99 protein-coding genes (2 of these 99 cut by a window edge) are annotated in these 115,343 nt (G+C 51.8%); 48 read left to right on the top strand and 51 right to left on the bottom strand.

Annotated features, from left to right (window positions below; genetic code table 11):
• On the bottom strand, window positions 1-638 hold the beginning of the coding sequence (gene yejM, locus WCT94_RS10640) for an LPS biosynthesis-modulating metalloenzyme YejM (protein ID WP_336869534.1). The gene continues 1,111 nt to the left of window position 1, outside the view; the window shows 638 of its 1,749 coding nt (coding positions 1-638); its start codon is at window positions 636-638; its stop codon lies off the left edge, out of view.
• A 14-nt stretch (window positions 639-652) separates the two neighbouring features.
• Window positions 653-883 (bottom strand): YejL family protein, encoded by a 231-nt coding sequence (locus tag WCT94_RS10635; RefSeq protein WP_180741327.1) that lies wholly within the window; start codon window positions 881-883, stop codon window positions 653-655.
• 217 nt (window positions 884-1,100) lie between these two features.
• On the opposite strand from WCT94_RS10635, the gene yejK reads away from it, so the two are divergent.
• Complete coding sequence (gene yejK, locus WCT94_RS10630; protein WP_181828314.1) at window positions 1,101-2,108, top strand: nucleoid-associated protein YejK; 1,008 nt, start codon at window positions 1,101-1,103, stop codon at window positions 2,106-2,108.
• A gap of 86 nt (window positions 2,109-2,194) precedes the next feature.
• On the opposite strand, the gene WCT94_RS10625 is transcribed toward yejK, so the two are convergent.
• From WCT94_RS10625 to WCT94_RS10610, 4 genes are all read right to left on the bottom strand, one after another.
• Complete coding sequence (locus WCT94_RS10625) at window positions 2,195-3,343, bottom strand: DUF1624 domain-containing protein (protein ID WP_336869533.1); 1,149 nt, start codon at window positions 3,341-3,343, stop codon at window positions 2,195-2,197.
• Window positions 3,344-3,442: 99 nt separating this feature from the next.
• Entirely contained in the window at window positions 3,443-3,727 is a 285-nt protein-coding gene (gene rplY / locus WCT94_RS10620) for a 50S ribosomal protein L25 (protein ID WP_015839897.1), read from the bottom strand.
• 407 nt (window positions 3,728-4,134) lie between these two features.
• Window positions 4,135-5,895 carry a DEAD/DEAH box helicase gene (locus tag WCT94_RS10615; protein ID WP_336869532.1) on the bottom strand — a complete coding sequence of 587 codons (1,761 nt, stop codon included), beginning with the start codon at window positions 5,893-5,895 and terminating at the stop codon, window positions 4,135-4,137.
• 2 nt (window positions 5,896-5,897) lie between these two features.
• Window positions 5,898-6,137: a YecH family metal-binding protein gene (locus WCT94_RS10610; protein ID WP_015839899.1), complete on the bottom strand. Its 240-nt coding sequence runs from the start codon at window positions 6,135-6,137 to the stop codon at window positions 5,898-5,900.
• A 224-nt stretch (window positions 6,138-6,361) separates the two neighbouring features.
• On the opposite strand from WCT94_RS10610, the gene rsuA reads away from it, so the two are divergent.
• The 3 genes from rsuA (at window position 6,362) to WCT94_RS10595 (ending at window position 9,037) form a co-directional block, all read left to right on the top strand.
• Window positions 6,362-7,057 (top strand): 16S rRNA pseudouridine(516) synthase RsuA, encoded by a 696-nt coding sequence (gene rsuA / locus WCT94_RS10605; protein WP_336869531.1) that lies wholly within the window; start codon window positions 6,362-6,364, stop codon window positions 7,055-7,057.
• A 40-nt stretch (window positions 7,058-7,097) separates the two neighbouring features.
• Complete coding sequence (locus WCT94_RS10600; RefSeq protein WP_336869530.1) at window positions 7,098-8,288, top strand: Bcr/CflA family multidrug efflux MFS transporter; 1,191 nt, start codon at window positions 7,098-7,100, stop codon at window positions 8,286-8,288.
• Between the two features lie 404 nt (window positions 8,289-8,692).
• The gene (locus tag WCT94_RS10595) at window positions 8,693-9,037 is read left to right on the top strand and encodes a YejG family protein (protein ID WP_015839902.1); all 345 of its coding nucleotides are present in this window, start codon (window positions 8,693-8,695) and stop codon (window positions 9,035-9,037) included.
• A gap of 31 nt (window positions 9,038-9,068) precedes the next feature.
• Here WCT94_RS10595 and yejF read toward each other — a convergent pair whose 3' ends face one another.
• The 8 genes from yejF to yeiP form a co-directional block, all read right to left on the bottom strand.
• Window positions 9,069-10,685 (bottom strand): microcin C ABC transporter ATP-binding protein YejF, encoded by a 1,617-nt coding sequence (yejF, locus tag WCT94_RS10590; RefSeq protein WP_336869529.1) that lies wholly within the window; start codon window positions 10,683-10,685, stop codon window positions 9,069-9,071.
• Between the two features lies 1 nt (window position 10,686).
• Window positions 10,687-11,712 carry an ABC transporter permease gene (locus tag WCT94_RS10585; RefSeq protein ID WP_319847401.1) on the bottom strand — a complete coding sequence of 342 codons (1,026 nt, stop codon included), beginning with the start codon at window positions 11,710-11,712 and terminating at the stop codon, window positions 10,687-10,689.
• On the bottom strand, window positions 11,709-12,806 hold the full coding sequence (locus WCT94_RS10580; RefSeq protein ID WP_180741318.1) for a microcin C ABC transporter permease YejB: 1,098 nt from the start codon (window positions 12,804-12,806) through the stop codon (window positions 11,709-11,711). Before WCT94_RS10580 ends, WCT94_RS10585 begins: the two co-directional genes overlap by 4 nt.
• A gap of 9 nt (window positions 12,807-12,815) precedes the next feature.
• The gene (locus tag WCT94_RS10575; protein WP_336869528.1) at window positions 12,816-14,624 is read right to left on the bottom strand and encodes an extracellular solute-binding protein; all 1,809 of its coding nucleotides are present in this window, start codon (window positions 14,622-14,624) and stop codon (window positions 12,816-12,818) included.
• 468 nt (window positions 14,625-15,092) lie between these two features.
• Complete coding sequence (gene mepS / locus WCT94_RS10570) at window positions 15,093-15,677, bottom strand: bifunctional murein DD-endopeptidase/murein LD-carboxypeptidase (RefSeq protein ID WP_336869527.1); 585 nt, start codon at window positions 15,675-15,677, stop codon at window positions 15,093-15,095.
• 322 nt (window positions 15,678-15,999) lie between these two features.
• Window positions 16,000-16,701, bottom strand: a complete 702-nt coding sequence (locus tag WCT94_RS10565; RefSeq protein ID WP_336869526.1) for a phosphatase PAP2 family protein — start codon at window positions 16,699-16,701, stop codon at window positions 16,000-16,002.
• Between the two features lie 38 nt (window positions 16,702-16,739).
• Entirely contained in the window at window positions 16,740-17,741 is a 1,002-nt protein-coding gene (locus WCT94_RS10560) for a CobW family GTP-binding protein (RefSeq protein ID WP_336869525.1), read from the bottom strand.
• An 86-nt stretch (window positions 17,742-17,827) separates the two neighbouring features.
• Window positions 17,828-18,400 carry an elongation factor P-like protein YeiP gene (gene yeiP, locus WCT94_RS10555; protein ID WP_263059394.1) on the bottom strand — a complete coding sequence of 191 codons (573 nt, stop codon included), beginning with the start codon at window positions 18,398-18,400 and terminating at the stop codon, window positions 17,828-17,830.
• Window positions 18,401-18,686: 286 nt separating this feature from the next.
• On the opposite strand from yeiP, the gene WCT94_RS10550 reads away from it, so the two are divergent.
• Entirely contained in the window at window positions 18,687-18,941 is a 255-nt protein-coding gene (locus tag WCT94_RS10550) for a hypothetical protein (RefSeq protein ID WP_015839911.1), read from the top strand.
• A 10-nt stretch (window positions 18,942-18,951) separates the two neighbouring features.
• Here WCT94_RS10550 and setB read toward each other — a convergent pair whose 3' ends face one another.
• Window positions 18,952-20,130: a sugar efflux transporter SetB gene (setB, locus tag WCT94_RS10545; protein WP_336869524.1), complete on the bottom strand. Its 1,179-nt coding sequence runs from the start codon at window positions 20,128-20,130 to the stop codon at window positions 18,952-18,954.
• A gap of 334 nt (window positions 20,131-20,464) precedes the next feature.
• On the opposite strand from setB, the gene fruB reads away from it, so the two are divergent.
• From fruB to fruA, 3 genes are read left to right on the top strand one after another with little or no spacing between them, the layout of a single operon-like run.
• Window positions 20,465-21,598, top strand: a complete 1,134-nt coding sequence (fruB, locus tag WCT94_RS10540; protein ID WP_336869523.1) for a fused PTS fructose transporter subunit IIA/HPr protein — start codon at window positions 20,465-20,467, stop codon at window positions 21,596-21,598.
• The gene (fruK, locus tag WCT94_RS10535; RefSeq protein WP_005967280.1) at window positions 21,595-22,533 is read left to right on the top strand and encodes a 1-phosphofructokinase; all 939 of its coding nucleotides are present in this window, start codon (window positions 21,595-21,597) and stop codon (window positions 22,531-22,533) included. Before fruB ends, fruK begins: the two co-directional genes overlap by 4 nt.
• 18 nt (window positions 22,534-22,551) lie before the next feature.
• Window positions 22,552-24,243 carry a PTS fructose transporter subunit IIBC gene (gene fruA / locus WCT94_RS10530; RefSeq protein WP_336869522.1) on the top strand — a complete coding sequence of 564 codons (1,692 nt, stop codon included), beginning with the start codon at window positions 22,552-22,554 and terminating at the stop codon, window positions 24,241-24,243.
• Between the two features lie 392 nt (window positions 24,244-24,635).
• On the opposite strand, the gene nfo is transcribed toward fruA, so the two are convergent.
• Entirely contained in the window at window positions 24,636-25,481 is an 846-nt protein-coding gene (nfo, locus tag WCT94_RS10525) for a deoxyribonuclease IV (RefSeq protein ID WP_336869521.1), read from the bottom strand.
• Window positions 25,482-25,560: 79 nt separating this feature from the next.
• On the bottom strand, window positions 25,561-26,634 hold the full coding sequence (locus WCT94_RS10520) for a YeiH family protein (protein ID WP_336869520.1): 1,074 nt from the start codon (window positions 26,632-26,634) through the stop codon (window positions 25,561-25,563).
• Window positions 26,635-26,752: 118 nt separating this feature from the next.
• Between WCT94_RS10520 and yieE the strand changes: the two genes are divergently transcribed.
• The 4 genes from yieE (at window position 26,753) to WCT94_RS10500 (ending at window position 33,167) form a co-directional block, all read left to right on the top strand.
• Complete coding sequence (gene yieE / locus WCT94_RS10515; protein WP_319847412.1) at window positions 26,753-27,625, top strand: DNA-binding transcriptional regulator YeiE; 873 nt, start codon at window positions 26,753-26,755, stop codon at window positions 27,623-27,625.
• Window positions 27,626-27,760: 135 nt separating this feature from the next.
• Entirely contained in the window at window positions 27,761-29,236 is a 1,476-nt protein-coding gene (locus WCT94_RS10510; RefSeq protein WP_336869519.1) for an amino acid permease, read from the top strand.
• 341 nt (window positions 29,237-29,577) lie between these two features.
• Window positions 29,578-31,707, top strand: coding sequence for a TonB-dependent receptor (locus tag WCT94_RS10505; RefSeq protein ID WP_336869518.1), 2,130 nt, complete (start codon window positions 29,578-29,580; stop codon window positions 31,705-31,707).
• Between the two features lie 470 nt (window positions 31,708-32,177).
• Window positions 32,178-33,167, top strand: coding sequence for a 2-hydroxyacid dehydrogenase (locus tag WCT94_RS10500; RefSeq protein ID WP_336869517.1), 990 nt, complete (start codon window positions 32,178-32,180; stop codon window positions 33,165-33,167).
• Window positions 33,168-33,582: 415 nt separating this feature from the next.
• Here WCT94_RS10500 and WCT94_RS10495 read toward each other — a convergent pair whose 3' ends face one another.
• Both WCT94_RS10495 and WCT94_RS10490 read right to left on the bottom strand, forming a co-directional pair.
• Entirely contained in the window at window positions 33,583-34,503 is a 921-nt protein-coding gene (locus WCT94_RS10495; RefSeq protein ID WP_219634711.1) for an ABC transporter permease, read from the bottom strand.
• A 71-nt stretch (window positions 34,504-34,574) separates the two neighbouring features.
• Window positions 34,575-36,086, bottom strand: coding sequence for a sugar ABC transporter ATP-binding protein (locus WCT94_RS10490; RefSeq protein ID WP_336869516.1), 1,512 nt, complete (start codon window positions 36,084-36,086; stop codon window positions 34,575-34,577).
• A gap of 271 nt (window positions 36,087-36,357) precedes the next feature.
• Here WCT94_RS10490 and WCT94_RS10485 point away from each other — a divergent pair, with 271 nt between their 5' ends.
• On the top strand, window positions 36,358-37,446 hold the full coding sequence (locus WCT94_RS10485; RefSeq protein WP_336869515.1) for an oxidoreductase: 1,089 nt from the start codon (window positions 36,358-36,360) through the stop codon (window positions 37,444-37,446).
• A gap of 64 nt (window positions 37,447-37,510) precedes the next feature.
• Here WCT94_RS10485 and WCT94_RS10480 read toward each other — a convergent pair whose 3' ends face one another.
• The 5 genes from WCT94_RS10480 to ptrR form a co-directional block, all read right to left on the bottom strand.
• Complete coding sequence (locus tag WCT94_RS10480) at window positions 37,511-37,723, bottom strand: KTSC domain-containing protein (protein WP_102118839.1); 213 nt, start codon at window positions 37,721-37,723, stop codon at window positions 37,511-37,513.
• 222 nt (window positions 37,724-37,945) lie between these two features.
• Window positions 37,946-38,590 carry a glutathione S-transferase gene (locus WCT94_RS10475; protein ID WP_336869514.1) on the bottom strand — a complete coding sequence of 215 codons (645 nt, stop codon included), beginning with the start codon at window positions 38,588-38,590 and terminating at the stop codon, window positions 37,946-37,948.
• Window positions 38,591-38,747: 157 nt separating this feature from the next.
• Window positions 38,748-39,593 (bottom strand): S-formylglutathione hydrolase, encoded by an 846-nt coding sequence (gene fghA, locus WCT94_RS10470; protein WP_336869512.1) that lies wholly within the window; start codon window positions 39,591-39,593, stop codon window positions 38,748-38,750.
• 41 nt (window positions 39,594-39,634) lie between these two features.
• On the bottom strand, window positions 39,635-40,756 hold the full coding sequence (locus WCT94_RS10465) for an S-(hydroxymethyl)glutathione dehydrogenase/class III alcohol dehydrogenase (protein WP_336869511.1): 1,122 nt from the start codon (window positions 40,754-40,756) through the stop codon (window positions 39,635-39,637).
• Window positions 40,757-40,869: 113 nt separating this feature from the next.
• Window positions 40,870-41,760, bottom strand: a complete 891-nt coding sequence (ptrR, locus tag WCT94_RS10460; RefSeq protein WP_336869510.1) for a putrescine utilization regulator PtrR — start codon at window positions 41,758-41,760, stop codon at window positions 40,870-40,872.
• Between the two features lie 691 nt (window positions 41,761-42,451).
• On the opposite strand from ptrR, the gene WCT94_RS10455 reads away from it, so the two are divergent.
• The 3 genes from WCT94_RS10455 to yeiB all read left to right on the top strand — a co-directional run bounded on the left by WCT94_RS10455 (window position 42,452) and on the right by yeiB (window position 46,448).
• Window positions 42,452-44,134, top strand: a complete 1,683-nt coding sequence (locus tag WCT94_RS10455; protein WP_336869509.1) for a methyl-accepting chemotaxis protein — start codon at window positions 42,452-42,454, stop codon at window positions 44,132-44,134.
• Window positions 44,135-44,461: 327 nt separating this feature from the next.
• Window positions 44,462-45,124, top strand: coding sequence for a GTP cyclohydrolase I FolE (gene folE / locus WCT94_RS10450; RefSeq protein ID WP_005967317.1), 663 nt, complete (start codon window positions 44,462-44,464; stop codon window positions 45,122-45,124).
• A 136-nt stretch (window positions 45,125-45,260) separates the two neighbouring features.
• Complete coding sequence (gene yeiB, locus WCT94_RS10445; protein WP_336869508.1) at window positions 45,261-46,448, top strand: DUF418 domain-containing protein YeiB; 1,188 nt, start codon at window positions 45,261-45,263, stop codon at window positions 46,446-46,448.
• A gap of 8 nt (window positions 46,449-46,456) precedes the next feature.
• Here the strand turns inward: yeiB and sanA are convergent, their stop codons facing one another.
• Window positions 46,457-47,236: an outer membrane permeability protein SanA gene (gene sanA / locus WCT94_RS10440; protein ID WP_336869507.1), complete on the bottom strand. Its 780-nt coding sequence runs from the start codon at window positions 47,234-47,236 to the stop codon at window positions 46,457-46,459.
• A gap of 303 nt (window positions 47,237-47,539) precedes the next feature.
• Window positions 47,540-48,853: a 30S ribosomal protein S12 methylthiotransferase RimO gene (gene rimO / locus WCT94_RS10435; RefSeq protein ID WP_182099586.1), complete on the bottom strand. Its 1,314-nt coding sequence runs from the start codon at window positions 48,851-48,853 to the stop codon at window positions 47,540-47,542.
• A 156-nt stretch (window positions 48,854-49,009) separates the two neighbouring features.
• Here rimO and WCT94_RS10430 point away from each other — a divergent pair, with 156 nt between their 5' ends.
• From WCT94_RS10430 to WCT94_RS10420, 3 genes are all read left to right on the top strand, one after another.
• The gene (locus WCT94_RS10430; protein WP_336869505.1) at window positions 49,010-49,318 is read left to right on the top strand and encodes a hypothetical protein; all 309 of its coding nucleotides are present in this window, start codon (window positions 49,010-49,012) and stop codon (window positions 49,316-49,318) included.
• Window positions 49,306-49,968, top strand: coding sequence for a zeta toxin family protein (locus WCT94_RS10425; RefSeq protein ID WP_336869504.1), 663 nt, complete (start codon window positions 49,306-49,308; stop codon window positions 49,966-49,968). Before WCT94_RS10430 ends, WCT94_RS10425 begins: the two co-directional genes overlap by 13 nt.
• A gap of 138 nt (window positions 49,969-50,106) precedes the next feature.
• Complete coding sequence (locus tag WCT94_RS10420; RefSeq protein WP_336869503.1) at window positions 50,107-51,273, top strand: PQQ-dependent sugar dehydrogenase; 1,167 nt, start codon at window positions 50,107-50,109, stop codon at window positions 51,271-51,273.
• A 31-nt stretch (window positions 51,274-51,304) separates the two neighbouring features.
• On the opposite strand, the gene WCT94_RS10415 is transcribed toward WCT94_RS10420, so the two are convergent.
• Window positions 51,305-51,922, bottom strand: a complete 618-nt coding sequence (locus WCT94_RS10415) for a glutathione S-transferase family protein (protein ID WP_336869501.1) — start codon at window positions 51,920-51,922, stop codon at window positions 51,305-51,307.
• Between the two features lie 144 nt (window positions 51,923-52,066).
• Here WCT94_RS10415 and WCT94_RS10410 point away from each other — a divergent pair, with 144 nt between their 5' ends.
• The 4 genes from WCT94_RS10410 to WCT94_RS10395 all read left to right on the top strand — a co-directional run bounded on the left by WCT94_RS10410 (window position 52,067) and on the right by WCT94_RS10395 (window position 56,155).
• Window positions 52,067-52,912 (top strand): MetQ/NlpA family ABC transporter substrate-binding protein, encoded by an 846-nt coding sequence (locus tag WCT94_RS10410; protein WP_336869500.1) that lies wholly within the window; start codon window positions 52,067-52,069, stop codon window positions 52,910-52,912.
• An 82-nt stretch (window positions 52,913-52,994) separates the two neighbouring features.
• The gene (locus WCT94_RS10405) at window positions 52,995-54,011 is read left to right on the top strand and encodes a methionine ABC transporter ATP-binding protein (RefSeq protein ID WP_336869499.1); all 1,017 of its coding nucleotides are present in this window, start codon (window positions 52,995-52,997) and stop codon (window positions 54,009-54,011) included.
• The gene (locus WCT94_RS10400) at window positions 54,004-54,663 is read left to right on the top strand and encodes a methionine ABC transporter permease (RefSeq protein ID WP_336869498.1); all 660 of its coding nucleotides are present in this window, start codon (window positions 54,004-54,006) and stop codon (window positions 54,661-54,663) included. The genes WCT94_RS10405 and WCT94_RS10400 overlap by 8 nt, the downstream gene beginning before the upstream one ends.
• Window positions 54,664-54,949: 286 nt before the next feature.
• Window positions 54,950-56,155, top strand: coding sequence for a serine hydrolase (locus WCT94_RS10395; RefSeq protein WP_336711527.1), 1,206 nt, complete (start codon window positions 54,950-54,952; stop codon window positions 56,153-56,155).
• 46 nt (window positions 56,156-56,201) lie between these two features.
• On the opposite strand, the gene deoR is transcribed toward WCT94_RS10395, so the two are convergent.
• The 3 genes from deoR to WCT94_RS10380 all read right to left on the bottom strand — a co-directional run bounded on the left by deoR (window position 56,202) and on the right by WCT94_RS10380 (window position 59,700).
• Complete coding sequence (deoR, locus tag WCT94_RS10390) at window positions 56,202-56,975, bottom strand: DNA-binding transcriptional repressor DeoR (protein WP_336869496.1); 774 nt, start codon at window positions 56,973-56,975, stop codon at window positions 56,202-56,204.
• A gap of 31 nt (window positions 56,976-57,006) precedes the next feature.
• Window positions 57,007-57,675, bottom strand: coding sequence for a deoxyribose-phosphate aldolase (gene deoC, locus WCT94_RS10385; RefSeq protein ID WP_336869494.1), 669 nt, complete (start codon window positions 57,673-57,675; stop codon window positions 57,007-57,009).
• 336 nt (window positions 57,676-58,011) lie between these two features.
• Window positions 58,012-59,700 carry an aspartate:alanine antiporter gene (locus tag WCT94_RS10380; RefSeq protein WP_336869492.1) on the bottom strand — a complete coding sequence of 563 codons (1,689 nt, stop codon included), beginning with the start codon at window positions 59,698-59,700 and terminating at the stop codon, window positions 58,012-58,014.
• Between the two features lie 387 nt (window positions 59,701-60,087).
• Between WCT94_RS10380 and WCT94_RS10375 the strand changes: the two genes are divergently transcribed.
• Entirely contained in the window at window positions 60,088-60,459 is a 372-nt protein-coding gene (locus WCT94_RS10375) for an inner membrane protein YbjM (RefSeq protein WP_336869490.1), read from the top strand.
• 66 nt (window positions 60,460-60,525) lie between these two features.
• Here WCT94_RS10375 and WCT94_RS10370 read toward each other — a convergent pair whose 3' ends face one another.
• Complete coding sequence (locus WCT94_RS10370; RefSeq protein ID WP_198998781.1) at window positions 60,526-60,792, bottom strand: GrxA family glutaredoxin; 267 nt, start codon at window positions 60,790-60,792, stop codon at window positions 60,526-60,528.
• 307 nt (window positions 60,793-61,099) lie between these two features.
• Between WCT94_RS10370 and nfsA the strand changes: the two genes are divergently transcribed.
• The 9 genes from nfsA (at window position 61,100) to rlmC (ending at window position 70,036) form a co-directional block, all read left to right on the top strand.
• Window positions 61,100-61,819: an oxygen-insensitive NADPH nitroreductase gene (nfsA, locus tag WCT94_RS10365; protein WP_336869487.1), complete on the top strand. Its 720-nt coding sequence runs from the start codon at window positions 61,100-61,102 to the stop codon at window positions 61,817-61,819.
• A 16-nt stretch (window positions 61,820-61,835) separates the two neighbouring features.
• The gene (gene rimK / locus WCT94_RS10360) at window positions 61,836-62,747 is read left to right on the top strand and encodes a 30S ribosomal protein S6--L-glutamate ligase (RefSeq protein WP_336869485.1); all 912 of its coding nucleotides are present in this window, start codon (window positions 61,836-61,838) and stop codon (window positions 62,745-62,747) included.
• Window positions 62,748-63,034: 287 nt separating this feature from the next.
• Entirely contained in the window at window positions 63,035-63,514 is a 480-nt protein-coding gene (locus tag WCT94_RS10355; RefSeq protein WP_015839949.1) for a YbjN domain-containing protein, read from the top strand.
• A 372-nt stretch (window positions 63,515-63,886) separates the two neighbouring features.
• A complete protein-coding gene (potF, locus tag WCT94_RS10350) occupies window positions 63,887-64,996 on the top strand; it encodes a spermidine/putrescine ABC transporter substrate-binding protein PotF (protein WP_180741282.1) in 1,110 nt (369 codons plus the stop codon).
• 204 nt (window positions 64,997-65,200) lie between these two features.
• On the top strand, window positions 65,201-66,334 hold the full coding sequence (gene potG, locus WCT94_RS10345; RefSeq protein WP_181829136.1) for a putrescine ABC transporter ATP-binding subunit PotG: 1,134 nt from the start codon (window positions 65,201-65,203) through the stop codon (window positions 66,332-66,334).
• A 14-nt stretch (window positions 66,335-66,348) separates the two neighbouring features.
• Window positions 66,349-67,314: a putrescine ABC transporter permease PotH gene (gene potH, locus WCT94_RS10340; protein WP_194430074.1), complete on the top strand. Its 966-nt coding sequence runs from the start codon at window positions 66,349-66,351 to the stop codon at window positions 67,312-67,314.
• Complete coding sequence (gene potI, locus WCT94_RS10335) at window positions 67,311-68,156, top strand: putrescine ABC transporter permease PotI (RefSeq protein WP_336869481.1); 846 nt, start codon at window positions 67,311-67,313, stop codon at window positions 68,154-68,156. Before potH ends, potI begins: the two co-directional genes overlap by 4 nt.
• A 172-nt stretch (window positions 68,157-68,328) precedes the next feature.
• Window positions 68,329-68,781 carry a YbjO family protein gene (locus WCT94_RS10330; RefSeq protein WP_336869480.1) on the top strand — a complete coding sequence of 151 codons (453 nt, stop codon included), beginning with the start codon at window positions 68,329-68,331 and terminating at the stop codon, window positions 68,779-68,781.
• 127 nt (window positions 68,782-68,908) lie between these two features.
• Entirely contained in the window at window positions 68,909-70,036 is a 1,128-nt protein-coding gene (rlmC, locus tag WCT94_RS10325; protein ID WP_336869479.1) for a 23S rRNA (uracil(747)-C(5))-methyltransferase RlmC, read from the top strand.
• A 382-nt stretch (window positions 70,037-70,418) separates the two neighbouring features.
• Here the strand turns inward: rlmC and artJ (WCT94_RS10320) are convergent, their stop codons facing one another.
• From artJ (WCT94_RS10320) to artP, 5 genes are all read right to left on the bottom strand, one after another.
• Window positions 70,419-71,150, bottom strand: coding sequence for an arginine ABC transporter substrate-binding protein (gene artJ, locus WCT94_RS10320; RefSeq protein WP_336869477.1), 732 nt, complete (start codon window positions 71,148-71,150; stop codon window positions 70,419-70,421).
• Window positions 71,151-71,437: 287 nt separating this feature from the next.
• Window positions 71,438-72,106, bottom strand: a complete 669-nt coding sequence (gene artM, locus WCT94_RS10315; RefSeq protein ID WP_336869475.1) for an arginine ABC transporter permease ArtM — start codon at window positions 72,104-72,106, stop codon at window positions 71,438-71,440.
• Window positions 72,106-72,822 (bottom strand): arginine ABC transporter permease ArtQ, encoded by a 717-nt coding sequence (artQ, locus tag WCT94_RS10310; protein ID WP_015839956.1) that lies wholly within the window; start codon window positions 72,820-72,822, stop codon window positions 72,106-72,108. Before artQ ends, artM begins: the two co-directional genes overlap by 1 nt.
• A gap of 11 nt (window positions 72,823-72,833) precedes the next feature.
• On the bottom strand, window positions 72,834-73,565 hold the full coding sequence (gene artJ / locus WCT94_RS10305; RefSeq protein WP_336869473.1) for an arginine ABC transporter substrate-binding protein: 732 nt from the start codon (window positions 73,563-73,565) through the stop codon (window positions 72,834-72,836).
• Between the two features lie 20 nt (window positions 73,566-73,585).
• Window positions 73,586-74,314, bottom strand: coding sequence for an arginine ABC transporter ATP-binding protein ArtP (gene artP / locus WCT94_RS10300; RefSeq protein WP_256543425.1), 729 nt, complete (start codon window positions 74,312-74,314; stop codon window positions 73,586-73,588).
• 208 nt (window positions 74,315-74,522) lie between these two features.
• Here artP and WCT94_RS10295 point away from each other — a divergent pair, with 208 nt between their 5' ends.
• Both WCT94_RS10295 and WCT94_RS10290 read left to right on the top strand, forming a co-directional pair.
• Window positions 74,523-74,846 (top strand): heavy metal-binding domain-containing protein, encoded by a 324-nt coding sequence (locus WCT94_RS10295; protein ID WP_015839959.1) that lies wholly within the window; start codon window positions 74,523-74,525, stop codon window positions 74,844-74,846.
• 68 nt (window positions 74,847-74,914) lie between these two features.
• Window positions 74,915-75,742 carry an N-acetylmuramoyl-L-alanine amidase gene (locus WCT94_RS10290; RefSeq protein WP_336869544.1) on the top strand — a complete coding sequence of 276 codons (828 nt, stop codon included), beginning with the start codon at window positions 74,915-74,917 and terminating at the stop codon, window positions 75,740-75,742.
• Here WCT94_RS10290 and WCT94_RS10285 read toward each other — a convergent pair.
• The 4 genes from WCT94_RS10285 to WCT94_RS10270 all read right to left on the bottom strand — a co-directional run bounded on the left by WCT94_RS10285 (window position 75,739) and on the right by WCT94_RS10270 (window position 81,269).
• A complete protein-coding gene (locus WCT94_RS10285) occupies window positions 75,739-77,175 on the bottom strand; it encodes a DUF2867 domain-containing protein (RefSeq protein ID WP_336869471.1) in 1,437 nt (478 codons plus the stop codon). The two genes, WCT94_RS10290 and WCT94_RS10285, sit on opposite strands and share 4 nt — an antisense overlap.
• Before the next feature lie 172 nt (window positions 77,176-77,347).
• The gene (gene hcr / locus WCT94_RS10280) at window positions 77,348-78,391 is read right to left on the bottom strand and encodes an NADH oxidoreductase (protein WP_336869469.1); all 1,044 of its coding nucleotides are present in this window, start codon (window positions 78,389-78,391) and stop codon (window positions 77,348-77,350) included.
• 137 nt (window positions 78,392-78,528) lie between these two features.
• Entirely contained in the window at window positions 78,529-80,181 is a 1,653-nt protein-coding gene (gene hcp / locus WCT94_RS10275) for a hydroxylamine reductase (protein WP_336869467.1), read from the bottom strand.
• A 188-nt stretch (window positions 80,182-80,369) separates the two neighbouring features.
• A complete protein-coding gene (locus WCT94_RS10270; protein ID WP_336869543.1) occupies window positions 80,370-81,269 on the bottom strand; it encodes a lysine exporter LysO family protein in 900 nt (299 codons plus the stop codon).
• A gap of 317 nt (window positions 81,270-81,586) precedes the next feature.
• Here WCT94_RS10270 and WCT94_RS10265 point away from each other — a divergent pair, with 317 nt between their 5' ends.
• Window positions 81,587-83,251, top strand: coding sequence for an ATP-dependent endonuclease (locus tag WCT94_RS10265; RefSeq protein ID WP_181829138.1), 1,665 nt, complete (start codon window positions 81,587-81,589; stop codon window positions 83,249-83,251).
• A gap of 240 nt (window positions 83,252-83,491) precedes the next feature.
• Here WCT94_RS10265 and cspD read toward each other — a convergent pair whose 3' ends face one another.
• A complete protein-coding gene (gene cspD, locus WCT94_RS10260; RefSeq protein ID WP_010306383.1) occupies window positions 83,492-83,713 on the bottom strand; it encodes a cold shock-like protein CspD in 222 nt (73 codons plus the stop codon).
• Window positions 83,714-84,134: 421 nt separating this feature from the next.
• On the opposite strand from cspD, the gene clpS reads away from it, so the two are divergent.
• Both clpS and clpA read left to right on the top strand, forming a co-directional pair.
• Entirely contained in the window at window positions 84,135-84,455 is a 321-nt protein-coding gene (gene clpS, locus WCT94_RS10255) for an ATP-dependent Clp protease adapter ClpS (protein ID WP_005967385.1), read from the top strand.
• Window positions 84,456-84,484: 29 nt separating this feature from the next.
• The gene (clpA, locus tag WCT94_RS10250; RefSeq protein ID WP_015839967.1) at window positions 84,485-86,758 is read left to right on the top strand and encodes an ATP-dependent Clp protease ATP-binding subunit ClpA; all 2,274 of its coding nucleotides are present in this window, start codon (window positions 84,485-84,487) and stop codon (window positions 86,756-86,758) included.
• Window positions 86,759-86,918: 160 nt separating this feature from the next.
• Here clpA and infA read toward each other — a convergent pair whose 3' ends face one another.
• The 5 genes from infA to trxB all read right to left on the bottom strand — a co-directional run bounded on the left by infA (window position 86,919) and on the right by trxB (window position 92,694).
• Window positions 86,919-87,137 carry a translation initiation factor IF-1 gene (infA, locus tag WCT94_RS10245; protein WP_002211347.1) on the bottom strand — a complete coding sequence of 73 codons (219 nt, stop codon included), beginning with the start codon at window positions 87,135-87,137 and terminating at the stop codon, window positions 86,919-86,921.
• Between the two features lie 113 nt (window positions 87,138-87,250).
• Window positions 87,251-87,955 (bottom strand): leucyl/phenylalanyl-tRNA--protein transferase, encoded by a 705-nt coding sequence (aat, locus tag WCT94_RS10240; protein ID WP_336869465.1) that lies wholly within the window; start codon window positions 87,953-87,955, stop codon window positions 87,251-87,253.
• Window positions 87,956-87,989: 34 nt separating this feature from the next.
• Entirely contained in the window at window positions 87,990-89,729 is a 1,740-nt protein-coding gene (cydC, locus tag WCT94_RS10235) for a heme ABC transporter ATP-binding protein/permease CydC (RefSeq protein WP_336869463.1), read from the bottom strand.
• Window positions 89,729-91,495: a heme ABC transporter permease/ATP-binding protein CydD gene (gene cydD / locus WCT94_RS10230; protein WP_336869461.1), complete on the bottom strand. Its 1,767-nt coding sequence runs from the start codon at window positions 91,493-91,495 to the stop codon at window positions 89,729-89,731. Before cydD ends, cydC begins: the two co-directional genes overlap by 1 nt.
• Window positions 91,496-91,731: 236 nt before the next feature.
• Window positions 91,732-92,694 carry a thioredoxin-disulfide reductase gene (gene trxB, locus WCT94_RS10225; RefSeq protein ID WP_015839971.1) on the bottom strand — a complete coding sequence of 321 codons (963 nt, stop codon included), beginning with the start codon at window positions 92,692-92,694 and terminating at the stop codon, window positions 91,732-91,734.
• 551 nt (window positions 92,695-93,245) lie between these two features.
• Between trxB and lrp the strand changes: the two genes are divergently transcribed.
• The 6 genes from lrp (at window position 93,246) to WCT94_RS10195 (ending at window position 102,430) form a co-directional block, all read left to right on the top strand.
• The gene (gene lrp, locus WCT94_RS10220; RefSeq protein WP_010277211.1) at window positions 93,246-93,740 is read left to right on the top strand and encodes a leucine-responsive transcriptional regulator Lrp; all 495 of its coding nucleotides are present in this window, start codon (window positions 93,246-93,248) and stop codon (window positions 93,738-93,740) included.
• Window positions 93,741-93,854: 114 nt separating this feature from the next.
• Window positions 93,855-97,328 (top strand): DNA translocase FtsK 4TM domain-containing protein, encoded by a 3,474-nt coding sequence (locus WCT94_RS10215; protein ID WP_336869458.1) that lies wholly within the window; start codon window positions 93,855-93,857, stop codon window positions 97,326-97,328.
• A gap of 265 nt (window positions 97,329-97,593) precedes the next feature.
• Window positions 97,594-98,205, top strand: a complete 612-nt coding sequence (gene lolA / locus WCT94_RS10210; protein WP_336869456.1) for an outer membrane lipoprotein chaperone LolA — start codon at window positions 97,594-97,596, stop codon at window positions 98,203-98,205.
• A gap of 7 nt (window positions 98,206-98,212) precedes the next feature.
• Window positions 98,213-99,556: a replication-associated recombination protein A gene (locus WCT94_RS10205; protein ID WP_336869541.1), complete on the top strand. Its 1,344-nt coding sequence runs from the start codon at window positions 98,213-98,215 to the stop codon at window positions 99,554-99,556.
• A gap of 103 nt (window positions 99,557-99,659) precedes the next feature.
• Window positions 99,660-100,955 (top strand): serine--tRNA ligase, encoded by a 1,296-nt coding sequence (gene serS / locus WCT94_RS10200; protein WP_336869454.1) that lies wholly within the window; start codon window positions 99,660-99,662, stop codon window positions 100,953-100,955.
• A 320-nt stretch (window positions 100,956-101,275) separates the two neighbouring features.
• Window positions 101,276-102,430, top strand: coding sequence for an MFS transporter (locus tag WCT94_RS10195; protein WP_336869540.1), 1,155 nt, complete (start codon window positions 101,276-101,278; stop codon window positions 102,428-102,430).
• On the opposite strand, the gene WCT94_RS10190 is transcribed toward WCT94_RS10195, so the two are convergent.
• Entirely contained in the window at window positions 102,416-103,357 is a 942-nt protein-coding gene (locus WCT94_RS10190) for a LysR family transcriptional regulator (protein WP_336869452.1), read from the bottom strand. The genes WCT94_RS10195 and WCT94_RS10190 overlap by 15 nt on opposite strands.
• A 273-nt stretch (window positions 103,358-103,630) precedes the next feature.
• Here WCT94_RS10190 and WCT94_RS10185 point away from each other — a divergent pair, with 273 nt between their 5' ends.
• The 3 genes from WCT94_RS10185 to WCT94_RS10175 are packed head-to-tail and all read left to right on the top strand — an operon-like array spanning window position 103,631 to window position 107,661.
• Window positions 103,631-104,935, top strand: coding sequence for a cytosine permease (locus WCT94_RS10185; protein WP_336869450.1), 1,305 nt, complete (start codon window positions 103,631-103,633; stop codon window positions 104,933-104,935).
• A 37-nt stretch (window positions 104,936-104,972) separates the two neighbouring features.
• Window positions 104,973-106,082 carry a DUF917 domain-containing protein gene (locus WCT94_RS10180; RefSeq protein WP_336869448.1) on the top strand — a complete coding sequence of 370 codons (1,110 nt, stop codon included), beginning with the start codon at window positions 104,973-104,975 and terminating at the stop codon, window positions 106,080-106,082.
• A gap of 10 nt (window positions 106,083-106,092) precedes the next feature.
• The gene (locus WCT94_RS10175) at window positions 106,093-107,661 is read left to right on the top strand and encodes a hydantoinase/oxoprolinase family protein (protein WP_336869446.1); all 1,569 of its coding nucleotides are present in this window, start codon (window positions 106,093-106,095) and stop codon (window positions 107,659-107,661) included.
• A gap of 88 nt (window positions 107,662-107,749) precedes the next feature.
• Here the strand turns inward: WCT94_RS10175 and pflA are convergent, their stop codons facing one another.
• The 4 genes from pflA to ycaO all read right to left on the bottom strand — a co-directional run bounded on the left by pflA (window position 107,750) and on the right by ycaO (window position 114,175).
• Window positions 107,750-108,490: a pyruvate formate lyase 1-activating protein gene (pflA, locus tag WCT94_RS10170; protein ID WP_015839981.1), complete on the bottom strand. Its 741-nt coding sequence runs from the start codon at window positions 108,488-108,490 to the stop codon at window positions 107,750-107,752.
• A 269-nt stretch (window positions 108,491-108,759) separates the two neighbouring features.
• Window positions 108,760-111,042, bottom strand: coding sequence for a formate C-acetyltransferase (gene pflB, locus WCT94_RS10165; protein WP_039286973.1), 2,283 nt, complete (start codon window positions 111,040-111,042; stop codon window positions 108,760-108,762).
• A 57-nt stretch (window positions 111,043-111,099) separates the two neighbouring features.
• The gene (gene focA / locus WCT94_RS10160) at window positions 111,100-111,960 is read right to left on the bottom strand and encodes a formate transporter FocA (protein WP_336869444.1); all 861 of its coding nucleotides are present in this window, start codon (window positions 111,958-111,960) and stop codon (window positions 111,100-111,102) included.
• Window positions 111,961-112,411: 451 nt separating this feature from the next.
• Window positions 112,412-114,175, bottom strand: a complete 1,764-nt coding sequence (ycaO, locus tag WCT94_RS10155) for a 30S ribosomal protein S12 methylthiotransferase accessory factor YcaO (RefSeq protein ID WP_336869442.1) — start codon at window positions 114,173-114,175, stop codon at window positions 112,412-112,414.
• 328 nt (window positions 114,176-114,503) lie between these two features.
• Between ycaO and serC the strand changes: the two genes are divergently transcribed.
• Window positions 114,504-115,343 carry the 5' portion of a 3-phosphoserine/phosphohydroxythreonine transaminase gene (gene serC, locus WCT94_RS10150; protein ID WP_263059440.1) on the top strand. It continues 246 nt past the right edge of the window, so only the first 840 of its 1,086 coding nucleotides appear in the window; the start codon lies at window positions 114,504-114,506; the stop codon falls past the right edge of the window.

Raw genomic sequence — 115,343 nt, 5'->3', positions numbered from 1 at the left:
GCCGTCATCGGATAAGACAGCGGCAGGTTGGCGCGCTGCATCGTAATTGGGCGATAGAAATTTGCATCGGCCCAGATGTACATCAGGTGCGATGCAAAGAACGCCGAGATGAAAACGCCCGCCAGCGGTTTGCCAAAGTGGCGGCGGTTCAGGCTGCGTAATTTTTGCCAGCACCAGGTGCCGAACAGCATTTCCACCATGAAAATCAATGGAATGCCGATAAACATCCACTGCCAGTCGCGGGCAATCTCACCTTGCCCCGGGTTGACGACAAGTTCCCAAACGGTGCTGTTGAGGTGCAGGTGAAAACGTGTAAAGACCTCAACATCCACTAACAGTATCGTCAGCCCAGTCGTTGCCAGCGCCGCAGACAGGAACCTCAGCAGGCGCTGCGACATCACAATAAACGTGAGCGGGAAGATGACCAGCAAATAAGCAGCAAAGACGATAAAACTGAAATGACCGAGCCAGCTAACCAGCGCGTAAATTCGACCGAACAGGGAGGTCGGCCAATCAGCAACAAACAGATAGCGGCTACCCAGCCCCAAAGTGAGCAAAATGTTGAATAAGGCGAACCAGTGTCCCCAACTGATCATCTGGGAGACTTTTTCGCGGTAGCGCTGACGGTTGGTTACCATACGTTGGTCAAAACTTAGTGAGCTTTATCGGCTTTTTTAATTGAAGCCTGTAGGGCTTCAGCGAAAGAACGCGCCATAACCTGACGTTGCGCAGGCGCGATGCTGGTGTTAATCAGGTTTGTCACCATATTACCGAGCACCATCAAAGCAAGATCGGTCGGGGCGCGGTGCTTTTCCAGAACATTGACCATCTCAGAAAGCAGTTGTTCAACGTGTTCGTCACTATAACGGGATGATTGTGGCATAAAATGGCGTATCTCAAGCTGGTAAAGTCGCTTATCTTACCGTATAGGCTTATGCTTTTCCGCACTTTTATCATTACCGTATTTTATTACTGGCGTGCTTCTATCAATAAGTAGTGTAGACGCTTAGCGCGCGTACCGGTGCGAAGGGCGGCTTTATGTGTTGCGGGCTGTCCGCATCAGTGTTTGAATACGCGCCTTGCCAAAAGGAGAGTTTATCATGAGTCTGGATATCGCCCAGATTGCCCTGCATCAGCTAATTAAACGTGACGAACAAACGCTGGAAATGGTGTTGCGTGATTCCCTGCTGTCGACCAACGCGGCAGTCGAAGAGATGATGGCTGAACTGCATCGCGTCTACAGCGCCAAAAGTAAGGCCTATGGGCTGTTTAATGAGCAAAGCGAGCTGGCGGATGCGCTGCGAGCCTGTCGCAAAGGGGATGAGGACTTTCTGAGTTTCTCACGTGCCGCAACCGGACGTCTGCGTGACGAACTGGCGAAGTACCCGTTTGCCGAAGGCGGTATCGTGTTGTTCTGTCAGTACCGTTATCTGGCGGTCGACTACTTGCTGATATCGGTGCTCAATAGCTGCAACAGCATGCGGGTTAATGAACAGCTGGATATCAGCACCACGCACTATCTGGATATCAATCATGCCGATATCGTTGCGCGTATTGATTTGACCGAATGGGAAACCAATCCAGAATCTACGCGCTATCTGACGTTCCTGAAAGGCCGCGTCGGGCGCAAAGTGTCTGATTTTTTCATGGATTTTCTGGCTGCTTCGGAAGGGCTGGACACCAAAGCACAAAACCGCGGCTTGCTGAAAGCAGTTGATGAGTATTGTGACGAAGCCCAGTTAGATAAAAACGAGCGTCAGAATTATCGTCAGCAGGTGTATAGCTACTGCAATGAGCAATTGCAGTCCGGTGAGGAAATCGAACTGGCGTCGCTGTCGCAGGAACTGCCACCGCTGGGTGAGAAAACTTTTCAGCAGTTTTCAACGGAACAGGGTTATGAGCTGGAAGAAAGCTTCCCTGCCGATCGTGGAACACTACGCCAACTGACCAAGTTTGCGGGCAGCGGCGGCGGCATCAGTCTGAATTTTGATGCGCTATTGCTCGGTGAGCGCATTTTCTGGGATCCGGCGACGGATACATTGACGATTAAAGGCACACCGCCGAATCTGCGCGATCAGCTACAGCGTCGGACGAGCAGCGGCAAATAGTCGGCATCACGCCAGAAGACGACGTTGCCCTTTTTCTTATCGTCAGAAAAAGGGCAGCGACTGCTAATGTTTGGGAACGATAACGGCTAGAAATATTTAAGCCAGCGGATGTCTCGGCGACGGGCTTTTAGACGGGCAAACGCTTGAACCGGCGAAAATAATACGACCATCAGCACCAGAGTACACCCCCACAATTGCCAGACGGCGGAAAAGCCGAACCACTCTCCCTGATTTTTCCCCCAGACTGCAACAGCGGTTAAATACAGGCCTTTTAAAACATACAGATGCAATAGGTAGAAAAACATCGGGGCGGCGCCGAAGCTTGCCAGCATAACAAGCCAACGCTTCTGCTGCTGACGTTCAAACACCGCAAGCAGGCAAAGCCCGATACCGAGCGTCAGGCAGAGAAACAGCAACGAGGGTGGATATTTCGTGATGTTGAAATAGCTCATGAGCGTCTGCGTGATGACATCACTCTGCTGCCAGGGCTTGTCGCCATACAGATTGATACTGCGTAGAGCGAAGAACAGCGCGAGTGTGATTCCTGCCGCGGTGAGTAAGACCTTCTGGCGCTGAAGCGGAAAAACGTCTTTCCGGTATAACGCACCAGCCGCATAGCCAAGTGAAATCACACCAATCCAGGGAAGTATCGGATAGGAGGTCCGTATACGGAAGGTTTCGCCGATTCCTATCCAACCGCGATCGTGCAGTATCGCCCAGGGAATCGACCAGATGGAACCGACTGAAGCCTGCAGAGGGTCCAGCAGGTTATGTCCGCCCACGATAACGAGGCCGAGTATGAAAACCAGCCCGGCAGGTAACCAGATTAACGCGCTGAGGGCGAGCATGCTCATGCCAATAGCCCAGATGACCTGTAAATAGATAACCTGCGGCGGAAACTGGAACGTCCACGCGAAGTTGATCAGCGTGAGTTCAAGTAAAATAAGAATTAAGCCGCGCTGGAACAGGAAGAGGGCGGTTTGTCGGCGATTTTGTACTTTCTGATGGTAAAGCGCGGCAGAGAGCCCGGTTAAAAAGACAAACACGGGAGCACACAGATGCGCCAGCGTACGGTTGATGAATAGCATGGGGTCGGTGCTGGTTACATCAATTGGGTCGGCAAGTTGCAGGTGCAGATAAAAGGTTTCCCGCACATGGTCTAGCAGCATAAGCACCATCACCAGACCGCGCAGGGCATCAATAGCGATAAGCCGCTGTGGGATATCACGAGACATGTTCACATTCCTTTGTGAATGAATAGATTTTTATAAAAAAAACGCCGCATAAGCGGCGTTCTTCTTTTCCGGCGTCCCGGAAAACAACTTCAGCGCAAACTAAACGCGTACGAAGTCGATGTGAGTCAGTTTTGGCTTGTAAACGTGACGTTGTACAGCCTGAACTTTAACTTGTACTTCTTTGCCATCGATAGACAGAATCAGCGCAGTACCGTAGAAGCCTTCTTTTGCTTCCTGGTTTTTCACTGAGTCGTGATCCAGTTCGATAGAAACTGGTGCTTCTGAACCACCGTAAACGATGGCCGGGAATTTACCAGCGGAACGCAGGCGGCGGCTCGCACCCTTACCCTGATCCTTACGTACTTCTGCTTTGATAGTAATCATTTTATTCTCTACTTATATAAAGTAACCCTGCTACAGGCGACCCAGCAGCAGGCGGGGTTATTCAGCTTTTGCGAACAAAAGCGGGCTGAATTCTAGCGGAATATGCCTCTGCGGGCAAATGAATCTCAGCATTACTCGTCATACTTCAAGTTTCATGTGCGTTGGCAGCGATACTCGGCACACTGGCGTGAGCCTCGCCCCGTTGGGGCCGCTGCAAGCAGCGTTCAAATCTGCTTTTAGCAGATTTGTCTGTCACCCGAATCACTTACCTGAGTAAGCTCATCGGGATGAAATGAGAGACATCCTGTCTCTCACCGGAGGCCAGCCGTTGGCCGGTCAAATTCGTTCCCGACGAATTTGTCCTTCACTTGCCGCCTGCCTGAAGCTCGAATTATTTAGAGTATACTTTAGCCGCGGAGCTCATTGGCACGACGAAATCGTCCCTGATAATCAAAGAGCTTTTCACGGATTTGCCAGAATTTTCCGTGTTTGCGGGCGACAACAAAGTCTGGGGCGCGCAGTAAGGCCTGCTGCGCGATAACGTCGGCGGCATGCTGCCAGTTAAACGGTGTTCCCGGCGCGCGCTGATGAACGCGCAAAAATTGTTGCAGGAAAACGTGGCGCTGCGCGGTGGAGTGCAGGCGAAAACGTTCGCTTACTTCGGTACCGTCTTCATCGTGGTAGATGATTTTCAGCCATTCTCCTTTTGCATCTTGCCCCTGCTCGAAGCTCATGCCACTACAGCGTAAAACCAGTGCGTCTTTCAGCTTCAGCGCCGCTTTCAGCATGTCGTCGGGATCGACTAACACCTCATCACACTGGTGGCAGCGCCGCGCCGCGATATCATTCTCCGCGCCGCAGTGCGGACAAACTTTGAACCGGAACCGGAAATCACATTGCTGGCGGTGGCCGTTCTCCGCTATTTCCCACCCCTGACAGCGGCGGCCATAGTGTTCGATGATATCGCCGTCTGGGGTGGTTTTTCCCCAAAATAGGTTGGCAAAGCCGCATTCAGGACAGAAGACCTGCACCGGCTGGCTACCGGCATGTGGCTTGCTGTTGCCGACTTCTGGCGTATAGAGATCGTGCGGGTTGCCGGCGTAATCCAGTATCAGGCAGTCTGTTTTTCCCGGGTATAGGCGTAAACCGCGTCCGACGATTTGCTGATACAGGCTGACAGATTCTGTTGGGCGAAGGATAGCGATAAGGTCGACATGCGGGGCATCAAACCCCGTTGTCAGCACCGCCACGTTGACCAGATATTTCAGCGACTGCTGTTTGAAGGCGTCAATCAGCGCATCGCGCTCGGCTGCTGGCGTATCGGCGCTGACCAATGCCGCCTGACCAACCGGTAATAAAGCCGTAATTTCTTTGGCGTGTTCAACGGTGGACGCAAAAATCATCGCACCGCGCCGCGTTTGCGCATAATCGATGACCTGACTGATGATGTGCGGCGTAATGCGCTGCTGACGTTTGAGTTCAAGATTCAGGTCAGCTTCACTGAATAGCCCGTTGCCGCGGGCGACGAGCTTGCTGAAATCATATTGCACTACCGGCATATCCAGTCGGTCAGGCGGCACCAGAAAGCCATGTTTGATCATATAGCGCAGCGGCAGTTCATAGATACAATCGCGGAATAAACAGCGTTCGTCGCCACGTATCATGCCGTGGTAGTGATATTGGTATATCCAGCCTTTGCCAAGCCGATAAGGCGTGGCGGTTAAGCCAAGCAGCCGCAGCTGTGGATTGGTTTTTTGCAGATGCTGGATGATTTGTTGATATTGGCTGTTATCGTCGTCGCTAATACGGTGACATTCATCAATGATCAACAGAGAGAACGCCTTGTCGAACTGGTCGAGGTTGCGTGCGACAGACTGCACGCTGCCAAAGACCACTTTTCCCTGACTTTCTCGCTGTTGCAGCCCGGCGGCGAAGATATCCGCATCAAGCCCCCAGGCGCAGTATTTGGCGTGGTTTTGTGCGACCAGCTCCTTAACGTGCGCGAGCACCAGCACGCGGCCGCGTGCGAGCCGCGCCAGTTCAGCGATGACCAGACTTTTCCCCGCGCCGGTAGGCAAAACGATGACGGCTGGTTGGGGATGACGGCGAAAATAGTCGAGTGTGGCGGAAACAGCCTCACGTTGGTAAGGCCGTAGTGTGAACGACATAACTAGTGCTGACAGATTTTACTGGCGCTGGTGGTAAAGCCCGCATCCTGCGGGATAAATTTTCCGCGTTCAGACAGAAATTGTACCAGCATCGAGGCCGTCATATTTTCGGCGGAACAGGTATGAAAACGCGCCTCGTTGCCGAAGCGGGCTTCTATCGTGCTGATCAGCTGTTCGGTGGTAAATGACTCACCGGATGCGATCATCATTTGCAACACTTCATGACCGTGAATAGATGACATAGGGTTGTCCTTAAAATGTAAAAAATTGCCCTTATTATGCCTGTTGATAATACCCGGCGCGAGGGATAAGCAACGGTTGTGCAGCCTGAAGGTCGGCTAAAAAGAGCCACTTATGGACGGTGAATTGCAGGACGCGTGAACAAACCCTCGTTATACTACCCCCTCACAATTTAGGGTCTCATGATTTGAGACTGGCTGTTATTTGAGATAGGTAGTGAGCTTTAATGCGATTGGACAAATTTTTATCCCAGCATCTGGGAATTAGTCGTTCGCTGGTGGCGCGTGAACTGCGTGCGCAGCGTGTGACCGTTGACGGTGACGTGGTGAAGAGCGGTGCGTTCAAGCTATCCCCCGAGCATAACGTGGAATTTGATGGCAATCCGCTGGAACAGCAGACCGGTCCGCGCTACTTCATGCTGAATAAGCCTCAGGGCTATGTCTGTTCAACGGACGACCCCGATCATCCCACCATTTTGTATTTTATGGATGTCCCGGTGGCGCACAAACTGCATGCGGCAGGCCGACTGGATATCGATACCACGGGGCTGGTGTTGTTAACGGACGATGGACAATGGTCACATCGTATTACCTCGCCTAAGCATCAGTGTGAAAAGACCTACCTGGTGACGCTGGAGCAGCCGCTGGCCGAGGATACCGCCGCGCAATTTACAGCGGGCGTACAGTTACATAACGAGAAGAATCTCACTAAACCCGCTACGCTTGAGAAGATAACGGATCATGTCGTTCGACTGACGATTAGCGAAGGTCGCTATCATCAGGTGAAAAGGATGTTTGCGGCGGTGGGGAATCGGGTTGTGGAGCTACACCGCGAGCGTATTGGCGACATCTGGCTGGATAGTGAACTGGAACCGGGGGAATTCCGGGAATTAAGCGATGAGGAGATCGCCAGCGTAAAATAATGCTGTATAGCATGACCTTCTTTCTAATCTGGAGTTATTAGTGCAATTACGCCGTTCTTCTCATCTTGGGCTGATTTTTATTCTTGGCCTGATTTCGATGCTAATGCCGTTAGCCATCGATATGTATTTGCCTGCATTACCGACCATTGCTAACGAGTTTGGCGTGGGGGATGGACACGTCCAAATGACGCTCAGTACCTATGTGCTGGGCTTTGCGATTGGCCAGATGTTCTACGGGCCGATGGCGGATAGCCTGGGGCGCAAGCCTGTGATCCTCGGCGGTACGCTGGTTTTTGCGTTTGCAGGCGTGGCCTGTGCGCTGGCACAAACGGTAGAGCAGCTTATCTACATGCGTTTCTTGCACGGGGTTTCTGCCGCTGCCGCTGCGGTGGTAATTAATGCCCTGATGCGCGATATGTTCTCGCGGGATGATTTTTCCCGCATGATGTCGTTTGTCGTGCTGGTGATGACGGTCGCACCGCTCATTGCGCCGATTGCTGGTGGTTGGCTGCTTCTATGGTTTAGCTGGCATTCGATTTTCTGGACGATCTCTGGTGCGGCGTTTCTGGCCGCAGCGCTGATTTTCTTTTTTATCAAAGAAACCTTACCGCCTGCGAAGCGGCAGAAATTTCATCTGCGCACTACCATCGGGAATTTTGCCATCCTGTTCCGCCACAAGCGGGTGTTCAGCTATATGGTGGCGAGCGGGCTGTCGTTTTGCGGCATGTTTTCCTTCCTGAGCGCCGGGCCATTTGTGTATATCAACCTGTATGGTGTGTCGCCTCAGAATTTTGGTTATTACTTTGCTCTGAACGTCGTCTTCCTGTTTGTGGTGACGTTGTTTAACAGCCGTAATGTGCGGCGGTTGGGCGCGCTGGCGATGTTCCGTGCGGGGCTGGTGATCCAGTTTGCGATGGGTATATGGCTGGTGATTGTCTGCCTGTTCGATCTCGGGTTCTTACCGTTGGTATTTGGCGTTGCGCTGTTTGTTGGCTGTATTGCGATGGTTGCGTCGAATGCGATGGCGGTTATCCTTGATGATTTCCCTCATATGGCAGGGACAGCATCGTCGCTCGCGGGAACGCTGCGCTTCGGTCTTGGCGCGATTGTGGGCGTTATTCTATCTCTGGCCTCATTCAACAGCGCCTGGCCGATGGTGCTATCAATGGCACTCTGTTCGATTGGTGCCTTTCTGCTGTATCGGTACGCGAACCGCTCAGCCGCGTCCTGATTTTCCCTTCTTCTCCGGTGCAGGAAAGGTATTCCTGCACTTGAGTCTGTTTTCTTCTTTCTTCATTTCCTTTCTGACGGCGACAGCCTGTCATGGTTTTTTGTTTTGTAAATGTAAAATAGTTGACCCAAAAGTGAACGGACGGGTCGAAAAGGGTTGAGATATTAAATGGAAAAGGTTACATATAGCCGGAAAAGAAGAAAGATTCGTGATCGATTTGGCATTAATAGTGCTTGCAATCAGGCTTGTTCGCCACTATCACGATATGAAATCGCCACTATCACGATATGAAAAAAGTGCGTTTGTTGTTTTTTTGTTCACGAAAGGTGGCAAGAAATGGTGTGAACACGCTACTATGATAAATATGTTACTATTTTGTGAATTATTACCTGAGGAAAACAGTAGTGGACAGTTTCCAACTTTCGGTAGTGCATCGTTTGCCGCAAAGTTATCGCTGGTTATCGGGTTTTGCAGGCGTCAATGTTGAACCGATTCCGCTGAGCGGCAGAGAAGAAGAGAATAACCTGATTGGCCTCAAGCTGTTGAGCCATGACGGCGATATTGCATGGAAAATCATGCACCAGTTGCATCAGTCTCTGTCTGAGATTCAGGTTGAATGCGCCGTTCTGGAATGGGAAGGCGAGCCGTGCCTGTTTTTACATCGCAATGATGAAAGTACGGCAATGTGCCGTTTGAAGAACGTCGGTGTCGCTATCGCTGAGTCCGTATCGGCACAATACCCCTTTTAAACCGCAGCGTCAGCAGACTGGCGCCGCGGTATTATGCCGACGGTGTTTCCGCCGTATAGGATGAAAACTGTAGCAGTTCACGCGTGTAATGTTTGGCAGGGTGCGCAAATACCTGTTTGCATTCGCCCTGTTCGACCACTTCACCTTGTTGCAACACAATAACCTGATGGCACAGTGAGCGGATAACCTGCAAATCATGGCTGATAAACAGGTAGGCGATTTTGTGCTTTTCCTGTAATGATTTCAGTAGCGCCAGAATTTGTGCCTGCACCGTTCTGTCCAGCGATGATGTGGGTTCATCAAGGATCAGCAGCTCCGGTTGCAGTATCAGGGCGCGAGCGATAGCGATACGCTGACGCTGACCGCCGGAAAACTCGGAGGGATAGCGGTAGCGGGTCGTCGGATCCAACCCAACTTCCTGCATCGCCTCAACCACACGCTGGTCGCGCGCCTCTTTGCTCAACTTATGATGGACGGTTAATCCCTCAGCAATAATTTGCTCCACATTCAGCCGCGGGTTCAGCGCAGAGTTCGGATCCTGAAAGACAACCTGAATCCGGTGGCGGAAAGGCAGCATTTGCTTACGGGTTAGCCCTTGCAAGGGCTGGCCGTCAAACCAGATATCGCCGCGTGATTGAATCAGGCGCAGCAGCGCGAGTCCGGTCGTGCTTTTTCCTGAGCCGGATTCCCCCACCAGACCGAGACTTTCGCCGCGTCGTAAGGTGAAGTTGATATTGTTCACTACCTGCTTTTCGTCAACGGTACGGCGCAAAAGGCCACGTTTGATGGGAAATGAAACGTGCAGTTTTTCCACCCGCAAAAGAGGTTCGCCGTCATCTGTTACCGGAAGCGGTTCGCCCGACGGCTCGGCATCCAGCAATTGGCGCGTGTAGGAGTGCTGCGGTGCGCTGAAAAGTTGCTGACAGCGATTATGTTCTACGGCCTGACCGGCTTTCATGACCGATACGCTATCTGCTAACTGACGGACAATATTCAGGTTGTGGGTGATGAACAGTAAACTCATCCCTAGTTCTTGCTTCAGCTCGTTCAGCAATTTCAATATTTGCGCCTGCACGGTCACGTCCAACGCCGTTGTGGGTTCATCGGCAATCAGTAAATCCGGCTGTGTCAGCAGCGCCATCGCAATCATGACACGCTGGCGTTCCCCGCCGGAAAGCTGGTGCGGAAAGTCATTCAACCGGCTTTTCGCCTGCCGAATCCCTACGCGATCCAGACAGGTAATGACTTCGCTACGGGCTGCCTCGGTGCGCATACCCTGGTGGAGCGAAAGCACTTCAATCAGCTGTTTCTCAATGCTTTGCAGAGGGTTAAGCGACACCATCGGCTCTTGAAAGATCATCGCGATCCGGTTGCCGCGTATCTGACGCAGTGTTTTTTCATCAGCATGCAGCAGCGATTGCCCTGCGAAGCGGATATCCCCCTGTGGATAAATGACTGGCGGGGAAGGGAGCAAACGCAAAACCGACAGTGCGGTGACGCTCTTACCCGAGCCTGATTCACCAACCAGCGCCAGCGTCTCACCTGCGTTCACCGTCAGTGACAGCTGATCGACAACGCGCTGCTCCTGATCGCCTTTGCGGAAGGCAATGCTGAGATTATCTATCTGCAATAAAGGTGAACTGGACATATTAATGCGCCTTGCTAGGGTCAAAGGCGTCGCGCACCGCTTCGCCAATAAAAATGAGTAAGGAAAGCACGATGGAAAGTACCATAAACACGGTAATGCCCAGCCACGGCGCCTGAAGGTTATTTTTCCCTTCCAGCAATAAGGTGCCTAATGACGGTGAGCCCATCGGCAGACCAAAGCCGAGAAAGTCCAGCGATGTCAGCGTGGTAATCGAGCCGCACAGAATGAAGGGCAGATAAGTCAGCGTGGCGACCATCGCGTTTGGCAGCATGCAGCGGAACATAATCGCGCGGTCGCTGACGCCCATCGCCTGTGCGGCGCGAATATAGTCAAAATTTCGCGTACGCAGAAATTCTGCTCGCACCACGCCAACCAGGCTCATCCAGCCGAAAAGGACGGTAATCGCTAATAGCCACCAGAAATCTGGCTGAATCACGCTGGACAGCAGGATGATGAGAAATAATGTCGGCATGCCGGACCAGACTTCGATGAAGCGTTGGCCCCATAGGTCGAGACGCCCGCCGTAATAGCCCTGTGTCGCTCCGACGGCGATACCAATCACGCTGGACAGGATTGTGAGCGCCAGGCCGAACAGCAGTGAGATACGGAAGCCATATAGCACCTGTGCAACCACATCTTTCCCCTGGCTGTCCGTGCCCAGCCAGTTCTGCCAGTCTGGCGCTGACGGAAAGGATGCCGTAGTGGCATAGTTGATGGTGTCGTAGCTGTAGTGAATCAGCGGCCAGATAGCCCAGCCGTGGCTGCTGATACGCTCGGCGATATAAGGATCGCGGAAGTCAGCGGTGGTATCCAACTGTCCGCCGAATGTTCTCTCGCTGTGGTCAATGAGCACTGGCGTATAGAACTGACCGTCATATTTCACCAGCAGCGGTTTATCATTGGCGATGAGTTCGGAAAACAGGCTGACGATAAACAGCACCATGAAAATCCACAGCGACCAGTAACCACGGCGATTACTTTTAAAACGCGCCCAGCGCGCCTGATTAATCGGGCTTAAGCGGCTCATTGGCGTCCCTCAAAATCGATACGCGGATCCACCAGCGTATAAGTCATGTCGCTGACGATGTTCAGCAGTAAGCCGATCAACGTGAAGATATACAGCGTGCCGAACATAACAGGATAGTCACGTTGCAGCGTGGCGTCATAGCCCAACAGGCCCAGCCCGTTGAGCGAGAACATCACCTCAATCAGTAGCGATCCGGTAAAAAACATACTGATAAACGTGGCGGGGAAGCCGGCAATCACCAGCAACATGGCATTACGGAATACGTGGCGGTAGAGAATGCTCTTTTCATCCAGCCCTTTAGCGCGCGCGGTAACAACGTACTGCTTACGAATCTCATCCATAAACGAGTTCTTGGTGAGCATCGTTAGCGTGGCGAAACCGCCAATGACGGAAGCCAGAACCGGTAGGGCGATATGCCACAAGTAGTCGGTAATCTTGCTGTACCACGGCAGGGTATCAAAATTGCTGGAAACCAGCCCTCGAAGCGGGAACCAGTCCAGGTAACTGCCGCCGGCGAACAGCACAATCAAAATGATCGCAAACAAAAACGCTGGAATGGCATACCCGATAATGATTAACGTGCTGCTCCAGGTATCGAACGGCGTGCCATTCTTCACGGCTTTCTTGATACCCAGAGGAATGGATATCAGGTAGACGATCAGCGTACTCCACAGCCCCAGCGTGATGGAAACTGGCATGCTTTCTTTAATTAATTGCATCACCGAAGAACCGCGGAACAGGCTGTCGCCGAAGTCAAAGCGGACATAATCCCACAGCAATTTAAAGTAGCGTTCATGGATTGGTTTATCGAAGCCATAACGCTTGGTGATTTCTTCGATGACTTCCGGGTCGAGGCCGCGTGAACCGCGGTAAGCGTTCTCAATATTCGGTGCGCCGCTGGTGCCCGCTCGTGCCATACCGGCATCCATTCCGCTATTGGCGGTATAACCGCTACCGTGCCCCATTTCAATTGCCGCAATGGCCTGATCCACCGGGCCGCCGGGGGCAATTTGTACAATGAAGAAATTAATCGTGATGATTGCCCACAGGGTTGGAATAACCAGCAAGAGGCGGCGTAACAGATACGTTCCCATTTTTATTCCTTAACGTCGCTCTGCAGGCAGCGTGGCTGCCTGTTGGGTATCGAACCACCAGCCATCAAAACCAAGCGAATAGGCAGGGCGTACAGCGGGCATGGCGAACTTGTTCCAATAGGCGAAACGGTCATGATTGGAATACCACATCGGAATCATAAACTGATTCCAGGTCAGTACCCTGTCCAGCGCGCGGCCTAATGACAACAACGGGACTTTCTGCCCCTGATGCTTAACGATTTCCGCGATGAGCGAATCAATCGCGGGATCGCTGACGCCGGAAGTATTGTAGGTTGAGTCGATATACTGCGAGCTCCAGCGCATTTGCAGACTGTCATCGGGGTAGATGAACGCAGGGTACACCGTTGCCGTCATATCTAAATCGCGCTTGCGCAGGCGGCTGTTGAACTGGGTGCTGTCGATGTTACGCACGTTCATGGTGATACCGAGTTTTTTCAGGCTCTGTTGAAAAGGCAGGACATACTGTGAGTTACCGGCGCTTGGCAACAGCAGTTCAAACGTAAATGGCTGTCCGGTTTTGCTATTGACCAGCTTTTGATCTTTCAATTCCCAACCGGCTTCTTCCAACAGTTTGAGTGCCTTAAGCCAGTTTTGTCGATCATAGCCGCTGCCGTCGGAAGAGGGCGGTTGATAGCTGGGGCCAAAGACCTCGGCGGGTATCTTGTCTTTCAGCGGCGTCAGCCAAGCCAATTCTTCTGCGCTGGGTTCGCCTTTAGCGGCATACTCGGTGTTTTGGAAATAGCTGTTGGTACGCTGATAGGCGTTGTAATACAGCGCCTTGTTCATCCAGTTAAAGTCAAAGGCCAGCGCTAGCGCCTGACGCACGCGTCGATCCTGAAAGAGTGGGCGCTGGGTATTGAATACCAGCCAGCGCGTAGACTGGGCGGATTGATTGATCTGATCTTGTTTGATGATATAGCCGCGTGCAAAGTTGCCGCCCTGATATTGGGTCGCCCAGTTTTTTGGTGAACCTTCCTCACGCAGGTCGAAAGCGCCGGCTTTAAACGCCTCCAGCGCGACACTGTCATCCATATAGTAGTCGTAGCGAATTTTATCGAAATTGTATTGGCCTTTATTGACCGGCAGATCGGCACCCCAATAGTCTTTCACGCGAGAATAGGTGACATATTGTCCGGTACGGTAGGCGGTGATGCGGTAAGGCCCACTGGCCGGTGGCGGATACGCTAGCGGTTCGTTGAATTTATGATTCTTCCAGAATTTCTCCGGCATGATGGGGAGTGTCATCAGGCTGAACATGCGGTTTTTGTCGGAGACAGGAAAATCGAAACGTACAGTTAGCGGTGCAACGACCTTGGCGGTGACATCTTTAAAATAGATGCGGAACTGCGGCACGCCCTGCGTCATGAACATATTGTAGGTGAACGCGACGTCGGCGGCGGTAATCGGTGACCCGTCATGAAAGCGGGCGTTGGGATTCATTTCGATTTCAATCCAGCGGAAATCCGCTGAATGGCGTGTTGTCAGGGCAACCAGTGGGTAATAACTACCGGGCTCGTCATCGGAAGAAACAAAGAGCGAATCATAGAGCCGTTCAGTTCGTGCAGCCGCCACGCCACGTAGCGCGTAACGGTTGAAGTTGTCAAAGGTCCCCAGTGCGCTGAGGGTGATGCTGCCGCCTTTGGGCGCATCAGGATTGACGTAATCAAAATGACTGAAATTTCCGGCATATTTGGGCTCGCCCAAAAGGGCAAAGCTGGCGCTGTTTTCAATCGTTTCGGCATGCAGCCCAAAATGGGTCGTGCAAAGCAATACGGCAGCGATAACGCGTTTTAACATCTGACGGTAATCTCCTGCGAGCGGGCGTTATCCGGTTGGGGAGCGTCTGATGCAGACGTGCCATACCGTAACGTCAACAATGCCGATTTCCTCGGCATAAAGTTCTTGAAATAATTAACATTCCCATCGGGAAGCTGCGTGTTTTCTTTTTATCATGAAATCAGGTGATAAACCTACCTTAATCACGGCCTGTTAATGTTTCAGGTTGTTCAGTTAGTCATATTTTGCGCGGTGCACCGCAGAAGAGGGGGGGATGTGCGGTAGGATTCGGGTGAAAAGCAGGCATAAAAAATTTCTGGGAGAAATTTTTAACGTTGCGTAGCAACGGCCCGTAGGGTGATGGACATCTTTGTCCATCATAAAAAACGCCGCTTGTTATAAGCGGCGTTGATGTCGTCTCGTTTCGTTGGCTAACAGCAAGGTTCTTCTACTAGCAAAGCAATATCACAGCAAGGGAGCGGATATTGATTAGCTGGTCGTTGTTCCTTTACTCAGAACACGGCGTCCTTCTTGATAACGCTTATCCCAGTAGTCTTCCGTCATTTTAGAAATAATGACGCCGCTGCTGGTTGACGCGTGGACGAACTGATCGTTGCCGAGGTAAATACCAACGTGGCGTCCGGTTGAACCCGCACGGAACAGAACAAGATCGCCAACGCGCAGTTTGTTGCGCTGAATTTTCTGGCCCATCTCTTGCTGTTCATAGGTTGAACGCGGTAAATCCATACCAAACTGTTCGCGGAATGTGCGCTGAACGAAAGCTGAGCAATCAATGCCACGGCGACTATCACCACCTAAGCGGTAACGAACACCTTTCCAGCTGGCATATTGGTTGAGTAATTTGGACTTAATGTCCACGTTACGCACTAATGCTTCAAATTCATCCTGAGAGGCTTGCAGTAAAAGACCATCTTTATCATTAACTGCATGCATATCAGTTTGAGCTTTATGGTTGTATGCACTGTTACTTCCACATGCGGAGAGCATCATTGCTACCGCGACGGCAGGCACTGCCCGCCAGATATATCTCAGAATCGGTTGAGACTTGACCATTATTGTTATGTTCCCTTGCTGTCCTTAACGATAAATATCGCTATGTAGTATCCCCATTTCACTGGGGCATAAATGCCAAACGAAAACGAGACTCAGACTAAAACAGAGTTTCTTCTTAGCCAAACACTCATCGGCGAAAATGTGTCGGAATGCACATTATTTCTCTTGCCGCTGTTAGTTCAGTATGCGCTAAAAAGCAAACTTGAACGAGACTACCGCAACAGCAGCAGGATTGCGAGAAGTTTTAACTATTTTATTTATAAGATTTAATGATGTGTTCAGCTAAAAAATGTCGATGTAAAAAATCTGAAATCATAGGGATTTATACTGTCGATTTTTTAGGTAATCGCCGGTTTAACAGGGCAATAGCGGCATCGCTTGCTGGCGTCAATAGCCACCAGCTCAGGCCAACCAGAACCACTGAGAGCGAACCGACTGCAATATCGGTAAACCAATGTGCGCCAATCATGATTCGAGGTAATGAAAAAATCACCATGATGACCAGACCGATGGCGAAAGCGGTACGGGTGAAATAGCGCAGCATAAAAGCGGCAAAGATCATCAGCATCATGCCGTGGTCGCCAGGGAAGCTGTCGGATGAAGCATCTTTGGTCGGAATACCGGTTAAGTCTGAAACGCGGTTGACGTCGCTAAAATAGAGCGTCGGGCTGGCGTGTTGCACAGGTAATAAATGTCCTGCCTGATTCAGCGCCACCGCAGTGAGCAGCATGACAAATCCGATGATTAATAAACGGCGGCGTTCTGCGGGCGTGGCTTTCAGATAAAACGACAGATACAGCAGGCCCATCGCAATGAGCGCACAGCCGTCAAAGGCGCGATTGTTAGTAATGGCAACCAGATGTAAAAACGCCGGACTATCGACTAAGAGACGGTTGAAATAGAAAAAGATATGGCTGTCGAGCGTGAGCCAAAAACCATGATTTTCCAGCAGATACCAGGATAAAAACAGACCCATGCCCAAGACATTGAGCGCTAAAATAGAAGAAAGACGAGCAAAAGACATAAGGTAAAGCATCCAAATAAAGACGAAAAAACTCTAGTTTAATCCACGTTAGTTAAACGAGCCTTTAACAGCGAGGCTTGTAACGTATTCCATTCTGCCGGTGTTTCATTGATGATTTCGATACGGCTATCAATCGGTGCCGTTGATCGGGTTTCTATATGCAGATCGTGTCCCTGACGGTTCACGACCAGCGTCCCTTCCTTTATACGCATCACCCCTTTAACCCGACTCACGGGAGAAAGACGAACCCAGTCCAGCAGCGCAGCGGTATCAAAAACGGTTTCAGGTGCGAATATCCAGCCACAGGCGTGGTAGCCCTGTCCCTGATTGAGCGAACGTCGCCAGGATTGCCCACCCGGTAATTGCAGCGCGGCTAGGCCATTTTTTGGCTGATGCGCATGGTGATGTGCACCATCTGGAAGTTCGCGTATACGTTCTTGCGATGAAGGGGGGCGCGGTTGGTCGAGCAACTGCCAGTCAATATTTCCCTGACTAGCCTCGATAATTTGTCGACCATCGCCGCTTGCCTGCTGCCACTGCTGCAAGGCCGCGAGATCGTCGGCGGTATAAGTATCACGCTTGTTAGCGATAATCATATCCGCGGCGGCAAGCTGATCGCGGAAGTTCTCATTTTCCGTGTAGCGCCTTTCACTTAACTGGCGAGCATCCAGCAGACACAGCGTCGCCTGTAATATCAGCCAGGGCTGATAGATATCACTTGTCAGCAAGGAGAGAATTTGTTTCGGGTGGCCGAGCCCCGTAGGTTCGATGAGTAGACGGTGGGGTTTCTTCTGTTGCAGCAGCATATTCAGGCCAACCTGCATAGGTAGACCGTTCACGCAGCACATACAGCCGCCGGGAATCTCTTTCAACACCGCGCCGCTGTCTGCCAGTAGCGCACCGTCAATACCCACTTCGCCGAATTCATTGACCAGGACCGCCCAGACTTCGCCTTCAGGCTTTTGCGACAGCAGATGACGAATCGTGGTGGTTTTTCCACTACCGAGAAACCCTGTGATCAAATTGACTTTCGTTAGCATGGCAGGCTCCTATGCGGGGGAGGTTTGACGTGTGCCGGATAGATCATCCGGCGACAAGTATTGTGCGGGAAGCACAATGTAGAATGTTAGTCTGCGCGACCCATATAGCGGCGTTCTGGAATGTGAATACGGATTTTTTCACCCGCGCTCAGATATTCTGGCACCGGAATGGTCAGCCCTGTGCTCATGGTGGCCGGTTTGTTGCGCGCACTGGCGGAGGCGCCTTTAATGCCCGGTGCCGTATCAATGATTTCCAGGTCTACCGTTTGTGGCAGTTCCAGCGCGATGATCTGGCCGTCCCAGCTCAATACCTGAATTCCCGGCATGCCGCCTTCAGGGATAAACAGCAGCTCTTCTTCTATTTGATCTTTTTTGAAGAGGTAAGGGGTGTAATCCTCATCATCCATAAAGACGTATTCGTCGCCATCGATATAAGAGAAGGTGACCGTGCGGCGTGTCAGCGTGATGGTGTCGAGAATATCATCGCCTTTAAAACGTTCTTCCACTTTCAGCCCGGTACGTACGTCAGAAAAACGCATCTTGTATAGCGTGCTGGCACCACGGGCGCTGGGGCTTTGGACATCGATATCCTTTACCAGCAATAACTTGTCGTTATAGTTAACGACCATACCACGTTTAATCTCGTTCGCTCTTGCCATAAAAATTACCTGCTATAAGGAGTGTGATTTTTGTGGCGACACGTTACTCGCGCCGAAGAGTTCAGGCAAGTGATACTCGTCATCCTTCAAATTTCATGTACGTTGGCTGCGTTCACTCACCCGAATCACTTACTTGTGTAAGCTCATCGGGATTCCTTCGCTTGCCGCCTGCCTGAAATTCGAATTATTTAGAGTATAAGATGAAGGGAGCTGATATTGGTTTTTGACGACGAGACTGCTATCGTGGCGCTCTCTATCTTTTGTCAGCCCACCGGAGAGTTTGCTGATGGACTGTCGCTCCCATTGCGGTGCCTGTTGTACCGCGCCATCGATTTCAACCCCTATGCCGGGGTTGCCGCATGGCAAGCCCGCTAATACGCCCTGTATTCATCTTGATGACGCGATGCGCTGCGGATTATTTCATTCACCGCTGCGGCCCGCCGTTTGTGCTGGGCTACAGCCCCGCGCAGATATGTGTTTCAGCCATCGGGACGAGGCGATGGTTTACCTGCTTAAACTGGAAGCTGACACGGCGCCTTAACGTACGACGATCAGGCGTCCTTGATACGCCACATACAATAGATGGAACCGACAATCATCAGCAGCGCGAAGAAGAAGACCGCGTGATAGTTCCAGATTTCAGCAACGATCCCAGCCAGTGAACCAGAGATGATCCAGCCAACGCGCGTAGTATTGGTGAACAGCGTGGTGGCGGCACCCGCTTGCCCAGGCATCAAATCCTGGAAATAAAGCATGCCGATTCCGGCCAGAATACCAATGAAAATGGCATTCAGCACTTGTAACACCAGCAGGGCTATTTCCCCGTCGAGAACCAGCAAACCGCCGAAAAACAGCAGCCCGGAGGCCACGGCAAGCCGCATCAGGAAACGTTTCCCGAAGCGTTTAGCGACGTAACCGGCAATCAGCATGACTGGAATTTCCAGCCCGGCAGCCACACCCATCATGATCCCCGCCAGCTTCTCCGGCAGATGCAGTTCATGCACCAGATACAGCGGCATATTAATGAGGTAAATGCCGTTGCAGGTCCACATTAAGGTACAGGCAACGAACAGCAAGAGCGTGTCCCGGCGATTGCGACGTGGCGATTCCAGCGTAGAGGTGGTCTTTTCCACGGCTTTGGGCATGGAAGGCAGGAAGAGTTTGACCAGAATACCGCACAGAATAAAGACAGCCGCAGCGGTCAGATACATCGTCGTGAAGCCGAAGCCCAGCGCCAGTGCAAAAGCGATAGGGGGGCCAACAACCCAGGCGAGAGAAATCTGGGCGCGGAGGATGGAGCTGAACATCGCCGCTTCTCGACCGGTTTTGTCTGCGTGCTCCCGCGCCAGCGCAAAGAGCTGCGGGTTTGCGGTTGAGCCAAAGCTGCTCAGCAGAACGCCGATAAAAAGCAGAATAAAGTAGTTACGATTCCAGGCAAACAGCATGCAGGCTAGTGCGCCCAGCAGGCAGCAGACGAAGATCAGCGATTTGCGATCGCCCTGACGGTCCGAGCGCGTGGCCAGCATTTGGCTGACGATAATGCCGATAACCGCACTGCCGGTATAAAACATCCCCACGAGGAAAGGACGAGCCTGCACTTCGCTGGAAAGGAAGAGGCTGAGCGTAGGAAGTTGCAGGGCACCGGCCGTACCGGTCAGAAAGGCAATAACCAGGAATGCTGACGATGTCAGGTCAAGCGGGCGTCGTGTTGTGTTTGCTGGAGTGAACATAAATTGATAGCGCTTGGAAAATAGGCAGAGGCTGTCGAGCGCGACAGTCTACTCGGGTTTATAATGAAACAGAAATCTTGTTTCATTATTTTTCGTCAGCACGGCTTCAGCCTTTTGCGGATTTTTGTTGGCGGGCAGCGCATCATCCACGTTAAAATGTGCGTGATGTCAAAATTCTGTTACGTCAGCAGCGTAGAAAGCTTGCATAAATGCCGTAATAGAATGAGACTTTTGAAACGTTTCAGCGGAATTTTTTTTGAAACGCCCTAACAATCGACACATTTTTTTCTCATAAAAGCTGAAACGATTCAACTTTCAGCAAGAGAGGAGAGCCATGTTCCAGTTGTCACAGCAAGATATTCATTTGGGCGCAGCGGCCAGTAATAAGCAGGAAGCTATCCAGCTTGTTGCTTCAGCACTGACCGATGCCGGGTGCGTTAACGCAGGGTATGTCGACGGCATGCTCCAGCGCGAACAGCAAACATCCACCTATTTGGGAAGCGGCATTGCTATCCCTCACGGCACCACCGATACCCGCGATCTGGTATTGAAGACCGGGGTTCAAGTATTTCAATTTCCTCAGGGTATCGCCTGGGGTGAAGATCAAACCGCCTACGTGGTGTTGGGGATTGCAGCACGCTCTGATGAACACCTTGCGCTGCTGCGTCAGCTGACTCACGTCCTGAGTGACGATCGCGTAGCAGCACGTTTGGCAAGCACCACATCAGCAGAGGAACTGCGTAGCCTGCTGATGGGCGAGCAACAGCTGGCAGAATTCCGCTTTGACACCTCGCTGATTGCGCTGGATGTGGCGACCGATAACCTGCTGACACTTCAGGCGCTGAATGCCGGTCGTCTTCAGCAGGTCGGTGCAGCAGACGCCAGCTTCGTCAGCACCGCTGTCAGTAACAAGCCGCTGAATCTGGGACAAGGTGTATGGTTCAGCGATAGCGCTGTCGGTAACCTCAGCAGCGCGGCAGCAGTCGCTCGTCCAGCGACGCCTTTCAGCGTTGACGGTGAAAACGTGGCGTTATTGGTCACGGTAGCTGCGGCTGACGATCAGGCTTTTGCGCCGATCGATTACCTGAGTAACCTGCTGATTGCACAAAAAGCAGAACGTTTGCTGACGGCTGACGCACCGACGCTGCTGGCTCTCTTGACCAGCGATGTACCGGAAGAAAGTGAAGTGCTGACGGCAGAATTTACCATTCGTAACGAACACGGCCTGCACGCGCGTCCGGGCACCATGCTGGTGAATGTGATCAAACAGTTCACCAGTGAGATTACGGTGACTAATCTGGATGGCACAGGCAAACCGGCAAATGGCCGCAGCCTGATGAAAGTCGTCGCGCTGGGCGTGAAAAAAGGTCACAAACTGCGCTTCACCGCCAGCGGTAGCGATGCAGAACAAGCACTGGCTGCTATTGGCGACGCGATTACGTCCGGTTTGGGCGAGGGGGCAGCATGAGCAGGAGAGTAGCCACAATCACCCTGAATCCAGCTTATGACCTGGTTGGCTATTGCCCGGAAGTTGAGAAAGGCGAAGTCAATCTGGTTCAGACAGCGGGTCTGCACGCCGCAGGCAAAGGCATTAACGTTGCCAAGGTGCTGAAAGATCTCGGGATTGATGTCACGGTAGGTGGCTTTCTGGGCAAAGACAATCAGGATGGTTTTCAGCAACTGTTCAGCGAACTGGGCATTGCTAACCGTTTCCAGGTTGTTCCAGGACGTACGCGCATTAACGTCAAATTAACCGAAAAAGATGGCGACGTAACTGACTTCAACTTTTCCGGTTTTGAAGTGACACAGCAAGACTGGCAGCGTTTCGTCAATGATTCGCTGAGCTGGCTGGGGCAATTCGATATGGTTGCGGTTAGCGGCAGTCTGCCTGCTGGCGTCGATCCTGATGCGTTTACTGACTGGATGTCTCGTCTGCGTACGCAGTGTCCTTGTATTATTTTCGACAGCAGCCGTGAAGCGCTGGTGGCGGGACTGAAAGCCTCTCCCTGGTTGGTAAAACCGAACCGCCGGGAGCTGGAAATATGGGCTGGGCGTAAATTACCTACGCTGGCTGATGTGGTGGACGCTGCCCACGCGCTGCGTGAACAGGGTATCGCGCATGTTGTGATCTCACTGGGCGCGGAAGGCGCACTGTGGGTGAATGCATCCGGCGCGTGGCTGGCGAAACCACCAGCTTGTGATGTGGTAAGTACGGTAGGTGCGGGCGACTCCATGGTTGGGGGGTTGATTTATGGCTTATTAATGCGTGAGTCCAGTGAGCACACTCTGCGTTTGGCGACGGCCGTTTCAGCACTGGCTGTGAGCCAAAGTAATGTTGGTATTACCGATCGTCCTCAGTTGGCCGCGATGATGGCGCGTGTCGACCTGAAACCCTTTAACTGATACAGCAGGAGATAAACAATGAAAACGCTGCTGATTTTGGATAAATCACTGGGCCTGGCGAGAAGCCAACTGGTGAAGAACCTACTCGGCGCTGCCGCTGCGAAAGCAGGGGTGACGTTTACAGAACAGGCTAACGACGCTGAACTGGCAATCGTTCTGGGCGCATCCGCTGCGGCGGACAGCGCACTGAATGGCAAGCAGGTTTATGTCGGTGACATTGAGCTGGCTGTTTCGCAGCCGGAAGTCTTTTTGGCGAAGGCACAGGCTGAAGCAACGACGTATCAGGCCGTCGCGTCAGCTTCCGTTCAGCAACCTACCACTGCCAAGCGCATTGTTGCCGTAACGGCGTGTCCGACTGGCGTCGCGCACACGTTTATGGCCGCAGAAGCGATTGAAAGCGAAGCGAAAAAACGCGGCTGGTGGGTTAAAGTGGAAACGCGTGGCTCCGTTGGTGCGGGCAATGCGATTACCCCGGAAGAAGTGGAGCAGGCCGATCTGGTGATCGTTGCTGCGGATATTGAAGTCGATCTGGCGAAGTTTGCTGGTAAGAAGATGTATCGCACTTCCACAGGGCTGGCACTGAAGAAGACGGCGCAGGAGTTAGATAAAGCGCAGGCTGAAGCGAAAGTGTATCAGCCGTCTGGACAAGCCAGTGCGTCCAGCGCGAGCGAATCTGCTCAGAAAGGCGGGGCTGGCCCGTATCGTCACCTGCTGACCGGCGTATCCTACATGCTGCCGATGGTGGTGGCGGGCGGTCTGTGTATCGCCCTGTCGTTTGTCTTTGGTATTGAAGCCTTTAAACAAGAAGGTACGTTGGCTGCGGCACTGATGAAGATCGGTGGCGGTTCTGCCTTCGCGCTGATGGTGCCAGTGCTGGCGGGCTATATTGCTTTCTCCATTGCGGATCGTCCGGGCTTAACGCCGGGTCTGGTTGGCGGGATGTTAGCGGTGAGTACAGGTGCGGGCTTCCTCGGTGGGATCATCGCAGGTTTCCTGGCCGGTTATGTTGCCAAAGCGATCAACAATAAGCTGATTCTGCCGCAAAGTCTGACGGCGCTAAAACCGATTCTGATTATTCCGTTGTTCGCGACGCTGATCACCGGTCTTATCATGATTTATGTCGTCGGTACGCCGGTGGCGAAAATCCTGACTGGCCTGACAGGCTGGCTGCAATCCATGGGCACGGCAAATGCGGTAATTCTGGGTGCGATCCTGGGTGCGATGATGTGTACGGATATGGGCGGCCCGGTTAATAAGGTGGCTTACGTCTTCGGTACAACCTTACTCAGTAGTCAGATTTATGCGCCAATGGCGGCGGTGATGGCAGCAGGTATGGTGCCACCGCTGGCAATGGGTCTGGCGACTGTGCTGGCAAGTAAGAAATTCAACCCAACCGAGCGTGAAGGGGGTAAAGCGGCGTTTGTACTGGGCCTGTGCTTTATTTCCGAAGGGGCGATTCCTTACGCCGCGCGTGATCCAATGCGCGTTCTGCCTTGCTGTATTATCGGTGGTGCACTGACCGGTGCGTTGTCGATGGCGGTAGGCGCTAAGCTGATGGCACCACACGGTGGTCTGTTCGTACTGCTGATTCCAGGTGCGATTACCCCGGTTATCGGCTACCTGTTAGCGATCATTGCGGGAACCGCTGTGGCTGGCGTGCTGTATGCGCTGCTGAAACGCTCTGATGAACAACTGGCGAAAGTCGCGTAAGTCTGACTTTTACGATGCAGGAAACGGCGTCGTGAATAAAACGTAATGCCATAACACAAGGATGTGGATGAGATAGCGCCAGTTGGTATTCACCACCTGGCGCTTTTTTATGGGCTCTATCCCAGACGCAAGAAAAGCGATCCGAGGAACGGAAACGGGGGAATGGGATAGAAGAGTAAAGCGTTTTCGCCAGGGACAAAAACGTCAGGAACGTTTTTGAACGTCGCTTGCGACGACCCTGAAAGGGTGAATCTCAGGGATGAGATTCATATCTGCGCAATCCGAGCGTACAAGGATGTATTCACAGCGTCTTTACGATCTACCCATTATCCCCGTCCAGCACACTCTACTAGCAACGTTAAAAACACACCTGCGCTTGGGATAAAAACTAATTAGCATAGGGCTTCGGATTTGAGCCAGGCGATTTCGTCGGCCCAGATATCAGGGTTGATTGTCTCCAGAATCATCGGGATACCATCAAAGCGGGCATCTTTCATGATATAGCTGAAGGCCGTTTTGCCGATATTACCTTCCCCCAGACTATGGTGCCGGTCAACGCGACTGGCGAACGCGCTTTTCGCATCATTCAAGTGCATTCCGCGCAGATAGCGGAACCCAACAATGCGATCAAACTCAGCAAAGGTGGCCGCGCAATCTGCTTCCGTCCGCAGGTCGTAGCCGCCAGCGAAGGCGTGACAGGTATCGATACAGACGCCAACGCGGCTTTTATCTTCTACGCCATCGATGATGGCCGCCAGATGCTCAAAGCGGAAACCGAGATTACTGCCTTGTCCGGCGGTGTTTTCAATCACGGCGGTGACCCCGTCCGTTTCCGCCAGCGCAATGTTGATGGACTCGGCAATACGGGCCAGACAGTCTGCTTCTTCGATCTGTTTCAGATGGCTACCGGGGTGAAAATTCAGCAGACTCAGCCCAAGCTGCTGGCAGCGGGACATTTCATCAATAAACGCGATGCGTGATTTCTCTAACGCCTCGGCATCTGGGTGGCCCAGATTAATCAGGTAACTGTCGTGGGGAAGAATCTGTGCTGACGTATAAGCGTACTGTTCACAGGCGGCTTTAAAACGGTCAATGACCTCGGTGCTGAGCGGTGCAGCCTGCCATTGGCGCTGGTTCTTGGTAAACAACGCGAAAGCCGTCGCCTTTATCTCATGAGCGCGAATCACGGCCTGATCGACCCCGCCAGATGCGCTAACGTGCGCCCCGATGTATTTCATGTTGGTCTCCTTTGGTAACGGAGACATTATGGCACCGTCGGGCACGTTAATCGGACGTTAACAGGTAAATAATTTATCGTTAGCCGAATAAATGCTCGAAGAACAGATTGATGCCTGCACCGCCAACCACCAGCCAGATAAACAGAATGAGGGCCAGCAGCAGCGGTTTTGCGCCGGCCTGACGGATGGCACTGAAGCGGGTGGTGAGCCCCAGCGCAACCATCGCCATGGTGAGTAGTAGATTATCAAGCTGGACCAGTTGCGTGACGACGACGGGGGAAAGGAGCTGGAAGGAATTGAAGGCGGCCACGGCGATAAATCCCAAGGCAAACCACGGGAACATCAGTGGAACCGCGTCTTGCACATCACTTTTTTGCGTCGCCTTTTTCAGGCAAAACCCAAGAATGACAAGGAAAGGCGCCAACATCATCACGCGCAGCATTTTGCTGATGACGGCGATATTTTCTGTGGCACCATCGACAGCATGTCCGGCGGCAACGACCTGAGCGACTTCATGTATCGTCGAGCCAAAGTACAGGCCAGCGATCTGCGGCGTGACGTTAATCCAGTGATGATCGAGATTGAGCTGATAGAGCCACGGATACAAAAACATGGCTGTCGTACCGAAAATCACCACGGTGGAAACGGCGACGGCAATGGCATTGCTGGATGCTTTGACAACGGGTGCGGTTGCCATGATCGCCGCCGCGCCGCAGATGCTGCTGCCAGCACCGATGAGTATCACGGTTTCATTGTCGAGCTTCAGCCAGCGTTTGCCCATCCAGCAGGCGAGCAAAAACGTCAGCGTGACCACGGTAAGGTCGACGGCGACGCCAGTCACGCCAACGGCGGTAATCTGCTGAAAGCTGAGACGAAAGCCATAAAGTATGATGCCCCAGCGGAGTAAATGCTGTTTGACCCACAGCACACCAGGGTCGCACAGCGGATGAAGCCGTGGATAAACGCTGTTTCCCAGCACGATCCCCATCAGGATCGCTAATGTCAGTGAACCCGGTCCCCAGTGGGCGATTTTCGGAATATTTGCCAGCCAGAGGAGTGAAAAAGTTATTAAACTTACTAACAGCAGACCGGGTAATCGCGCTTTTGCTCCATTGGGTGGAACCATCGCTTGTAACGTTGCAGGAAGAGCCATGGGTTTGGTGCCTATTCTGACCGTACCGAATTGAGAAGCCAGCTTATAATCCACGAGATTAAAAGAGAAATTGATTATATATTTATAACCTATAGGTATTTCAGATAAAGAGCGCACTATGCATATCACGTTACGTCAGCTGGAAGTCTTTGCCGAAGTCCTGAAAAGTGGTTCAACGACACAGGCGTCCGTTGTGCTTGCCCTGTCTCAATCGGCTGTGAGCGCCGCGCTGGCGGATTTAGAAGGGCAGTTGGGTGTTCAACTTTTCGATCGCGTTGGCAAACGTCTGGTGGTCAATGAACATGGCCGCTTGCTGTACCCCAAGGCGCTGGCATTACTTGAACAGTCGATGGAAATTGAACAGCTTTTCCGCCGTGATAATGGGGCGCTGCGTATATATGCCAGCAGCACCATCGGCAACTACCTGTTGCCCGCCATGATTGCTCGCTATCGCCATGACTACCCTGAAATTCCGCTGGAGCTGCATGTTGGCAATACGAAAGATGTGATCACCCGCGTGTCTGAATTCAGCGTCGATTTAGGTTTGATTGAAGGCCCTTGCCACCATCCTGATTTGATTACGCAGCCCTGGCTGGAAGACGAGTTGGTGGTCTTTTGCTCTCCTGAACATCCGCTCAGCCGGGGTTCGGTATCATTAGCCGCGCTGGCGGATGCGCATTGGATCCTACGTGAACGTGGCTCTGGTACGCGCGAAGTGCTGGATCATCTGCTGCTGACGCACCTGTCGCATTTTCATCTGGTCATGGAATTAGGTAATTCGGAGGCGATTAAACATGCGGTTCGCCACGGAATTGGCATCAGCTGCCTGTCGCGACATGTCATTGCCGAACAGCTGGCGTCGGGGTCGCTGGTGGAGTTGAAGGTGCCGTTGCCTAAACTCACGCGGACGCTGTATCTGGTACATCACCGACAGAAACATCTTTCAAATGTGCTGCAGCGCTTCCTGAGTTATTGCTGCGAAACGCCATAGCGAAAATATTTTCTGCTGCTAATAATCGGACGCGAGTTATTAAGCTCTCTTATAACTCGACGATCTTAACTATTCAGCACAACGCTATTTGCTACAATCCCGCCTCGATTTTTAGCACGAGCACGCAGGATAACAATGGCTCAGCACGATATTCAACAAACTACACAGGGCGCACCGACCCTGCGCCGTGAACTGAAAGCACGGCATTTAACGATGATCGCCATTGGCGGATCGATTGGCACCGGGTTATTTGTCGCCTCTGGTGCGACGGTTTCACAAGCTGGCCCCGGTGGCGCACTGCTGTCTTATGCCCTGATTGGGCTGATGGTTTACTTCCTGATGACCAGTCTGGGCGAACTGGCGGCGTTCATGCCGGTGTCCGGTTCATTTTCTACCTACGGTTCCCGCTATGTTGAAGAAGGGTTCGGTTTCGCACTGGGCTGGAACTATTGGTACAACTGGGCGGTGACCATCGCGGTCGATCTGGTCGCCGCGCAGTTGGTGATGGGATATTGGTTCCCTGAGGTTTCCGGCTGGATCTGGAGCGCCCTTTTCCTGGCGCTGATGTTCCTGCTTAACTACATTTCCGTGAAAGGGTTTGGTGAAGCCGAGTACTGGTTCTCACTGATTAAAGTGACGACAGTTATCATTTTCATTGCCGTTGGCGTGATGATGATTACGGGCATCATGAGCGGTGCGGAAAATGCGGGGTTCCACAACTGGCAGATCGGTGATGCGCCGTTTGCCGGGGGCTTTTCCGCGATGATTGGCGTGGCGATGATCGTCGGTTTCTCTTTTCAGGGAACGGAACTGATCGGCGTGGCGGCGGGAGAATCTCATGATCCAGGGAAAAACATACCCCGCGCGATTCGTCAGGTTTTCTGGCGTATCCTGTTGTTCTACATCTTCGCGATTCTGATTATCAGCTTAATCATTCCTTATACCGATCCGAACCTGCTGCGTAATGACGTAAAAGACATTACGGTAAGTCCGTTCACGCTGGTGTTTGAGAATGCGGGCCTACTGTCTGCTGCTGCCGTCATGAACGCGGTCATCCTGACGGCGGTGTTGTCGGCGGGTAACTCCGGGATGTACGCCTCGACGCGTATGCTGTTTACTCTGGCATCGGAAGGTAAAGCGCCGCGTATTTTCGCCAGGCTGTCAAAAGGCGGCGTGCCGCGCAATGCACTGTATGCCACAACCGTGGTGGCGGCGCTGTGTTTCCTGTCTTCTTTGTATGGCAACCAAACGGTTTATCTGTGGCTGCTGAATACGTCCGGCATGACAGGCTTTATTGCCTGGCTGGGGATCGCAATCAGTCATTACCGTTTCCGTCGCGGATACGTTATGCAGGGCCACGATCTTAACCGTCTGCCTTATCAATCGAGTTTCTTCCCGCTGGGGCCGATCTTTGCGTTTGTACTCTGCCTGATCATCACGTTGGGACAGAACTATCAGGCATTTCTGGAAGATAAGATCGACTGGTATGGCGTGACGGCGACGTACATCGGGATCCCGCTGTTCCTGTTGATTTGGTTTGGCTATAAGCTGTGCCGTGGAACACGGTTCATCAAGTATCAGGATATGACGTTCCCCGACCATAAAGACTAAATCGCAAGCGCGCGGTTAACAGGCGACTCCTTAATGGGGTCGCCTTTTTTATTGGTTTTTTCTTTTCCAGTACCACAATGCTTATCTCTCGTGATGAATTTATGTTGATTTAAATCAAATTTATTCACCTTGATTTCACGGGGGTAATTTTTATTCATTCGATTTAATGATGAGTTTATATGTATAACTGTATGTTTATAAATGGTTTTTAACTAGGTCTTTGTTGTTTTTTATTGCGCATGTAAATGATTTTAATTTTCATTTACAATCATTTCCCGATCATTACAATGTGTCCGACAAAAAAACTCAATGTAAATCATTCATTTTGAGGACACAGACGCATGGCAATAAATATAAGAAAATCGGTGGCATTAGCGCTTGCTACAACCGTATCTACACCTGTTATCGCTGCACAGGACGATACGATGGTTGTGACGGCTTCTGGCTATGAACAAAAAATCACTGAAGCGGCGGCGAGTATTTCGGTTGTCAGTCAGGATGAACTGACTAAGCGTAAATATAACGATCTTGGCGAAGCGCTCAGCGACGTGGAAGGCGTAGATGTGCGCAGTTCAACGGGTAAGACTGGTGGCTTGGACATCAGCATTCGCGGTATGCCAAGTGACTATACGCTGATTCTGGTTGATGGTATTCGCCAGAACGGTTCATCGGATGTCACGCCGAACGGGTTTGGTACGATGAACACCAGTTTTATTCCCCCGCTGGCGGCGATAGAGCGTATTGAAGTTATCCGTGGGCCGATGTCAACGCTATATGGTTCTGACGCAATGGGCGGTGTGGTCAATATCATCACCAAAAAAGCGTCGAAAGAATGGGTTGGGAATATCACGCTGGATCATACCTTCCAGGAAGACAGAGACTATGGTGACGCTTCCAAATTCTCGATTTATTCCAGCGGTGCGCTAATCGAAGACAAACTGGGACTTGCCCTGCGCGCCAATATTTTACGCCGTGATGCGTCAGAGGTAAGTTCATCCTCGACTGGACAGGAACTCAGTACGCGCGGCCCGAATCCCGTGAAGTCAGATAATTACCTTCTCGGCGGCAAACTATCCTGGCTGTTAGATAGCCGCAATACACTGTGGCTCGATGGTGAAGTCTCCAACCAGAAATATGATAACAAGCAAGAACAGCTTGGCGCGCTTGGCGCGGGAGCAGCTACTCGGGGCGGCGGTTATGAAGATACACTGCGTTACGAGCGTCGTAAGGTTACGTTGGGAAGTGATAATCAGCTCGATTTTGGTACATGGAATTCGAGCTTGTCCTTCAACCAGACTGAAAATAAAGGACGTTTGATCCCTCGCTCTACGGTACCTGCGGGCTCAGCAACGGCAGGGCAAAAGCGCGAGCTTAAAAACACCAACTACATCCTTGATACGAAACTGGTGAGCCCGCTAGGAGAGAGCCATTTACTGACGTTAGGTGGGCAATATTGGAATGCCGTCATGAAAGACGGGATTGTTTTGGCGAATACGGGCGAAAAATTCGAACAGAATTCGTGGTCACTTTTTGCTGAAGATGAATGGCGTATTGTTGATTCGCTCGCGCTAACAACAGGTGCTCGTTATGAACACCATGAAGCATTTGGTGGTCATGTGAGCCCGCGTGCCTATTTAGTGTGGAATGCGTTGGATGAATTAACGATCAAAGGTGGGGTAAGTACAGGCTACAAGACACCGTCATTGGCGCGGTTACATAACGGGATAAGTGGCGTAACAGGACAAGGCACGCGCAATACGATTGGCAACCCAAATCTGAAGCCAGAAGAAAGCGTGAATACGGAACTGGGTGCGTACTATGAGCATTTTAGCGGTTTCTCTACTAACGCTACCCTCTTCCATAACCGCTTCCGCAATAAGATCGATAATTACGACATTGATACAGTAACGTCTAGCTATCGCAATATCGGTAAAGCGAATACACAAGGTTTGGAACTGGGTTCAACGATCCCGCTATGGTCGGATAACTGGACGCTGAATGTGAATTACACCTTTACTGACAGCGAGCAGAAAGGCGGAGAAAATCCCGGTGCTCGCTTGACCAATACGCCTAAGCACATGGCAAATGCCCGTTTAAACTGGAATGTGAACGAGCAGTTAAGTACCTGGCTTAAAGCTGAATATCGGGGTAAAACGGCACGCTTTACGGAAAATTATTCCACGCTTGCCGCAGCAAGCAACCAAGCAAACAGAGTCGTCTATGACAATCTTGGCTCGGATTTCAAATCATTTACCGTCGTAAATCTGGGCGGATCGTATAAGATTTCTAAAGCAGTGACATTGAATGGGTCAGTCAATAACCTGTTAGATAAAGACTTCACTAAAACCTATGTTTTCCCTGTTGGTACGGATACCACGACGGCTGGCGATTACTTTACGTCAAGCCAGGTTACTACGGGCTCCGTACTGCCGGGTCGTAACTACTGGGTATCGGTAAACGTCAACTTCTGATGAAACCTCTCCCCGGAATGAGTTAACTTGTTCCGGGGTATTATGCCTCTCGCTGACTTCCTTTCTCCAATGACATGGCACCACTTCTGCTGTTTTTCTCGCGAATGTATTCTTTCTGATTAACTACGGGGCGTAGTTGTGCCCCTTATTACCGCCATCTCTTTGCCGATGTCATGAGAACAATGCGCAATTATCAGCAGGGCTTTATTGTTTTTGTGATATTTCTGAATATCGTGCCTAACAATGTCGATGAATGAAATTCATTATATTAGGTATTGTTAATTGCTTTAATGCTGACTACGCTTCACGTTACGGAGTGATGGATTTCCCATGAGGCAGGAAGTGTAACGTTATTAATACGTTCGTTGTCTTGTGTCGTACAGAGAATTTAATTCATTATTTTTGTATGAGAATACCTGTCGTGATTGCCGATTGCGGAACGCTTGATATCTGCAATCGGCAATCAGTGTATGAATAGCAACCAGGGCACGATGATGTTAAAAATTACCTTTTTGGATAAAGGCTCACTGCCTGAAACCATTTTCCTGAAAAAGACGACTTTTAGGCGGCCACAATGCCGCCATGAATGGATTGAATATAACTACACCTCGCCCGATCACGTTATCGCCCGAGCAAAAGACACCCACGTTATCATCACGAATAAAGCCCTATTAACGCGAGACACCTTGGCCGCGTTGCCTGAGTTAAAGCTGATTGCGGTGACGGCAACGGGAACCGACAATATCGACCTTGTTGCTGCCAAAGAACTGGGTATCACGGTCAAAAATGTACCGGGCTACTCGACGCAGGCTGTGTCCGAGCACGTGATAGCCATGATTTTCGCGCTAAAGCACAGCCTGATGGCGTGGTATCGCGATCAATTGAGCGATCGCTGGGCCAGCCAATCGCAGTTTGCTTATTTTGATCATCCCGTCAAAGACATCGCGGGTGCTACGCTGGGCATCATCGGGGCGGGGACGATTGGGCGGGAGGTCGCACGTCTGGCGCAGGCGCTGGGGATGAAGGTGATTTTTGCCGAGCACCGTGGGGCCGTACAGTGTCGTGCCGGTTATCTGCCGTTTGAAGACGTTCTGCGGCTGGCGAATGTGATTTCACTCAACTGCCCACTTAATGTGAGCACCCAGCATCTGATTAATGCGGAGACGCTCGCGCTGTGTAAGCCCACTGCGTTTATTATTAACACTGCCAGAGGCGGGCTGATCGATGAGCGCGCGCTGGCAGAAGCCTTGCAGCAGCGTGTCATTGCCGGTGCTGCGCTAGACTGCCTGACGCAGGAACCGCCAGCAAAAGACAATCCATTGATGGTCGCGGCGAAAACCCTGCCGAACCTTTTGATTACCCCACATATCTCCTGGACGTCTGCTTCATCGCTGCAACTGTTGATGGAAAAGACGATTGAAAATATTGATGAGTATGCCCAGCAGAACGGATACAAATAAGAGGTATTTTGATTTCGCCGGGTATGAGGGAATATTGCCCGGCAGCGAAAATATGATATTCATCAATTTTAATTGATTACCAAAATTGAACGTTTCATCAGATTGAATCTTTTGCCATCGATTATCTGCGTCAGGCACATTATATCCACGAGGGAATAAAGATATCCGCGAGGGAATGAAAGTGCCACACATCAGGCCTAAAGCGAAAACGCTATTCGTTGTGATTATTCTGATTCGCCTCTTTGTTGTATGAGGGAATATTTATTTATTAATAATAACGTCAGTAAATAATAGAACGAATGCCGTGTGATTTGTTGATGCAAAAAGCCGATTCAATGAGGGAAGGAGAAGGAGAGACGGGCTGTATTGTGAATCCGCCCCGAGTTCGGATGAACGGGGCGGAAGTCAGTGCGAATCAGCGTTTCTGGATATACGTCATTGCCAGCGCGAGTGCCAGAACCAGACCTTTGATGATATCCATGGCGTAGTAAGGCACGGAGAGCATCACCAGGCCATTCTGCAAGACGCCAAGAATAACGGCACCGAGCAGCGTACCCAGCGCGTTCGGTTTGCCGGATCCCGCCAGCGAGAAACCAATGTAGGCAGCGGCAACGGCATCCATCAAATAGCCGCCTCCGGCATTGACCTGAGAAGATCCGATGCGTGATGCCAGTAAAATGCCGCCCAGCGCCGCGAGTAATGAAGAAAACACATACGCCTGTACCCGATAACGCGCGGTGCGAATGCCAGCAAGTCGAGCGGCTTCCGGGTTGCCGCCGATGGCATACATCCGGCGACCGTGTTTGGTTAGGGACAGATACAGCTGCACTAACACCGTTACCGCCAGCATGATGACCACAATGACCGGTACCTGACCCAGTGTGGCAAAGAACTCAGGAATAACGCCCTCAGCCATCTCGCCGCTGGGCAACACCATGTTTTGCGTGATGGAGCCGCCATAGCTGTAGGTCATCGCGACGCCCTGAATGACGAACAGGCTGGCGAGCGTTGCCAGCATATCGGGAATCTTCAGTACGACGATAAGAAAGGCGTTGAATAGCCCAACCAGCGTACACAGCAGCAGCGTCAGGACGATCGCACCGGTGGTGCCGAATCCATGCCAGACAAACAGCGAGATCACCAGCGCATTAGCCAGCGACGCCGTTGACCCCACGGAAAGGTCAAACCCGCCGACGGACAGCGAAATCGAAACACCAATCGCAATCACCGTGACGATGGCGATAGAGCGCAGAATATTGATGATGTTATACGGATCGAGAAAGTTGTCTGATGCCAGCCCGAAGAGCGCAATCAGCGCGACAACCGTGATCAGCATGCCCCACTTATAGAGAAACTCAAAAACGTGGTGACGGAAGGGGAGCGCCCCGTTAGATGAAAGTGGGTGACTCACGCGGGAGTTCCTCCAGTTGAATATAAAAGTAAGGTTTCTTCGTCAATCTCAGCGGCGTTCAGCTCTGCGACAATGCGGCCATCCCAGAGCACGCAGATGCGATCGCAGAGTCCGACAAGTTCGGAAAACTCGCCCGAGGCATAAATAATGCCTTTTCCCTGACGGGCGAGGCCGTCAATCAGCGTGAACAAGTCCTGTTTGGCCTTGATATCAACGCCTTTGGTCGGTTCGTCAAAAATCAGAACCTGTGCTTCACTGCGTAACCACTTGCCGATAGCCACTTTTTGCTGATTCCCACCTGACAGGCGTGCCAGCTTTTGCGCCGGACCGGTGGTGCGAACCGCAAGCTGATCAACGATCCGTTTCGCCCAGCTAACAGCCTTGCTGCGGCTGAAAATACCCCAGCGGGAAAAACTGTCGGTGGCGGTGATGCTCAGATTCATGGTGACAGATTCATCAATAAAAATGCCTTCTTTACGCCGCTCTTCGGGAACCAGCGCCAGACCCTGTTCGACGGACTGGTGTGGCGAATGCGGTCGCCAGGGTCTACCGCGATATTCACCTTGTGCGATTTGGCAGGGTTCCGCACCGAACAGCGCTTTACACAGCTCGGTTTTCCCCGCGCCAGCCAGCCCGGCAATGCCCAGAATTTCTCCTTTGCGTAGCGTAAGAGAAATATTGTGCAGCAGCGTTTCGTCGTGTAAACCGGTGACCTGAAGCAGTGTCTCTGCGGCAGGTGTCGCTCGGCGCGGTGGGAAGATATCGTCAAGCCGGTGCCCCAGCATTCTCTCCACGATCGCTTCACCGCTAAGTCCTTGCATTGCGCCGCTGCTGACAAACTCGCCGTCACGCAGAACGGTCAACGTATCGCAGATTTCGCTCAGCTCATGAATACGGTGGGAAATAAACACGATCCCGATACCATCGGCCTGTAAACGGCGAACGACCTCGAAGAGGCGCGCGCTTTCAGCTTGATCCAGCGGGGCAGTGGGTTCATCTAAAATCAGGAAACGACACTCGTGGGACAAGGCGCGGGCGAGCAGAATTTGCTGTTTCTCGGCCAGCGAACAGGTATCCAGCCGCTGGCGAACATTCAGGTGAACGCCAAGCTGATCGAGCAGCGCCTGCGCCTGCCGGTATATCTGCGGCCAGCTCAGCAGATGCCCGTCCTGCGCCAGCGTATCCAGCATAATGTTTTCCGCCACGGACAGCGTGGGAACCAGCGCGACATCAACTTCCTGCTGCACCAGATGAATACCGTACCGCTTGGCATCACGCGGTGAATGGACGTCGACCTGCTTGCCATTAATCAGGATGTCGCCCTGATAGTGATCGTAAGCGCCTGATAAGATCGTCATGAGCGTGGATTTACCCGCGCCGTTTGCGCCAGTCAGGGCATGAATCGAACCACCTTCCAGTGTGAAATTAACCTGCTTGAGGGCGTGGAAACCAGAAAAGGAGATGGAAATGTTTTGCATTTCCAGTCGGCTTTGGGAGGTAGGGATCATGGTCGGTAACGCTCTTGGCGGTCAGGGTCATGAAATAACGGAAAAGAAAGGTAGCACATATCTCAGAGAATTTAATACAGCTTCAAGTGTTTGAGATTGGTTGGCTATGAACGGAAAAGCATAAATTAAGTAAAAAAGTTCTTAAGCTGCCGCAAGCAAGTGAATAAGATGGAATTATCAATAGGGTAGCGCAGCAGATTCATCTACCAAACAAACATAAGATAAAATAAGAGCCGTGTTCACGAGAGTGGGCGGAGAGGAAGATTCAAACATGCATACAACGACAGTCCGCGTACAGGTTGGCCCCGCCAACTATTTTTCTTTCTCTGGCGCTATCGATAAGCTGCTGGAGTTTTATCCGCCAGAGGTGTTGAAAAACGCACTGTGGATCTACGGCGAGCGGGCGATTGCGGCGGCGCGGCCGTATTTGCCCGCCGAGTTCGACGCGCCGTCAGCCCGACGCGTTCAGTTTGGGGCGCATTGCAGTGAAGGTGAAGTTGCAAAACTGGTCGCACAGGCGGGTGATGACTGTCAGGTTGTCATTGGCGTCGGTGGCGGGGCGGTGCTGGATACGGCGAAGGTGGCCGCGCGTCACATTGGCGTGCCGCTGGTGGCTATTCCGACTATTGCAGCGACCTGCGCGGCCTGGACGCCACTGTCCGTCTGGTATAACGATGCCGGACAGGCACTGCGCTTCGAGATTTTCACTGACGCTAACCATCTGGTATTGGTGGAACCGCGAATTTTGCTGGCGGCACCGGTGGAATACCTCTTGGCTGGCGTCGGCGATACGCTGGCGAAGTGGTATGAAGCCGTTGTGCTTAGTCCTCAGCCAGAAACGCTGCCGCTTTCTGTGCGGCTCGGGCTACAAGCCGCGCTGGATATCCGCAATGTGTTGCTGCAACAAAGTGCGGCGGCGCTGGAAGCCGTCGAGCGTGGTGAACTGACGCAGGATTTTCTGGATGTGGTCGATGCGATCATTGCCGGAGGCGGCATGGTTGGCGGGTTGGGTGAGCGTTACACCCGTGTGGCAGCGGCGCATGCGGTGCATAACGGTTTGACGGTATTGCCGCAAACGGAACGCTTTCTGCACGGTACTAAAGTGGCCTATGGCATTTTGGTGCAGAGTGCTTTGCTGGGGGATCGTGAAACGCTGAGCCAACTGAAAGCGGCGTTTAAGGCATTTGGTTTGCCGACCTCGTTGGCCGCACTGGATGTAGATATTCACGATCGTGCGTCGCTTCAGGCCGTGATTGCTCGAACCTTGCAGGCGGGGGAATCCATTCATTATCTGCCGTTGGCGCTTAATGAAGAGGTTCTGCTGGCAGCGTTTAACACCGTTGAGTCGACTGGGGAATAACCGGGTAGAAAGAGAAGGGCGGAGAGTATTCTCCGCCCTAAAGACTATTCTTTATCTTCAAAAACTACTGCGTTTTCTCGTAGGGGAATGAGTTTTTGATAAAGCTGGCGTAGTAACGGTACTTCGTCTTGCTGGCCATCAGCTCTTCATAAATCATGCGTGCTACGCCGCTGTAGAGATAGATGCTCCCATTTAGCAATTCGACTTCCAATTGGCTTTTTTCTGCATCGTATCCGACTGAAAACAACTCTGCTGATGAAACGCGTTTTCTCTGCAAAATTAATCACTCCCAACGTGTCAATGCCGCATCCTGACGGGATTCCACCCTCTTTCGGGCCCTCTGGCTATATTGTGTTATAGCTCGAAATATATCGGGGGTAAACAGCAGCATATCGTTATTAGATCATGAATAATCAGTAAACGCTCACAGAATTCTTTCTCTGTCGCTCCTGACCGGTTTGCTATTTATCACCGATGAGGAGATGCTCTGATTTCCCCATTAATCCTGAGCGATAGCCCGTTGAAACGCTGGTTGGCTTTCTACCCGTTCAATGTATTGCTGGATATGCGGATAACGGCTGAAATCCAGACGCGTTTTCGCCAACACCAGCGGGACGGCCATTTGTATATCGGCACCGCTGAGCGACGCTCCTGCAAACCACTCTTGTGTACTCAAATGCTGTTCGATGAACTGCAACTGTGTCGTCAGCCTCGGCACAATAAAGGCCTGCTCGATGCTCTGCACAATTTTGCGTGCGATAGGGCGGATGAAAAATGGCATCGGTGCGGATTCTGTTTTTGCCAAGACTAAACGCATTACCAGCAGCGGCATGAGTGAACCCTCAGCGAAATGCAGCCAGAAGCGATAGTCCAGTAGCGCTTGTCCGCTCTGTGGACGGAGTCTGCCGTTACCGTAAGTTTCAATCAGGTATTCCACAATGGCCCCGGATTCGGCAACGGTGAGTTCGCCATCGGTAATCACCGGTGATTTCCCTAACGGGTGGATTTGTTTGAGCGATGCGGGAGCACTAAGCGTTTTTGGGTCACGTGCGTAGCGAATGATTTCATAATCAACGCCCAGCTCTTCCAACAACCAGGTCACGCGGGTCGAACGGGATTTCTCGAGGTGATGAACGTGTATCATCAAGGTTTCCTTTTTTTCTTTTTTGATCCGTTAAGGCCGCACGCGGCAGGTGCGCTCGTGTTATTCAGAGATTATGACGATTGGGAGAGAAAACGCGCTCAGGAGATTCCTGAGCGCGGCGCTCAACGAGGTAAGCATAGCACTATTATTCGGACAGCTAGTCTTCCAATAAATAGCGGGCGTGGAAGCGCAGGTGATCCTCGATGAAACTGGCGATGAAGAAATAGCTGTGGTCATAGCCGGACTGTGTCCGCAGCGTTAGCGGCCAGGCATACTGGCTTGCCAGTTCTTCAAGCTTCGCGGGTTGCAACTGGTCAGGAAGGAACTGATCACAGTCTCCCTGATCGACCAGTATTGGTAGTTTCTTCTGACTATTTGCCAGTAAATGGCAGCTATCATACTGCAACCACTGCGTCTCATCCTCGCCGAGATAGGCGGTAAGCGCCTTGCGTCCCCAGGGAACCTGACTTGGGTTAACGATCGGTGCAAACGCGGATGCAGACTGGAATTTTTCCGGATTGCGTAGCGCCAGCATCAGCGCGCCGTGCCCGCCCATCGAATGCCCGCTGATGGACTGACGGCTAGCCACGTTAAAATGCTGCTGAATCAGTGCCGGCAGTTCACTGCTGATATAGTCATACATCCGGTAGTGTGCCGACCAGGGCGCCTGCGTGGCATTCACGTAGAACCCTGCACCCTGACCCAAATCGTACCCGGCATCGTCCGCGACGCCATCGCCGCGCGGGCTGGTGTCCGGCATTACCAGCACCAGACCCAGCTCGGAGGCAACGCGCTGCGCGCCTGCTTTCGTCGTAAAATTTTCGTCGTTGCAGGTTAAGCCAGACAGCCAGTAAAGCACGGGCGGCGGCGTGTCATCCTGCGTCGGTGGCAGATAGATGCTGAACGTCATCGCGGTGTTCAGTGTGTCTGACACATGGCGGTAGCGCTGTTGCCAGCCGCCAAACATACGGTGTTCTTCCAGCAGTTCCAGTGATGAAGTCATCGCTGTACAGCCTCCTTTTTCTGTTCCTGACGGTGGTGCAATTAACCGAAATGAATCACTGAGCGAATCGATTTACCGTCGTGCATTAAATCGAATGCGGTGTTGATGTCGTCCAGCCCCATGGTGTGGGTGATGAAATCATTCAGCGGGAACTCGCCTTTCAGGTAACGATCGACAATGCCTGGCAGTTCGCTACGGCCTTTTACGCCGCCGAAAGCGGAACCGCGCCATACGCGACCGGTCACCAGTTGGAACGGACGAGTGGCGATCTCTTCGCCTGCACCTGCTACGCCGATGATGATGGATTCACCCCAGCCTTTATGACAGCACTCTAGCGCGGAACGCATGACATTGACGTTACCGATACATTCGAAGGAGAAGTCCACGCCGCCATCGGTCAGCTCAACGATGACGTCCTGAATCGGCTTATCGTAATCTTTCGGGTTGATCAGATCGGTAGCACCCAGTTTACGTGCCAGTTCGAATTTGCTGGTGTTGAGATCGATACCGATGATGCGTCCGGCACCGGCCATTTGCGCGCCGATAATGGCCGACAAACCAATGCCGCCGAGACCGAAAATCGCAACGGTATCGCCCGCTTTAACTTTGGCGGTATTCAGCACGGCACCCATACCAGTGGTTACGCCGCAGCCCAGCAGGCAAACTTCTTCCAGCGGCGCTTCTTTATTCACTTTCGCCAGCGAAATTTCGGGCACGACGGTGTGCTCTGCGAAGGTGGAGGTGCCCATGTAGTGGAAAATCGGCTGGCCGTTTTTAGAGAAACGGGTAGTGCCGTCTGGCATCAGGCCTTTGCCCTGCGTGGAGCGAATAGCCTGACACAGGTTGGTTTTGCCGGAGCGACAGAATTTACATTCGCCACATTCTGGCGTGTACAGCGGAATCACGTGATCGCCGACGGCAACGCTGGTTACGCCTTCCCCAATGGCTTCCACAATCCCACCGCCTTCATGGCCAAGAATCGCCGGGAATACGCCTTCAGGATCTTTGCCGGACAGGGTATAGGCATCCGTGTGACACACGCCAGTTGCGACGATGCGTACCAGAACTTCACCTTTCTGCGGTGGCATCAGATCCACTTCTTCAACCGACAAGGGTTGGTTGGGACCCCAGGCGATGGCGGCACGGGTTTTAATCATTTGCATGGTGGAGGACTCCTAATGGCATTCCGTTATGGGTTGTAAGTTGAATGATAGGACGTGGCATTCATCACCTTGTCGTCCTGTCTTGAAAATGGTCGCTCAGGGAAGATAAGGGATTATTCCTGCTGAGCGGGTGGTTCAATCATGCTGCTCTGTTCAATAATGAGTTTTTTCAGCGCCTCGACATTAGGGCCGAAGGCGTCACGCCGCCAGACGAGCCACGTGGATGCGGTGGCGATGTCGGGCGGTAATTCATGTACCTGAACACGCGCGCCAGCGGGCAACGATTCAAGGATGGCATATGGGAGCATGGCGAGCCCAGCCCCGCTGGCTACACAGGCAAGCATGGCATGGTATGAGTGGATTTCCATGATAGTGCCGGGTACCACGCCATCCTGCCGGAACCAGTTCTCAAGGCGCTTTCGATAGGAACAGCTGGGGCGGAAAGCAAACAGCGTATCGTGGCTGGCATCTCGCGCATGGCTAATCGGCGCGTGCGTCGTGTCGGATATCAGCACGAGTCGTTCCGTAAAGCATGAACAGCCATTCAGCTCATCGTAGACGACAGGACCATCGACTAACGCGGCAGCCAGCGTTCCCGCGCGCACGCGTTCAATAATTTCCCCGGATGTGCCGGTGTTCAGAGACAGCGACACGTTGGGGTAACGCTGATGGTAAGCCGCTAATAGCGTGGGCAAACGGGTTGCCGCCGTGCTTTCCATCGAGCCTAGCGCGAAATTACCTGCGGGTTCACCCGTGCGCGTCATGCTGATCGCTTCTTCGCTGAGTGCCAGAATGCGCTGCGCATAACATAAGAAATTGTGCCCAATCGGGGACAGACGCAGACGTTGTTTCTCACGGATGAACAGATCGGTACCCAATTCCTGTTCCAACTGGCGTAACCGCGTAGTCAGATTTGAGGGCACCCGGTGAAGCTGTTCCGCGGCGCGTGCGACGGAGCCCGTTTCGGCAACGAGACAGAACATGCGGAGCTGGGTCAAATCCATATCTTTCTCTTTTTGTAATGAACTGGTATTTGATTATTCATTTTTTGTGAAGTGTAGCGGCAAGCTACGCATTTCGCAACAGGCTTAAGCCACTCGGATGTGAAGGCAACGTAAACTCAGCGGCCTGCAACCTTGCCTGAATGATGAAAATGAGGGGCGTAATTATCATCAGGATTAATATTTTGGCTTAGAAAGCGATAAAACGATCCGGCCTGAATTAATAGCACCGTAATCAACTTTATAACTAATAGGGACATATTTTTCTGCGGATGAGATCAGAATGGAAAATAAGAATAATCACAGAAAAATAAAACTGTATTTTGTCCTGGCGCAATAGTGAAGGAGGGGAAATAAATAGATAATTAAAATAAATAGTTAAATGTGTAGATAAATTGTTGTAGCGAAGCAATAGTCAAAAACTATCGCATTTCTTCATTTTGATCGCATTTGTTGATGTAAAAGCGTAAAGTGCCTGTCCAAAGTGCCGATAATGTTAATGTATGGTAGGAATACCTTATCGTTATTGTAAGGAAGTGTGTCTTTTTGTCATTAAAGGAAAATAACTCTAACTAATGAGAGCCTCTGCTCTTCATTAAATGACGTAACACCCGGCGTATTTCCAATTAAAAATGTGCAGCCATGTTGTAGAAAGCGCAGAGGAAAATCGCCAGATAATTTATAGGAGTCTTCTGTGAATTTTTTAAAAAATATCACCATCAGGGCAATGCTTTTAACAATATTAGGCCTGTTTCTGGCTGTATGGGGTGGGGCATCTTTCTTTACCACCACCTCATTAAGCAGCATGACCAAACTATTGGAATCCAGCGAGACTCAGCGTAAAAACGTAGAGATGCTGGTAAAAGGCAATGACCAATATTTTCGTACGGTTACTCGTGTCGTTCGCTCGATGGATTTCCAACAAACGGGTGATGTCGCCGATGCGGAGAAAGTCTTCACGTCTGCAACCGCAGCATTTAAAATCACGTCAGATCAACTGGCTGCATTTAAACGTATTGAACATGTTGGCGTTGATAAAGAAACCGCAGACAATATGATCGCCGCGTGGACCCAGTTACTCGATAACGGGTTGACGCCGATGTTGAACGCTGCGCGTGAGAATCGTCAGGAGGAGTTCCGTCAGCTTTTCCGTAAAACCTATCCGCCGTTGAGCGTGGCATTCGGTGCCAATATGGAGAAATACCAGGCGGCGATCTTTTCCTCGTCAGAGGAGTCAATGAGCGAGGTCTACGGTCTGGTTGGCTGGAGTAATCATATCCTGCTGGGGGCGGCGGTTCTTGGATTGTTAATCCTGCTGCTGACCGATCGCTATCTGGTGCACTATCTGGTTAAGCCGTTGAATATGATCAAAGGGTATTTTCAGGTGCTGGCTGCTGGGCAGCTTAACCACCCGATTGACGAGTTTGGTCGTAACTGTGCTGGGCAGCTGATTCCTTATCTGAAAGAGATGCAGGGCAGTCTGGTTAATACGGTATCCATTATCCGCGACAGCTCGGCATCGATTCATCAGGGCTCCAGCGAAATTAAAAGCGGCAATAACGATTTGTCCGCGCGCACCGAGCAGCAGGCTGCGGCACTGGAACAAACGGCCGCCAGCATGGAAGAGCTGAGCGCGACGGTGAAACAGAATGCCGATAACGTCCATCAGGCGACCAAGCTGGCGCAGGACGCTTCTGTTGCGGCGAAGAAAGGGGGCGACGTCACAGCCGATGTGATGGCGACGATGGCAAGCATTACGACCAGCTCGAAGAAAATTGCTGATATCACCAGCGTGATTAACGGCATTGCCTTCCAGACCAACATTCTGGCGTTGAACGCGGCGGTGGAAGCGGCCAGAGCCGGTGAACAAGGGCGTGGTTTTGCGGTAGTTGCAGGCGAAGTTCGTAATCTGGCGCAGCGCAGTGCTCAGGCGGCGAAAGAAATTGAAAGCCTGATTACGGAATCGGTTGAACGTATCAATACGGGGTCAAATCAGGTTACACAAACCGGTGAAGCGATGGATTCCATCATTTCTGCGATTACCCGGGTGAACGATCTGATGGGTGAAATCGCCTCGGCGTCGGATGAGCAGAGCCGCGGTATTACGCAAATTGGTCAGGCGGTGACCGAAATGGATGGTGTGACACAACAGAACTCCGCGCTGGTGCAGGAGTCTGCTGCCGCTGCTGCCTCGCTGGAAGATCAGGCTCGCCAGTTGACCGAGGCTGTATCGGTATTCCAGCTGTCGGCCGCAGAGGCGCATCGTCGCCCTCAGCAGCGTCTGGCGGAGAGCGCGTCAGCGGTGGAGAAGCCGATGCTATTAGCGGCTGCTGGCGGTAAAAAAGGTAATGCTAACGACAACTGGGAAACCTTCTGATAATCGCACGACACGCGGCGTCAGCGCGCTGATGACCGCAAAAATCAGGTGATTTATTGCTAAAAGCACTGGGAGATGTTCCCGGTGCTTTTTTGTTTATCACGGAACATGTATGACTGAATCGTGGTTTTTCTGTGCGCAAGATATGCCCCTCGTTGCGGCACACAGGCGCACCTGCTACGCGTGATAACCTGAATCTATTTCAACAATCATGACATACAATCACTGGATAATCGCGACTCTCTCAACTAGAGTGTTGACGGCGCTAGGGTATGATCAAGGCCATGATAGTGCGATAGGCATAGTTACACCTGCAGGAGAATAATAATGTCATCACTAAGTAAAGAAGCCGTTATGGTGCACGAAGCACTGCTGGCACGCGGTCTGGAAACGCCGCTGCGCGGGGCGTTGTTGGATCGGGATACGCGTAAGCAACGTATTGCCGAGCATATGACGGAAATTATGAATTTGCTGAGTCTCGATCTGAGCGATGACAGCCTGGCTGAAACACCGACTCGTATCGCTAAAATGTACGTTGATGAAATATTCTCCGGCTTGGACTACGCCAATTTCCCTAAAATCACCATCATTGAAAACAAAATGAAGGTCGATGAAATGGTTACCGTGCGCGACATTACGCTGACCAGCACCTGCGAACACCATTTCGTGACGATCGATGGGAAAGCGACGGTGGCGTATATTCCGAAAGATGGCGTCATTGGTTTGTCGAAGCTCAACCGCATCGTCCAGTTTTTCTCTCAGCGGCCTCAGGTGCAGGAACGCTTAACTCAGCAGATTTTAGTCGCGCTGCAAACGCTGTTGGGTACCAATAACGTTGCGGTTTCGATTGATGCGGTGCATTACTGCGTGAAGGCGCGCGGTATTCGTGATGCGACCAGCGCCACGACCACGACATCGCTCGGCGGGCTGTTTAAATCCAGCCAGAACACACGTCAGGAATTCCTGCGCGCGGTTCGCCACCATAATTAAGCCTGTTTTATTGGCGATGATGAAGGGAATACCCTCGTCATCGCCACATCGGCCATTGTCAAATCAGCAAGCATCTTCGCTTTTTTCCTTTCTGTGCATACAATCGCTACTTCGATGATTTGAAAATGTAATTTGTATGCCTTCTCACACTGTACCATCACCTCATTCGCCACCTTCGCGGCCACCTTCACGGATAGCTACGCTAGATTTCGCACGCGGCGTCGCCATTCTGGGTATTTTACTGCTGAATATTACGGCGTTTGGTTTACCGCATGCGGCATACCTCAATCCAGCCTGGCAAGGAGAAGCCACGTTGTCCGATACTTTGACGTGGGCGGCGATGGATCTGCTGGCGCAGGCAAAATTCCTGACGCTGTTTTCTCTCCTTTTTGGCGCGGGGCTACAGCTACTGCTGCCGCGGGGGAAACGCTGGGTACATGCTCGTCTGTTCTGGCTGATGATCATCGGGCTGATTCATGCCATTTTCCTGTGGGATGGCGACATTTTGCTCGACTATGCGCTGATAGGGCTGGTGTGTTACGGCATGATTCGCCATGCGGAAAGTAGCCAGTTGCTAATGCGTACAGGGGCGGTTCTGTATCTGGTGGGTATCGGCGTGCTGTTTGTACTGAGCCAGATTCTGAGCCTGCAACCGGGGAGATTCTGGCTACCGGGTATGGCGGATATCACCTACGAGGCTTATTGGCGGGCGTTAGGCGGGCCGGAAGCGTGGATCAACCGCGTCGATTTGCTCACGGAAAGCCTGCTGTCGCTGGGCGTGCAGTACGGCTGGCTGCTGGCGGGATCGATGCTATTAGGCGCCGGGTTGATGCGCAGTGGCTGGCTGAAAGGGGAATTCAGCACAGCGCACTATCGTAAGGTGGCACTGTGGTTGATTTCACTGGGCGTGGCGATTAACAGCATTGGCGTGGTGGGGCAGTGGCTGGTGGACTGGGAATATCGCTGGAGCGGGCTGTTATTGCAAATTCCGCGCGAGCTGAGTTCACCCTTGCAGGCGATAGGCTATCTGGCGCTGTGCTACGGTTTTTGGGGGACGCTGTGCCAATGGCGCATCACGTACTGGATTACAGATGTCGGGCGTATGGCGTTAACCAACTATTTGCTGCAAACGCTGATTTGCGTGGTGTTGTTTAACCAGCTTGGTCTGTTTATGGCCTTCAGCCGTCTGCAACTGTTAGCGCTGGTTCCCATTATCTGGATCGCCAATCTGGTCATTTCTCACTACTGGCTGCGCTATTTCCGTCAGGGGCCGCTGGAATGGCTATGGCGCAAACTCACCAATGCGGTAGGGAAAACCGAATAGAAAAAACCTTACGGTGCGGCCTGCTCGTGGTGAGGTTCGGATTCGGACTCGGTTTTTGCCGGTTGCTCCGGTTTAGCCTGATGCGCTGGCGCAGGAAGCACCTGTTCCGGCAGGACGGCAGGATAATCCGGGGCATCTTCTGGAATGGTATGTTCTGCGGGAATCGGCACCTGCGGCCCTAAAAAGCGTGGCTCGCGTTTGAGGATATACAGATCGAACAGCGCGCCCAGACGAGCGCCAAATTCACGAACCCGCACGGTCATCATATTTTTGGGCGAAGGCACGGCATAACACTGCGCCTGAATGCCGAGGTGCAGTGCGATGAATAGTGCGCGTTCGCAGTGGAAACGCTGGGTGATAATGGTGAAATCGTTGGTATCAAACACCTTACGTGTTCTGACGATAGAATCCAGGGTGCGGAATCCCGCATAGTCCAGCACGATATCCGAAGGTGGAACGCCTGCGGCGATCAAATCGCGACGCATCGTCATCGGTTCATTGTAGCTTTGCAGTGCGTTATCACCGCTGAGGAGCAGATAGCTGACTTTACCGCTGTTGTAAGCGTTAATCGTCCCTTGCATACGGAACAGGTAATACTGATTGATCACACCGGTACGGTAGTATTTCGCCGTCCCCAATACGACGCCAACCTGACGCTTCGGCAAGGTCTGAAGTTCATCGTAAATAAATGGCGCGGTTTTCCAACTGATCCAACGATCGAGGGCAAAAGCAGAGAGCAGCAGCACGCCAATGAGGGCTAACAAACCGAATGTCAGGCGTTTCCACATGCTTATGCCTCGGGCAAGGCTAGTCGACTAATCATGCCTCAAGGCTACTTTACCTGACAGGGTGACGCAAGACGAAGGCGAGGAACGGGTGGTTTATTGATTGAATTTTCAGCGTTAGGGTGAGGGGCGTGAAAATAACACGCCAGCCTTTCGGGCAGAAAAGCTGGCGTGATGGGTAATACTGGTTACTTAGCCCGTTGTTAGGGGAAACACAGGGGGAGGTTCCCGCAGGGAGGCCTCACCCCTGTGGCCGCCCCGTGTATCTCGATCCTCAAACGATCGGTATTAGGCGTAATGGGCGCGTTAAACTCGGCTACCCCACAGATCGTATTCGTCTGCGTGTTCAACTTTGACCTTAACGATATCACCGACTTTCACGCCAGTTTCACCGTTCAGGTAAACCGCGCCGTCGATTTCAGGAGCATCGGCCATGCTGCGGCCAATCGCGCCTTCTTCGTCGATTTCATCAATCAGTACCAGCACTTCACGACCAATTTTATCCTGCAAACGCTGGGCGGAGATCGCCTGTTGAAGCTGCATGAAACGGTGGAAACGTTCTTCTTTGACCTCTTCCGGCACCTGATCCGGCAATGCATTTGCCGCAGCACCTTCGACCGGGCTGAATTTAAAGCAGCCCACGCGATCGAGTTTGGCTTCTTTCAGGAAGTCGAGCAGCATCTGGAAATCTTCTTCCGTCTCGCCGGGGAAACCGACAATGAAGGTAGAACGCAGCGTTAAGTCTGGGCAGATTTCGCGCCAGCGCTTAATACGCTCCAGCGTTCTTTCGACTGCGCCAGGGCGCTTCATCAGCTTGAGAATTTTCGGGCTGGCGTGCTGGAGCGGGATGTCCAGGTAAGGCAGGATTTTGCCTTCCGCCATTAATGGGATCACATCGTCTACATGTGGGTAAGGGTAGACATAATGCAGGCGCACCCACACGCCTAGCGACGCCAGTTGCTCACACAGGCTGACCATGCTGGTTTTGACAGGTTGCCCGTTCCAAAAACCGGTACGTTGCTTCACATCTGCGCCGTACGCAGATGTGTCCTGAGAAATCACCAGCAGCTCTTTTACGCCGGCATCAACCAGACGTTTCGCTTCATCCAGCACCGAACCGATTGGGCGGCTATCCAAATCGCCACGCATAGATGGGATGATGCAGAATGTGCAGCGGTGGTCACAGCCTTCTGAAATTTTCAGATACGCGTAATGGCGTGGCGTGAGTTTCACGCCCTGCTCAGGGACTAAACTGGTAAACGGGTTGTGCGTCGGTTTAGGAACATATTGATGTACGTGCGACAGCACCTGCTCGTAGCTATGCGGACCGGTAATTTCCAGCACTTTTGGATGCACTTCGCGTATTTGATTTTCTTTGGCACCCAGACAGCCTGTGACGATAACTTTACCGTTCTCATTCAGCGCTTCGCCGATTGCTTCCAGCGACTCTTGTACGGCGCTGTCAATAAAACCACAGGTATTGACGATCACCAGTTCAGCGTCGTCATAGCGGGGGACGACCTGATAACCTTCAGTACGCAGTTCGGTCAGAATCCTCTCGGAGTCGACGAGGTTTTTCGGGCAACCGAGGGAAACAAAGCCGATACGTGGTTGTTGCATATTATTCGCTCACAAAATAAACAGAAAATAAAAACCGGAGGATTCTACACCATAGTTGATTATCCTTATAGTCAGTGGTGTAAAACTCAGCATTTTATCGCTGTGGTGATGATGGTTTTTGTGGAAGGCACTTCGCAAAGAGGGGCTAAATAGTAAATGCACGCAGAACGTTATGGTATACTTTTTCATCATTACCATGAGTCAGGAGGCATGATGGTACAGCGAATTAAAATCGTGCGTAAGCATCAGCGTAAAAGCAAAATTGATGATAATCGGACCTTAATGCAGGTCGGAGCCCGTGCCTCAAAGCAGGCGATCAAAGAAGCGTTGGATTCCGGTGTATCAATCGCTTATATCAAAGATGGCTGGTTGGTCAGTCAAGCACCTGATGGTACGCTCTCAGAAATTAAACCCGTGGACGGTCAACCGACAATTAAGCTTAGGGAGCTGCTTTGCCGAGCTTGAGACTGGTTGCAGGCCCGAATGGTTCGGGCAAAACAACGTTGACTAAAGAATTGAGAGAAACGTATGCCGTTCCTTTGGGGCAGTACCTTAACCCCGATGATATCGCAAAGCATATTGATCTCCCTACGTTGCTGGGGGAAACGGTCGATAAAGCACTATTGTCCGATGAATCAGCTGCTAGGCTGGCACAGAGAATTTCCTTAGGTTTGAGAGAGGACTGGATTCGCGATCGGCTTTCTTTTACCTATGAGTCTGTGATGAGTCACAAAAGTCATCTCGACTTTGTAAAAGCGGCAAGAGAAAGCGGTTATAAACCCTATCTTTATTATGTCTGTACGTCAGATCCAGAACTCAACGAGGAACGAATCACTCAGCGTGTTGCATTAGGCGGGCATAGTGTGCCGAAGGATAAGGTCTTCGGGCGTTATCAGCGTAGCTTGATTTATCTCTCCGAGATGATTCGACTCTGTCATCGTGCTTATTTTTTCGATAATTCAACGACGACGCTGACGTTTCTTGGTGAGGTCACGCCGGATGGTTTTCTTGATATCGTCGAGGAATCGTTTGATAACGTGCAACCTGTATGGTTGTACAAAAATGTGATGACGTCGTGGGATGCAAACAAAATCAGGATGATTCAGCCGAGATAATCCAATTTATCATTTCCGCCGCTTTAGCTACTGGTGTCTTTGAATTTCTTCAATAAATGTAAACCCTGCCCCGTTTTTTTGCACAAACATCGTCTGCCGCCTAAATTTACAGGACTTTTGTTGGATGGAGACAACGCTATGTCCTATTGCCCCATGCCTCGCAATTCTGCTTCACACACCCGGTTACGACGATTTTCTGCTGCGCCTCATTGGCTGCTGCTTAGCGTGACGCTGCTGTTTTCCAGCCAGCTAGTAGCGGCGGAACCGAAGGTGACGGAATTGCAGGATAAGCTGGACCACCCGTGGTCATTAGCGTTTTTACCGGAGAATCAGGGGATTCTGATTACAGAACGTGCCGGACATTTACGCTTGTGGAAAGCGGGGAGCGCGCTGTCTGCGCCGATCGCTGGCGTCCCGAAGGTTTTCGCTAAATCACAAGGTGGATTACTGGAAGTCGCGCTATCGCCGGACTTCGCGCAGAATCGACGCATCTACCTGAGCTTTGCCGAAGAGGGGAACGAGGGTAAAGCGGGAACCGCGGTCGGCTACGGTAAACTGTCCGAGGATAATAAGCGGTTAGAGAATTTTACGGTCTTCTTCCGGCAGGAACCGAAGCTGTCGACGGGTAACCACTTCGGCGGCAAGCTGGCTTTTGATCAACAAGGGCATCTGTTTATCGCGCTGGGTGAAAATAACGAGCGTCCGACCGCACAGGATCTGGATAAGCTACAAGGCAAGATTGTTCGCCTGACGGTGGAGGGCAAAGTACCGTCCGATAATCCGTTTGTGAACACGCCTAATGCGCGGCCGGAAATCTGGTCCTATGGACACCGTAACCCACAAGGATTGGCGATTAATCCGTGGTCTGGCGTGCTGTGGGAAAATGAACACGGCCCGAAAGGTGGCGATGAAATCAACATCCCCAAAGCGGGAGCAAATTACGGCTGGCCGATTGCGACACACGGCATTAACTATTCCGGGTTGAAGATTCCAGAAGCGAAAGGAAAAGAGATCGCAGGGATGGCGAACCCTGATTTCTATTGGGAAAAATCGCCGGGCATCAGCGGCATGGCCTTTTATAACAGCGATCGTTTCCCACAGTGGAAAAACTCAGTGTTTATCGGTGCGCTGGCAGAGAAGAACCTGATTCGTCTGACGCTTGATGGCGACAAAGTCGCTTCACAAGAGCGCTTGCTGAGCGATCGCGGTGAACGTATTCGCGATGTGAGGTTGGGGCCTGACGGCTACCTCTATTTGCTGACCGATCACGACAATGGCAAATTACTGAAAGTCGGACTGGAGTGAGCAATCAGGCACCTTGCGGTGCCTGTTTCACTTAAGACAGCGGAATCATGACGTGCTTCTGATAAGCCGGGCGTTCGGTGAGTTGCTGATACCAGCGTTCCAGATGCGGATGCGACTGCTGTTTAATCGGCATATTCAGCCAGCCGTAGACAATACAGCCGAGCGGAATATCGCCAACGCCAAACTGTTCGCCGGATAGCCACGGCTGATTAGCCAGAACGGTATCGACAATATCGAACAGGCGTTCGCATTCGGCGATGCCTTTCTGTACTAAGGCCATATCGCGTTTTTCCGGCGCGACGCGCACCATATTGATGAACACCGGCCCGAAGGAGACGGCGAGGGCGTTTGCCCAATCCATCCACTTTTCGGCACTGGCGCGTTTGCCTGCATCGGCGAGATACAGCGAATCCTGCCCATACTGCGCCGCCAGATAACGTACGATGGTGTTGGATTCCCACAGCACCAGATCGCCGTCTCGCAAACACGGGATGAGGCCATTCGGGTTCATCGCCAGATAATCGGCTTCATGGTTAAGACCGAATTGTCCACCCGCCGCAATATGCTGATAAGGCAGCGCCAATTCTTCCGCACACCACAGAACCTTCTTTACGTTGGTCGAGTTATCACGACCCCAAATCGTTATCATACCTGCCCCTCTTTCTTCGTGAAGCCTGCCCCGGTCATCCGCGACAGCCGATGAGAAATAATGATATGCCTTTTTAGTCTTTATGATTTAACTTGTCATTCTTAATAATGACAGCAAGTTACACTCAGACAGGAAAGTTACACAATGAAATTGACGCATTCTGTTCGCGCCGTGCTGGGCATCACACTGCTTGCTGCCGGTATGCAACTGGCGATGGCCAGCAGCGATCCACAGACGATCACATTTGGCGTGGCGCCGGGGCCGTATGGCGATATGGTGAATCTGGCGATCAAACCTGAGCTGGTGAAGAAAGGCTACAAGGTCGTCGTGCGTGAATTCAGTGATTACGTTCAGCCCAATCTGGCGTTGGCTAATGGCAGCATCGATGCCAACCTTTTCCAGCATACGCTGTATCTGGAAAAATTCGCTGCTGATAAAGGGCTAAAAATTTCCCCGTTGATTACCGTGCCGACGGCCAGCATGGGCTTCTACTCGAAGAAGATCAAATCGCTGGATGAGTTGAAGAAAGGGGATGTCGTTACGCTCTCTAACGACGCCACCAATCTGGCGCGCGGCCTGCGCTTCTTACAATCGATGGGGCTGATTACGATTAAGGCGGACATCGATCCGACCAAGGCTTCGGAGAAGGATATTCTGGAAAACCCACGCGGGTTGGTCTTCAAACCGATGGAGGCGGCGCAACTGCCCCGCACGCTGGATAGCGTGACGGCCTCGCTGGTGAACGGTAACTTCGCACTGGCGTCCGGTCTGAAACTGTCATCGGCTATCAAGCTGGAAACGCTGGATGAGAACCTGAAGAACATTATTGCCGTGCGTACCGACGATCTCGATAAGCCCTTTGTTAAAGATACCAAAGCGATTGTGGAAGGACCTGCGTATGCCGCAGTGATCAACGATCCGGCATTGATGTATAGCCAGTTCCAAAAGCCGGAGTGGATGCAGGCGAAAACGCCAGCGCTCGCACCGTAAGCGTCAGGTTTGCACAGCATGCTATTTGGCCGGTCTATGACCGGCTTTCTTCTTTTCCGCTCAGGCCAGGAGTTTGCGGATAATGATTCAGTTAGAAGGGGTAAGCGTTGACTTCTCTCATGGGAAGCAGCCAGAAAACCGCGCGGTAGACAACGTGTCGCTGCACATCCAGCGCGGAGAGGTTTACGGTATTGTCGGCACCAGCGGTGCGGGAAAAAGCACGCTGCTGCGGACCATCAATCTCTTACAACGTCCGACGTCAGGCCGTGTGCTCGTCAACGGTGTGCTCATCAGCAAACTGTCTGGGCAGCTTCTGCGAGATCAGCGGCAAAAAATCGGCATGATCTTTCAGCATTTCAACCTGATGCAGACGCGCACGGTGGCGGAAAACGTGGCGTTTAGCCTAAAAGCCGCCGGTAAATCCAACGCGGATATCACAGCACGCGTGCCGGAAATTCTGAATCTGGTGGGGCTAGCGGATAAAGCATCATCTTATCCGGCACAGCTCAGCGGTGGTCAGAAACAGCGTGTAGGGATTGCCCGAGCGATTGCTAACGATCCCGAAGTGTTGCTGTGCGATGAACCAACGTCGGCGCTCGATCTGGAAACCTCCGCTGCTATTCTGGCGCTGTTGAAAGAGATTAACGACAAACTGGGCATTACTATCGTACTGATTTCTCATGAAATGAGCGTGATTAAAGCCGTTTGCGATCGAGTGGCGGTGATGACGGGCGGTCGGGTGGTGGAAGAAGGCGATGTTTTCGATATCTTTGCGACGCCACAGCATGCATTTACCCGCCAGTTGGTTTCCCACACGCTCGATTTGGCGCTGCCGCCACGCTTGCTGAAGGATTTGCAGGGCACATTATTAAAGATTCTATTCGTCGGCGAATCGGCGGAGCAACCCGTGCTGTCGGATGTCGCGACGCGCTTTGGTGTGTCCGTGAATATCCTGCACGGTAAGATCGAATACATCGGCAATCGTGCGCTAGGTATCCTCGTGGCGCTATTGACGCATCCATCCGACCCCGTAAAAGTGGCGGAAGCGGTGGAACATATTCAGGTAAGAACGGCGAACGTGGAGGTGCTGCATGGCTGATTTATGGATCGATCTGATCGCGGCATTCGGCGAAACGTTCCAGATGGTAGGGATTTCCACGCTGCTTGCCGTCATCGGCGGTTTGCCACTGGGGCTACTGATTTACGTCACGGACAGGAATCTGTTCTGGCAAAACCGCGCCGTCTATCTGTTTGGCACCGTGCTGGTGAATATTATTCGCTCTATTCCCTTCGTGATCCTGCTGGTCTTGCTGCTACCGCTGACGCAGTTTCTCTTGGGAAATACAATTGGACCCGTGGCAGCGGCGGTGCCGATGTCAGTGGCGGCGATCGCGTTCTATGCGCGGCTGGTGGATAGCGCGCTGCGTGAAATCGATCCCGGTATCGTGGAGGCGGCAGAAGCATTTGGAGCCAGCCCGATGCGTATTATCGGCACGGTGTTACTGCCAGAGGCGAAAGCAGGATTATTGCGCGGCCTGACGATTACGCTGGTGAGTCTTATCGGTTATTCAGCGATGGCGGGTATCGTCGGCGGCGGCGGCGTGGGGGATCTGGCGATCCGCTTCGGCTATTACCGCTATGAAACCGAGGTGATGGTGATCACCGTTGTTGCATTGGTCATTCTGGTGCAGGTGGTACAAACACTGGGCGACTGGTTGTCAAAGCGTGCGGATAAGCGCGAACGCCGCTAAGGCTTTTCATCTATGGGCACGAGGGCGGGGCTACACTGCCATGTTCCTCGTGCCATCCGTTATTTCCTCTGATTGTTCGATTGCTTGCATTTTCAGATATTCCTTATTTCCCCTAAGTCCTTTTTGTATCAGCATTTTTTTAGAAGCTTTCATTTCTTTGACTATCTTTACAGAAGGAGCGGTTTTCATCCCAGAGATGACGCGTTACCTTTATATGTTACTAAAGTTTTCAAAACATATTGAAAATTAAGAATTTTTAACGACTGATGGACATTGCGGCGAACTCATGAAAACAACCCCTTTCCTGACCAGACTCACGTCTTTCTCTGTAGGTGCGGTATTGCTTGTTGGTGTGGTGCCATTCACCTATGCGGAACAGATGCCTGCGGTGCCGCAAATCGACGCCAAAGCCTTTATCCTGATGGATTACCACAGCGGTAAGGTGTTGGCGGAAAGCAATGCTGATGAGCGTCTTGATCCTGCCAGCCTGACAAAAATCATGGCGAGCTATGTCATTGGACAGGCGATTAAATCCGGTAAAATTAGTCCGACGGATGAAGTGACCGTCGGAAAGGATGCCTGGGCAACTGGCAACCCAGCGCTACGTGGCTCGTCACTGATGTTCCTTAAGCCGGGTGACCGTATCCCCGTTTCTGAGTTAAATAAAGGGATTGTCATTCAGTCTGGTAACGATGCCAGCATTGCGCTGGCGGATTACGTCGCAGGCAGTCAGGATGCGTTTGTCAGCCTGATGAATAATTATGTGAAGGCGCTTAACCTGACAAATACGCATTTCCTTACCGTGCACGGGCTTGATGCCACAGGGCAGTACAGCACCGCACGTGATATGGCTCTGTTAGGCCAGGCGTTGATTCGCGACGTGCCGGAAGAGTATGCGTTGCACAAAGAAAAAGAATTCACCTTCAATAACATCCGCCAGCCTAACCGCAACCGTCTGCTGTGGAGCACTAACCTGAATGTGGACGGTGTGAAAACTGGCCACACCAACGGCGCGGGACACAATCTGGTCGCCTCGGCAACGGAAGGCAATATGCGTCTGATTTCCGTGGTGCTGGGGGCGCAAACGGATGCCATTCGCTTCCGTGAAAGTGAAAAGCTGCTTACCTGGGGCTTCCGCTTTTTTGAAACGGTAACACCTATCAAGGCGGATGCACCGTTTACCACGCAGCGGGTCTGGTTTGGTACCGAGAAAGAAGCGCGACTTGGCGTCGCACAGGATGCTGCGCTGACCATCCCGAAAGGGCAGATGAAGAACCTGAAAGCCAGCTTTACGCTCAATCAACCACAGCTTTCCGCACCGCTAACCAAGAATCAGGTTGTCGGCACCATCGATTTTCAACTGGATGGCAAAAGCATCGGGCAGCGCGAACTGGTGGCGATGGATGATATCCCCGAGGCCGGTTTCTTTAGCCGCCTCTGGGATACAGTGATGATGAAGGTTCAACAGTGGTTCGGCGGACTATTCGGTTAAGCGTCTATTCCATTAGTGCTACCAATAACGCCTACCAGGACAGACTCTACTCTCCTGGGTGGATTAACTGAATGCCGTTGTTGGAAAAGTAACGTAAGTAGGTTTCGGCCGGGGCGCTGTCGGAAATGACCGTATCAAACAGCGTCATCGGGCCGATACAGGCGCGTTTGATCTGGCCGAACTTGCTGCTGTCCGCCACGATAATGATTCGCTGTGCGGTCGCCATTGCGCGCTGTTTCATACCCAGCTCGGCAAAGTTAAAGCAGGTGGCGCCCGCGTTAAGCTCGATACCTGCTGCTGAGATAAACGCTTTATTCGGGCAGATGTTGTCCAACTCGCTGCGCTGGTTGAGCGGGGTGAAAATTGCGTTATCGTGATGATATTCCCCACCGCATAAAATCACTCTGCACGCCTTTTTGTCCTGTAGTGCCAAAAAGGTATTCAGGGAATAGCAAATTGCGGTAAAAGGCAGTTCATCAGGAATGGCATCAATGATGAAAGGAATCGTGGTACCACAGTCGAAAAAAACGGTATCGTTTGCTTCCACGAGATACGCAGCCGCCGCGCCGATAGCCTGCTTTTCCCTTACCTGTTTGGTCTGCTGGTCGGAGACAAAATAGTTTGTGACGCCGTTATTTTTCAGGTCACTCACGACGTAGCCGCCGAGCAGCATAATGCTGGTGGAATCTGCATTCAGATCGCGGCGCACCGTCATTTCGGACACGCCGAGTAGTTGTGCGGCGTCCTTCAGATGGAGTTTATCGGTTTTCTTTAATGCCTGAGCCAGTCTGCCGATTCGTTCGTCGCGCCGCGTTTCCATAAAATTCCCAGCTCGTAAGCTATTTTTGTTGTTAGTAGTTCCCTGCTGCGGCAGCTTCACCTGAAACGATAGCAACGCCTGAGCTGGTGCCGATACGCGTGGCGCCTGCTTCAATCATACGCTGTGCCGTTTGGCGATCGCGAACCGCGCCGGATGCTTTGACACCCATCTCGCTGCCGACGGTGCTACGCATCAGTCGAACGTGTTCTTCGCGCGCGCCGCCGGTGCTGAAACCGGTAGACGTTTTGACGAACGCGACATCCAACTGACGACACATTTCACACACCAGTACGATCTGCTCGTCATTAAGCAGACAGGTTTCCAATATTACCTTCAACGGTATAGCGGCGCAAACCTCACGCACGGCCTGAATATCCGCTTTGACGGCGTCAATCTTCCCGCTTTTCAACCAGCCGACATTAATCACCATGTCGATCTCCTGAGCACCGGCATCAATCGCCGCTTTGGCTTCAAAAGCCTTGCTGGCAGTCAGGCCTGCACCGAGAGGGAAACCGATGACAGAGCACACCTGAACGTCAGTGCCTTGCAGCTTTTCGGCGACTAAGGGAACGTAACCTGAATTCACACAAACGGCATAAAAACGGTGTGCGACCGCTTCATCACACAGCGTGATGATTTGCTGTTCGGTGGCATTGGCGGCCAGCAGTGTGTGGTCGATATAGCGTGCGTAGTCAGTCATGGTAAATCCTCGGTGGTATCGATAAAAAATCAGTGGTGCGATTATGACACTCAATGATCAAAATGTCACAAAAATAACAATAAAATTAAACTTTGTTATTTTAATAACAAAAAATGAAGTGAATGTGATAGCGAATGTGTGAAAAGTGAGAAGAGGAGGTGTTTTGGCTAACGTAGCGCGGAAAAGAAAACGCCCATCGTTCTTGAACCTGAAAGGCGGGAACGATGGGCTCCTCAATAAGGGGAATCAAAGAAAAGCAGTGGCACTTATTCAGACTTTAGGGAAAAGAAAAAGTTCTCGCTTTTCTGGAAAATATTGACGATTTTTTACATTTTTTCAGCCGGGTAATTCAGGCCAGATAATCACGATAAGTGAACCCGCTAATGTCAGCAGCACGTTGGCGATCGCATAGGTGCCCGCATAGCCGAGCGCAGGGATGTTACTGCGAGCCGTATCGCTGATAATTTCCATGGCGGGTGCACAGGTTCGCGCGCCCATCATCGCGCCAAACAGTAGCGCCCGGTTCATTTTCAGTACATAGGCGCCGAACAGGAAACAAATCACCACGGGTACCAGACTGACAATGAGCCCCGAGGCCAGCATCTGGATACCGACGTCTCCCAGACTGCTGTTGATTGTGCTACCTGCACTCAGGCCGACACCAGCCATGAAGACCATCAGGCCAAATTCTTTGACCATATTGAGCGCGCCTTGCGGAATATAGCCGAAGGTCGGGTGGTTAGCGCGCAGGAACCCCAGCATGATACCGGCGAACAGCAATCCGGCTGCGTTACCGATACCAAAGGTGAAGTTGCTGAATTGGATGGTGATCAGTCCGACCATGATACCGATAACGAAAAAAGCGCAGAAAGCCAGCAGATCGGTAACCTGGCTGTGAATAGAAATAAACCCGATTCTGTCAGCAATGCTTTTTACCCGACGGGCGTCGCCGCTGACCTGCAAGACATCCCCCTTATTCAGCACGACGCTATCGTCAATCGGCATTTCAATCTGGCTGCGGACAATACGGTTCAGGAAACAGCCGTGATCGGTCAGCTTCAATTGGCTAAGGCGCTTGCCAACGGCATTGTGGTTCTTGACGACGATCTCTTCCGTCACGATGCGCATGTCCAGCAAATCGCGATCGAAGACTTCCTTACCGTCGCGGAAATTGGAGTTCAAGCGGGAATGCGAGTCTGGATAGCCGACTAGCGCGATCTCATCGCCGATTTGTAAAACGGCATCACCGTCGGGACTGGCCAGAATGCCGTTGCGTCGAATGCGCTCAATGTAGCAACCCGTTTGGCGATAGATCCCCAACTCGCGCAAATTCTTGCCTGCCGCCCAGTCAACCAGCTCTGGCCCGACGCGATAGGCGCGAATCACTGGCAGATAGACTTTTCTCTGGCTGTCTGCGTCCAGCCCGCGCTCACGTGCAATCTGCTGTGCGCTGGTGGGCAGGTCCTGATGTTGGAGTTTGGGCAGATAGCGTGCGCCAAAAATGAGGCTGACCAGCCCGACCAGATAGGTCAGCGCATAGCCCAGGCTCAGGTGATCTTGCTCAATACCGAGCTGGTTTCCCATACTGGCGGTGTTGCGCAGCGTGTCGCCCGCGCCGACCAGCACCGGCGTTGATGTCATGGAACCGGCCAGCATCCCCGCCGTCAGGCCAATTCCCCAGCCAAAGAGTTTACCTAAACCCAGCGCCAGTAGCATGGCGCTACCGACCATCACCAGCGCCAGCATGAAATAATTTTTCCCGTCGCGGAAGAAAATAGAAAAGAAATTGGGTCCTGCCTCCACTCCCACGCAAAAAATAAATAACATAAAACCGAGGCTCAGTGCTTCGGTATTAATCGAAAAATGTTGTTGGCCGAGTAATAAAGAAACAACTAAAACGCCAATAGAATTACCGAGTTGTACTGGCCCGAGGCGCAATTTCCCCAGACAGAGCCCTAATGAAAGAACCACAAATAAAAGCAGAATGTAATTCCCATTTAACAAATCAGCGACGTTTATATTCATGGAATGTAACTTGTTGTTTACCAGTAAGTTCTTGATGTTATTCATTATAGCGGCTAGATTTAGCCATGAAATGCATGAATTCCCGTGACGGTATCAATACGCGTCAGCTGAAAGGAATCAGCCTCGTTCAGTATAATTTATCCGATAAAAATTGTTCAGTGTAATTATTGTTTAATTTAATGATTGTGGTGTCGCTGTTAAAGAAATGTGGCGGGTTATTGTCTTTTTCTGCGGACAACCTGCGCGTCGAATAAATCGTAGCGAAGCCTCATGTTTTTCATATCGGGGAATAGAGATACCCATCACTTTTACCATACCGCATGTTTTCTCTCATGTTTCGGTATCTGGTTGATGCAGGTTGGGAGGCATATTGAAAGAGGGCGATTTATGGCAAAAAATAAAGGTTGGGTGGGCGCGACCTGCTGTTTTCTCTTGTTCACCGTAGTATTCCTGAGCCAAAAAATTGAGGTCTCGGATGTTGCGGTGAATGATGGGCTGCGTGGCAGTCCGGGGATGCTGCTTTTTCTGCTACCCGGCATGATAGCCTGTTTTCTTTCCGCGCGCCGCCGCTTGCTTTACCCGCTGTGTGGCGCGCTGGCGGCGATGCCCGTATGCTTACTGGTACTTCACCTGTGGAATACGCCGATGCGCTCTTTCTGGCAAGAGCTGGCCTACGTGATGAGTGCGGTCTTTTGGTGTGTGCTGGGTGCGCTGGGTGTGTTGTGCTTACGCGGTCTTTATCGACGCTATCTTCGCTAAGAGCCTATCTCATTGCCATAAAAAAGCGCGGACTTTCGCCGCGCTATTGTCCTACCAGCTCGATGATTATGACTGGAACAGAGCCAGATGCGCTTTGGCATAGGCTTCAAAATCGGTGCAGCCGCCGATGTGTTTTTCATCAAGGAAAATCTGCGGCACGGTTTCAACCGGCTTTCCTACCGTCTTGGACAAATCTTCTTTCGAGATGCCTTCTGCATGGATGTCTACATAGCGGAAGCTGAAGTCATCACGTTGCTCGGCCAGTTTTTCTGCCAGTTCTTTCGCACGGACACAATAAGGGCAAGCGGGGCGCCCGAAAATTACAGCGAACATGTAAACTCCTTTGTAAAATTAGAAAATGTTCTCATTCTTGAAACGTATAGCGTGACGCCTGTTGCAGACAAGGTCACGGCTAAAAGTGTTACGGTTAATGAGGTTACTGCGAATCGCGTTACTATACCGACATTTATCAATACTATGCCCGCATTCATTGATGAAAAAAAGTAGTCATTACCTGTTACAACGATTTGCTACGCCGATTAGACTGTGGGGTAATGCAGCCTCCACCTGAGCTACGATATACTCCCTTCATACTTCAAACTGCATGTACGATGTACTTTACCGACTGAAGGATGCCAGTGTGACACCAACCATTGATTTGCTACAGCGCCACCGTTCTATTCGCGCGTTTACGTCTCAGGCAGTAACGGATGAGCAACGCCACGCCATTATTACCTCCGCACAAAGCGCGTCCAGCTCCAGCTTTTTACAATGCAGCTCCATTATCCGTATTACCGATCCTGCCGTGCGTGAAACGCTGGTTCACTATACCGGCGAGCAAGGCTATGTGGCGCAGGCCGCGGAATTTTGGGTCTTCTGTGCTGATTTCCACCGCCATGTGGCGATCTTTCCACAGGCAGAAACCGGGCTGGCCGAGCAGTTGCTGATTGGCTGTGTCGATACCGCCCTCATGGCGCAGAATGCGCTGGTCGCCGCAGAGTCGCTGGGGTTGGGTGGGGTATTTATTGGTGGAATCCGTAATCGAATTGCTGATGTGACACAGTTGCTGCAATTGCCGCCGTTGGTTATGCCATTATTTGGCCTGTGTCTGGGGCACCCGGATGCGGAACCGATGCTGAAACCGCGCATGCCAACCGCCATGATGCTGCATGAAAATGTCTATCAGCCGCTCGATCGCGATGTACTGGCGCAATACGACCAGCAAATGGTGGAATATTATCTGCAACGTACCGGTAGTCGCCGCGAGAGCTGGAGTGATCACGTCGAACGGACGCTGAAAAAAGAGTTACGTCCATTCATGCTGGACTACTTACATCAACAAGGATGGGCGATACGCTAGTATCTGTAGGATATTTATGAAGATAGCCATTCTGTCTCGTGATGGGGCGTTATATTCCTGCAAACGTCTGCGTGAAGCGGCTGAGGCGCGCAAGCACAGCGTTGAGATTATTGATCCACTTTCCTGCTACATGAATATCAATTCAGCGGCGCCGTCGGTGCATTACCGTGGGCGTCGGCTGGATAAATATGACGCGGTCATTCCGCGTATCGGTTCACAGATCACGTTTTATGGCACGGCGGTATTGCGCCAGTTTGAAATGCTGGGAAGCTACCCGCTGAATAATTCTGTGGCGGTCATTCGCGCCCGCGACAAACTGCATTCGCTACAGTTGCTTGCCCGCGAAGGCATTGATCTGCCGATTACCGGTTTTGCCCACTCGCCGGATGATACCGGTGACCTGATCGCGATGGTAGGCGGCGCGCCGCTGGTCGTAAAACTGGTGGAAGGCACGCAGGGGATTGGTGTGGTATTGGCCGAGACGCGTCAGGCATCGGAAAGCGTGATTGATGCCTTTCGCGGGTTGAATGCGCATATTCTGGTGCAGGAATATGTACGTGAAGCGCAGGGTAAAGATATCCGCTGTCTTGTGATCGGCAATCGAGTCGTTGCAGCGATTGAACGGCAGGCGAAAGCGGGGGAATTCCGTTCAAACCTGCATCGTGGCGGATCGGCGAATAACGTGAAAATTACGGCGCAGGAGCGAGCCATCGCTATCAAGGCGACGAAAACACTGGGGCTGAATGTCGCAGGCGTTGATATTTTGCGCGCCGACCGGGGGCCACTGGTGATGGAAGTCAATGCTTCGCCGGGGCTGGAAGGGATTGAAACGACGACCGGGTTTGATATTGCTGGCATGATGATTGAATTTATTGAGCAAAATACTCAGAGGCGCTTCGCAACATCGGCAACCATAAGTAAAAGTTAGCTTTCTGAAACAGGGGTTGCGCCGTAAAATACGGCGTTCCCCATTGACGTGTGGGCATCGTGCCACGGCGCTATTCAACACATCGCTGCGCAGTGGAATGAGGAAAGCGGTGATGGCGCGCTTTTATCATGGCATCGGCGTGCAATATTCCGTAAGCTATGGGCCGTTTTTAACGCTGTTTCTGTTTTACGGCAGCTTCTGTTTTACGTTTTAACATCGCTCCCGCGTGAGTGGTGCTTTCTTTTCAACAACGCTGTTTTTACGGCGACAGGTATGAGGCAAACATGATGGATTCACTCATCGTCCCGGATTTGGCTATGCTACGGCGGTGGCTGGATCAACTGAATATTCTGTATTTCGAATGTGACTCCTGTCAGGCGCTCCATCTTCCTCATATGCAAAATTTTGATGGCGTGTTCGATGCGAAAGTTGATCTGGTTGATAACGTGATTCTGTTTTCCGCACTTGCCGAAGTGAAGCCCAGCGCATTGATTCCTCTGGTCGGCGATCTCAGCCAAATCAACGCCAGTTCGTTGACCGTTAAGGCGTTTATCGATGTTCAGGACGATAACCTGCCGAAGCTGATTGTCTGCCAGTCATTCAGCGTGGCCGCTGGCATGACATTGGAACAGTTCCGACATTTCATGCAGCAGTCCGAAGAACAAATCTCAATGGTGATCCTCGAGGCCGGTGCTAATAATCTGCTGTTTATCGGCGAGGAAGAAGAGGGCTCTGCTGTCAGAGTCACAACCTCACATCTGCATTGATACGGTTGCTGCCAAAGGCAGCAATTGGTTTTACTTATTTTCCTCTCACCGACACTTATTCTGGTTATTTCGCATTATTGCCAGATATTTCTCTTTGTTTGCCGCTAAATGCCTTCATCACATCGATAAAATGTGAATAAATAATCGTTAAAACCCATTTTTTACGTTCAAGTATGGTGCATAGGATGTTGTGGGGTTATGCTTTATTCCTGTAAGACACGGACAGCTGAATCAGGGCTATGTCTGTGTTTGAGCGAATAAAAATCGGTGCATACTCATTCACCGATTGGATAGCGCGGCAGGACATATTTTGTATCGGAACGATACAGGCTCATTTCCATGAATCACCCCCTTATATGGAGGAAGGAACGGATGTTCACCCAACGTAAAAAATGGCTATCGGGTGTTGTTACCGGCTTGCTGATGGCCGCGTCCGTCACCGCATCTGCGGAAGAGAAAACGCTGCATGTTTATAACTGGTCCGATTATATCGCGCCGGACACGTTAGCCAATTTCCAGAAAGAAACCGGCATTAAAGTCGTCTATGACGTGTTTGATTCTAACGAAGTGTTGGAAGGCAAGCTCATGGCGGGCAGCACGGGTTTTGATCTGGTGGTGCCTTCTGCCAGCTTCCTGGAGCGCCAGCTCTCTGCGGGAGTCTTTCAGCCATTAGACAAGAGTAAGTTACCGAATTACAAAAATCTGGATCCTGATCTGATGAAGCTGATTGCGCAGCACGATCCAGAGAATAAATATGCCCTGCCTTACCTGTGGGCGACCACGGGCATCGGCTATAACGTTGAGAAAGTCAAAGCGGCGCTGGGTGCCGATGCACCGGTTAACAGCTGGGATCTGGTTCTGAAACCAGAGAACCTGGAAAAACTGAAAAGCTGCGGCGTCTCCTTCCTGGATGCACCGGAAGAGATCTTTGCAACCGTGCTGAATTATCAGGGTAAAGACCCAAACAGCACCAAACCGGGTGATTACACCACGTCTGCGACCGACCTGCTGCTGAAACTGCGTCCGAGCATTCGCTATTTCCATTCATCGCAGTACATCAACGACTTGGCAAACGGCGATATCTGCGTCGCAGTCGGCTGGGCGGGCGATATCCTGCAGGCAGGAAACCGTGCGAAAGAAGCGAAGAACGGGGTGAATATCCAATACAGCATTCCGAAAGAAGGTGCGTTGGCATTCTTTGATGTCCTCGCTATTCCAAAAGATGCTAAAAATCTGGATGAAGCCTATGCGTTTCTGGATTACCTGATGAAGCCGGAAGTGATGGCGGGAATCAGTAACCATGTGTATTACGCGAGCGGTAATCTGGCATCCTTGCCGTTGGTGAACGCAGAGATTCGTAATAACCCGGGCGTTTATCCGCCGGCGGATGTGCGTGCCAAACTGTTTACGCTTAAGGTGCAATCTCCTCAGATTGACCGTACTCGTACACGTGCATGGACTAAGGTTAAAAGCGGCAAATAGCCTTTTGGATTTGAATGATTACCCAAGCGCTTGAGGGTGCTGGTTTCAGCAACCAAAGAATGGATGGGTATTAATGTGGCAAAGAACAGGCGGTGTTACCGCCTGTTTGCGCTCTATATTGTGTCACACCGCTGAATGTAAAAAGCGCCGAAGGGCGGCATCAGCGGTGTGGCTTGTTCTGCTTTTGCCGGAGAGCAATGCGAAGTGAATGACGCGATCCCCCGCCCTCAATCAAAACCTCAAAAAGCGGCCACGCCGCTGCTGGAAGTGCGTAACCTGACGAAATCGTTCGATGGTCAGGCCGCTGTCGATGATGTCAGCCTGACGATTTATAAAGGCGAAATTTTTGCTCTGCTGGGTGCATCTGGCTGTGGGAAATCCACGCTGCTGCGCATGCTGGCGGGTTTTGAGCTCCCCACGCAGGGGCAGATTGTTCTGGATGGTCAGGATTTGTCACTGGTGCCGCCTTACCAGCGCCCTATCAATATGATGTTCCAGTCTTATGCGCTGTTCCCACACATGACGGTGGAAAAGAATATCGCGTTTGGTCTGAAGCAGGACAAGCTACCGCGTGCAGAAATTAAAGACCGTGTAGAAGAGATGCTGTCGCTGGTGCATATGCAAGAATTCGCCAATCGTAAACCGCATCAGCTTTCCGGCGGTCAGCGTCAACGTGTGGCGCTGGCACGTAGTCTGGCGAAGCGTCCCAAACTGCTGCTGCTGGACGAACCGATGGGCGCGTTGGACAAGAAACTGCGCGATCGCATGCAGCTCGAGGTTGTCGATATTCTGGAACGCGTGGGCGTGACCTGCGTGATGGTGACGCACGATCAGGAAGAAGCCATGACCATGGCGGGTCGTATCGCCATTATGAATCGCGGTAAATTCGTACAGATTGGCGAACCGGAAGAGATTTATGAGCACCCGAACACGCGTTTCAGCGCGGAGTTCATCGGTTCGGTCAATATGTTTGAAGGGATCTTGCAGGAACGTCAGGACGATGCGCTGATCATCAAAAGCCCTGGGCTGGTGCATCCGCTGAAGGTGGATTCGGATGTCTCGGTGGTGGATGGCGTTCCGGTCTACATCGCGTTGCGTCCAGAGAAAATCATGCTGTGTGAAGAGGTTCCAGCCGACGGCTGTAACTTCGCGGTAGGGGAAGTGGTGCATATCGCCTATCTGGGCGACCTGTCTATTTACCACGTCAGGCTCAACAGCGGGCAAACCATCAGCGCGCAGTTACAAAATGCTTACCGCTATCGCAAAGGCGCACCGACCTGGGGAGATGAGGTCCGGCTGTGTTGGGATGCGGATAGCTGTGTGGTTCTGACGGTGTAGTGAGGAAGAATGCCATGACTTTATTTCCCGAACATAACACGGCGGAACCACCGGGCAAGGCCAGACTCTGGCTCCGTGTGCTGATGGCGCGCTGGCGTCAAAAGCACGGACGTAAGCTCGTCATCGCGCTGCCGTATCTGTGGCTGCTGCTGCTGTTTATGCTGCCGTTCCTGATCGTGTTCAAAATCAGCCTTGCAGAAATGGCGCGCGCGATCCCGCCGTATACCGATCTGGTTTCCTGGATGGACGACAAGCTGGATATTTCCCTGAATCTTGGGAATTACCTGCATTTGTTGGACGATCCGCTGTATTTCGATGCCTATATGCAATCGCTTCAGGTTGCTGCCGTGTCGACGCTGTGCTGTTTGCTTATTGGCTACCCGCTGGCCTGGGCGGTGGCACACAGCAAACCCTCAACGCGCAACATTCTGTTACTGCTGGTGATTTTGCCATCGTGGACATCATTCCTGATTCGCGTCTACGCCTGGATGGGGATTCTGAAAAACAACGGTATCCTGAATAACTTCTTGCTATGGCTGGGTGTGATTGATGAACCACTGGTCATTCTGCATACCAATTTGGCGGTCTATATTGGTGTCGTGTACTCCTATCTGCCGTTTATGGTGCTGCCGATCTATACCGCGCTGATGCGGCTGGACTATTCGTTAGTCGAAGCGTCTTTGGATCTGGGCGCACGACCGCTGAAAACCTTTTTCAGCGTGATCGTCCCCTTAACGAAAGGCGGAATTATCGCGGGCTCGATGCTGGTCTTCATCCCTGCGGTAGGGGAGTACGTCATCCCTGAACTGCTCGGCGGGCCGGACAGCATCATGATTGGCCGTATTCTGTGGCAGGAATTCTTCAATAACCGAGACTGGCCGGTGGCGTCTGCCGTTGCCGTTGTCATGCTGCTGCTGTTGATTATGCCGATTATCTGGTTCCACAAACATCAGAGCAAAAGTGCGGAGGGTGAGGCGTGAATAATTTACCTGTTGTTCGCTCACCGTGGCGTATTGTGATTTTGGTGCTGTGCTTTACGTTCCTCTATGCGCCGATGCTGATGCTGGTGATCTACTCATTCAACAGCTCTAAGCTGGTTACCGTATGGGCAGGCTGGTCGGCACGTTGGTACGTCGAGCTGTTCCATAATACGGCGATGATCAGCGCAGTGCTCCTGAGCCTGACCATTGCGGCCGCCTCGGCCACAATGGCTGTGATTATTGGAACGATTGCCGCCGTGGTCATGGTGCGTTTTGGCCGCTTCCGTGGCTCTAATGGGTTTGCCTTTATGTTGACAGCGCCGCTGGTTATGCCAGATGTGATTACCGGCCTGTCACTGCTATTGCTCTTTGTAGCGTTAGGACATGCGATTGGGTGGCCAGCGGAAAGAGGAATGCTAACTATCTGGCTGGCACACGTCACATTCTGTACCGCGTATGTCACCGTGGTGATCAGCGCGCGCCTGCGTGAACTTGACCGTTCTATTGAAGAGGCGGCGATGGATCTGGGCGCGAATCCGCTCAAGGTGTTCTTCATTATCACGGTGCCGATGATTGCCCCTGCGCTGCTTTCCGGCTGGCTGCTGGCGTTTACGCTGTCGCTGGACGATCTGGTTATTGCCAGCTTCGTGGCTGGACCTGGTTCGACGACGCTGCCCATGCTGGTGTTCTCCAGTGTCAGAATGGGCGTTAATCCACAAATTAACGCATTGGCTTCCCTGATATTGTTAGTCGTTGGTATTATTGGTTTTATCGCCTGGTGGTTTATGGCGAGAGCAGAGAAGCAGCGCTATCGCGATATGCAAAAAGCGAGACGCGGCTGATTCGATTTTTCACCGTAATTTGTTAGCCTAGCGAAGATTTCCAGCAACGCCGCCAGAGTATGGGGGCGTTGTTGTTTTATATCTGCATCCCATTTTATGTGGGTGTCGTATTTTTGGCGGATAAATGACCGCATGAAGGGAGAGCGTTGAAATTCTGTACACGAAGAAGGAAATGACACAACGCAAAGTTTATGCCCCGGTACCAGTCATGGTGGCGGGGATTGCGATTATTGCTACTCGTTTTTTGGGGATTTTGCTGCTGGTGTGGGAGTTAGGGCTCAGCGATTTTAGCGGCTGGATTGGCAGCAACGCGGAAGCCTGGGATTCGACGCTGGTGTTACTGTTATCACTTGTTGTTGTTGGCGTTGAGATTCGCTGCGGCTTTGCCGTTTTGGCCGGTGTGAACTGGGGCCGATGGGGCTATGTGGCCTGTCAGACCGCGGTGGTGTGTTACCTGCTACTGGCGTCGTTCAGTGAGTTTATGCCCGCGATATTCCATATTTCAGGAGAGAACAATGCTGCCGTGTTGCATCAGCTCCTGCTGCAAAAGATCCCAGATCTTCTGGTGATTGTTTTACTGTTTCTGCCACGACGCAGTAAGCGTTTTTTTCTGCGCCAGAAATAGACATTTCTCTTACCTGAGCCAGTCTGGCTGCTGGCGTTGCCCATGAACAAGCGGAAAGATCGCAGGGTGACGCCATCAGGGTGGTATAATCCTCTCATTCCGTATTATTTTTAATAGTTAGATTTTTATGCATTGTGCCCGCTACAGCACGGGAACCTGTCGTTCCTGCCAATGGCTGGAAAAAGCCTACCCACAGCAACTATCCGATAAGCAACAGCATCTTGCAGGCTTGCTACAGTCGCACGCCGTGCAGCGCTGGCTGCCGGTGCAGCCCTCTGCACAGTCTGCCTTTCGTAATAAAGCCAAAATGGTGGTGAGCGGCAGTGTGGAACGCCCGCTGCTGGGGATGCTGCATCGTGATGGAACAGCGGTGGATCTCTGCGATTGTCCGCTTTATCCATCCAGCTTCGCACCGGTTTTCGACGTGCTTAAAGTCTTCATTGCTCGAGCGGGGCTGACGCCTTATAACGTGGCCCGACGCCGTGGGGAGCTGAAATATCTGCTGCTGACGGAAAGTACGCAGCATGGCACGTTTATGCTGCGTTTTGTTTTACGCTCGGAAACCAAACTGGCGCAGCTGCGTGCCGCATTGCCCTGGCTACGGCAGCAGTTACCGCAGCTTGAGGTGATATCCGCCAACATCCAGCCGGTCCATCAGGCGATTATGGAAGGGGAAACGGAAATCATGCTGAGTGAGGCTGCCGCGTTGGCCGAACAGTTCAATCAGGTGCCGCTGTATATCCGTCCGCAAAGTTTTTTCCAGACGAACCCGCAGGTGGCGGCCGTGCTGTATGCGACAGCACGCGACTGGGTTGCAGAGTTGAATATCACCAGCATGTGGGATCTGTTTTGCGGAGTAGGGGGTTTTGGCCTGCACTGTGCGTCACCCGAGATGCGTTTGACGGGAATTGAAATCAGCGCCGAGGCGATAGCCTGCGCGCGTCGTTCTGCGGAGCAGCTTGGGCTGAAACAGGTGGAGTTTCAGGCCTTGGATTCTACGCAGTTCGCGACAGGTAAAGCGGAAATTCCCGAGCTGGTGCTAGTCAATCCGCCACGCCGAGGTATCGGCAGCGAACTGTGCGCCTACCTGAGCCGGATGGCACCGGACTATATTCTCTACTCCAGCTGCAACGCTGAAAGCATGGCAAAAGACATGACGGAGCTGACGAATTACCGTGCGCTGCGCGTACAACTGTTCGATATGTTCCCGCATACGGCGCACTATGAAGTGCTGACGTTACTGAAACGTGCTTGATAAGCGATGACTGTAATAGAAAATATCTTGGTGGCAATTTACTACGTTATTGTATCCATGTTCGACAGTATGAAAGTTTCGGGCGTGTCAATTCTGGTGCTTTCTATGATTTCATCACACGCCCGACAAGGAGCGCTCAATTACCGCAGCTCCTTGACCACTGGCTTTCGGCGCGAATTGCGCCGCTGCGCGGTGCCTTCGGCGATCGTTCCCGCTTTTCGAGCCGCCAGTGACGCGTTCCCGACGCGGCACTGTCTTTCGCGGCGTCCTGCCGCTCACTCGACGGTAACGATCACCTCAGCGCAATTTTTTACGCCTGGACGACAAAAAAGCGGCGTTATATGCATGATTTCATAAGACATCGCACCGAGCAGATGGAACCTTATTGCGGGAACCACTTGTCGTTGATGGTTTTGTACGTGCCGTCCGCTTTGATGGCATCCAACGCTTTATTCAGTTTCTCCAGCAGCGCCTTGTCATCAGGACGAACGGCGATGCCCAATCCGGTACCGAAGTACTCTGCGTCAGTCACGTGTTCTCCAACCGTTGCCAGTTCAGGGCTCGCCTTGATCCACTCGTTGACGACAGCGGTATCACCGAATACGCCATCAATACGGCCGTTTTTCAGATCCAGTACCGCGTTCTGGTAGCTGTCATAAGAGACGGTTTGTACTTCCGGGTGCTTGTCGTGCATGTATTTCTGGTGCGTCGTACCGTTTTCCATACCAATACGTTTGCCTTTCATCGCAGCAAAATCGCTGAATTTCCCTTTTTGCGCGATAACGACAGCAGAGTTGGCATAGTAAGGCTGGGTGAACGCGACCTGCTTGCCGCGCTCGGGCGTGATGTCCATACCGGAAATCACCGCGTCATAGCGACGGAATTTCAGCGCCGGAATCAGGCTGTCAAATGCCTGATTGGTGAACGTACAGGTTGCCTGCATTTGTTTGCACAATGCTTTCGCCAGGTCCATATCGAAACCGACGATGTCATTGTTGGCATCCAGTGATTCAAAGGGCGGGTAGGTGGCTGATGAGGCAAAACGGATGGTGTCTGCCGCGGTGGCGCTGAAGGCGATTCCTGCCAGTAAGGTGGCGAGCACTAATTTTTTCATTACCTACTCCTGTCTGTTTTTCTTATAAAATAGTGGCGCGGAAATATTCCGACGTCATGGCGATTATCATGCCATTGATTGAATTTATATGCAATTAAAATGATTAAAAAGTCGGTTTGTTGCATGTTTTTGCATCAGCTGGCAATGAAAATTTCCGGGAGAAATTCTTAACGTTGTGTCAGCAACGGCACGTAAGGGTGTGCTCAGGGATGGCACGCCATAAAAAAAAGCAGGCTGGTAAAGCCTGCTTTCTAAGCGAATAAATGCGCGGATAAGTACGCTAAGGATTAATTACGGCGCTCGAATACCAGCGAACGGCGTTCAACCCAGCGCATCAACAATGTCAGTAACCCGTTGACGCACAGGTAGATAATCCCTGCGGCACCAAACACCATCACGTCATACGTCCGGCCGTACATCAGTTGGCTATAGCCCATGACTTCCATCAGCGTAATGGTGTAAGCCAGCGACGTACTCTTAAACACCAGCACCACTTCATTTGAATAAGAAGACAATGCGCGTTTAAACGCGAACGGCAGCAAAATGCGTAATGTCTGCTTCTGATTCATTCCCAAAGCCGCACAGGATTGCCACTGTCCGGCAGGAATCGCTTTTACCGCACCATAGAACAGCTGCGTAGTATAAGCCGCGCTATTGAGTGCCAGCGCCACCATCGCACACAGCCACGGTTGCGAAAGCAGGTTCCACAGCCAGGGAATTTGCTGGATAGAGGTAAACTGTCCGGGTCCGTAGTAAATCAGGAAGATTTGCACCAGCAGCGGTGTGCCAGTAAACAGCGTAATATAGCCTTTCGCCAGCATTGATACGACAGGCGTTTTAAGCGTTAGCACGACGGTTAGCAGCAGCGACAACACCAGCGCCACGACGATAGAGACGGCGGTTAAGGTCAGGCTGGTATGCAGGCCTTTTAATAGCTCAGGTAAATAAGCGAGCATCAGGAAGGTCTCCGCTCAAAACGCGTGGTGCGCAGTTCAATGCGTTTCAGCACATACTGACTTAACAGCGTGATAATCAAATAAATTGCCGCGGCGACAACGTACCAGGTAAAGGGCTCTTGCGTCCGTGTCGCAATACTTTTGGTTTGCAGCATCAAATCGTTAACGCTAATCAGCGACACCAGCGCGGTATCTTTCAGCAATACCAGCCACTGATTGCCTAATCCCGGCAACGCATGGCGCCACATCTGCGGCATGATCAGACGGAAAAAGATCGCGGATTTACTGAGCCCCAGCGCCTGACCTGATTCCCATTGCCCTTGCGGGACGGCTTTCAGTGCGCCGCGCAGCGTTTGGGAAGCGTAAGCGGCATACAGCAATGCCAGCGCAATCACGCCACACAGGAAGGGGCTGATTTCAAACATGCCGATATCCAGTTTTACCGGAATCTGCACGATGAAGAGATTCAGAGTAAACCCGTCTGCCAGCATCATCAGCAACTGAGACGATCCGAAATAGATAAACAGCACGACCAGAATTTCTGGCAGGCCGCGCAGCAGCGTCACGACGGCGGTTCCCGTCCAGCTAACGGCTTTCCAGCGGACGGTTTCCCAAACGGCAAACAGCATCGCCAGCACGAGTCCGAGCACCAGTGCACAAACGGCAAGGCCGACGGTCATCCCGGCGGCGCTTGCAAGAGGTTGAAATTCAATCATTGAGCGTCAGATTACTGCTGGAACCATTTTTTGTAGATGGTCTCGTAAGTGCCATCCTGCTTGATTTTGTTGAGCGCAGTGTCGAATTTTTTCAGCAGCTCATCGTTGTTCTGGCGCACGGCGATGCCCAGACCGATACCGAAGTAACCTTTATCCGTCACTTTCTGACCCACGGTTGCCAGCGTATCGTTCTGTTTCAGCCATTCGTTAACCACGGCGGTGTCACCGAACACGGCATCCAGACGACCATTTTTCAGGTCCAACACGGCATTCTGGTAGCTGTCGTAAGGCACGGTTTGGATATCGCTATGCTTTTCCATCAGGTATTTCTGATGGGTCGTACCATTCTGTACACCAACGCGTTTGCCTGTCAGCGCGGCGATATCGGCCACTTTCCCTTTCTGGGCAATAAACTGCGCGGAGTTGTCATAGTAAGGTTGGGTGAACGACACCTGCTGCTGGCGCTCAGGGGTAATATCCATTCCCGCGATGACCGCTTCGAAACGACGGAATTTCAGGCCGGGGATCAGGCTGTCGAAAGCCTGATTGCTGAACGTGCAGTTTGCCTGCATTTCTTTGCACAGCGCATTGGCCAGATCGATATCAAAACCCTGAATCTGGTTATTGGCATCGACAAATTCGAACGGAGGGTAGGAGGCTTCTGTCGCGAAACGGATGGTATCCGCGGCGTTAGCAGAGGCGGCGCTCACTGCGAATAAGGCTGCAACAATCAATTTTTTCATTATCATTTTCCTGATAGTAATCAATGTGACAAATAACCAGCGAATTCAGGCGTCTGCGGCTGGGTAAAATGCGTCGCATCCCCCTGTTCAACGATGCGGCCGTTTTCCATATACACTACCCGACTGGCCGTTTTACGGGCAAATTCGACTTCGTGGGTCACAATCACCTGCGTGATGCCGGTTTCTGCCAATTCACGGATGATGTTGACAACCTGAGCGGTAATTTCTGGATCCAGTGCAGCGGTGGGTTCATCAAATAACAGCACCTGAGGTTCCATCATCAGTGCACGCGCAATCGCAACACGCTGCTGCTGCCCGCCGGACAGATGAAGGGGAAAGCGATCGGCAAAGTCATTGAGGCGCAGACGCGTCAGCAGTTTATCCGCCCGCGCTTTAGCTTCTTCTTTACTCAGCCCCAACACGCGGCAGGGCGCTTCAATCAGGTTTTGCACCACGGTCAGATGCGGCCATAAATTGTATTGCTGGAACACCATCCCGACGTTCTGACGCAACTCACGGATCGCGCTGTCGGATGGTGTGCGCTGAAAATCAAACTGATTACCGGCGATGGAAAGCGTGCCAGAACGTGGCATTTCCAACAGATTAAGAACGCGTATTAGCGAGCTCTTTCCCGCACCGCTGGGACCAAGAAGAACCAGCGTTTCACCCGCAGGACAATCGAGGGTGATATCAAATAGCGCCTGGTATGTGCCGTAGAAACAGTTAATGCCGTTTAGTTGAATACTCATGCGTAAGAATTGAATAGACATTGATGCGGCGAATGTTAACGTCGGCAGAATAGTTATGCAATCACCGTGGGTTAAAATTTGCCAATAAGCGATTTGTTGGTTAAATAATAGCACAAAATAACGGCTTACAGCTTGGATGCTCGCTTTCTCATCGCGGGTTGTCGGCAGTGCCGCCCATTGGTAGTAAACCGCAGTGAAAGGAGACGACATGCAATTATCCACTACGCCGACCCTGGAAGGCTTCACGATTACTGAATATTGTGGCGTTGTGACCGGCGAGGCTATTCTGGGGGCGAACATCTTCCGTGACTTTTTTGCCAGCATTCGTGATGTCGTCGGCGGTCGTTCCGGCGCCTATGAGAAAGAGCTGCGTAAGGCACGGCAGATTGCGTTCAAAGAGCTACAGGAACAGGCTGCTGATTTAGGTGCGAATGCCGTGGTAGGCATCGATCTCGACTATGAAACTGTCGGGAAGGATGGCAGCATGTTGATGGTGACCGTCAGCGGTACCGCGGTAAAAGTTCGCCGCTAGTGGCTGAAATAACCGACTAGTGCAGGCAAGAGACGCGGCGGAAAAGATACCTATATAGTGGAATAATGATGTTGAAATGGATGGTCTGCATAGCGCTGGGGCTGTTGGCGGGGTGCCAATCGACTTCTTCGTTGCAGGAACAGAATAATTATGTACTGGAGACCGCATTGCAGTCGCGGGCGCAGGAGCCGCGTATCCGCTTTTTGGTGATTCACTACACCGCGGAAGACTTTGCCACCTCGCTGAATATTCTGACGGATGAACACGTCAGTGCGCATTATCTCATTCCAGCACATCCGCCCTTGCAGCGCGGCAAGCCGCTCGCCTGGCAACTGGTGCCGGAATCTCGGGCGGCCTGGCATGCGGGGGCGAGTAGCTGGCGTGGGTTTAGTCGGTTGAATAATTCCTCGATTGGTATTGAGATCGAAAATACGGGCTATCAGCGCACGCTAACGGGCTATACGTGGGAACCGTTCACCGCCTCACAGATTCAACTGGTGACTGTACTCGCCCGTGACATTGTCGATCGCTACCAGATTGCCCCGCAGAATGTCGTCGCGCATAGCGATATTGCCCCACAGCGGAAACAAGATCCCGGACCGCTATTCCCCTGGCAAGTGCTGGCGCAGGCGGGAGTGGGGGCCTGGCCGGATGCGCAGCGGGTAGCATTTTATTTGCACGGACGACCAACGACGCAGCCGGTGGATGACGCGGTTCTGCTGGAAAAATTGGGGCGCTATGGTTATGCAGTGCAGAACACGATGACCGCGCGTGAGAAACGGCAGGTGATTGCCGCTTTCCAGATGCATTTCCGTCCAGAGAACTATCAAGGCCAGCCAGATGCGCAGAGTGAAGCGATTGTCGATGCACTGCTGGAGAAATACGGCAGCCGCTAAATCACTGCCTTCTCTGCCAGTTTCGCAATACGCGCCGCCATGCCACGGAAGATAAACAGGTGAGCGGGCATCATCAGAAACCAGTAAACCAGCCCGTTAAACCCGGAAGGGTGCCAGCGGGCACGGACATCCACGGTTCGGTGGGTGCCTTTGTCCGTGATAGTAAAGTTGAGTTTACCCAGCCCCGGAGCTTTCATACCGAATAGCAGCACCAGCTGACGCTGTGGCTTGATCGAGATAACCTTCCAGCCGTCAATTTTGTCGCCCACTTCCAGCGTCGCGCGCTCGGGGCGTCCATAAGTGACACCGTTACCGCAAAGATCGTCCAGCCGGGCGCGGATGCTCCACAGCGTATTCGCGTAAAAATAGCCTTCCTTGCCTCCGACCTGCTGGATGACCTGCCAGAGCGCCTGACTGGAGGCTGTCGTCTCCATCGTATGGCCCGCCTGTTTGGGGTAAAAGCCGTAATTCGGCTTCCAGCGCGCGCGGACCTCGGTGTCATCGCCCCAGTCGGCCTGCTGTACGCTCTCCATTTCGCTTTGCAGCGTGAGGCGTACGGCGTCATCAAAGCTCATCAGCGTTTGTGGAATCAAGGCCTGGAGTTCGCGGCCATCGGCCTGTAAATCGTGTTTTAGTCCCTGAATCAGCGCGCGGGCGATGGACGGGGGAACCGAGGTCACCAGATGCAAAAACCAGACGGACACCAGATGTGTCGGCATCGGAACGGGAATCAGCACTCTGCGCTTGCCGCTAATTTGAATGAAACGCTCAAACATCGTCTGGTAGCTGATGTATTCGGGGCCTGCGGCGTCCATGATGCGGTTTTGTGCCGCGGGGTGCTGCAGGATGTTGATTAGATAGACCAGCAGGTTTTCCAGCGCAATAGGGGACGATTTAGAGCGTACCCAACGCGGCGGCGTTAGCACCGGCAGGTTATAGACCATATCCCGCATGATCTCGAATGCCGCTGAGCCTGCGCCGATAATAATGCCCGCACGCAGCTCCGTGGCGGGAATACCGCTGCTGCGCAGAATATCACCGGTAATCTGGCGTGCCTGCATATGCGGTGAAGTGTCATCCTTCGCCTGAAGCGACCCCAGATAGATAATCTGTTTTACGCGGCTGGAGGCCAGTGCCAGCAGCAGATTCATGGCCGCCATGCGTTCCCTTGCCACGAAGTCCGCGCCGTCGCCCATGCTGTGCACCAGATAATAGAGCGTTTCCGCGCCCCACAGGCCATCAGGCAGGCTTTCTGGCTTGGCAAGATCAACCTGCTGGCAGTCGACGCCCGGCCAATGCCGTGACGCGAGGGACTCAGTATTGCGACCAGCTGCGATGACCTGCTTACCCTGTTTGCTCAATCGTTCGGTTAAATGGCGGCCAATGTAGCCAGTTGCGCCCAGAATCAGGATCGGGGCAGAGGGGGATGTCATGTGCCAACGGCTCCACAGCAAAATATAACCATGGCTTACTATAACGGGGAAAGGGTAAAAAGCGATGAAAAGTATGGGGTTAATACTCGCCTGAAACCAAGCCTAATTTAACATGACCTACCTGCCCGATAGCTGACGCTAGCAGGCAGAAGGGGGTAAAGCGAGGGGGGGATCAGGCCAGAACGGCGTCACCTTGCAACTGGCAACTACAGGCCAACACATAGCCCTGTTCGATCTCGGCGGGGGTGAGCGTCATGGTACTGGTCGTGGTGTACTGACCAGACAGCACGCGGGTTTTACAGCTCCCGCAAACACCGGCGCGGCAGGCGGCGACAACTGGCACCTTATTGGCTTCCAGTGCGGCCAGCAGGCTGATCCCCACCGGCACGCGCAGATTTTTCAGCGGACGGCTGATGGTCAACGTGAGTTGATCGGCATCCTCATCCAGCGCTTCATCTGCCGGGCGGAACTGTTCTTTGAAGATGCGGTTTGAGGCAACGCCAAGCTGCTGGCTCAGGGTTTCTATCTGGTTCATGTAGGGGGCTGGGCCGCAGGTCATCACAGTGCGGCTGGCGATATCCGGCACATGTTCTGTCAGCAGGTCGCCGCTGATACGTCCGGCGAGGAAACCGGGCGCGGCGTCAAACTCCGCCATCAGCGTCAGATGTAGCTGTTGCGGATAACGCTGCACCAGATCCTGCCACTCGCTGGCGAAAATCACCTGCAACGGATTGCGCACGTTGAAAATCACGTGGATGTCGGTTTGCGGTTTGTTGGCCAGCAGCCAGCGGCACATCGACATAATCGGCGTGACGCCGCAGCCTGCCGCCGCCATCAGGTAGCGATCGCTGACCGCGTTGGCACAGGTAAATTCGCCCTGTGCATCGGACAGCCACAGGTAATCGCCGACTTTCAGCGTTTGGGTCAGCCAGCGGGAGCCGATACCGTCGTCCAGCCTTCTTACTGTGAGCGTAATAAAGCGGCTGAGCCCCGGTGAAGAAGAAATTGTATAAGCCCGCAGCGTCTCTGCGCTGTTAGCAATGCTGACCAACGCATACTGACCTGGCTTATACGGATAAAAATCATGATTAACCAGTGAAATCGTCCAGACATCAGGCGTTTCCTGAGTAATGGAATGCACCTGCATGCGGTTAGCGCAAAGCGGCGTCGGCCCCGTCTGTGGTACTGGCACTGTCTGTAGTGCGGGCATGGTCATCGTCAATCTCCATAACAAACGGATGCGGTGAAGCGTGTAAAAAAGCAGCCCATAAAAATCGGGCTTAGCATGAGGTGCCAGAGTTGACACCTCACGCGGCGTGGTGAGGAACGCGCTCCTCCGTCCGCGTTAATTCATCAAGCGGCCAGAATGGTGTTCATGTCCTGTTCAACGGTGGTAATCGCCCGCATACCGAATTTCTCGTTCAGAATGGCGAGCAGGTTTTCCGTCAGGAAGCCCGGAGCCGTTGGCCCGGTGTAGATATTCTTCACGCCGAGGGACAGCAGGGTGAGCAGAATGACGATCGCTTTCTGTTCAAACCACGACAGCACCAGACTCAGCGGCAGATCGTTCACGCCACAGCCCAGTTTTTCTGCCAGTTTGACGGCCAGAATAATGGCGGAGTAGGCATCGTTACATTGGCCGACATCCAGCAGACGCGGCAGGCCTTCCAGCGTACCGAAGTCCAGTTTGTTGAAACGGTATTTACCGCAGGCCAGCGTCATGATCAGGCAGTCCTGTGGAACGTTCAGCGTGAAGTCAGTGAAGTAGCTACGTTCTTCACGGCTACCGTCGCATCCGCCAACCAGGAAGACGTGGCGCAGTTTTTTCTGTGCAACCAGATCGATGACGGTATCAGCAGCACTCAGCAGGGTTTCACGACCAAAGCCAACGGTGATCATGTGCTCGATTTCACTGTACGGGAAGCCGGCCAGGCTCTGTGCCTGTTCGATCACTGGACTAAAATCGTCGCCTTCCAGATGGTTCACGCCCGGCCAGCCAACGATGCTGCGCGTCCAGATGCGGTCGCCGTAGTTGCCCACGTTTGGATCGATAATGCAGTTAGAGGTCATGACGATTGCGCCAGGGAACTTGGCAAATTCTGTCTGCTGGTTCTGCCAGCCGCTGCCGTAGTTGCCCGCCAGATGCTTGAATTTTTTCAGCTCTGGGTAACCGTGTGCAGGCAGCATCTCGCCGTGCGTATAAATGTTGACGCCTGTCCCTTCGGTTTGCTCCAGCAGCATGCGCAGGTCTTTCAGGTCATGGCCGGAAATCAGAATCGCTTTACCCGCAATTGGGCGGACGTTAACGGCAGTCGGCTGTGGATGGCCGTAAGCATGGGTCTCGCCATGGTCGAGGATCGCCATAACGTTGAAGTTCATTTTACCGATACCCATGGCGTTGTTCAGCAGGGTATCAACATCGGATGGCTGTGTGCCCAGCCATGCCATGAAGGCATGATATTCGGCATAGATAGCGTCATCATACTGACCAAGAACGTGAGCGTGCTCCATATAGGCCGCTGCACCTTTCAGGCCGTAGAGGTTGAGCATGCGCAAGCCGTGAATATCATCGCCGACGATAGCTTTATCGCTGTCCAGCGCAAAATCCGCCGCCTGTTGCAGTAAGGTCGGAATATCGTTGCCAGCCAGTTGCAGCGTTGCCATTGGGTGATCCACCGTCGCGGTGGCATCGTGCAGACGGCAGCGGACAGCCAGAGACTCACGCAGTGTGATGGCGTCCTGTGCGTAGCCAATAATGCGCTGGGAATCGAAGTTTACGTTGGTCAACGTAGAGAAGAAGGCGCGTGGCGCAAAACTGTCTACTTCGTGATCGATAATATCCAGCTCGCGCGCTTTCAGCGCCCAGGCAGAAAGCCCTTGCAGCACAGCGACCAGCAAGTCTTGCAGGTCGGAGGTTTCTGCGGTTTTGCCGCACATGCCCTGCGCGTAAGAGCAGCCGTTTCCAACAGGGGTACGAATCGTTTGTTCACATTGCACACAAAACATAATGACTTCCTTTTTTAAGTTGCATTTAAAATGCTTGTTTAAAGCATAGTGTCAGCCGAGGCAGGTAAAAAGGCTTTTTTACTGCAACTTTAGGTAAATTTGATTTAGCGCAATTTTGGTGATGGGCAATGAAAATCACTCTCAATCACGGCCCATAAAAGCGGGGAAAAACGACGTCCAGTGTGTACTTATGAGGAAAATAATGCCATCAGGATCGGTGCGGCGAGGCTTAATAAGAAGCCGTGTACGATGGCGGCAGGCACGATATCGATGCCCGCGCTGCGCTGTAAAACGGGCAGCGTGAAATCCATTGATGTTGCACCGCAAAGCCCTAACGCACAGGAGCGATTATGCTGTGCCAGCGCGGGAACGAACATTATAGCCAGCAGTTCGCGAGTCAGATCGTTGAAAAACGCTGCGCTGCCGATGACGGGCCCGAGCGCGTCGGTCAGCAGAATGCCAGACAGCGAATACCACCCGTAGCCGGATGCCATTGCCAGACCGGTTTTCAGCGGCAGCCCCAATACCCACGCGGCCAGCAGTCCGCCTCCTAACGCGCTGATACCGACGATGAGCGCGATGACCAGACCACGACGGTTTAATACGATTTGGCGCAGCGTCATCCCGCTGTTACGCAGTTGGATACCCACCAGAAATAGCAGAAAGATCAGGGCATATTCGCTGCCTTTGCTGGCATAGGTGAATCCTGACCAGTGCGTTAATCCGAGTAAAAAACCACCGAATACCACGCTGCAAAGTTTGAATGATTCAAGGATCATGCGCAGTCGGGAAGGCGGGGTGGCATCTCTGTACTTGCTGCGCCATGCGGTGCGCTTTTCCCATAGCCACAGGGCAATGCCATTTGCCGCGACAATACAGAATGCGAAGACGGCGGTGTAGCGGAAGATTAGTAACAAATTGCTGCTGATATTTTCCAGAAAGGCCAGACTTATTCCCATCAAAAACAGAATAACGTACACCATCCAGCTCAGCAGTTGGTTAATCAGCTGTAATGCTTTTTTGGCGCGCAGCGGTACCAGATAGCCAATGATGAGCGGTAATAAAATAATTAATAATCCTGAATACATCACAGAATTGATGTCCTTACGCGAGAAAAACGGCGCTAACCCGTATTTTAGGATGAGCTGGAGTGACCGTAGTCAGACTCAGACAGTGAGGCTTTTCTTCTTCATGTCGACCCCGATAGACGTCGACACGGCGGAAACTCAAACCGTTCATTGACAACATCGTGGGATTCATCGGCTACACTTGGCGGGAAGAAAAACGATAATCTATTAAAATTAAACAAATTATCGGAGCGAGTAAAGCGCTGTCTGGCAGGATGTTCTACACGGTGGGCATTCTGGCAGCAGAAAACCGCAGGCAGCCGCTATAGGAGAGAAGGATGCATCTGGAAAGTATTGAAATCCTGGGGTTTCGGGGAATCAATCGTCTGTCGCTGGCGTTGGACGAGAATAACGTACTGATTGGTGAGAACGCCTGGGGGAAATCGAGCCTGCTGGATGCGCTCTCGCTGCTGCTGGCACCGACGTTGCCGCTTTATCATTTTGATATGCAGGATTTTCACTTCACTCCGGGGGATGAAAATAGTCGGGAAAAGCATCTTCAGATTATTTTCACGTTTTGTGAAACCGCACCTGGCCACCATTTATCTCCGCGCTACCGTTCGCTTAGCCCTGTTTGGGTGGAAGGTGAGGCATCGTTATACCGCATTTTCTATCGGCTGGAAGGTGAGGTGGACGAAAGCCAGTCGGTTTTTACCTGGCGTAGCTTTCTGGACGCAGACGGGCACCCGATACCGCTGGATGATATTGATGAACTGGCCAGAGAGATTATCCGCCTGCATCCGGTGCTGCGGCTGCGCGACGCGCGTTTTATGCGGCGTCTGCGTTCCGGAACGCTGGCGGCGACGTTAGATAACAGTAATGAAAAACTGGCTCAGCAGTTCGAGCAACTGATGCGCGAGCTGGCGCAAAATCCGCAGAAGCTGACGGATAAAGAGTTGCGGCATGGTCTGGTGGCGATGCGGCAATTGCTGGAGCACTATTTTTCCGAGCAGAATGCCACGGGGAACGACCGACGCCACCATCGTCATGCGCGAGCACACAACGGTAAATCGTGGCGCTCGCTGGACAATATCAACCGTCTGATTGCCGACCCAAATAGCCGCAGCCGGCGCATTATCCTGCTGGAGCTATTTTCTACGCTGTTACAGGCGAAAGGGTCGGTAGCGCTGGATCCGCATGCCCGTCCGCTTTTGCTGATTGAAGACCCCGAAACCCGCCTGCACCCGATTATGCTATCCGTCGCCTGGGGGCTTTTGGTGCAGTTGCCGCTCCAAAAAGTCACGACAACGAATTCGGGAGAGCTGCTGTCGCTGGTGCCGATGGAACACGTGTGCCGTCTGGTGCGGGAATCGTCACGGGTTGCGACATATCGCATTGGTCGTCAGGGCATGAGTGCGGAAGACAGTCGGCGCATTGCGTTTCATATTCGTCTGAATCGACCCGCTTCACTTTTCGCACGCTGCTGGCTGCTGGTGGAGGGGGAAACCGAAGTCTGGATGCTGAATGAACTGGCACGCCAATGTGGGCACCATTTTGAGGCGGAAGGGGTGAAGGTGATTGAGTTTGCTCAGTCCGGGCTCCGGCCACTGCTGAGGTTTGCACGGCGTATGGGGATTGAATGGCATGTGCTGGTCGATGGCGACGACGCGGGGAAAAAGTATGCAGCGACGGCGAAAAGTATGTTAACCGTTCAGGACGAGAGCGAGCGAGATCATCTGACCGTCTTGCCCGCATCGGACATGGAACACTATATGTATCGTGAGGGGTTCAGTCACGTTTATCACCGCACCGCGCAGTTGCCGGAGAAAGTGCCGCTATCGATGCACAAAATCATCATCAAGGCGATTCATCGTTCATCCAAGCCCGATCTGGCGATTGAGGTGGCGATGGAGGCAGCAGCGATGGGCAGCGATGCAATCCCACCGCTTATACGCAGCATGTTCTCCCGCGTCCTGTGGTTGGCCCGCGGACGTGCGGATTAGCGTGATACAGAAATAAAAATGCCGTTCAGTGTGCTGAACGGCATTTGTCGCATTATAGTCATTTTACGGTTTAGCGTAGGTATTCTGAGTAAACGTGTAGGGTGTATACCCGTCATACTTCAAGTTGCATGTGCGTTGGCTGCGTTCAGTCACCCGAATCACTTACTCAAGTAAGCTCATCGGGATTCCTTCCCTTGCCGCCTTCCTGAAACTCGAATTATTTAGGGTATAGAAGGGGGATCAGGATGCGGCCTCGGCGATTTGCGGGACGATCAGGCAAGCGTGATTACCTTTCGGCCCTTGATGAACATCAAACCTGACAACCTGTCCGGCTTTCAGAGTCCGGTAGCCATCCATTTGAATGGTTGAGTAGTGCGCGAAAATATCGTCACCACCCCCTTCTGGACAGATAAAACCAAACCCTTTGGCATTATTGAACCATTTAACAGTACCTGTCTCCATGCATTGACATCCTTCGCAAGAGTATTCTTTTCAGTAAGGTGTGGTTATTTGGTTACTACGAATACGAATTGATTAAAACCCCATCAATTCATCCGTACACTTTAGTGAAATCGATCCCGGCGTCAAGCGATCCACCGCGTGGTGTTGAGGGGAGTTTGTCAAAGTTTGATGCAGATAACGCTATTGATGAACCGACGATCGCGTTGCGTACTCAAGATATCGGTTACAGGCCTTGAATTTTGCTTTCCAGGAACCATTTATTCCCTCAGGTGGTAAAATAAAAAGTAGACGTGATACTGTAAATGTAGAGATACCCGTCATCTTTCAAGTCGCAGGCGCGCATTTCCTGCTTCTCGAATCTATTGGGAATAAACAGACGAATTCGCGCGCCGCGGTATTCGTTACAAGATGTGGATAGAGAATGGGAAACAACAGTACGTGGTCACAATCTGAGAACCTGACCGCCGATAAACAGAAAGAAAAATTGCAGCCGCCATCCATGTACAACGTGGTGTTGAATAATGATGATTACACCCCGATGGAATTTGTTATTGACGTTCTGCAAAAGTTCTTTTCTTATGATATTGAACGTGCCACACAGCTTATGTTAACCGTGCATTATCAGGGGAAAGCGATTTGTGGCGTATTCAGCGCTGAAGTGGCTGAGACCAAGGTCGTACAAGTCAATCGTTATGCCAGAGAAAACGAGCACCCGCTGCTCTGTACGCTGGAAAAAGCCTGAAGTCAGGCGTTTTATTGGGAGAGGTGCCTATGCTCAATCAAGAACTGGAACTCAGTCTCAACATGGCTTTCGCCAGAGCGCGTGAGCACCGACACGAGTTTATGACCGTGGAGCACCTGCTGTTAGCACTGCTCAGTAACCCAGCCGCCCGTGAAGCATTGGAAGCCTGTACGGTAGATTTAGCCGCGCTGCGCCAGGAACTGGAAGCGTTCATTGAGCAGACCACACCAACATTACCGCAAAGTGACGACGAGCGAGAAACTCAGCCTACGCTCAGCTTCCAACGCGTACTCCAACGCGCCGTCTTCCATGTGCAGTCTTCCGGCCGCAGCGAAGTGTCCGGCGCTAACGTTCTGGTCGCGATTTTTAGCGAGCAGGAATCTCAGGCTGCCTACCTGCTGCGCAAGCATGACGTCAGCCGTCTGGATGTGGTGAACTTTATTTCCCACGGCACGCGTAAAGAAGAAACCGATCAGGCGCCGAACCCTGAAAATCCCGTCAATGAAGAACAGGCAGGAGGGGAAGATCGTATGGAAAACTTCACCACCAATCTGAATCAACTGGCTCGCGTTGGCGGTATCGATCCGCTCATTGGCCGGGATAAGGAACTGGAGCGCACGATTCAGGTTTTGTGCCGCCGTCGTAAAAATAACCCGCTACTGGTTGGCGAATCCGGTGTGGGCAAAACCGCGATTGCTGAAGGGCTGGCCTGGCGTATTGTGCAGGGTGATGTACCGGAAGTGATGGCGGAGTGCACGCTGTACTCGCTGGACATCGGTGCGCTGCTGGCAGGCACCAAATACCGCGGTGACTTTGAAAAACGCTTCAAGGCGCTGCTGAAACAGCTCGAACAAGATAAAAACAGTATTCTGTTCATTGATGAAATTCACACGATCATCGGCGCAGGCGCTGCGTCCGGCGGTCAGGTTGATGCCGCTAATCTGATTAAACCGCTGCTTTCCAGCGGCAAGATCCGCGTCATCGGTTCAACCACCTATCAGGAGTTCAGCAATATCTTTGAAAAGGATCGGGCGCTGGCGCGTCGTTTCCAGAAAATTGATATCACTGAACCTAGTGTGGAAGAAACCATACAAATCATTAATGGTCTGAAGCCGAAGTATGAGGCTCACCATGATGTTCGCTATACGTCGAAAGCGATTCGTGCGGCGGTAGAGTTGGCGGTGAAATATATCAACGACCGTCATCTGCCGGATAAGGCGATTGATGTGATCGATGAAGCGGGCGCACGCAGCCGTCTGGTGCCAATCAGCAAACGGAAGAAAACGGTTAATGTGAGTGACATCGAATCTGTTGTCGCCCGTATTGCCCGTATTCCAGAAAAAACCGTCTCCGCCAGCGATCGCGATGTGCTGAAGAACCTCAGCGATCGCCTGAAAATGCTGGTGTTCGGACAGGATAAGGCTATCGAAGCGCTCTCTGAGTCTATCAAGATGAGCCGAGCAGGGCTGGGTCAGGAGCGTAAGCCGGTTGGTTCCTTCCTGTTCGCGGGTCCTACCGGTGTCGGTAAGACGGAAGTGACGTTACAACTGGCGAAAGCGCTGGATATTGAACTGCTGCGCTTTGATATGTCTGAATACATGGAGCGCCACACGGTCAGTCGCCTGATTGGTGCGCCTCCGGGCTATGTGGGCTACGATCAGGGCGGCCTGCTGACGGATGCCGTGATTAAGCATCCTCATGCGGTGCTGCTGCTGGATGAAATTGAGAAAGCGCATCCGGACGTCTTTAACCTGCTGTTGCAGGTGATGGATAACGGTACGCTGACGGACAACAATGGCCGTAAAGCGGATTTCCGTAATGTCATTGTCGTCATGACCACCAACGCAGGCGTGCGGGAAACACAGCGTAAATCCATCGGTATCATCCATCAGGACAATAGCAGCGATGCGATGGAAGAGATCAAGAAGGTGTTTACGCCGGAATTCCGTAACCGTCTGGATGGCATTATCTGGTTCAACCATCTGTCGACTGACGTCATTCAGCAGGTTGTCGACAAATTTATCGTAGAACTTCAGGCGCAACTGGATGCGAAAGGCGTGTCGCTGGAAGTCAGTGATGAAGCGCGTAACTGGCTGGCAGAAAAAGGCTACGACAAAGCGATGGGTGCCCGACCGATGGCGCGCGTAATGCAGGAAAGCCTCAAGAAACCGCTGGCCAACGAGCTGCTGTTTGGTTCACTGGTAGACGGTGGTTCTGTCACGGTTGAACTGGATAAAGAGACGCAGCAGCTGACCTACGGCTTCAAGAGTGCGCAGAAGCGGAAAGCGGAAAGCGTTAATTAATCAATATCGTTTGATACCTAAAAGGGATGCTGAGGCATCCCTTTTTTACATCCCTTTGCCAGACTCTCTCCCAAAAACAAAAGCCCTTGCCAATGAAGGGAAGGGCTGGGGAGGGTGTCACATCCTCGTATATCGCTGTGCTCAGCGATGGGCGAACCGGTTAACGGCTGCGGAAGACAATGCGGCCTTTACTCAGGTCGTACGGGGTTAACTCTACAGTGACTTTGTCACCCGTCAGGATGCGGATATAGTTTTTACGCATTTTACCGGAGATATGAGCGGTAACCACGTGCCCGTTTTCCAATTCAACGCGGAACATGGTGTTGGGCAGCGTATCAAGCACGGTGCCTTGCATTTCAATATTGTCTTCTTTGGCCATCGAATCCTCTAGGTCTAACTACCTTTATTTTTTAACCGCAAGATAATGCCGAAAAACCGCCATTATGTAAAGAAGCGTTCACGTTTGGGGGATTATTTACCCGTTTTTCTCTGTCATAGTGTTGGTTCGGCGAGCTGTTGGGGGAGCCAGCAGCCGTCGTCGACGGTGAGATCCTGCCACTGAGAAAGCTGTTGCAGGAAGCGATCGCGAGGGATTTCACTCACGCCCAGCGACGCGGTATGGGCGTTTAACACCTGACAATCAATCAAATGACCACCGTGGCGAATAAAATGTTGTTGAAACGCCAGCAGCGCGTATTTCGACGCATTATCCGTACGGCTGAACATCGACTCACCGCAAAATAATCTTCCTTGTTCAACGCCATATAGCCCACCAACCAGTTTGTCATCCTGCCATACTTCGACAGAGTGCGCTTTGCCGGCCAAATGAAGCTGGCGATAGGCTGAGATAATCTCCGACGTAATCCAGGTGCCGTCATGGTGTTCATGGGCACAGGCGTGAATGACGTCATCAAACGCCTGATTCAGCGTGGCGTGAAACGTATGGTGCTTCAGAAACTTTTTCATACTGCGGCTGACATGGAGTTCATCAGGAAACAGCACTGCACGCGGATTCGGAGACCACCATAAAATAGGCTCACCGGGAGAGAACCAGGGGAAAATTCCCTGTCGGTAAGCTGCTTTTAAGCGAGCAACGGAGAGATCGCCGCCAACGGCCAGCAGGCCGTTGGGGTCATCCAACGCATGGTTCGGATCAGGAAACTGAAGCGATTGGGACGATAGCTGATATAGGCGCATGTTTTTCAAACGTTGTGTTTCAACTGAGTTTGCCTTAAACGTGTTGGCGGAATTGCCAATAACGCCCTTTTTGTGCCATTAGCGCCTGATGGCTGCCCTGTTCGATCACCTTGCCATCGTCCAGAATACAGATGCGATCCATCGATTCTAAACCGTATAACCGGTGAGTGATGACAATCAGCGTCTTATCAGCACAGTGTTGGCGTAGCAGTTGCAGAATACGTTTTTCAGTCTCTGCATCCAACCCTTCAGTCGGTTCATCCAACAAAACAAGCGGCGCGTCGTGCAATAAGGCACGTGCTAAAGCGATACGGCGCTGCTCACCGCCGGAGAGTTGGCGACCGCCTTCTCCCAGCCAGGCATTCAGCCCTTCATTTTCCAGCAATTTTTCTAACCCGACCTGCTGTAATACATCGGCCAGTTTTTCGTCCCGCGCCGTTGGTGCGGCCAGCAGCAGGTTATCACGCAGCGTTGCGCTAAAAATATGCACACGCTGTGGGACCACGCTCATCATTGCCCGGAGATCGGCTTCCCGCCAATCGGCAAGGGGGTGGCCATTCAGCTTAATGTCCCCGTATTCACAATTCCATGCCCGAGTCAGCAGTTGCAATAGCGTCGATTTCCCGCACCCGGTACGCCCCAGCAGCGCAAGATGTTCGCCTGGTTTAATGGAAAGAGAAATGTTTTGCAGCACGGGCTGTGGCTGACCGGGGTAAGTGAACCCCACATGTGAGAGGTCGAGTGCGGCCTCGCGTGACGTTTCTGGCCCGTGCTCAGGGAAAGTGACGTCAACGGGCTGGCGAATTATTTGATCGACTCGGGCGGCGGAAGCAATCACTTGCCCCATATGCTGGAAAGCCACCGTGACCGAAGCCAACGCTTCGAAGGCGGCAAGCGCGGCAAACACGAACAGTGCAATCAAGGCGCCGGGCTGTGGATTACCACCTACGCCATCTGCCGCTAGCCACAGAATCAGGGTAACGGTCAGCCCGCTGCATAGAATCATCACCGCCTGAGACAGGCCTGTAAGATTGGCCTGCTGACGTTGGCGGCGCAGCCAGTTAATCTCCACCAGCGCTAACTGCTGACGGACGCGATCGAGCGCGCCGAAGACAGTCAACTCTGCCTGACCTTGCAACCAGGTCGTTAGTTGAAGGCGATATTGTGCTCGCAGCGCGGTCAGATCCTGCCCGATGCCATTTCCTGCCCGATAAAATAGAACCGGCAGGCACAGCAGCAGTACCAGCATGATAGTGCCAAGCGTCAACGCCAATGTGGCGTCAATGAAGCTCAGGCCGTAACAGACAATAAGAATGACGGCGAAGGCGCTGATGATGGGGGAAATCACGCGCAGATAGAGGTGGTCTAGCGTATCCACGTCCGCCACAAGCCGGTTTAGCAACTCAGCCTGGCGAAATTGTGCCAGCCCACCCGGAGAGAGCGGCAGAATGCGAGAAAAGGTGAAAACACGTAAGCGCAGCAGAACGCGGAATGTGGCATCGTGGCTGACTAGCCTTTCGAAATAGCGCCCAGCCGTGCGCGCAATCGCCGCACCCCGCACGCCTGCGGCAGGCAACATATAGTTGAAGGTGAGCAGCCCGACGATTCCTGCCAACGCGGCACCAGCCAGAAACCAGCCGGAGAGGGCGAGCAGGCCGATACTGGCAAGCAGGGTTGCAATAGCCAGCACGACGCCCAGACTTAAGCGCCAGATGTGCTGGCGGTAGAGCGCCAGAAACGGTTTTAATACCTGCATCGTTTTTCTCTGAGCCATTACAGTGCCTCCTGTCGTTGTGCCAGCAGCGTCGCAAAGGGGCCTGCTTCGGCTCGGAGTGTTTGATAATCACCTTGTTGGACTAGCTGACCGCCGTCCATTACCCAAATTGCATCATATTCGGTGATATCGGCGAGCTGGTGCGTCACCAGCAGCGTAGTCTGGTGACGTGCCGCGTCGTTTAACGCCGTCATAACCAGCTCTTCGCTGTGGGCATCCAGACTGGCTGATGGTTCATCCAGCAGCAATAAGTTGCAAGGATGGATAAGCGCACGGGCAACGGCAACGCGCTGCGCCTGACCGACGGATAAGCGCGCTGCGCCGTCACCGATCGTGGTTTCCAGCCCTTGTGGGAGCTGTGGTAAAAATTCCTGCACATAGGCGCGCTCAATTGCCCGCTGTAACTCCACAATGCTGGCCTGTGGGTTACCCAGCAGAATATTGCTGCGCAGCGTCTGTTCCGGTAAATGGGGATTTTGCCCAACCCAGCTTAACTGCTTACGCCATGATTCAGGCGTTAGCGTGTTCAGGGCCTGACCGTTGACGGTTAATGAGCCGCGATAGGGCAGGAACCCTAGCAGTGCATTAAGCAGCGAGCTTTTTCCTGCGCCGCTGAGGCCGACCAGCGCGATACGCTCGCCTGCGCGAATATCGAACGTCAACGGTTGAGTGAGTGGTGTGCCATTGGGCGCGAGGACGACCAAATCTTCTGCCCGAATGGCAATGGCGGTATCACTGCTGAATGTCTGGGTGCCAAAGCCTACCGTTTCACCTTCCTCGGCTAAAAAGGTCACCAGCGATTCCGCTGCGCCGATAGCCTGAGCCTTGGCATGGTAGAACGTGCCTAGATCGCGTAAAGGCTGAAAAAACTCCGGTGCCAGAATCAGCACGAGAAAACCGGCGAAGAGTGTCACACCCATGCCGTAATGACCGAAATTCAGTTCTCCGAGATAAGAGAAACCGAAATAGACGGCGACAACGGCGATTGAAATGGAAGCAAAAAACTCCAGTACGCCCGAGGAAAGAAATGCCATGCGCAGCACTTCCATCGTGCGACTGCGAAAATCTTCGGACGCGTGGCGGATTTGTTCGGTTTCAGCCTCGCCTCGATGGAACAGGCGTAGTGTCTCCATCCCGCGTAGGCGATCGAGGAAATGTCCGCTCAGGCGTGCCAACGCCTGAAAGTTACGTCGGTTGGCATCTGCCGCACCCATACCGACCAGCGCCATAAAAAGCGGAATGAGCGGGGCAGTCAGAAACAGAATCAAGCCAGCAGCCCAGTTAAGCGGGAAGATCGTGATTAAGATAAGCAACGGAATCAGCGCGGCAAGATACATTTGCGGCAGGTAGCGGGCGTAATAATCCTGCATATCATCAACCTGCTCAAGAATCATCGTTGCCCAACTGCCCGCAGGTTTGCCTTGTACCCAGGCAGGACCAAGCTGTTGTAATCGGTCCAGCACCAGCTTACGAATTTGCTGGCGCACCGCCTGTCCGCACAGAAAACCGACGCGCTCGCGCAACACACTGTTGAGCGCTCGCAGAATGAATGTGGCGATCAGTAGAAGGAAGGGCGAGAGCAGGGATTCACGGGGAGCATGCTCGATGATCAAGGCATGAAGCAGCGTAGCTAATAGCCAGGCTTGTGCCACGATTAACGCGCCGCTCAGAAATCCAAGCAGCAGTGAAATCCGTAGCCAACGTTGCGCCAGCTTACTCTGCTGTTTCAGCCAGGCGGTCAGTTCTTGCTGTCTGGTTTTTTTCATCAGGCACCAGTTCGTTATATTGCAGAAATGGACTTAACAGAAAATAACTCTTATGTAACTGTTAGGTAACAAAATTATCTTCTATCATGCAGAATGACGCCATGTTACCGCGACAGGGGCGCGCTGCAAACGAAAAGGAGAAGGGAAATGGGGGAGGCGATCAATTTTTGTGTTGCGGAAGGCAAATCGGTAGGAAGAAAACGGAACGGCAGATGCCGCTCCGTTTCAGTGTCGTATTACTTATTGACGGTCAGTCCGTCCAGATAACGTTCAGCATCCAGTGCTGCCATACAGCCGGTACCTGCGGAGGTAATGGCCTGACGGTAGATGTGGTCCATGACGTCACCTGCAGCAAAGACACCAGGAATGCTGGTTTGCGTTGCATTGCCGTGAATGCCAGATTGCACTTTGATATAACCGTTTTCCAGTTCCAGTTGACCGCCGAACACGGCTGTATTCGGACTGTGACCGATAGCGATAAATACGCCAGCCAGCTCCAGTTCTTCCGCTGCATCGCTTTGCGTATCGCGGATACGAACACCGGTCACACCCATGTCATCACCCAGCACTTCGTCCAGCGTACGGTTGGTATGCAGGATGATGTTGCCGTTTTTAACTTTGTCCATCAGTCGGTCAATCAGAATCTTCTCTGAACGGAACGTCTCGCGGCGGTGGATTAAATGCACTTCTGCCGCGATGTTCGACAGATACAGTGCTTCTTCGACGGCAGTATTCCCGCCACCCACCACGGCAACTTTCTGATTACGGTAGAAGAACCCGTCACAGGTTGCACAGGCGGAAACGCCCTTGCCTTTAAATGCCTCTTCAGACGGCAGACCAAGGTAGCGAGCCGATGCGCCAGTGGCGATGATCAGCGCGTCACAGGTGTACTCGTCGCTATCACCGAATAAACGGAAGGGGCGGTTCTGCAAATCAACACGTTCAATATGATCGAAGATCACTTCGGTATTGAACTTGGTTGCATGCGCGTGCATGCGTTCCATTAACAGTGGGCCTGTTAAATCATCGGCGTCGCCCGGCCAGTTTTCTACTTCGGTCGTGGTCGTCAACTGACCGCCTTTTTCCATACCGGTGATTAATACTGGCTGTAAGTTCGCCCGTGCAGCATAAACTGCGGCAGTATAGCCAGCGGGGCCTGAACCCAGAATCAATAACTTGTGATGTTTAACGGTACCCATGCTTTCCTCATTTCATGACGGTGGATAATGTCCATATGAACAGTCTCTACCACGGACAATGAGAATGATTGTAAGGAAATTACAGGAGTAAAAAAAGTATGCAGAAAAGTTGCTGGCTATTTGTTTAATCGTTAATGACGATGGTGTCGACAAATAGCTGAAAAATCAGCCACATTCATAAGTAAAATGATTGAAGTTACCTCGGCGAATGGCTCTGGCTTATCCAATCTGGCAGTTTCTTCTGATTTTCGTTGTTTTGCTTTGACAATCCGCTGTGCATTTGCGAAAACATCTGGGTAAGAGGAAATTTTTTGTATGTGAACAGTTAAAAGCTCGGCTTTTTATTCGTTTTTGCGCAGGTAGTAGGCCTTTGGGCCACGGATATGACGTGATGGTCTTTTTCGCGGGTGAGCAATACGTGGGGCGAGAACGAGAAGTTAATGACTTTTGATATACAAAATAGGCAGCGTGTCTTCTTTAAGGGTAGCTCTGATACATGAGGTCTATCGGGGTAAAGCGGGTGCAGGGAAAAGTGAAGAGAGACAATAATAATGGTAGACACTAAAAAACGGCCAGGAAAAGATCTCGATCGTATTGATCGTAACATCCTGAACGAATTGCAAAAAGATGGGCGTATTTCCAATGTCGAGCTGTCCAAACGTGTTGGGCTGTCGCCAACACCTTGTCTGGAACGTGTGCGTCGTCTGGAAAGACAGGGCTTCATTAACGGCTACACAGCGCTGCTAAACCCGCATTATCTGGATGCGTCACTGCTGGTTTTTGTTGAAATAACGCTAAACCGCGGCGCGCCTGATGTATTTGAACAGTTCAATGCTGCGGTGCAGAAGCTGGAAGAAATTCAGGAGTGTCATCTGGTTTCCGGTGACTTTGACTACCTGTTGAAAACGCGTGTGCCAGACATGTCTGCTTACCGTAAGCTCCTGGGTGAAACGCTACTGCGTTTGCCGGGCGTAAACGACACCCGTACTTACGTGGTGATGGAAGAAGTGAAGCAAAGCAACCGTCTGGTCATTAAGACGCGATAAACGTGTGGGTGCAAAACCCGATAAATTCAGCTACACTCCTGTGAATTTATACAGTTCCAGCGCCGAGTTTTCTCGGCGCTTTGTCATAAACCTTACAGGCCCCTGGAGAGACTCTTGAGCCAGGAATATACAGAAGATAAAGACGTTACCCTGAAAAAACTCAGTGGAACGCGTCGTTTGCTTGAAGCGATTTTAATCGTTGTGGCACTTTTTGCGGTTTATCTCAGTGTCGCACTACTCAGTTTCAGCCCCTCCGATCCCAGTTGGTCACAGACTGCATGGCACGAACCGATTCACAACCTTGGTGGTGTAGCAGGCGCATGGCTGGCGGATACGCTGTTCTTTATTTTTGGTGTACTGGCGTATGCCATTCCGCCGATCATGTTATCCCTGTGCTGGGCTGCCTTCCGTCAGCGTGATAACCACCAGTCTATCGACTACTTTACCTTTTCACTTCGCCTGATTGGGACATTGGCGCTGATCCTGACCTCGTGTGGTCTGGCTGCGTTGAATATTGACGATCTCTACTATTTTGCTTCCGGTGGTGTCTTGGGAAGCCTGTTGAGCAGCTCAATGATCCCGCGTTTCAACAGCATGGGTGCGACGCTGATTCTGCTGTGCGTGTGGGGGGCTGGGTTAACGCTGTTTACCGGCTGGTCATGGTTAACGATCGCTGAAAAAATTGGTGCCGGTGTCTTGGGCTGTCTGACATTTATGTCAAACCGTTCACGTCGCGATGAAGACTACCGCGAAGAAAATGACCGTGAAGAAGATGAACGCGATGTGCTTAACCTGCGCCACGGTGACGTGTCGGACGAGGCGGTAACGCAACAGCGCGATGAGGATGATGTGCTGTTTTCTGCGCCTTCTGTGGCTGATGCTGCAAACGACATTGCGGCAGACAATAAGATGGAAGCGTCATCATCTTCCGCCGAAAACGCGTCGACTGCTACTCCACCGGCTTTCTCAGCAGAAATGCCTGCGGCAGGGGCAACATTCCCTGAACGGGTTGCGTCTGATTCGCCATTGTCTGATTCCGTGCCTGCTACTGTGCCACCTGTTGCCTCATCATCGGTTGATACGGCATCGTCGCTAAATCCGCCGCTGTATTCGTTTGAAATCCCTGAAACACCCGCAGCGATGCCAGAGATCGCAACGTCGCCTGAACTCCATAACAGTGCGTATACGCCTTACGGCAATAGTTACGGAGAGCGTGCGGTACCGCCAATCGTAACGGCACCGGTGGTTCAACCCTTTGCTGAACCGCCACAGCCTGCACGCGATACGGATTTCAACGCCAACAACACCTTTATGCCAGCGTTCAGCGCTGATGGGGATGACAACCCGCAGATTAAACGCGGTGTCGGGCCGGAGCTGCCGCGTCCTAATCCGGTGCGCATTCCTACTCGTCGCGAACTGGCGTCGTACGGAATCAAACTGCCGTCACAGCGGTTGGCCGAAGAGCAGGCAAGGCTACAGGCGCAGAATGAGAGTGCGGAAACGGAATTGACGAATGATATCTATCAGGAAGAAACACCGGAGGATATTGCCCGTCAGGAAGCCGCTTTGCAGCAGGAATACCTGAATCAGCAGCGTCAACGTTACGGTGATGAATATCCGTTACAGGAAGAGGATGAAGACGCGCTCCTGCAAGCACAGTTAGCCAGAGATTTCGCTGCACAGCAGCAGTCCCGTTATGATGCTAATGCGTTGCAGCGCGATGAGGTCATTTCAGCTCCGGTAGCATCGCCGGTGGTCAGTGAACCCGTTCAGCCAGCTTCTGTGGCTGCGCATAACGATTTTTCATTCTCGCCGTTTAGCGCGGAGAATAATCGTGAGCCTGAGCCGCCTATGTTCAGTGAACCGACGTATACGCCACCGTCTTATCGTGCCGAACCCGATCTTCCACCGATGCATGCTGGTGAGGATGACGACGATGCTGATGAGCGCCACCCGTTGATGTTTGGTCAGCCAGCGCAACCAACGTCAGCGCCTGTAGAGCCCGCGAAACAGGAAACAGTGGCAACACCAACGCATCATCCTGCAATGGATGGCCTGATTCATCCGTTCCTGATGCGCAATGAACAACCGCTACAGAAGCCGACTACGCCGCTACCAACGTTGGATTTGCTGACTCCGCCGCCTGCCAGCGAAGCGCCTATTGATAATTTCGCGTTGGAACAGACGGCGCGATTAATTGAAGCGCGTCTGGCTGATTTCCGGGTAAAAGCGGATGTGGTCGATCATTCGCCAGGCCCGGTGATCACACGGTTTGAATTGGATCTGGCGCCGGGTGTTAAAGCGGCACGTATCTCGAATCTGTCGCGCGATTTGGCACGTTCACTGTCCGTTGTCGCGGTGCGTATTGTTGAGGTTATTCCCGGCCGACCTTACGTCGGGCTGGAGTTGCCCAATGCGCATCGCCAGACGGTTTATCTGCGAGAAGTGCTGGATTGCGATCAGTTCCGTGATAATCCATCGCCGCTGTCGATTGTGTTGGGTAAAGATATTGCAGGCGAGCCTGTCGTTGCCGATCTGGCAAAAATGCCGCACCTGCTGGTTGCCGGTACGACGGGGTCGGGTAAATCGGTTGGCGTCAACGCCATGATCATCAGTATGCTGTATAAAGCCACGCCGGAAGACGTGCGCTTTATCATGATCGACCCGAAAATGCTGGAGCTCTCGGTGTACGAAGGCATTCCGCATTTGTTGACGGAAGTTGTGACCGACATGAAGGATGCGGCAAATGCGTTGCGCTGGTGCGTCGGTGAAATGGAACGTCGCTATAAGCTGATGTCGGCGCTTGGCGTGCGTAATCTGGCCGGATACAACGAACGGGTGATGACGGCAAACGCGATGGGACGCCCAATCCCCGATCCGTTCTGGAAGCCGGGTGACAGTATGGATATGACGCCGCCAGTGCTGGAAAAACTGCCGTATATTGTGGTGATGGTCGATGAATTTGCTGACCTGATGATGGCGGTGGGTAAGAAAGTTGAAGAACTGATTGCCCGATTGGCGCAAAAAGCGCGTGCTGCGGGTATTCACCTGGTACTGGCAACGCAGCGTCCTTCCGTTGATGTTATCACCGGATTGATCAAAGCGAATATTCCGACGCGTATCGCGTTTACGGTGTCCAGCAAAATCGACTCACGGACTATCCTCGATCAAGGCGGTGCAGAATCGCTATTGGGGATGGGGGATATGCTGTATATGGCACCTAACTCCTCGATACCTGTCCGCGTTCATGGCGCTTTTGTCCGCGACGAGGAAGTGCACGCCGTCGTTCAGGACTGGAAAGCGCGTGGCCGACCTCAATATATCGATAATATCGTCAGCGGTGGCGATGATGCTGAAGGTGGAAGCCTCGGTCTTGATGGCGATGAAGAACTCGATCCGCTGTTCGATCAGGCGGTAGAGTTTGTGGTCGATAAGCGCCGTGCATCCATTTCCGGTGTACAGCGCCAGTTCCGAATCGGCTATAACCGCGCTGCGCGAATCGTTGAGCAAATGGAAGCGCAGGGCATCGTTAGCTCCCCTGGGCACAATGGCAACCGCGAGGTATTGGCTCCGCCATCCATGGAATAAGCACGTTGTATTGATTGACCTCACTCCACTATAAGGGCTGCGCGTGCAGCCCTTATGCAAAGAAGCGTAAAAGCGGTGATAAGCAGATAATTCACCTATCACCGCCCGAGTGGGTTCAGATAACATAGCTATATAGGTAACGTGGATCTACAGATAACGTAGCTCGACAAATAACACCGATCCACAAATCACATCGGTCTCTTGCAAAGCATCTGACCTCAAGATGTGAAGGTTGTTATATCAGGAAATTCAAAGGATTATGCGTATGAAAAAGTGGTTAGCTATCAGTTGCCTGATTGCAGGTGTGACCTCAACCGCTGTCTATGCGGACGCGGCAAAAGATTTGCAGGGTCGCCTCAATAAAGTAAACAGTTTCCATGCAAATTTTAGCCAGAAAGTCACCAGCGCCGATGGCGCAGCCGTGCAGGAAGGGGAAGGTGAATTGTGGTTGAAGCGCCCTAACTTATTTAACTGGAAAACCACATCACCTGATGAAAGTACGCTGATTTCTGACGGAAAAACGCTCTGGTTCTACAATCCGTTTGTGGAGCAAGTCACGGCAACCTGGCTGAAGGATGCAACAGGAAATACACCGTTCATTCTGATTACGCGTAACGATGCCAGCGACTGGAGTAAATACGATGTGCGTCAGAAAGGCGATGACTTCGAGCTTACGCCGAAATCCGCGAGTGGCAATCTGAAACAGTTCGCGATTAATGTGACGATGAACGGCACAATCAAGCAGTTTACCGCGACGGAACAGGATGGGCAGCGAAGCACTTATGTGCTGAAGAACCAGCAAAATACCGCTGTTGATGCCGCGCAATTCACGTTCACACCGCCGAAAGGCGTCACGCTGGATGACCAGCGTCAGTGAGGCCAGAGTGAGCAACCTGTCCCTTGATTTTTCCCACAACGAATTCCAACCCCTGGCCGCGCGTATGCGGCCAGCGACGTTGGCGCAGTATATTGGCCAACAGCACCTGTTAGGTGCCGGTAAGCCTCTGCCACGGGCAATTGAGGCAGGGCAGTTGCACTCCATGATTCTCTGGGGGCCACCAGGAACGGGAAAAACCACGCTGGCAGAATTGATTGGGCATTACGGGCAGGCCGATGTAGAACGCATTTCTGCCGTGACGTCCGGCATTAAAGAAATTCGTGAAGCGATTGAACGAGCCCGACAAAACCGCAATGCCGGGCGTCGTACCATTTTGTTTGTCGATGAAGTCCATCGTTTCAACAAAAGCCAGCAGGATGCGTTTTTGCCACATATCGAAGATGGAACGATCACCTTCATTGGGGCAACAACGGAAAATCCCTCTTTTGAGCTTAATTCCGCGTTGCTATCTCGTGCCCGGGTCTATTTGCTGAAAGCGCTGACGGCAGAAGATATCGAACAGGTATTGCAGCAGGCGATGAGCGACAGCGAGCGGGGATACGGCGGACAGAATATTGTCCTGCCTGCCGACACCGCGCGGATGCTGGCTGAATTGGTCAATGGGGATGCCAGACGTGCGCTGAATAGTCTGGAAATGATGGCAGATATGGCGGAAATTGACGCGCAAGGCATGCGAGTCCTGACGCCGGCGCTCCTCAACGAAATTGCTGGCGAGCGTAGTGCCCGCTTTGATAATAAAGGCGATCGCTATTACGACCTGATTTCGGCGCTGCATAAATCGGTAAGAGGCTCTGCGCCGGATGCGGCGCTTTATTGGTACGCCAGAATTATCACCGCCGGTGGCGATCCGCTGTATGTTGCCCGACGATTGCTGGCGATTGCGTCGGAAGACGTCGGCAATGCTGACCCGCGAGCGATGCAGGTGGCGATCTCCGCCTGGGATTGCTTCACTCGCGTTGGACCTGCGGAAGGAGAGCGTGCCATCGCTCAGGCGATAGTTTATCTGGCCTGTGCCCCCAAAAGTAACGCTGTATATAGCGCGTTCAAAGCGGCGATGCAGGATGCGCGCGAGAAGCCAGACTATGATGTTCCCGAGCACTTACGCAACGCACCGACCCGATTGATGAAAGAAATGGGGCTCGGAGCAGAGTATCGGTACGCACACAATGAACCCAATGCCTATGCAGCCGGCGAGATCTACTTTCCACAGGAAATGGCGGATACGCACTATTACACGCCGACTTCGCGCGGCCTTGAGGGCAAAATTGGTGAAAAGCTCGCCTGGCTTGCCGCTCAGGATCAAAATAGCCTGACAAAACGCTACCGTTGAACTAAGCGTTGCGGTAAGGTTATTGCGGTATTTTCTGAAACCGGCCGCGTAGCGCGCCGTGTACGCCATCATTTCATTTGATAATCATAAGCACAGGATTAGCATGCTCGATCCCAATTTACTGCGTAATGAGCTAGACGCAGTCGCCGAAAAGTTACTGGCTCGCAGAGGCTTTAAGCTGGATGTTGAGACCCTGCGTAAGCAGGAAGAACGTCGTAAAGTATTGCAGGTAGAAACTGAAAACCTGCAGGCAGAGCGTAACTCCCGATCGAAAGAGATTGGTGCAGCGAAAGCACGCGGTGAAGATATCGAGCCTTTGCGTCGTGAAGTTAACACATTAGGCGAAAAACTGGATGCCGCGAAAGCCGAGCTGGATCAGTTGCAGAATGAAATTCGCGATCTGGCGTTAACCATTCCAAACCTGCCGGACGACTCCGTACCGCTTGGTAAGGATTATACAGAGAACCAGGAAGTGGCTCGCTGGGGTGAGCCGCGCAAATATGATTTCCCTGTGCGCGATCATGTTGAACTCGGCGAGATGGCTGCCGGACTGGATTTTGCCGCTGCGGTGAAATTAACGGGTGCGCGTTTTGTCGTGATGAAAGGACAAATTGCCCGTCTGCATCGTGCGCTTGCCCAGTTCATGCTGGATTTGCATACGCAACAGCATGGCTATCAGGAAGCCTATGTGCCTTATCTGGTTAACCACGCCACGTTATACGGAACTGGTCAGTTGCCTAAATTTGGTGAAGATCTGTTCCATACCCGACCGTTGAGTGAAGAAGCGGAAAGCAGCAACTATGCGCTGATTCCGACGGCGGAAGTTCCGTTGACCAATCTGGTGCGTGACGAGATTCTTGATGAAGAATCCTTGCCGTTGAAGATGACCGCTCACACGCCTTGCTTCCGTTCTGAAGCGGGTTCGTATGGTCGCGATACGCGTGGGTTGATTCGTATGCACCAGTTTGACAAGGTTGAACTGGTACAAATCGTCCGCCCTGAAGATTCTATGCAGGCGCTGGAAGAATTGACGACGCACGCCGAAACGGTACTGCAACTGCTGAAATTACCGTATCGTAAAGTCTTGCTGTGCACAGGCGATATGGGCTTTGGCTCCACCAAAACTTACGATCTGGAAGTCTGGCTGCCGGCGCAAGATACGTACCGTGAAATCTCCTCTTGCTCAAACATGTGGGATTTCCAGGCGCGTCGTATGCAGGCTCGCTGCCGTAGCAAGTCCGACAAGAAGACCCGTCTGGTTCACACGTTGAACGGTTCTGGTCTGGCAGTTGGTCGTACACTGGTAGCTGTTCTGGAAAACTACCAGCAGGCCGATGGCCGTATTGAAATTCCTGAAGTGCTGCGTCCATATATGGGCGGGCTGGAGTTTATTGGTTAATCGCCAGTGACTTGAAAAAAAGCGCCCGTTTAAAGGCGCTTTTTTTACGCCCCTATTCGGTAATATTTTTTCATCGTAAAAATAGCTTCTCTGCCTTAAACAACCCGCTCGACTTAATTTTAAAGCTTAAAATGATGTAAAATCAGTTGAGTAGCTTCTTTCCGTTTTCAAGCGTGGCGGTCTTCCTGTGGACGTTGATGAATTCTTTCAATTCATAATTTGAGAAAGGACTTTTAGCACTTTTTGCCCGGATTGACTTTTATATACGCAGTGGCATGATGCGCTCACTCTTCTCTGGTTGTTTGGTTATCCACTTCGCTATGTCTGCTTATTCCCGCCCAGTGCTGCTATTGCTCTGCGGACTTTTGCTGCTGACAGTGTGTATCGCGGTATTAAATACGTTGGTACCACTTTGGCTGAGTTATCAATCGCTTCCCGTCTGGCAGGTTGGCCTCGTTGGCTCATCCTATTTCGGTGGCAATCTGGTTGGAACGCTAGTGGCCGGTAAATTAATCAAGCTTTATGGGTTTAACCGTAGCTATTATTTTGCCGCTTTATTATTTGGCATTGCGATTGCTGGTCTCGGTATTTCTACGGATATTAGCAGTTGGCTATTCTGGCGCTTTCTTGCTGGGATCGGCTGTGCATTAATCTGGGTCGTGGTTGAAAGCGCCTTGTTGTGTAGCGGAACGCCGACGCAACGAGGGCAACTGCTGGCTGCGTATATGATTGCCTATTACCTCGGTAGCGTGATTGGACAGCTCCTGCTTGGCGTATTGCCGACAGCATTGCTGAACGTGCTACCGTGGATGGTCGCGCTGGTTATTTTGGCCGTATTGCCCCTACTGTTTACTCGTCTTCCTACGCCGCCAGAACAGCAAGAAAAGTCTGTTAGCCTGTGGAAAATGCTGACGTATCGCAGTGCGCGTTTAGGCGTACATGGCTGTATTATTTCCGGCGCAATTTTAGGATCGCTGTATGGCCTGATGCCGCTGTATCTCTCTCATCAGGGAATGAATGATGCGCAGGTTGGATACTGGATGGCGCTGCTGATTAGCTCTGGGATTATCGGTCAATGGCCTATTGGACGTATGGCCGATCGATATGGGCGGCTATTAGTTCTGCGGGTATTGGTCTTTGTTGTCATTATTGGCTGTATTGCCATGTTAAGCCTCAGTCACTATGCCATGGCGCCGTCGCTGTTCCTGCTGGGATGCGCAGGGTTTACGCTGTATCCCGTTGCCATGTCGTGGGCATGTGAAAAAGTACGCCCTGATGAGCTGGTCGCGATGAATCAGGCCTTGCTCCTCAGCTACACGCTTGGCAGTCTTTGCGGGCCAAGCGTTGCTGCGGTATTGATGCAAAGCTACTCCGATCGCTTGCTGTTTGTACTGATTGCCGCTGTTGCCATGATCTACCTGATGATGTTGCTCAGAAAAGCCGATCATCATCCAACGCCGTTAGCTGCTGCTTGAGCTAGCAACATCGAGGCTGGCCAGCGAGCTTTGTCCTGCTTCGACCATGTTATTCCACAGCGCTTCAGCTACCGGGCTAAGGCGCTGTTTTGCGTTTCTCACCAGATAAAATATGCTGGTTAGCCCGAGTTTTTCCGGTGAAATTGCTGTAAGTTGCCCGTTTGCAACCCACTTAGCGGCATAATGGTCAGGAAGGAAACCAACATGTGTGCCTGCTAATAAGAGCAATAAACTGCCTTCTACATTCCATGCAGTATTTTGCAAACCTTTCTTTGCTACAGGGCCTAACTGCTTACTAATCTCGTGCAATGCGTGGCCGCCAATTAGCAACCTGTTCGGGTTCAGCGTTCCATCACGCCATTCCTTTTCTATTCTTGCCGCATTTTCCGATGTGGAATAAAAATAACTTTTCTCGACAAAAGCGGGCTGAAAATAGATATCTGTTGGAACATCATCCGGCAAGACGCTCAGAATAATGTCAATATGCCCGTTTTTTAAACGCTCCATCAGCGGTGTGTAATCACCGATCTCCAGCTCAACAGCAACGTCTGGGCTTTGAGAGTACAGCTTTCCAATCGCGTTCGAGATAACTTTAGCAGGATGAGTGACGGTGTTATCCAAACAGCCAATGCGAGCTTCGCCAATGAGTTGATGTTTGATCCGTGCTAATCGATTTGCGAAGTCGTCCAACGTGGCGATAACAGATTTGGCTTCCTGGTACACAACCTCGCCTTCTGTTGTAAGAGCGAACCCTCCACGTCCACGTTCGCACAGGACGAGTCCGAGCGTATCCTCAAGGCGAGACAGGTAGTGGCTCAGCACGGGTTGGCTTAAGCCTGTTGCGGTCTGGGCGTTAGTAATTCCTTGTTTTTCAACGATTTTACAAAAAAGTTTTAACCAGCGGATCTCCAGTTTATCTAAGCGCATAGCATTTCCTTCGCATACATTACATATCTGAATGTTAACATCAAAATATATCTGTATTAATCGATATGAAACCCATTTATCTTGTTGTCACGCCACATCATTGATGTGGTTGCCACAAAAAGCGTGGTTTTATGCGTCACATCAGGGCCTCTCATAAGCACAATGGTGTTGTTAGCTTGCTGACGGCACCATTGTTCTATACGCCGTCAGGCAACCTCTATAAAATATCACAACGATACAATAATTATTTGCTGCTTATTTAATGGAGGAAATATGTCTCAAGGGAACGCTGTACCTGAAAAAGAACAACAGGAACGGCAAATCTATGATTATGAATATGAGCGAGTCCCCGCTGAAGCCAGAAAAAGCTGGTATGTTATCGCTTTAATATGGCTGGCAATGGGAATTGACATCTCAGGTCTATTTCTCGGTGCTTTCTTAAGCGGCGGTCTTCCTTTTTCCCAGGCGGTTAGCGCCACACTTATTGGTTCTGCCTTTTTAGGGGTGTTGGCAGCACTATGTGCTAACGTCGGTTATGGCTGTGGGCTATCAACAACGCTACTGAGTATTTCCGTTTTTGGGCGTCTTGGTGGAAAGATTATCGGTATTTTCTCTGCCGTATCATTGATTGGCTGGTTTGCTTTTCAACTCGATTTTTTTGGTGTGATGCTGCAAAAAGCACTCCTCCATTATCAATTTGAACCCGGTCGTTTTCTTATTTTAGTTTTCGGCATGGTGCTGATGACCTCTACCGCTATCTGGGGGGTCAGGGCATTGGGTAAACTGAGCGTATTCAGTGTTCCACTTATGCTGATATTGATAATTACAGGTCTGGTTTTAGCGGCGAATACTCACCCTGAAATACCCCTCCCAATAATTAAAGCGCCAATTAGTATGGGAAGCGCTATCTCTTATGTCGTTTCCATCTGGATAGTCTCTGCCGTGATGTCACCGGATATTGCCCGCTATGCTAAAACCCGTAAAGATGCGCTTCTCGGTGCGGGATTAGGGTTCTTTTTGGGAAATAGCTCAACAATATTAGTGGCACTCATTCTGACTCATCTGGTCGGTACAGAAGATTTAGTTGAGGTATTTTTCAGTATTGGTTTAGGCATGTCTGCTATTGTGGTGCTTATTTTTGCCCAGTGGACAACAAATAGCACTAATCTTGTTTCTGCATCGCTGGGGCTGTCTGTTGTTATTCGAGCGCTATCGCGACCGGTATTGGTTGTACTAATGGCTATTGCCGGGCTGTTGTTAGCTTACAACGGTATGATTAATAACTTTACTCAATTCTTGTCACTGCTCGGTGTACTGATTTCTCCTATCGCGGGTGTTTATCTCGTCGAATATTATTTTATTAAGTCTTCACGTTTGCAGAAAAGTGTATCAGAGGCTTCATTCTTGAATGTGGCGGCGGCTATATCCTGGTCACTTGGTAGTATTGTGAGCCTGTTAACCTCCCCAGATTTTTTTGATTTATTTACGATAAGCTCGATCTCTGCCCTGGATGGCGTAATTGTGAGTATGGCGGTTTATATCGGCATACATAAAATTTTCCCTCAATTGGCAGATTAAACGTGTTACGCAGATAACATGAGATCTTGGGTAGAGTATGTCTCGTTATATTAATGCACAAACAATTGATGATATAGCACTAGGGGCCGCTGTTCTCGGTACAGGGGGCGGCGGCGACCCGTATGTAGGTTCTTTGATGGCAAAGCATGCATTAAAAAATGCCGCCCAAGTGCCTGTACTCGGTTTAGATGAAATTAAAGATGATGACGTATTTGTGCCGTGCAGTATGATTGGCGCAACGACGGTAGTTGTTGAAAAAATCATGTCAGCAAGCCAGTTCGTTCGGGCATTTGACGCGATGGAAAAGGCGCTTGAACGATCTATTGCGGCGACATTCCCCATCGAAGTTGGTGGTATCAACTCACTCATGCCGTTTGTCGTTGCGGCAGCAAAAGGTCTACCTGTTGTTGATTGTGATGCGATGGGGAGAGCGTTCCCCGAAGCGCAGATGGTGACCTTTTTTCTTGATGGCTTACCCTCGGCGCCAAATACGTTAGCAGATGAAAAGGGAAACACGGTTACCTTAAATCCTATTGATGGCGTATGGTCTGAACGTTTGGCTAGGATAATTTCGGAGCAAATGGGGGCTGCATGCGCCATGTGCGATTATCCATTGCGCGGTAGCCAGCTTAAGCGCAGTGCCATCAAAGGGACGCTTACCCTAGCGAAGAATATCGGAAAAACGCTGCGAGAGGCTCATCAGTCGGGCAGCCATCCGGTACAGTCTCTGCTTACCGTGCTGAATGGCCATATCGTTGCATCAGGAAAAATTGTTGATGTAGCACGGCGTACAACTGGCGGTTTTGCGCGGGGCAAAGTGGTGTTGGATGGCATGGGGAATGACAAGGGTGAGTCGTTTACGGTGCTTTTCCAGAATGAGCTATTGCTTGCTTATCGCTCGTCACAGGTGACAGATCCTACGCAGGATAATCTGCTGGCTGTTGTGCCTGATTTAATCTCCATAGTAGACAGTGAAACCGGACGTCCGATCATTACGGAACATTTACGTTATGGGCAGCGAGTCGATGTCATTGCCTATCCGTGCAATGACAAGTGGCGAACGCCAAAAGGGATTGACGTTGCGGGACCGGAGTATTTCGGTTATCCGGTGCAGTATGTGCCGATAGAACAGCTTGCAAATCGCTGAGGCTTTCCCGATGTTACATAAAAATGATTACCGACTCGGGATTGATGTCGGCGGCACCAACACGGATGCGGCAATTTTAGATGCGGACCTGCGCTGTATTGCGACGGCCAAATTTCCTACCAGCCTGGATATTTATAGCGGCATCGAACGGGTGATTGCTGAAGTATTGGCGCAGTCAGGCATCGAGCCGCAGCATATTCGCTATGCGATGTTGGGGACAACACAATGCACCAACGCGATTGTTGAGCGGAAAGGGCTGGATCGCGTTGGATTATTGCGCCTGAGCCTGCCAAGCAGCGATAGCGTTCCGCCACTATTTGGTTGGGATGACGAGTGGCAAACGACATTAGGCGAGCATTTCTACCAAATTCATGGCGGCTATGAATTTGATGGCCGAGAGATTCATTCCGTACTGCAGGATGAAGTATTAGCAGCTTGTGACAGGATGCGCGGTCATGTGGATAGCGTGGCAATTTGTGGCGTATTCTCTCCCGTCAATAATAAGCAGGAACTGCAGGTTGCCCAGTGGGTGAATGCTGCATTGCCTGACGTTTCCGTATCGTTGTCCCACCGGATAGGCAGCACCGGACTACTGGAAAGGGAAAACGCAACGATCCTGAATGCGTCGTTGCAAAGCACGGCAAACCGGTTTGTTAGCGGCTTTACGCAAGCGCTAATCCGACATGGTATTAAGGCTACGCCGTTCTTCGGACAAAACGACGGCACATTGATGTCCGAAAGTATGGTGAAGCAATATCCCATTCTGACGATGGCCTGTGGGCCTACGAACTCGATTCGCGGAGCATGCCACCTTTCCGGGCTGGATAATGCACTGATTATTGATGTCGGTGGCACGACGACAGATATTGGCGTGTTGGTGAATGGCTTCCCGCGTGAGTCGGCTATCGCTGTTGAAGTGGGCGATGTGCGAACGAATTTCAGAATGCCGGATATTATTTCTATCGGCATTGGCGGGGGAACCTGTGTGCGGCAGTCTCCGGATGGGAAACTCACGCTTGGCCCTGACAGCGTCGGTTATCGCCTTCTTGAGCAGGGTGTCAGCTTTGGCGGCGAGACGTTAACGCTCAGCGATATCATGCTGCAACTCCATTGCGAGCGATGGACATCCGATCTTCCTCACCCTCTTCCTGAGTTGGATAACGTATTTTGCCAGCAGGCTTATCGTCAGATGATTGATAAAGTGGAAAGTGCTATCGATCGGATCAAATCGTCCAGTGCGGCTATTCCCGCTGTGCTTGTTGGTGGTGGCAGTATTTTACTGCCTGACGTTTTATCGGGTATCAGCCAGGTCATGCGCCCGCTGCATTTTGATGCGGCAAATGCGGTAGGTGTAGCCTTAGGAAAGGTTGGCGCACAGATTGAACGCGTAGTGAAAATGCCGGATAACGATCGTGAGAAGATAAAAAGCGAGCTGCAGCAACAAACGGTTTGTCTTGCAGAAGAAACGGGAGCGATGCCGGGCAGCGTTGAAATCATCGACTATCAGGAGATTCCGTTGGCATATTTGCCGGGGAATGCGGTACAGGTGAAAATCAAGGCAGCAGGAAATCTGGCTTAGCGCTGCGCTTAACGGTGTCAGGATATCTCTTCGCTACAATGAAAATAGCGCGCCATGAGCGCGCTATTTCTTCAGAAACTATCAGAGATCAGTACATGACCTTGTGACCGTAGCTTTCAAGAATCGATTTAATACGATCCATGGTATCGGCCTTCGGTGGTTTAACACCGTCTAACTTGTACTCTTCACCCATCGCTATCCACTTGTGCTTGCCAAGTTCATGGTAGGGGAGAAGCTCAATTTTCTCGATGTTCGTCATATCCTTGGTGAACTCACCCAACTTGTGTGCGGACGCATCATCATCAGACCAGCCGGGGACGACCACATAACGTATCCAGGTACGCTGGTTGCGCTTTGCCAGATAACGTGCGAAATCCAGAGTACGGTGGTTCGATACGCCAACTAAATTCTGGTGTATGTCGTCGTTCATTTGTTTCAGATCGAGCATCACTAAATCGCTGACGTCCAATAGCTCGTCAATGACGGGGTCATAGCGGCGTACAAACCCGTTGGTATCCAGACAGGTGTTGATGCCTTCTGCCTTGCACGCGCGGAACCAGTCGCGCACAAATTCGGCCTGAAGGATAGCCTCGCCGCCGGATGCCGTTACGCCGCCGCCGGACGCATTCATAAAGTGGCGGTAGGTCACGACTTCTTTCATGAGTTCTTCCACCGTCACTTCCTTGCCGCCGTGCGTATCCCAGGTATCACGGTTATGGCAATACAGGCAGCGCATCAGGCAACCCTGGAAGAAGATGATGAAACGGATGCCTGGGCCATCGACGGTGCCGCAGGATTCAAAGGAGTGGATGCGACCGATTACTGACATTGCGAGGTTTTCTCCAAATTTGACCGAACAATAGCGGTCTTTATGAGCGCAGTCATAAGAAAGCAGGTGTTAATCTGGCAGAGATTGCTGACAGAAAAACACCGTAGGACAGATGCTGCGTCGAATCTGTTTTGCGAGCCATCCACATGGTGAGAGCAATATAGCGGGCTGGCAAAACAGGCTAACAACCTGAACGACAATCGGGGGTGAGAAAAAGGCCCCACTGATGTGGAGCCTTTATTTTACGCCTTTTCAGACAGTCATGGAAATTACATTGACTGAGTGAAAGTACGGGTGATGACGTCTTGCTGCTGTTCTTTCGTCAGTGAGTTGAAACGCACGGCGTAGCCAGATACACGGATAGTCAGCTGCGGATATTTCTCTGGGTTTTCCATCGCATCAAGCAGCATTTCACGGTTCATGACGTTGACGTTCAGGTGCTGACCGCCTTCGATGCTGGCTTCGTGGTGGAAATAACCATCCATCAGGCCGGCAAGGTTAGCTTTACGCACGTTGTCATCTTTACCTAACGCGTTAGGTACGATGGAGAAGGTATAAGAAATACCATCTTTCGCGTAAGCAAACGGCAGTTTAGCAACGGAAGTCAGAGAAGCCACAGCACCTTTCTGGTCACGACCGTGCATTGGGTTCGCACCTGGTCCGAATGGCGCACCTGCGCGGCGACCGTCTGGGGTATTACCGGTTTTCTTACCATATACCACGTTAGAGGTGATGGTCAGAACAGACTGGGTTGGTGTTGCACCACGGTAGGTATTCAGTTTCTGAATTTTCTTCATGAAACGTTCAACCAGGTCACAAGCCAGTTCATCTACGCGAGCATCGTTGTTACCGAACTGCGGATATTCGCCTTCGATATCAAAGTCGATAGCCAGACCGTCTTCATCACGAATCGGTTTAACTTTGGCATATTTGATGGCAGACAGGGAGTCAGCAGCAACAGACAGACCCGCGATACCACACGCCATAGTACGGAACACGTCACGGTCATGCAGTGCCATCAGCGACGCTTCGTAGCTGTACTTATCGTGCATGTAGTGAATGATGTTCAGAGAGGTGACGTATTGTTTCGCCAGCCAATCCATGAAGTGATCCATACGATCCATCACTTCGTCGAAGTCCAGAACATCGCCTTTGATCGGTTCTGATTTCGGACCAACCTGCATTTTCAGTTTTTCATCCACGCCGCCGTTAATCGCGTACAGCATGGTTTTTGCCAGGTTTGCACGGGCACCGAAGAACTGCATTTGCTTACCAACGATCATTGGGCTTACGCAACAGGCAATCGCGTAGTCATCGTTGTTAAAGTCAGGACGCATCAGATCGTCATTCTCGTATTGCAGAGAAGAGGTATCGATGGAGACTTTAGCGGCATAGTTTTTGAAGTTCTGTGGCAGTTTTTCAGACCACAGGATGGTCATGTTCGGCTCTGGAGACGGCCCCATGGTGTACAGGGTGTTCAGGAAGCGGAAGCTGGTTTTACTTACCAGCGTACGGCCATCCAGACCCATACCAGCCAGAGATTCGGTTGCCCAGATTGGGTCACCAGAGAACAGCTCATCATACTCAGGAGTACGCAGGAAACGCACCATACGTAGTTTCATGACCAGGTGGTCAATCATTTCCTGAGCTTCTTCTTCGGTGATTTTGCCGGCTTTCAGATCGCGCTCAAGGTAGATATCCAGGAAGGTGGACACACGTCCGAAGGACATGGCTGCACCATTCTGTGATTTCACCGCAGCCAGGTAGCCGAAGTAAGTCCACTGAACCGCTTCCTGAGCCGTTGTCGCTGGGCCAGAAATATCACAGCCATATTTAGCGGCCATTTCTTTAATTTGGCTCAGGGCATGGTGCTGATCGGCAATTTCTTCACGCAGACGGATTGTTGCTTCCAGATCTTCGCCGTTTTCCAGTTTGGATTGCAGAGAAGTGAACTGAGCAAACTTGTCTTTCATCAGGTAGTCGATACCGTACAGCGCAACGCGACGGTAGTCACCGATGATACGGCCACGGCCGTAGGCATCTGGCAGACCAGTCAGAACGCCTGATTTACGACAACGCAGGATATCTGGGGTGTAAACATCAAACACGCCCTGGTTATGCGTTTTGCGGTATTCGGTGAAGATTTTTTTCAGTTGAGGATCCAGTTCACGGCCGTAAACTTTGCATGAACCTTCAACCATTTTGATGCCGCCGAACGGAATTAACGCACGTTTCAGCGGAGCGTCAGTCTGCAGACCAACGATTTTTTCCAGACCTTTGTTGATGTATCCCGCGTCGTGAGACGTGATAGTTGCGGCAACATTGGTATCAAAATCAACAGGGGCGTGAGTGCGGTTTTCCTGCTTGATGCCTTCCATGACGCTGTCCCACAGGGCAGAAGTCGCTTTGGTTGCACCAGCCAGGAAAGACTCATCACCTTCATACGGTGTGTAGTTTTTCTGGATAAAGTCACGAACATTGACGTTATCCTGCCATTCACCTTTGCTAAAGCCTTGCCATGCATTGGCCAATTTTTCATTCAGCTCGGTCATTTTACACCTACCTTTGATATGGATTTCTTAAAACCCGACGTTGCGGCCGATTGCACCTTAGTGGTGCTTGTCTCCACCGCGCAAATAAATTACCCAATATGTTAAACCGACCATTACGCCGCCGCCGATGATGTTCCCCAGAGTGACGGGAATCAGGTTATCGGTGATGAAGTGGCTAACGGTTAAATGTTCAAACTGAGACGGTGCCATACCGATGGCATTCCAGAATTCCGGCGTCGCAAAATTCTTGATAACGATGCCCATAGGAATCATGAACATGTTGGCGATGCTGTGCTCAAAGCCGCTGGAAACAAACATGGCGACAGGCAGAATCATGGTAAACATTTTGTCGGTAAGCGTACGGCCAGAATAGCTCATCCACACGGCCAGACAGACGAGCAGGTTGGCCAGAATCCCCAGGCACAGTGCTTCAACAAACGTATGTTCCAGTTTGTGTTCTGCCGTTTGCAGGACATTGAGTCCCCACGCGCCGTTTGCGACCATGTGCTCTCCCGAGAACCAGATAAGCCCAACGAAGAAAAGCGCGCCAATCAGGTTGCCGACATAGACATTTGCCCAGTTATAGGCTAGTTGCTTCCAGGTAATACGTCCACTGGCTTTGGCTATCACGATGAGAACGGTTGAGGTAAACAAGTCTGCACCGCAGACGACAACCAACATGAGGCCAAGGGAGAAACAGATACCACCGATCAACTTTGCGATACCGAAAGGAATCGTCGCGGTTCCCGTAGTGGCAGTAATATAAAAGACGAAGGCGATCGAAATAAATACACCCGCGGTTATCGCCAAATAAAACGTCGTACACGGTTGTTTGGTAGCTTTATAAACTCCGGCGTCTTCAGCAACTTTTGCCATTGCAGCCGGGAGTAATAGAGTAAAGGGGTTGTCAGCTTTCACACTAACTCTCTCTTAAAAATTATCAGCATTGAGATACTAACAAAGCAGTATACGGTAAAATTTGACGTGGATCATATTGCAAGAAATTAACAAGGCGGTGAGGAGGGTTGGATACCGTATTTTTCTGGTTAAGTATTTGAATTTTTTTATAAAAAAATATTTTAAATTTTGCAAAAAGAGTTGAATTGGATACGTTAAACCTACCGATTTAGCGTTAATAAAAATCATGTTTTGTAGAATTTCAGTACCACCTTGTCGACGTAATTTAATTAAAAATTCACCATTCAATAACAATGTTCTGATTATGCATTACGAATAATAAATATGACTCTGTGGATAATAAAAATAGCCCTTTAAAATAAAGGGCTATTTAGGGTGGACAGAGGCAGATTGCTATTTGCCATAGCGCGTATTCATCAATATAAGACGCGCTGGTTGCCTCAGTCAGACATTATTTTGCCTGCCAGTAACGACGTTTAGCCTGTTGCAGTTTCTCATAGGCCGCCAACAGGGACTGGTGTGCAGGTAACGTGGTGAAGGTATCATCCACGGCAAACAAGCCGTAGAAGCAGGCTTCGCCAGCCACGGCGGCGCTGGCGGCATCGACCGTTTCACTGCCGTACATTTTGGTAAAGGCGTCGTAATATTCTGCCGGGTCGCGCTCAGGTTCCTGTGCCAGTAACAGCAGGGTCTGAAGGCAACGGTAATAATTGCTGCGCTGCGCCGTAAAGACGGAGTCGTTGAAGTCCTGCGTCCACTCTGTCCAGCTTAGCGCCTGATCCAGATCGCCGCCGGCCAGTGCCAGCATCGCTTTCAATTCGCCAACGCGCAGAGTAAACCAGCCATTATCTTTACCGGTGGCAATGCCGAGCAGTTCGCGTACGCGGGTGAAGTCATCCAGCCCTTCATCATCCAGCTGTTGCAACAGCGCCAGATAGTCTTCTTTTTCCCACTTGCTATCAGGCAGCGCCAGCAGCGTGTCACGCAGGTGAGCACCCATGCTGTTATTGGCCAATAACAGATCGTCAGCAGGGTAGATGTCTGACATTCCCGGCACGATGATGCGGCAGGCGTAAACAGACAGATGCTCATAGTCGGCAATATAAACTTCTTTATCTTCCTGTTTGAAAATCGCCATTAGCGTGGCGAATTCTTCTTCTGTCGATCCTTTAAAGCTCCAGTCGGCAAATTCATAATCCGCTTCTTTCTTGAACATATCCCAGGAGATCAGACCGCTGGAATCGATAAAGTGGGTTTCCAGATTGGCGTGTTCGGCCACTTCTTCATCATCAAACGTCGGCGGGGTGAAGACGTCCAGATCTTTCAGACCGCGACCTTGCAGCAGTTCGGTGACGGTACGCTCCAGCGCTACGCCGAAATCAGGGTGCGCGCCGAAGGAGGCAAAGCAGGTGCCGTTAGCCGGGTTAAACAGGACTACGCAGATAACCGGGTATTTCCCGCCTAGTGAGGCATCGTAAGAGAAAATCGGGAAGCCTTCTTTTTCCAGCGTCGCAATCGCTTCGACCACGCCAGGGTAGCGATTCAGCACCGCTTGCGGGATTTCCGGCAAACTGATGGACTCGGCAATGATGCGGTTTTTGATGCTACGCTCGAACACTTCAGACAGCCCCTGAACGCGGGCTTCGTTGGCGGTGTTCCCGGCGGACATCCCGTTAGAAACGTACAGGTTACCGATGATATTCATCGGGATATAAACGGTTTGCTGATCGGATTGACGGGTAAACGGCAGTGCGCAAATGCCTCTGTCGGCATTGCCAGATTGCAGATCGATAAGATCGCTAGCGCTCAGTTCTTGCTCAGGATCGTAAAACTTGTGCAGGCGGGCATCCAGAACGCCTTCCGGTAATGCATCATTTTCCGGGATCGGGAACCATTTTTCATTCGGGTAGTGAACGAAATCACCGTTGGCGATCGTCTTGCCGAGATAGAAGTCAGCGAAGAAATAGTTGGTGGACAGACGTTCGAAATACTCGCCTAACGCGGAAGCCAGTGCTGCTTTCTTACTGGCGCCTTTGCCGTTAGTGAAGCAGAGCGGGCAATCGCGGTCTCGAATATGGACAGACCAGACGTTTGGCACCGGGTTCAGCCATGACGCTTCTTCGATGTTAAACCCCAGGTCTTGGAGCTGTTGTTGAAAACGGGCGATGGAATCTTCCAGGGCGGCGTCTTTGCCTGGGATAAACGTTTGAGTCATGGTGTTCACTCTTATCGAGATTAGCGGAAGCGGCATGATACGGATTTTTCTGTCCAGACTCTATTTATTCATAACAGATCGACAACAGTGAAAAAGAACAGACGGCGTAACGTGCCGTTTTGCATAATGAAAGCGCAATAAGCGTTGCAGCCGCGATTGACGAGTGATAAAACCGATAGCAGGGTAAAAGTAGTGTGGTTATGGCGGTCGTTCCGTTATAACTACTATCTTGTAACAGCGGTATTTTTATAACCGACAGGTTTATAAAAATGGTATTTGTAACAACGGTGATAAAACAACCGCTATTTTTCAGGTGTGGTGAGGGGAAATGACTCAGATTTTTAATTTTAGCGCCGGTCCAGCAATGCTGCCGGTTGAAGTACTGCGTCGTGCTGAACAGGAATTGTGTAATTGGAATGGCCTGGGTACATCGGTCATGGAAATCAGCCACCGCAGTAAAGAGTTTATGCAGGTTGCCGCTGAATCCGAACAAGATCTGCGTGATTTGCTGAAAATCCCCTCCAACTACAAAGTGCTTTTTTGCCACGGCGGCGCTCGTGCGCAATTTGCGGCAGTCCCATTAAATCTTCTGGGCGAACGTACCACGGCGGACTACATCGACGGCGGATATTGGGCGCACAGCGCAATCAATGAAGCAGAAAAGTACTGCACGCCTAACGTCATTGATGTGAAAACGCGTGTAGACGGCCTGCGCGGTATTAAACCGATGCGTGAATGGCAATTGTCTGATGACGCGGCATTTGTACATTACTGCCCGAATGAAACTATTGACGGTATTGCGATTGAAGAAGAGCCGGATTTTGGCGACAAAATTGTGGTCGCCGACTATTCTTCCAGCATTCTGTCTCGCCGTATTGACGTCAGCCGCTATGGTGTGATCTACGCTGGTGCGCAGAAAAATATCGGCCCTGCAGGTCTGACGCTGGTTATTGTGCGTGACGATTTGCTGGGTAAAGCGCGCCGCGAGCTGCCATCGATTCTGGATTATCAGATTCTGGCGGACAATGACTCCATGTTCAACACGCCGCCGACCTTTGCCTGGTATCTGTCCGGTATGGTCTTCAAATGGCTGAAAGAGCACGGCGGCTTGGCTGAAATGGAAAAACGCAACCAGGAGAAAGCCGACCTGCTGTATAGCGCGATTGAC

It is taken from the genome of Pectobacterium sp. 1950-15 (genome assembly GCF_037136835.1).
In the GTDB taxonomy this organism is placed as follows: Bacteria; Pseudomonadota; Gammaproteobacteria; order Enterobacterales; family Enterobacteriaceae; genus Pectobacterium.
Note: the sequence above shows the minus strand (reverse complement) of the source record. Positions and strands in the feature narration are given on the sequence as shown.

Coding starts and splice junctions, on each gene's coding strand:
- WCT94_RS10490 (WP_336869516.1), bottom strand. CDS start 36,086: ATGATCCCTACCTCCCAAAGCCGACTGGAAATGCAAAACATTTCCATC.
- WCT94_RS10190 (WP_336869452.1), bottom strand. CDS start 103,357: ATGCGCTTAGATAAACTGGAGATCCGCTGGTTAAAACTTTTTTGTAAA.
- WCT94_RS10585 (WP_319847401.1), bottom strand. CDS start 11,712: ATGAGCCGCTTAAGCCCGATTAATCAGGCGCGCTGGGCGCGTTTTAAA.
- WCT94_RS10410 (WP_336869500.1), top strand. CDS start 52,067: ATGAAATTGACGCATTCTGTTCGCGCCGTGCTGGGCATCACACTGCTT.
- WCT94_RS10550 (WP_015839911.1), top strand. CDS start 18,687: ATGGACTGTCGCTCCCATTGCGGTGCCTGTTGTACCGCGCCATCGATT.
- WCT94_RS10520 (WP_336869520.1), bottom strand. CDS start 26,634: ATGGCTCTTCCTGCAACGTTACAAGCGATGGTTCCACCCAATGGAGCA.
- WCT94_RS10560 (WP_336869525.1), bottom strand. CDS start 17,741: ATGCTAACGAAAGTCAATTTGATCACAGGGTTTCTCGGTAGTGGAAAA.
- infA (WP_002211347.1), bottom strand. CDS start 87,137: ATGGCCAAAGAAGACAATATTGAAATGCAAGGCACCGTGCTTGATACG.
- WCT94_RS10180 (WP_336869448.1), top strand. CDS start 104,973: ATGTCTCGTTATATTAATGCACAAACAATTGATGATATAGCACTAGGG.
- serS (WP_336869454.1), top strand. CDS start 99,660: ATGCTCGATCCCAATTTACTGCGTAATGAGCTAGACGCAGTCGCCGAA.
- WCT94_RS10465 (WP_336869511.1), bottom strand. CDS start 40,756: ATGCAAATGATTAAAACCCGTGCCGCCATCGCCTGGGGTCCCAACCAA.
- pflB (WP_039286973.1), bottom strand. CDS start 111,042: ATGACCGAGCTGAATGAAAAATTGGCCAATGCATGGCAAGGCTTTAGC.
- WCT94_RS10375 (WP_336869490.1), top strand. CDS start 60,088: ATGGCAAAAAATAAAGGTTGGGTGGGCGCGACCTGCTGTTTTCTCTTG.
- WCT94_RS10635 (WP_180741327.1), bottom strand. CDS start 883: ATGCCACAATCATCCCGTTATAGTGACGAACACGTTGAACAACTGCTT.
- deoC (WP_336869494.1), bottom strand. CDS start 57,675: ATGACTGACTACGCACGCTATATCGACCACACACTGCTGGCCGCCAAT.
- WCT94_RS10185 (WP_336869450.1), top strand. CDS start 103,631: ATGTCTCAAGGGAACGCTGTACCTGAAAAAGAACAACAGGAACGGCAA.
- yejF (WP_336869529.1), bottom strand. CDS start 10,685: ATGTCCAGTTCACCTTTATTGCAGATAGATAATCTCAGCATTGCCTTC.
- aat (WP_336869465.1), bottom strand. CDS start 87,955: ATGCGCCTATATCAGCTATCGTCCCAATCGCTTCAGTTTCCTGATCCG.
- yieE (WP_319847412.1), top strand. CDS start 26,753: ATGCATATCACGTTACGTCAGCTGGAAGTCTTTGCCGAAGTCCTGAAA.
- rlmC (WP_336869479.1), top strand. CDS start 68,909: ATGCATTGTGCCCGCTACAGCACGGGAACCTGTCGTTCCTGCCAATGG.
- WCT94_RS10495 (WP_219634711.1), bottom strand. CDS start 34,503: ATGCTGATCACGGTTGTCGCGCTGATTGCGCTCTTCGGGCTGGCATCA.
- WCT94_RS10610 (WP_015839899.1), bottom strand. CDS start 6,137: ATGTCATCTATTCACGGTCATGAAGTGTTGCAAATGATGATCGCATCC.
- WCT94_RS10475 (WP_336869514.1), bottom strand. CDS start 38,590: ATGATACACGTTCATCACCTCGAGAAATCCCGTTCGACCCGCGTGACC.
- WCT94_RS10265 (WP_181829138.1), top strand. CDS start 81,587: ATGCATCTGGAAAGTATTGAAATCCTGGGGTTTCGGGGAATCAATCGT.
- fruB (WP_336869523.1), top strand. CDS start 20,465: ATGTTCCAGTTGTCACAGCAAGATATTCATTTGGGCGCAGCGGCCAGT.
- artQ (WP_015839956.1), bottom strand. CDS start 72,822: ATGATTGAATTTCAACCTCTTGCAAGCGCCGCCGGGATGACCGTCGGC.
- clpA (WP_015839967.1), top strand. CDS start 84,485: ATGCTCAATCAAGAACTGGAACTCAGTCTCAACATGGCTTTCGCCAGA.
- artJ (WP_336869477.1), bottom strand. CDS start 71,150: ATGAAAAAATTAGTGCTCGCCACCTTACTGGCAGGAATCGCCTTCAGC.
- ycaO (WP_336869442.1), bottom strand. CDS start 114,175: ATGACTCAAACGTTTATCCCAGGCAAAGACGCCGCCCTGGAAGATTCC.
- WCT94_RS10380 (WP_336869492.1), bottom strand. CDS start 59,700: ATGAATATAAACGTCGCTGATTTGTTAAATGGGAATTACATTCTGCTT.
- cydC (WP_336869463.1), bottom strand. CDS start 89,729: ATGGCTCAGAGAAAAACGATGCAGGTATTAAAACCGTTTCTGGCGCTC.
- hcr (WP_336869469.1), bottom strand. CDS start 78,391: ATGACCATGCCCGCACTACAGACAGTGCCAGTACCACAGACGGGGCCG.
- folE (WP_005967317.1), top strand. CDS start 44,462: ATGTCATCACTAAGTAAAGAAGCCGTTATGGTGCACGAAGCACTGCTG.
- potF (WP_180741282.1), top strand. CDS start 63,887: ATGTTCACCCAACGTAAAAAATGGCTATCGGGTGTTGTTACCGGCTTG.
- trxB (WP_015839971.1), bottom strand. CDS start 92,694: ATGGGTACCGTTAAACATCACAAGTTATTGATTCTGGGTTCAGGCCCC.
- rimK (WP_336869485.1), top strand. CDS start 61,836: ATGAAGATAGCCATTCTGTCTCGTGATGGGGCGTTATATTCCTGCAAA.
- deoR (WP_336869496.1), bottom strand. CDS start 56,975: ATGGAAACGCGGCGCGACGAACGAATCGGCAGACTGGCTCAGGCATTA.
- sanA (WP_336869507.1), bottom strand. CDS start 47,236: ATGTGGAAACGCCTGACATTCGGTTTGTTAGCCCTCATTGGCGTGCTG.
- WCT94_RS10290 (WP_336869544.1), top strand. CDS start 74,915: ATGTTGAAATGGATGGTCTGCATAGCGCTGGGGCTGTTGGCGGGGTGC.
- WCT94_RS10505 (WP_336869518.1), top strand. CDS start 29,578: ATGGCAATAAATATAAGAAAATCGGTGGCATTAGCGCTTGCTACAACC.
- WCT94_RS10420 (WP_336869503.1), top strand. CDS start 50,107: ATGTCCTATTGCCCCATGCCTCGCAATTCTGCTTCACACACCCGGTTA.
- WCT94_RS10330 (WP_336869480.1), top strand. CDS start 68,329: ATGACACAACGCAAAGTTTATGCCCCGGTACCAGTCATGGTGGCGGGG.
- WCT94_RS10565 (WP_336869526.1), bottom strand. CDS start 16,701: ATGTCTTTTGCTCGTCTTTCTTCTATTTTAGCGCTCAATGTCTTGGGC.
- artJ (WP_336869473.1), bottom strand. CDS start 73,565: ATGAAAAAATTGATTGTTGCAGCCTTATTCGCAGTGAGCGCCGCCTCT.
- WCT94_RS10575 (WP_336869528.1), bottom strand. CDS start 14,624: ATGTTAAAACGCGTTATCGCTGCCGTATTGCTTTGCACGACCCATTTT.
- fruA (WP_336869522.1), top strand. CDS start 22,552: ATGAAAACGCTGCTGATTTTGGATAAATCACTGGGCCTGGCGAGAAGC.
- hcp (WP_336869467.1), bottom strand. CDS start 80,181: ATGTTTTGTGTGCAATGTGAACAAACGATTCGTACCCCTGTTGGAAAC.
- WCT94_RS10615 (WP_336869532.1), bottom strand. CDS start 5,895: ATGTCGTTCACACTACGGCCTTACCAACGTGAGGCTGTTTCCGCCACA.
- WCT94_RS10580 (WP_180741318.1), bottom strand. CDS start 12,806: ATGGGAACGTATCTGTTACGCCGCCTCTTGCTGGTTATTCCAACCCTG.
- WCT94_RS10175 (WP_336869446.1), top strand. CDS start 106,093: ATGTTACATAAAAATGATTACCGACTCGGGATTGATGTCGGCGGCACC.
- setB (WP_336869524.1), bottom strand. CDS start 20,130: ATGTTCACTCCAGCAAACACAACACGACGCCCGCTTGACCTGACATCG.
- rplY (WP_015839897.1), bottom strand. CDS start 3,727: ATGATTACTATCAAAGCAGAAGTACGTAAGGATCAGGGTAAGGGTGCG.
- WCT94_RS10395 (WP_336711527.1), top strand. CDS start 54,950: ATGAAAACAACCCCTTTCCTGACCAGACTCACGTCTTTCTCTGTAGGT.
- cspD (WP_010306383.1), bottom strand. CDS start 83,713: ATGGAGACAGGTACTGTTAAATGGTTCAATAATGCCAAAGGGTTTGGT.
- WCT94_RS10400 (WP_336869498.1), top strand. CDS start 54,004: ATGGCTGATTTATGGATCGATCTGATCGCGGCATTCGGCGAAACGTTC.
- fghA (WP_336869512.1), bottom strand. CDS start 39,593: ATGACTTCATCACTGGAACTGCTGGAAGAACACCGTATGTTTGGCGGC.
- artM (WP_336869475.1), bottom strand. CDS start 72,106: ATGCTCGCTTATTTACCTGAGCTATTAAAAGGCCTGCATACCAGCCTG.
- lolA (WP_336869456.1), top strand. CDS start 97,594: ATGAAAAAGTGGTTAGCTATCAGTTGCCTGATTGCAGGTGTGACCTCA.
- WCT94_RS10625 (WP_336869533.1), bottom strand. CDS start 3,343: ATGTCTCGTGATATCCCACAGCGGCTTATCGCTATTGATGCCCTGCGC.
- fruK (WP_005967280.1), top strand. CDS start 21,595: ATGAGCAGGAGAGTAGCCACAATCACCCTGAATCCAGCTTATGACCTG.
- artP (WP_256543425.1), bottom strand. CDS start 74,314: ATGAGTATTCAACTAAACGGCATTAACTGTTTCTACGGCACATACCAG.
- WCT94_RS10415 (WP_336869501.1), bottom strand. CDS start 51,922: ATGATAACGATTTGGGGTCGTGATAACTCGACCAACGTAAAGAAGGTT.
- pflA (WP_015839981.1), bottom strand. CDS start 108,490: ATGTCAGTAATCGGTCGCATCCACTCCTTTGAATCCTGCGGCACCGTC.
- mepS (WP_336869527.1), bottom strand. CDS start 15,677: ATGGTCAAGTCTCAACCGATTCTGAGATATATCTGGCGGGCAGTGCCT.
- rimO (WP_182099586.1), bottom strand. CDS start 48,853: ATGCAACAACCACGTATCGGCTTTGTTTCCCTCGGTTGCCCGAAAAAC.
- WCT94_RS10355 (WP_015839949.1), top strand. CDS start 63,035: ATGGATTCACTCATCGTCCCGGATTTGGCTATGCTACGGCGGTGGCTG.
- WCT94_RS10270 (WP_336869543.1), bottom strand. CDS start 81,269: ATGTATTCAGGATTATTAATTATTTTATTACCGCTCATCATTGGCTAT.
- WCT94_RS10500 (WP_336869517.1), top strand. CDS start 32,178: ATGAATAGCAACCAGGGCACGATGATGTTAAAAATTACCTTTTTGGAT.
- WCT94_RS10405 (WP_336869499.1), top strand. CDS start 52,995: ATGATTCAGTTAGAAGGGGTAAGCGTTGACTTCTCTCATGGGAAGCAG.
- WCT94_RS10370 (WP_198998781.1), bottom strand. CDS start 60,792: ATGTTCGCTGTAATTTTCGGGCGCCCCGCTTGCCCTTATTGTGTCCGT.
- WCT94_RS10430 (WP_336869505.1), top strand. CDS start 49,010: ATGCACGCAGAACGTTATGGTATACTTTTTCATCATTACCATGAGTCA.
- clpS (WP_005967385.1), top strand. CDS start 84,135: ATGGGAAACAACAGTACGTGGTCACAATCTGAGAACCTGACCGCCGAT.
- yeiP (WP_263059394.1), bottom strand. CDS start 18,400: ATGGCAAGAGCGAACGAGATTAAACGTGGTATGGTCGTTAACTATAAC.
- WCT94_RS10295 (WP_015839959.1), top strand. CDS start 74,523: ATGCAATTATCCACTACGCCGACCCTGGAAGGCTTCACGATTACTGAA.
- WCT94_RS10485 (WP_336869515.1), top strand. CDS start 36,358: ATGCATACAACGACAGTCCGCGTACAGGTTGGCCCCGCCAACTATTTT.
- lrp (WP_010277211.1), top strand. CDS start 93,246: ATGGTAGACACTAAAAAACGGCCAGGAAAAGATCTCGATCGTATTGAT.
- yeiB (WP_336869508.1), top strand. CDS start 45,261: ATGCCTTCTCACACTGTACCATCACCTCATTCGCCACCTTCGCGGCCA.
- ptrR (WP_336869510.1), bottom strand. CDS start 41,760: ATGGATTTGACCCAGCTCCGCATGTTCTGTCTCGTTGCCGAAACGGGC.
- WCT94_RS10285 (WP_336869471.1), bottom strand. CDS start 77,175: ATGACATCCCCCTCTGCCCCGATCCTGATTCTGGGCGCAACTGGCTAC.
- WCT94_RS10195 (WP_336869540.1), top strand. CDS start 101,276: ATGTCTGCTTATTCCCGCCCAGTGCTGCTATTGCTCTGCGGACTTTTG.
- yejK (WP_181828314.1), top strand. CDS start 1,101: ATGAGTCTGGATATCGCCCAGATTGCCCTGCATCAGCTAATTAAACGT.
- potH (WP_194430074.1), top strand. CDS start 66,349: ATGACTTTATTTCCCGAACATAACACGGCGGAACCACCGGGCAAGGCC.
- cydD (WP_336869461.1), bottom strand. CDS start 91,495: ATGAAAAAAACCAGACAGCAAGAACTGACCGCCTGGCTGAAACAGCAG.
- nfo (WP_336869521.1), bottom strand. CDS start 25,481: ATGAAATACATCGGGGCGCACGTTAGCGCATCTGGCGGGGTCGATCAG.
- WCT94_RS10510 (WP_336869519.1), top strand. CDS start 27,761: ATGGCTCAGCACGATATTCAACAAACTACACAGGGCGCACCGACCCTG.
- rsuA (WP_336869531.1), top strand. CDS start 6,362: ATGCGATTGGACAAATTTTTATCCCAGCATCTGGGAATTAGTCGTTCG.